We start from the raw sequence: 114,839 nt of genomic DNA, 5'->3' as shown, positions 1-114,839 counted from the left end.
CCGGCATCACACTCACCGATCTCGCGGAACGCAACGAACTGGTGGTCGAGGCCGACTGCGCGTACTCGCACACCGGTGAAGGGCTGCACCGCTTCGTCGACCCGACCGACGACGCGGTGTACCTGTACTCACAGTTCGAGACCGCCGACGCCAAGCGCATGTTCGCCTGCTTCGACCAGCCCGACCTGAAGGCGACGTTCGACGTGCACGTCACGTCCCCCGCCGACTGGAAGGTGATCTCCAACTCCGCGACCGTCGAGACGGTGGCGGCGGAACCCGGCCGCCACATCTTCCGCACCACGCCGAAGATGAGCACCTACCTCGTCGCGCTCATCGCCGGCCCGTACGCGGAGTGGACCGACAACTACTCCGACGAGCACGGCGACATCCCCCTCGCGATCTACTGCCGCGCCTCCCTCGGGAAGCACATGGACTCCGAGCGCCTGTTCACGGAAACCAAGCAGGGCTTCGAGTTCTACCACCGCAATTTCGGCACCCCCTACGCGTTCGGGAAGTACGACCAGCTGTTCGTCCCCGAATTCAACGCGGGCGCAATGGAGAACGCCGGCGCCGTGACGTTCCTCGAGGACTACGTCTTCCGGTCCAAGGTGACGCGGGCGTCGTACGAGCGGCGCGCCGAGACCGTGCTGCACGAGATGGCGCACATGTGGTTCGGCGACCTCGTCACCATGCGCTGGTGGGACGACCTGTGGCTCAACGAGTCCTTCGCGACGTTCGCCTCCGTGCTGTGCCAGAGCGAGGCCACCGAATACACCAACGCCTGGACCACGTTCGCCAACGTCGAGAAGTCCTGGGCGTACCGGCAGGATCAGCTGCCGTCCACCCACCCCATCGCCGCCGACATCCCGGACCTCGCCGCGGTCGAGGTGAACTTCGACGGCATCACGTACGCGAAGGGCGCCTCCGTCCTCAAGCAGCTCGTCGCGTACGTCGGGCTCGACCCCTTCCTGTCCGGCCTGCGGGACTACTTCCGTGACCACGCCTTCGACAACGCCACGTTCGACGACCTCCTCGGCGCACTCGAGAAGTCCTCGGGCCGCGACCTGTCCGACTGGGGAGCCCAGTGGCTCAAGACCACCGGGCTCAACATCCTGAGCCCCGAATTCGACGTCGACGCGGACGGCAAGTTCACCCGGTTCGCCGTGCTGCAGTCCGGTGCCGCACCGGGTGCCGGTGAGCGACGGGTGCACCGCATCGCCGTCGGCGTGTACGACGACCGGGACGGCAAGCTCGTGCGCACGAAGCGGGTGGAACTCGACCTCGACGCCACCGAACGCACCGACGTCACCGAACTCGTCGGTGTCGAACGCGGTCAGCTGATCCTCGTCAACGACGACGACCTCACGTACTGCTCGCTGCGGCTCGATCCCGACTCGCTCGCCACCGCCATCGACCGCATCGGCGACATCGACGAGCCCCTCCCCCGCACCCTGGTGTGGTCGGCGGCCTGGGAGATGACGCGGCAGGCCGAACTCAAGGCGCGGGACTTCGTCGCCCTCGTGCAGCGCGGCATCGGCGCCGAAACCGAGGTCGGGGTGGTCCAGCGACTGCTGATGCAGGCCCAGACCGCCCTGCACAGCTACGCCGCACCCGAGTGGGCCAAGGAACACGGCTGGCCGGACTTCGCGAACCGGCTCCTCGAACTGGCACGGGAAGCCGAGCCGGGTTCGGATCACCAGCTGGCGTTCGTCAACGCGCTGGCGGGCGCGCAGCTGTCGGCGTGGCACACCGAGGTGCTGCAGGAACTGCTGGACGCCGCACCCGAGACGGTCGGGTTGCCGGGTCTCGTCGTCGACACGGACCTGCGCTGGCGTCTCGTCACCGCTCTCGCCGGGGCCGGTGAGATCGACGCCGAGGGCATCGAGACGCCGTTCATCGACGCTGAAGCCGAACGCGACCCCACTGCGGCGGGCGCCCGCAACGCCGCCGCCGCGGCCACCGTCCGCCCGCAGGCCGCGGTGAAGGAACAGGCCTGGAACCGAGTCGTCGGCGACGATTCCGTGCCGAACATCACCGCCCGCTCCATCATCGGCGGTTTCGCCGGTCACGGGCAGTCCGAGATCCTCGAACCGTACGTGGCCCGCTACTTCGCGGACATTCCCGCGGTGTGGGAGCGGCGTTCGAGCGAGGTCGCGCAGACTGTCGTGGTGGGTCTGTACCCGTCGTGGTCGATCAGCGAGGAGTCCGTGGCGGCAGCCGACGAGTTCCTGGCCGGCGACCGTCCGCCGGCCCTGCGCCGCCTGGTGGTCGAGGGGCGGGCCGGGATCGTCCGGTCGCTGGCGGCCCGGACGTTCGACGCGAGCTGATCGGTGGCCGATCCTGCCTGCCTAGTCCGGCAGGATCGGCACGGTCACACCCTGATCCCGGCCCAGCAGTACCGCGCGGGTCACCGCCGAGGAGCCGAAGCGGTCGCGGAGGCTGTCGAGGGTGTTGTCGAGGGAACTGCTCGTGTACGGGTCGAACGGCAGCGCCAGCTGTTGCGGGCAGTCGTCCTCGAGGTTGGCCACCGCGATTCCCACGAGGGTGATGCCCTTGGATTCGATCATGGGCCACGCGTGGCTCAGCAAGCCCCGGGCCGTGGTGAGGATCGTCTGCGTCTGAGCCGACGGCTGCGCGAGTGTGTGCGACCGCGTGACCCGGGTGAAGTCGTCGAACCGCAGCCGGAGTACGACGGTGCGCCCCACCCGTTTTCCACGTCGCAGTCGGCCCGCCACCCGGTCGACCAGCGCCACCAGAGCGGCGTCCACGTCCTCCCTCGACTTGGGTCTGCGCCCCAGGGCGTGCTGCGCGCCGACGGATCGTCGCCTGCGCCCCACCTGCACGGGACGCGGGTCGCGTGCCCAGGCCAGCGCGTGGAGATGGTGGCCCGCAGCAGGTCCGACTATGGACACGAGCAGCTCTTCCGGACAGTGGGCGAGCTGGCCGACTGTGGCGATCCCGGCGTCGCGTAGCTTGACCGACGTCACGGCGCCGACTCCCCACAGCCGTTCGACCGGCAGCGGGTGCAGGAACTCGATCTCGCGGTCCGGCGGCACGTGCAGCAGTCCGTCGGGTTTGCCCACCGCGCTGGCCACCTTGGCGAGGAACTTCGTTCGCGCGACCCCGACGGTGATCGGCAACCCGACCTGCTCGCGTACATCGCGGCGCAGTCGTGCCGCGATGTCGACCGGTGTGCCGGCGATCTTGCGCAGACCGGCGACGTCGAGGAACGCTTCGTCGATCGACAGACCCTCCACCAGGGGTGTGGTGTGCTCGAAGACCTCGAACACCGCCTTGCTCGCCGCCGCGTACGCCGACATCCGCGGACGCACCACGACGGCGTGCGGGCACAGACGCAGCGCCTGCGCACCGCTGCTGGCCGTGCGCACCCCGTAGGCCTTGGCCTCGTAGCTTGCTGCCAGCACGACGCCGCCGCCGACGATCACCGGACGACCCCGCAGACCGGGGTCGTCCCGCTGCTCGACCGAGGCGTAGAAGGCATCGAGGTCGGCGTGCAGGATGGTCGCCTCGGCGCCACTCGAGATGCGCGGGCGCGGCGAATCGGACACGAACATATGTTCGCATCGACCACCGACAGAAGTCGAGCGCTGTTCAGGCCGACAACAGCGTTCGCACTGCGGTGGGTGTCTCGCCGAGATGGGCCCGGATGGTCCTGGTCATGTGCGCCTGATCCGAGAAACCCAGGTCAGCGGCGAGGCCGGCGAGGTCCCGGTCGCCGCTCTCGATCCGCCCGAGCGCCCGCCCGACCCGAACCCTGTTGCGGTACCTGGTGAGCGAGACGCCCGTGACGGCACTGAACGCACGACTGAGCGCGAACGGTGACACCCCCAACCGTTCGGCGAGCGGTATCAGACCGTCCGAGCCGGGCTCGTTGTCGAGGACCGCCGCGCGGGCGGCGGCGGCCACCACGTCGTCCGGAAGGCCGCCGCGCCGGCGTGAACGCGACCGTCCCGGCGAGGCGGCGAGCGCGGCGACCGCGACGAGTCGGACGACCTCCTCGGCGAGGGCGAAGTGGACATCGCCCGTCCGGCCGGCACGGAGCAGTCGTCGATGAAGAAGATCGACGCGGCCATCGACGTACACATCCGGACGGCCGAGCGTCCAGTGGTCACCGGCGATCGCACGCCAGAGCTCGGGCCGGACACTGATCGACGTGCACCGGTCTCCACCGGCGGGGTGCGCGAACCGTTCCACTTCGCCCGGTACTCCGAGGTAGGCGACAGTCGGGTCGGCCGTCGACTCGTGTCTGCCGATCCGGCGCAGGAATCGGCCGCCGCGGACGAGCACGAACCGGTGATCGTCTCGCACCTCCACGTCCGACCAGCCCGGGTGCACGGCGCAGCAGTCCACCGCCCAGACACTGGCGCCGTGTAGATGTGCGACCTCGCTCACCGCCACAACAGGGACGCTACCCGCGGGGCCCGACACCTCCCCGTACATGCGATGGCCTGCAAGAATGTTCAATCCTCACGGGATTTTCCGAGGCAGGCTGCAGTCATGTCATACATCAACGAGTCCACCCACATCGATGTCACACCCGCCGCCGCGTGGGACGCTCTGCGCGACTGGGGTGCGTTGCACGCGCGTCTCGCCGCAGGTTTCGTCACCGCGTCGGTGATCGACCAGGGGGATCGGGTCATCACGTTCTTCGACGGTTCCGTCGCCCGGGAGCGTCTCGTCTCGTGCGACGAGGACGCGCGCCGACTGGCCTGGTCGATCGTCGACGGCCCCTACCGGCATCACAATGCGTCCGCCCAGGTGAGCGACGACGGCCACGGCGCGACCGTGTTCGCCTGGACCGCGGACATCCTGCCCGCGACTCTCGCGGACCGGACCGCGCAGATGATGAAACTCGGCATCGAGGCCGTCCGGCGGACCCTCGAAAGCGCCGACCGCGTCGTCGACCCCCGGTGAGACACCGACGGCCCGATCCGGTTCAGGAGGACTGAGCCGGATCGGGCCGCGCGGACGCTGGTCTGTGCAGGTTTACGGCGAGGCGATTGCCGCGCTCATCACGCGGATGGCACTGACGAGACCGTCGATGAGGTCTCCGTCGCCGAACGACGACACCGCTGCGGTGGCGCCGAGCTGGGCGACCCGGTCGGTGACCCGGTTGGCCACGGCCCGGCCGCTGCGGACCTCGACCGTCCGCTGGTTGGGCGAGACCGCGATGAGCACCGACCGCTCCGCCTCGGGGGTCGTCGGGAACAGCGCGTCGGCGCCGGCCGCGGTGTCGTCGCCGAGGTCGCCGATGTACGCGTTGAAGCGCACCTTCGTCTTGCGGGTGCCTTCGGTGAGGGCATCGTCGAGGCGGACGAGTTCGTCCGTCGTGAACGGCAGGTCGTCGGTGAACGGCTCACCGACGCGGTGCACGCCCGAGATGCGACCGCTGGCGGTCACGACGCTGCCGACAGGCAGACTGTCCGCGGATACCGCGGACGCGGGAATCAGGTCACCACTTGCCACTTGCCGAGCCTCCAATCAGGTCTGCCGAACCGGCGTGCGCGCCGTGGTGTCCGCCGTGATGACCGTGGGTGGTCACCTCGTCGACGGCGCTCCACAGCACCGGCGCGTGCGTCCATTCCTCACCGAGGTGGAACGCGGGCGGCACGGGGCCCGGCGTCTTCTTGCCGACGAACGACATCCCCGCGAAGAAGGCGGTGATCAACGCCGGAATTCCTACGAATATCAGCACTGTCTCGAGAATGCTCACACCGCAAACGGTAGCCCAGAACCGTGCGGGGGGAAGCGTCAGGGCCGAACTTCGCGAAGGGGACCCGTGGAACGCTCAGGCGGCGCCTTCACCGAGGTAGGGCATCCACGAGGGGTGCAGGTCCTTGGTGGACGCCAGGAGTCGCCAGTGCGGCCCCGACGGAGGCACGAGGGAGGCCCTGAGCGTCCAGCCGAGTTCGCTCACCAATTTGTCCGCCTTGCGGTGGTTGCAGGGCGCACAGCAGGCCACGCAGTTCTCCCACGAATGCTCGCCGCCGCGACTGCGGGGAACCACGTGATCGACGGTCTCGGCCTTGGCGCCGCAGTAGGCGCAGCGGAACCGGTCCCGGTGCATGAGGGCTGCACGGGTCATCGGAACGCGGGCGCGGTACGGGACGCGGACGTAGTTCCGGAGGCGGATCACGGACGGCACCTGCACGGACCACTGCTCGGAGTGGACGACCGGGGCCTGGGGATCCTCGTGGACGGTATCGGCCTTACCGCAGGTCATCAACACCACGGCACGGCGGGCAGGAAGGGCGGTGAGCGGCTCGTAGGTGACATTCAGGAGAAGCACCCGGCGCTTGATCCAGAGCGGAACCGCATTCTCGCCCGGGAAAGAAGGCTCTGCGCTGTGCGCGGAGCCTTCGGTGATCACTTGTAAAGCAAACGCCCCTGAAACCCCGGCACTCCGGGCATCAGTGGGCACGAGTTGTCGGTGCGCGCGGGCGCTGTGTCGATTCTTCATGCGACCTCCGGGAGATTGCCACCAAGTGCACCATGAATTGCCTGCTCGTGCACGCCCATTTCCGACAAAAATGCAGGACATTCGATGAACAGACGGTGACGAAGACGGCCCGCGCCGGCACGTGCACAATGGAAGGCGCCATGACTGACGTGCAGCAGACCTTCTACGAGGCGGTGGGCGGAGCGGAGACGTTCCGCAAACTCACCGCGCGCTTCTACGAGGAAGTCGCCAGGGACGACATCGTGCGGCCCCTCTACCCCGAGGAAGATCTGGGTCCGGCCGAGCGCCGGATGCGGATGTTCCTCGAGCAGTACTGGGGCGGACCGCACACCTATTCGGACGAGCGCGGCCACCCACGACTGCGGCTGCGTCACCAGCCGTTCAAGATCGGCCCGATCGAGCGCGACGCCTGGCTCCGGTGCATGCACACGGCCATCGCGTCGATCGACACCGGAACCCTCGACGACGCCCACCGCAAGGCTCTCACCGAGTACATGGACATGGCCGCGGCGTCGATGGTGAACTCCGCCTTCTGAAACCGCCCCGCGCCGATTACGCCGGTCGAGTCGTGGCGCGGGCGATCGTTTGGCACGATGGGCGTTTGTGAGCACTCCCGCCGAAACATCCGCCGACGACGCACAGCCGGCACCCTGGTGGTCCGACGCCGTCTTCTACCAGATCTATCCCCGCTCGTTCGCCGACGCGAACGGTGACGGTGTCGGCGACCTCCACGGAGTGCGGGACAAGCTGGGATACCTCGAACTGCTCGGTGTCGACGCCCTCTGGCTGAGCCCGGTCATGCGCTCGCCGATGGCCGATCACGGTTACGACGTGTCCGATCCCCGTGACATCGACCCGCTGTTCGGTGACCTCGCGACCATGGACGCACTGATCGAGGCCGCGCACGCGCGCCAGATCAAGGTGACGATGGACCTGGTGCCCAATCACACCAGCGTCGAGCACGAATGGTTCCGCGCCGCCCTGGCGTCGCCGCCGGGCAGTCCCGAACGGAACCGGTACATCTTCCGCGACGGTCGCGGTGAGGACGGCGCGGAGCCACCCAACAACTGGCCGAGCATCTTCGGCGGGCCGGCGTGGACGCGGATCACCGAGGCCGACGGCAAGCCCGGCCAGTGGTACCTGCACATCTTCGCGACGGAACAGCCCGACCTGAACTGGGACGACCCGGAGGTCGTCGAGGATCTCACGAAGACACTCCGGTTCTGGCTGGACCGCGGCGTCGACGGATTCCGCATCGACGTCGCGCACGGCATGGCGAAGCCGGAAGGTCTGCCGGACCACGACTGGTCCGCCAACGAACTGCTGCAGAATTCGGACGACGATCCGCGGTTCGACAACCCCGCGGTCCACGACATCCACCGCGGCATCCGCAAGGTCCTCGACGAGTACCCGGGCACGATGGCCGTCGGGGAGATCTGGGTTCGAGACAACGAACGCTTCGGCGAGTACATCCGGCCCGACGAACTGCACCTCGGGTTCAACTTCCGGTTGGCCGAGGCCGAGTTCTCGGCGGAGACGGTGCGGGAGGCGATCGAGAACTCCCTGACCGCCGTCGACCAGGTGGGCGGAACACCCACCTGGACCCTGTCGAACCACGACGTCGAACGGGAAGTCACCCGGTACGGCGGCGGCGGAATCGGCACGGCACGCGCCCGGGCCATGATCCTCGTCGAACTGGCGCTGCCGGGTGCGGCGTTCCTGTACAACGGCGCCGAACTCGGCCTGCCCAACGTCGACCTCCCCGATTCGGCGTTGCAGGACCCGGTGTGGGAACGGTCCGGTCACACCGAACGCGGCCGCGACGGCTGCCGGGTGCCCGTTCCCTGGGAGGGCACCGAACCACCGTTCGGGTTCGGCACCGGCGAGCCCTGGCTGCCGATGCCACCCGAGTGGGCGGACCTCACCGTCGAGGCGCAACTCGAGGACGTCACGTCGACGCTGTCGCTGTACCGGGCCGCACTCGAACTGCGCTCGCTGCGTCCGGAGTTCTCCGGTCCCGGGATCGACTGGTACGGGAGCCCCGCGGGCTGCTTCGCCTTCCGCAGGCGCGGCGGGCTGATCTGCGCCCTCAACGCCACCGACGCGCCGATCTCACTGCCACCCGGTGAGGTGCTGCTCAGCAGCGCGCCGCTCGTCGAGGGACAGCTTGCACCGAACGCGGCTGCGTGGCTCATCTGACCCGCACTCCCGCAGTCGCGGCGGTCGTCGCAGCATCGATCCTGTTCGCCACGACGGGAACCGCGCAGGCGCTTGCGTCCCGCGCCCTCGGATACGACCTCGACCCGCTGGCCGTCGGGTCGGTCCGGGTGGTGGCCGCGGGCGCGCTCCTCGCGGCGTTCGCGGAGCTGCGCGGCGGACTCGGGTTCGGTGACGGCTCCGGGATTCGCGGATACGTGCCCGCCGTGTGGGGCGGGATCGGGGTCGCGGCCTACCAACTCGGCTTCTTCAGTGGTGTGCAGAGCGCCGGGGTGGCGGCGGGAACCATGATCGCGCTGGGTTCGGGCCCCGCCTTCACCGGCGCACTGCAATGGGCGGTGCACCGGCAACGTCCCGGTCCGGTGTGGGCCGTGTCCACCGTCATCGCGGTCGCCGGAATGGCGTTGATCGTGGCGGGCACGACCGGCGGCTCAGGCTCGTCCGGGATCCTGGCGGGTGCGCTGCCTGCGCTGATCGCCGGTCTCGGGTACGCCACCTACACCGTTGCCGGGTCGTCGCTGCTCGCGGCGGGTGCCAGTCCCGAGGCGGCGATGGGACAGATGTTCGGTCTCGGTGGGCTGTTCCTGATCCCCGTGCTCGTCGCGACCTGGCCCGGCGGGCTCGACACCGGAGCGGGCGCTGCGGCCGCGGTGTATCTGGCGATCGTCCCGACCGTGCTGGCATATCTCTTGTTCGCCGCCGGGCTGCGGCGGTTGCCACCCGCGACGGTCGCCACGCTGACGCTCACCGAACCGGTGGTCGCGGCGCTGCTCGGCACGGCGGTGCTCGGCGAGCAGTTGACCCTGGTCGCGGGGCTGGGCATGGCGGCGGTCGTCGCGTCGCTCGCCGTTCTCGCAACCAGCACGCTGCGGTCCGGCTGACGGCGCGCTACCGCGCCACCGACAACGGAATCCCGCCACCGCGGTGGCGGTAAATCGACCCGAACCGGGCGTCCACCCGCAGCCACGACGCGGTGGCACGCACCCGGACCAGTTCGGAGGCGTCGATGCGCTCGAGGTCGATGTCGGCGGTCAGCCGATCCGAGCCCGCGTGCGGAACGAACCCCATCGCGGTGAGAGCGAACACCACCCGCATCGGGATGCCGACCGTGTGCTCCGCGCCCTCCACCTGCAGCACTTCCTGGTCGAGGAGTGATGCGGGCGGACCGTGGCCGCTGCCGTGCTCCTGCGCCAGGGCCGCACCGCGTTGCGCGAGGTCGACGAGGACACGCGCCGGGACGTCGTCGACGTGAACGAAGCCCTCCGTCGGAGGCAGAGCGCCCCGCCACGCCGAATCCATCGAGAACCCCGGATCGATGTCGGCCGCGGTCGCCGCTTCGAGAGCGGCGAGCAGTTGGTCGCCGGCAGCCGACGTGTCGTCCGGGGTAATGGTCCCCGCGACCGTGCGCACCGCCAGCGCGTCGAAACCGGTTGCCGCCCAGATCGTCAGGCGGCCGGGTCCACGTTGACGGAGACGCACCACCGTCGACTCGTCCAACCGGACCACCCGCGTGAGGAACGTGGCAAGATCACCACGCTCCGCGGCGTCCGGGATCGACAGGACGCGCTCATGCACGCTGCCAGCTCTCCAGGTATGCACGCTCGACGTCGGTGATTCTGCGCAGGCGCTGGGTGCCGATGTCGAACGCCGCGATCTGCGTCGAGGCCACGATGGACGGCGCGACCGAGACGTCGACGCCCTTCGGGCGGACCTCGTAGTTGATCGTGAAATCGACCGCGCGAACCTTCTCCACCCACATGAGGACGTCGAGCGGCGAATCGCTGTGCCGGAGTTGCCCGCGATAGCGCACATGGAGGTCCGCGATGACCGCGCCGTCACGCAACGTGACAGTGGGCCGATCGTCCTCGAACAGCCAGGGAATCCGCGCCTCCTCCAGCAACGTCACCATCCGTGCGTGGTTGATGTGCTGGAAGACGTCCATGTCCGACCATCGAACTTCGACCTCCGCGTGAAAGCCCTCGCTCAACGTCATACCTCCGATCGGGTGCCCATACCTCGCACCATGCTGCGTACCTGACGCGCCGCCACCGAGAGCGTCGCGAGGTCAAGGGTCCCAGACTCGAAAATTTCGGTGAGAGCGGACCTCGCCCTGGCCAGCCGGGACGCGTTCGTCGACTCCCAATCGTCGATCTTCTCCTGCGGCGTCTCGTGAGGTTCACCACCCAGGAGCACTTCCATCGTGAGCTGACGCAGCGAACTGTAGAGGTCGTCGCGCAATGCGAGGCGTGCCAGCGAATGCCAGCGGTCACCCCGCGCGAGAGTGGACACGGCGCTCAGCAGCCAGTCGATGCCGAGGTGGCCGTCGAGTTCGTAGTACAGCTCGGCGACCTCGTCGATGTCGCGTTCGGCGATGTCGGCGACGTCGCTGATGTCGAGCAGACAGAATTTGTCCAGAAGCCGGAACACCTCGAACGCGAGGTCCTCGGGCGCCCCGCGGAGGACGAGCGGCCGCGCCCGCGTCTCCACGTCGGCGAGCTGATGCCCTCGCACGAGCTGCGGCACCCTCGGCGAGAGTGCCCGGAAGTCGGCCGAGTACCGGGCGATCTCGGCGCCAACGGCGAGGGGCTGAGGCCGGTTGGTCAGGAACCAGCGGGACGCGCGGTCGAGAACCCGGCAGGACTCGAGAATCAGGTCGTCCTCGATGTCCGCCGCGATGTTCGCCGACCGGATCCTCGACCACAGGTCGGGCAGGGCGAAGATCTCGGTAACCGCAGCGTAGGCGCGGATGGCGTCGGTGCTGCTCGCACCCGCCTCGTCCGCCAATCGGTATGCGAAGGTGATACCGCCGTTGTCGATGGTCTCGTTCGCGAGCATCGTCGCCACGATCTGCCTGCGCAGCGGGTGCGCCTTGATCGCGGTGCGGAACCGCTTGCGCAATACCGTCGGGAAGTACCGCGGCAGACGCGGCGCGAACGTCTCGCTGTCGGGCAGGTCCGTCGCGAGGAGGTCGTCCTTGAGCGCGAGTTTCACGTGCGCGATGAGGGTCGCGAGTTCCGGAGACGTCAGTCCCTGCCCGGCCGGCCTGCGTCGTGCGATCTCTTCCTCGGTGGGCAGGGCCTCGAGTTTCCGGTCGAGTCCGCGACGCGACGCCAGGTTCTCGATCTGGCGGCGATGCACGCTCAGCATAGGTACCGCGCTGGTCCGGGAGACACCGAGGAGATCGTTCTGCGCGATGTTGTTCGCGAGCACGAGTTGGGCCACCTCGTCGGTCATCGACGCCAGCAGAGGATTGCGTTCCTCCCGCGGCAACCCGCCGCCGCTCACCAGCGAGTCCAGCAGGATCTTGATGTTCACCTCGTGATCGGAGCAGTCGACGCCCGCGGAGTTGTCGATCGCGTCGGTGTTGATCCGGCCACCGTTCTGGCTGTACTCGATTCGGCCGAGCGCCGTCACCCCGAGATTGCCGCCCTCGCCCACCACCTTCGCCCGCACCTCGTTGCCGTCGACGCGCACGGAGTCATTGCTCTTGTCGCCCACCATCGCGTTGGTCTCGGTGGACGCCTTGACGTACGTGCCGATGCCACCGTTCCACAGCAGATCCACGGGGGCACGCAGGATCGCCCGGACCAGTTCCGGCGGGGAGAGTTCGGTGACGGCGTCGTCGAGTCCGAGCGCAGCGCGCGCCGCGGCGCTGATCGGCACCGATTTGCGGGTCCGGTCCCACACTCCCCCGCCCTCGCTGATGATGCTGGTGTCGTAGTCGGCCCACGACGACCGGGGCAGCGCGAACATCCGGGACCGCTCCTCGAAGGACCTGGCGGCGTCGGGATCCGGGTCGAGGAAGATGTGCCGGTGGTCGAACGCCGCCACGAGCCGGATGTGCCGGCTCAGGAGCATGCCGTTTCCGAACACGTCCCCGCTCATGTCGCCGACACCGACCGCACCGAAGTCCTGGGTCTGGGTGTCGACCCCCATTTCCCGGAAGTGCCGTTTCACGCTCTCCCAGGCACCGCGCGCGGTGATGCCCATCCCCTTGTGGTCGTACCCGGCCGAACCACCGGACGCGAACGCGTCGCCGAGCCAGAATTTGTACTGCTCCGCAACAGAATTGGCGAGGTCGGAGAATTTCGCGGTGCCCTTGTCCGCGGCCACGACGAGATACCGATCGTCGCCGTCGCGCCGCACCACCCGGGCCGGCGGCACGATGTCCCCCGACGCCTGATCGACGTTGTCGGTGAGGTCCAGGAGCCCGCAGATGAACGTGCGGTAGCAGTCCTGGCCCGCCTCGAGTGCGGCCGCGCGGTCGGCCGCGGCGTCCCCCGACGTCGTCGGCGGATTCTTGACGACGAAGCCGCCCTTCGCGCCGACCGGGACGATCACCGCATTCTTCACGGCCTGAGCCTTCGCCAACCCCAGAATCTCGGTGCGGAAATCCTCACGCCGGTCCGACCAGCGCAGCCCGCCGCGGGCGACGGACCCGAACCGCAGGTGCACACCCTCGACGTCGGGTGAGTACACGAAGATCTCGTACTTCGGGCGAGGCTTCGGCAGTTCCTGGATCGACGTCGGATCGAGCTTGATCGAGAGGTACGTCGGCGGCTCCCCGGTCTCGCCGACGACGAAATAATTGGTGCGCAGCGTCGACTTGATCAACCCGAACAGACCGCGCAGGATGCGGTCCGCGTCGAGGCTGACCACGGCGTCGATGTACTCCCTCAGACGGGTGTCGAGTTCGACGACCAGGTCGGGTGAGGGCGACTCCGGGTCGAACATCGCCTCGAACAACTCGACGAGCGTGTACGCCGAACGGGGATTCGCCAGCGCAACCCCCTCGATGTGGAACTGGCTGTACGGAAACCCCGCCTGGCGCAGGTACTTTGCGTAGGTTCGCAGGATCACGGCCTGCCGCCACGACACCCCCGCCCGCAGGATCAGCTCGTTGAACCGGTCGGCCTCCGCACGCCCGAACCAGACCGCGGTGAAGGCATCCGTGAACCGTTCCTGAAGCTTCGGTGCGGCGGCGGATGCCTCCTCGGCGGCGAGTTCGGCATCGAGGTCGTCCTCCACCGAGGAGCGGAGCAGCTCCGCGGGCACCGACAGCCCGAAATCGTAGATCCAGCACGTCATCCCGTCCGGCCGCGGAATCAGATAGGGCCGTTCGTCGAGCACCTCCACACCCAGGCTCTGCAGCACCGGAAGCACCTGGCTCAGGGAAATACCGTCCCCGCCCACGTACAGGGTGAATCGCCAGTGCCCGACCTCCGCCCCGGGATCGCGGTAGAGCAGCAGGTCGATGGAACCGTCCTCGAGCGCTTCCAGCCTCGCGAGATCCGACAACGCGCGCGTGGCGTCGAAATCCTCCTTGTACCCCTCGGGCAGGACTGCGGCATAACGCTGCGCCAGAACGGGATCCACACCGGTGGTCACTGGGAGGAGGTCACCGAGATGGTCGTCCCAGCTGCGGCTCGCCTCGGCCAGCATGGCCTGGACCCGTTCGCGGTCGGCGTCCGAGAGGTCGAGCCGCGACCCCATGTGTTCGGCGCTCTTGCGGATCGTCACGTGCAGCAGCGCCAGGTCGGACTCCGTGACGCGTGCGGTGTATTCCAAAGTGCCGCCACCGAATTCCCGCAGCAGAATGTCCTGCATCGCGAGCCGGACCCGGGTGGTGTACCGGTCGCGGGGAAGGTAGATCAGGCAGGAGACGAATCGTCCGATAAAATCCTCGCGCACGAACAGACGTACCTGACGCCGGAGCCCGATGCTGTGCACGGCGGTCACCGTGTCGAAGAGTGTGTCGGCGTCGCTCGAGAACAGCTCCGTGCGCGGGAACGACTGGATGACCTCCAGCATCGCCTGCCCCGAATACGAATTCAACTGGAACCCGGCCCGGTCGATCACCTTGCGCACCCGGCGGGCGATCACGGGAATGTCGAGGACGTTCTCGTGCAGCGCCGTGACGGTGAAGACGCCGAGGAAGCGGTGCTCACCGGTGATGTTGCCGTTCTCGTCGAGGATGCTCACGCCGACGAAGAACGGGTAGACCGAGCGGTGCACGGTCGCGGGGAACGAGCCCTGTGTGAGTACGAGCAGGGGGCGGTCGGGGATCTCGGCGGCCGGCGGCAGACTCAGCGGGCCTTCGGTGACCGTGTCGGAGCGCAGCAGTCCGAGACCGCTGCCGGGCACCACCTGCAGGCCGCGTGCGCCGGAACCGTCCGGCTCCCCCAGTTCGAAGCGGCGGTAGCCGAGTGCCGCGTAATTGCCCTGCGACATCCACCGCAGCAGATCGGCGCAGTCCTCCAGGTCGTCCTTCGACACGCCGGGACAGGGTGTGGACGTCTCGAGTTCGTCGGCGAGCGTCCGCTCGAGTTTGCGCATGATGTCGGTGTCCCGGACCACTTGGCGCACGTCGGCGAGGACGGTGCCGACTTCCTTCTCGAGTGTGTCGAGAACCGCGGAGTCGGTACGCGGATCGAGTTGGACGTGGATCCACGACTCGGAGACGCTGTCATCGTCGGCATCCTTCGCCTTGTCTCCCATGAGGATTCCGCGCAGTGCGCCGATCGGATCGCGTCGGACCGAGATGATGGGGTGCACGAATTCGCTGATCCCGATGCCCAGGCGGTTCAGCAGCGCGGTGATCGATTCGACGAGCAGCGGCATGTCGTCCGTCACGATCTGCAGGGACGCACCGAGTTCGTGCCCGTCGCCCGGGCGGTAGACCCGGGTGACCGCGCGTTCCGGCGGACGATGCAGGGCAAGTGTCAGATGCGCGCCGAGCACGGCCTCGGAGGCGCCGTTGACGGCACTCTCGCTGTCACCGCGATCGACGTGGCGGAAATACACGGCTGCGAGAGTCGGCACCTGAGACCGGAGACCTTCGGGCAGATTCCGCGCCCACTCCGCATCTTTCAGTGCTGCCGATTCCGTCATCGGGGCTCACTTCCTCTTCGTTCCGATCGCCGCGGGCAACTCTCTCGAGACTAGCCCGCGGCGATGGGAACAGAGGGTGAACTTCGGGCACCCCGCGTGCCGGATCCGTCAGCCGGTGGTCACCGGCGCGAGGTACCTCTCGAGCCCGTCCCGTTCCGCATCGGAGAGCGGACGCGAGCGTTCGGTCTTCACGTCGAACGCCACCATCAGGGCGTCGCCCGTCGCGCAGCGGACCCCGTCGCGGTTCGTGACGACGTGCCGGATCGTGTACGACGAGTTGCCGACATGGAGCACCGACACGTCGATCGTCAGCGGACCGGAGGCGTCGGTGACGGGACGCAGGAATTCCACGTCCATTTTGCGCACCACCATCGCCCCGGCCCGGGCTCCCACCGATTCCAGTTGCGACGACAGGAAATGCACACGTGCTTCCTGCATGTACTCGACGAAGCGGGTGTTGTTGACGTGACCCAGCCGGTCGGAGTCGCCCCACCGGACCTGGATCTCGTACGTGAAGACCTTCGGCTCCACCAGGTCAGTCCCTCGTGAGCTTGCGGTGCGTCACCCGGTGCGGCCGTGCCGCGTCCGGTCCGAGCCGCTCGACCTTGTTGGCCTCGTAGCCCTCGAAGTTGCCCTCGTACCAGTACCAGGCGGCCTCGTTGTCGCCGAAGCCACCCTCCCACGCGAGGATGTGCGTGCAGGTGCGGTCGAGGAACCAGCGGTCGTGGGAGATCACGACGGCGCAGCCGGGGAACTGCTCGAGGGCGTTCTCCAGCGAACCGAGGGTTTCGACGTCGAGGTCGTTGGTCGGTTCGTCGAGCAGGATCAGGTTTCCGCCCTGCTTGAGCGTCATCGCGAGGTTCAGGCGGTTGCGCTCACCACCGGAGAGGACGCCCGCCGGCTTCTGCTGATCGTGGCCCTTGAACCCGAACGAGCTGATGTAGGCGCGCGACGGCATTTCTGTCTGGCCGACCACGATGTGATCGAGACCGTCGGACACGACCTCCCACACCGTCTTGTCGGGGTTGATGCCCGTACGGTTCTGGTCGACGTAGCTGAGCTTGACGGTCTGACCGATCTTCACCTCGCCCGCGTCCGGCTCCTCGAGCCCGACGATGGTCTTGAACAGTGTCGTCTTACCGACACCGTTGGGGCCGATCACGCCGACGATGCCGTTCCGCGGCAGGGTGAACGACAGGTCCTTGATCAGAACCCGGCCGTCGAATCCCTTGTCGAGGCTCGAGACCTCGACCACGACGTCGCCGAGGCGCGGCGGCGCCGGGATCTGGATCTCGTCGAAGTCGAGCTTGCGGGTCTTCTCGGCCTCAGTGGCCATTTCCTCGTAGCGGTCGAGGCGGGCCTTGTTCTTGGCCTGACGGGCCTTCGCTCCCGAGCGAACCCAGGCCAGTTCCTCCTTGAGGCGCTTCTGCAGCTTCTGGTCCTTCTTGCCCGAGACCTCGAGCCTGGCGGCCTTCTGCTCCAGGTAGGTGGAGTAGTTGCCCTCGTACGGGTACAGGCGGCCGCGGTCGACCTCACAGATCCACTGGGCGACGTGGTCGAGGAAGTACCGGTCGTGGGTGACGGCCAGGATCGCACCCGGGTAGGCGGCCAGGTGCTGCTCCAGCCACAGGACGCTCTCCGCGTCGAGGTGGTTGGTCGGCTCGTCGAGCAGCAGCAGGTCGGGCTTGCTGAGCAGGAGCTTGCACAGGGCGACGCGGCGCTTCTCACCACCGGAGAGGTGCGTGACCATCTCCTCCGGCGGCGGACAGCGCAGAGCGTCCATCGCCTGCTCGAGCTGGGAGTCGATCTCCCACGCGTCGGCATGATCGAGCTTCTCCTGGAGCTCGCCCATCTCCTCCATCAGCTCGTCGGAGTAGTCGGTGGCCATCAGCTCGGCGATCTCGTTGTACCGCTTGAGCTGGACCATGGTTTCACCCAGGCCCTCTTCGACGTTCTCGCGGACGGACTTGGTCTCGTCCAAGTGCGGTTCCTGCATGAGGATCCCGACGGTGGCACCCGGAGCGATGAACGCTTCACCGTTGCCCGGCTGATCCAGCCCCGCCATGATCTTGAGGATGCTGGACTTACCCGCGCCGTTCGGGCCGACCACACCGATCTTGGCGCCGGGGTAGAAGCTCATCGTGACGTCATCGAGGATGACCTTGTCACCGTGCGCCTTGCGCACCTTCTTCATCGTGTAAATGAACTCAGCCATGGGGCCAGCCTAATGGTGAAGTGCGATGAACCCACATCGCGGAGGGTCGGGGACGTGATCGGGGGCTTCGCGGGAAGAGGCCGCGGGCACCGGCGCCGCGGGCGCGGGGATCGGCGCCGATACCCGCTGGTGCGCTACGCGACGAGGGACCGAGTGGCGACCTGTTCCGTCGCCGGGGTCGCCGCACCCGCGTCCGCGATTCTGGGCGCGCGCTCGAGGACGACCGTGCACCGGGCGAGATCCGGTCCGATCGCGGTCGCGCTCAGCTCCAGGTCGGAGCGGGCGATGCCGTCCCGCGTCGTGTACTCCGTGGTGCGCAACTCGCCGGTCACGATGACGGGATCCCCCTTCGCGATCGACTGGACGACGCCGGCCATCAGCCTCCGCCTGCAGGTCACCGTGAGGTAGAGCGTGCTCCCGTCGCGCCACTCGCCGGTCGCGTGATCGCGGCGCCGGACGGTGCTCGCCATCCGGAAACTGAGGAACTCGTCACCGGCCGCATTCGACCGGGTGACCGGGCCGGTGATGACCGTTCCGACCACGGTGCCGTGTGTTTCGTACATTCGCTCTACCCCCTGTGAGTGCGGCAAGGTGCCTTCACTCACAGCGTGCCGTCCGGCAGCGCGGTTGCCGGCCGGCATCCGAAATCTGTGGAGAAACGGAGCGGTTGTGGATAGAGCAGCCGACACGGTCGCCGAAGCTCGGAACGTGTCGGCACCGCGTGCTAGCGGTCAGTGTCCGGCTTCTCGGTCCCGTCGCGCCAGTTCCGCGAACATCGCGTTGTGCGCCGCCAGATCCGCATCGTCGTCGCGGTCCGCGGCCCGGTCGACCCGCCGCGCCGTGCGGCTGTCGCTGCGGGACCACTGGATGAGCAAGGCCATCATCACGAGTACCAGGGGAATCTCACCGGTGGCCCAGGCGATGCTGCCGCCGAGCTGCTGGTCGCCCACCAGGTCGGCGTTCCAGCCGAGTCCGAGCGATCGGTAGTACCACTCGCCCATCACGGCGCCCATGCTCATCAGCGCGACACCGAAGAAGGCGTGGAACGGGAGAGAGCCGAAGACCATCGCGAGCTTCGTCACCGGTTGCAGCTTGCGTGGCGACGGGTCGATACCGATCGCGACCCAGTAGAAGAGGTAGCCGCTCAGCAGGAAGTGCAGGTTCATCAGGACGTGCGCGGAGTGCGAGTCGACCGCGGCCTCGAAGATCCCGCCGAGGTACAGGGCGTAGAAGCCGCCCACGAACAGCACCGCAGCGACCACGGGGTGGGTGATGAATCGGGAGAACGGGCTGTGCAGCGCGGTCAGGATCCACTCACGCAGCCCCGGCACACCCTTCTTGCCCGCCGGATCGAGGGCGCGCAGGGCGAGCGTGATCGGAGCACCCAGCACCAGAAGAACCGGCGCCAGCATGGACAGCGCCATGTGGGCGCCCATGTGCACGCTGAACACTGCCGGCGAGTAGCGGCCGACACCCGAGGACGTCGCGACCAGGAGCACCACACATCCGCACATCCACGCAATGGTCCGACCGACCGGCCAGCTGTCGCCGCGACGCCGAAGCTTGCGTAATCCGACCGCGTAGACGACGGCCAGCACGATCGCGGCGGTGCCGTAGAGGAGGTCGAATCGCCAGTCCAGCATCAGCCGCGCGAACGTCGGCGGCCCCGCCAGGTTGTAGCCGAGTTCCACCTCCGTGAGGGTGGGCGCCGCGGACGGCGGGGGCGGGGGTGTGCGACCGAGCCCGACGGCAAGACCGATCGTGGCGGCGAAGACCATGGCCTCCGCGCCGGCGAAACGGATCAGGTTGCCGCGGCCGGCCGGGTCCCTCTGCAGCGCGGGGAGCGCTCGTCGACGCTGCGCCCAGCCGAAAACGCCCAGGATGCCGAGCGCCACGATCTTCGCGACCACGAGGCGTCCGTATGTCGTGTCGACGAGGTCACCGATCTGAACGCGAACGAGCGCGTTCACCACACCACTGATCGCCATGACGACGAAGCAGACCGTCGCGACCGCGGAGAACCGCCGCGCCGCCACATCGGTGTAGGCGCCGCGCCTGCGCGCATGGGCGAGGAGAGCGAACAGGCCGCCTGCCCACAGCGAGGCCGCGACGAGGTGGAGGATCAGACTGTTCGTCGCCATGTCGTGCGAACCGCCCGAGGACGAGTGACCCGTCAACGCGAGCGGCATCAGTCCGAGGATGCCGACGACCAGGAGGATCGGCGTCCACCACCAGCGCAGCACGAGCCGGGATGCGATAGCGAGGACGATCGCGATGATCGCGGTCCAGCGCCAGGCGCCGGCGAGTTCGACCTGATCGATCGAGTTGAAGATGTTGGCCGGTTTTACCGCCTCGGCGAAGGGTTGCCCGGACGTGTCCGACAACGTCAACGGGACCAGGACGAGGGCGGTCGCGGCCCACACGATCGCGGCGTACGACGCGGTCCGGACCGCGCGGTAGCCGTCCACGTCCAGGACCCCGGATTTCTGCGGCGGCACGAAGAACGCCGCGAGCAGCAGCGATCCGATGGTGATGACGGCAGCGATCTCCGACACGGCGCGCATCGCAGGCAGTCCGTAGGTGGTGATCGGTCCGGGATCCGGAATTCCCAGCAGCACGAGCGCCTGAGCAGCGGAAAGTCCGACGACGATTGCCGCAACCAAACCGGCGATGAGTCCGCCGACGACGAACAGGGCGGTCGAATCGGCGTGATTCGGGGGTTTCGATGCCGGGTCGGACGCCGCGAGCTGGGGTGTAGCCATACATCAAGGGTAGGACCTACGACAGGCCGTCGGAGACGCGAGGGTTCCGTCGCCGTTCCGGTTACCGTCGACAGGGACCTGTCCCGAGGGAACGAGAGGCTGAGATGGCTGAGTTTCTGATCATCGCGGTGGCGCTGTTCTTCGCGGGCATGGGTGTGTACGGGCTCGCCGCGCCGGCCCGGCTGGTCGCCCCGTTCGGTCTGTCCGCGGATTCGCCGACCTCCCGCGCCGAGGTGCGCGCGGTCTACGGCGGCTTCGGTGTGGCGGTGGCGGCCCTGCTGGTCTTCGCGGCTTTCGACGCATACGGCATCCGATCCGTCGCCTCGGTGACCGTGGCCGTCGCCCTGCTGGGGATGGCGTTCGGCCGGATCGTGTCGGCCGTCGCCGACCGGCCGACCCGCTTCTACCCCGTGTGGTTCTACTTCGTGGTCGAGCTCGTCCTGGCGGGACTTCTGCTCTCCGCGGCAGCCCTGGGCTCGTGACGCGGAGACCACAGCCCCGGTCGGAGCGCTCGGGGCGGCAGGTAATATTTGCTGCGCGCCTCCGTAGCTCAGGGGATAGAGCAAGAGCCTTCTAATCTCTTGGTCGCAGGTTCGAATCCTGCCGGGGGCACCAAAGCTGCAGGTCAGGGCCTCGCACATGAGCGTTAGATGGCAACAAATAAGCCGATCCCACGTTTATTCGCCTTTTATGGGCGCGATGGCGTCATCCAACGCTTGGGCGGCGAGCTTATGGACCCGCTTCCGGGCGTGATACTTGTCCTGCGTCATCGAGGTGTTGGCGTGGCCGAGGACGTCGGCACCGACCCGGGCGGACAGACCGGCATCGTCCAGGAGCGTGGCGACTGTCTTACGGAAGCCGTGGGTGCCGAGCCATCCGAACCCGAGGACGCCCCGGACCCGCCGCCACTGCCCGGCGAAGTTGTCGGGGTCCCGGTAGGTCCCGGCGACACTCGGGAAGATCACGTTGTCGATGTCGGCGTCGACGGGGTGGATTTCACCGCGCCGCCTTTCGAGCATGTCGACGGCGAAGCCGGGGAGCACGATGGCTCGTCCCGAGCTGCGCGTTTTCGTGATGTCTTCCCGGATCAGACCTGCGCCACTCCCCCGAACGACATGCCCTGCGACGGTGATCGTTCCCGCCTCGGGGTCGTAGTCGTCCCAGCGGAGGCCCAGCAGCTCGGAGCGGCGCAGCCCGGTTCCGGCCAACATGATGATGGGGTCGACCAGGTCGACGTCGCGCGCCCACTGCGCCACGGTGCGGGTGGTGGTGTCCTTCTTCGCGCCCTTCAGTGGGGGCAGCGGTGCGCTGGAGTGCTTCAGGTCGTGCAGCAGTTGGGCCAGTTCGGGGCCGGTGAGCGCCCGGGTCGCACCCTTGGCCGTGGTCGGCTTCACCTTGATTTGTTCGACGTCCCGGACCGGGTTGCGGGGCACCGCCCCCTCCCGGACCGCGATTGCGAACATACTGGTCAGAATGGTTTTGGCTTGTTTGGCGGTGGTTTGGCCGTGGTCGGACGCCAGGTCGTCGAGGATGCGGCCGAGCCGCCGGGGGGTCGCCTCCCCTACCCGGATGCTGCCGAGCCGGGGCAGTAGCAGTCGGATCACGCGGGCGTAGGTGTCGCGGGTCCGTAGCGCATGGTCAGCCCTTTTAGGGTCGTCGACATACAACTCGGCGAGCGTCTTCAGTTCAGTCTTCGGAGACACTTTGCTGCCGTGGCCGTCGAACCCGAGGACTTCGGCCAGGGCATCCGTCAGCGCCTTCTCAGCTATCGCTCCCCGGGGGTCCTTCTCCTCTGCGGGGGTGTCGCGCTGCAGGGAGCGCACGACACCATCAAGCCCCCGATACCTGCACCGGGCGCGCCACTCATTGGGTGCCAACTTTGTTCGTTTGATAGTGCCGTGTTTCCCGATTTCGAGGGGCGGGCGTCCAGCCATGGTGGGTGCTCCTGCGGGTGAGTGGCGCGGCTTCACAAGCGGTCCTGCACGTCTAATTATCGTCGAAAAGGTAGCAGGTCCGACACCGACCCAGTCCCGTTCGGTGTGATGCTGGTCACACCTGCGCTCAGGCTCCTCGGAGAACAAAACCCGCGCTGACCCGGCTATTTGCCGATAGTTGCAGAAAACTATCTCTGACCTGCGAAGTTGTGCCACGGTCCGACACTCAGCGAACGGCCGATGGGTGCTTAGAGTCGGCCACGACCAAGCAAGAGCGCGCGAGCAGAAACGAGCAGAAGATGGGCCACACCACCGGCGTTCCGAGATACATCCCCGCCAAGGAATTCGCGGAGGCCGCACACCTCAGCGACAGCACTTTGCGCCGCTGGCGCAGCGAAGGCAAAGGACCGCGCGCCACCCGCGTCGGGCGGCGCTGGAAGTACCGGGCCGACGAAGTCGCCGCATTCCTCGAAGGCGGCACCGACTAACCGGCTGCCGCACAAATACGAAACGCCGCCGGACAAATCCGACGGCGTCACGCAGGGCCACCCGCCCTTTGAACTCCCGAACCACCGAGAGGACAAGCACGTGAATTCTACAGCCAGCGCACTCCGGGCAACCATGGCGAAGCTGATTCGCCGCCCCCACCCCGACGCACCCGACCTGTTCGGTGAGCTGCTGCTCGCCGCGATGACGCCGCGCCCTGCCCGCATCGAAGGAGTCCATAAAAATGGCCGCTGAACGTTTCGAACTCGCCACATCCGTCTACCTGGCGTCGCTCGACACCGGCAAACTTGAGCTGGTCGGAACCACGGAAGTCCGCGCGGCCGGTCCGGCGTTCGCGGCGAGCGATCTCGTCGACGCCCTCCGTGCCGAGTACGGCGTCGCGGCTACCTGGTTTCCCGAGGTCTTCGCTGATCGTCCGGGCTACGAACTCGCGGTGACGAAGGCACTCGGAGACGGCCGCATCGCCGTCGGTCTCGTCCACCCCGTGCTCACAACCACCGACCGGGTCCGCTCCCGGCTCCACGCAGCCCTGATGGTGTCGGCGTTCGCGGGGGGAACACAGTTCGGGGGTGCCCGGTGAGCACCCCGAAGGACAGCTACCACGACCACTACCAGGCACTATCCGCCGTCGAGAAGACGCAGGCCATACGCCGATTCCTCGCGAAACGCACGGTTGACGCAGTCCCCAATCCGCACACCGGAACACCATGCTGGTGGTGGACCGGCGCAACCGACCGGTTCGGGTACGCACGCGCCTACCTCAACGGCAGATTCGTGAACGCCCACCGCCTCGCGGTTGTGCTGACCGGCCGGTACGACGACCCCGCCCTGGTCGCCCACCACGAGTGCGAACGCGGACCCGACGGCTGCGTGAACCCCGGCCACATTCGAATGATCACCGACCAGGAGAACGTCCGGCTCGGTGTCAGCGCCCGCCAGGCACTGACAGTCGAATGCCGCAACGGGCACCTCCTCGCCGGTGACGATCTGATCTTCACCACCGCCGGACACCGGCGGTGCCGCCGCTGCGCGAACGCGGCCAGGATGCGGTCACGGGTCCGAACACGCCTCGCCCTCGAAGTCGCCAAGTATGAGGCGGCCGTTGGCCGTGGCGAATCACCGGACCCCGTCGTCATCCGAATGAAGTCGAAAACACCGGCCGAACTGCCCCCGGTCCCCGCCGAGTTCGAACCGTTTGGCGTGTTCGCCACCACGAAGGAGTCCTGCGCATGACCAGCGACGAACCCACCCCCGACCAGCATCGCAACCGGGCGCAACCCGCGCGCTGAAGTTCAAACAAGGCCCCCGCCGTACGCCCTTCGGCGGGTATCCCACCCCCGGCGTCGTCCGGGCACGGGGCACCAGCGGGCGAGGGCATCGCGCCACTGTGATCACCCCCGACAACCTTCAGATGCGAGGACCCGACAACCCTCAAAGCACCGACCACGCCCCACCTACTGTGTAAACAAACGGTGAACGAATCCCCTGCTACGGCGGGGGATTTCACACGTCACGACCCTTCGCCGCAGCTCACCCCAGTTGAAACAACCTACGACACAACGCATCTGTCAGACCGTGACATAAAAGCCGCAGGTCAGGGCTTTCGTTAGCAAAGGTAACGATGTACTGTTTTGCTGCAGCTACAACTACACAGACCAGCACCCAAACATCCGAGGAGACAACGGAAATGACCGTCAACGCACTCACCGCACTCAGCACCCGTGAAACCCGACTCCGCCGCGCCGCCGTCCGCCAAGGACTCCGCATGGAGAAGACCCGCCGCCGCGACCCGCGCGCCACCGACTACGGGACCTACCACCTCGTCGACGCCGCAACTGGCGGATTGCGGGCTCATCGGCTGCCGGGCGGATACGGGCTGAGCCTCGATGACGTCGAGAGAGTCCTCAACGGGGAGCGCTGAAAACGGGAAATCCGCCGGTCCCCACGACCGGCGGATCAGACCCGCTAGGACAACCAAACCCCTTCGAAAGGCATCCACCGTGATTATCCCAGAAATCCAGCGCATCGCCACGCACGCACTGAGAACCGGGTGGCTCGACTTCGGCCTCCCGGCCGATAAAAAAAGCCCACCACCGACCGGCTGGATTGGCTACCGCCAGCCGAAGAACCTAGCGGAGGTCCGAGCGCACCACGCCAGCCTCGTCGACGGCCAGAACCTCGGAACTCGCGTCAGCTACGGCGTCGTTGGAATCGACATCGACTCGTACGAGAAGAACGGCGTCACGAAGGTCGGCGGACAGTTCATCACCCACCGCGAGCAGTCGACGGGCATCGCGCTGCCCCCCACCTGGTACAGCACCCGCCGAGGCCCCCAAGCCCTCACTGGACCGACGCGCACCGCGATCTACTTTTACCGGCTGCCGCAGTGGCTGCTCACAAAATGCGAGCGTAGGGGCCAAATCCCACGACTCAAAGACACACCGCTGCCCGGTGTCGAGATCGTCCAATGGCATACCCGATACGCCGTCGTGCACCCCAGCGTCGTCGACGGCATGGCATACGCCTGGTACCGGCCCGACGGAACCACCGAGCCCGGCCTACTCCCGCCCCGAACCGCCGACCTGCCCACACTCCCCGACCGGTGGGTGCAGATGCTGTCCGACAACGCCGTCCCGATCTCAAGGGTCCGCGCCGCCAGGCAATCGGACTCAGGTATCGGCCACGCCGACCCCAGCGAAGCGCTCGCCTGGTGCGCCGCCAACATCACCGGTTGGGACGACGAACCCGGCACATTCCTGCAGGCGCAGGTGGAAAAGCACATCGCCACCCTCCACTCCGGTGCGGGGCGGTACCCCACCACCCGCGACGCCGTCTGGCACCTGCTCAACCTTGCCGTCGGCGACCACGAACACCCCGGCAACGCCGGGGGCGGCCACGCCATCCACATGGTCCTCCAAGAGTTCATCGCACTCCGCAGGAACGACAACGACGAGCGGAAAGGCATCAACGAATCCGCGCGAATCCTCACCGGTGCCATCGAGAAAGTTCGCACCGAAATCGACACAGGGCAGCGGCGAATGATCACAAGCCTATGGCTGTAATCACAGGTCACAGCCCCGCATCTAGCAAATACCGCTTCAATTCAGAAGGACGTGCCCGATGACTGCCCCGCCCACGGAAGAGACGCCGGACGGCATCGCCGACGACGAAATCGGCTTCACCGGACCCCCACTCGCCGCAGTCGACGCACTCAACGCCGCCGAAGAAGACGAGATCCGCAACAACGCCACTCTCACCCGGTACCCGGCCGTCGACATCGCCGCCCTCATGGCGTCACCGCCCGAGCCGCCCAACTGGCTCGAAGAGGGCGTCATCGCCCGAGGTGTCTACTACGGCCTCACCGCCGCCGCGAAAACCGGAAAGTCGATCCTCGCGTACTGGCTGGTCGGGCATTGGGCACTCGGGCGGTCCGCCCTCGACCACACCCGCACATTCGACCCACTCACCGTCCTGTACATCGACTTCGAAAACGGCGCGCTGTGGCTGCACACCCAGCTCACCAACATGAGATTCCCGGCCACCATCGGCGACACCCTCAAGGTTGTGCAGTTCCCGACGCTCGAACCGATGAACACCCCACGAGGGGCTGACGCACTGCACCGGCTCCTCGACGCATACAAGCCAGATGTGCTGGTCATCGACACCGTCTCGCGCACCGTTGTCGGCGAAGAGAACAGTTCGACGCCGTGGCTGGACTTCTACCGTCTCGCTATCACACCGATCCGCGACCAGCGACCCGACCTGACGATCATCCGACTCGACCACACCGGCAAAGACGAAGCCCGAGGTGCACGCGGTTCGTCCGCGAAAATGTCCGACCTCGACACCCATTGGGTGCTGACCACCGAGGACCGGGACCGGAACGCGCTCACCCTCACCCTGGAACGGTCCCGTATGGCCTTCCACGCCGACCGAATCAACCTCCGCCGCACCGACGGACCCCTCGGGCATGTGCTGCGCGCAGGGAAGACAGGAGCCGGAGCCATCGAATGGGGCGGAATCCACGCAGTCGGCACCGAAGTCGACACCATCAACGCCGGTCTCGACGCCCTCGGAGCCGACAACACCATCAGCAACGCCGAAGCGAAGAAGCTTCTGAAGGATAACGGCAAACCGGCCAACTCCAACCTCATCGCAAGCGCCCTCAGGCACCGAAAGGACCGCGACATCACACCCGCCGGGGACACCCCGAAGGCACTCGAATGACAACCCGCTCGGAACGTTCCGAGCCGTTCCGCGAGCGTCCCGGAACGGCTCGAAACACCGTTCCGAGCACCCTCGAAAATCAACCGTTCCACGGAACGGTCGGAACGGCTCGGAACGCTCACCGAGTATCGACGCATCTTCGCAGCTCAGGCCACCTAAAACCGTTCCGCGGAACGATCCGGAACGAAGCGAAAAACCGTACTGTCCCGACGTTCCGCCTCCCTAGGAGCGGAACGCTCGGAACGGCATTCCGCAGAAGACCAACGGAAGGACAATTCATGCTCATCTGGCAGACCGTCAGCGCCACCCCACTGCCGCCCGGCGTCACCGTCGACCTCAAAGACACCGACACCGATGAAATCCAGACACTGCCAGCACCGTGCGTACTCATCCAGCGAGCGGTGAGCGGCGACGAATGCGGCGAAACCCGAACCGTCCTAGGACACCTCAACCCAGTCACCGGTGAGATCGAACCGGTAAGCGAAGACGACGACCCACACCGGTACGGCGACTTCGTAGGAACGCGTTGGCCCGGCATCGAACTGCCACACCGAAACCGCCCCGTCTGAGCGTCCGAACCCCGTCGCCCATCCACTGACCCCCCCAACCCCCACCAGACCGTCCACGAGGCGCACAGCCCCGAAAACGACCACCAGGAGCACTCATGCCCACCCGCACACCCCGCATCGAAGTGTTCTGCGCCGACAACGTTCCCGGATGTGCCGACTGCACCGGCACATTCGGGCAACCCACCATCGACCCCTACGGCTACGTGCGCGTCCCCCTCACCCACGCCGCCACCTGCCCCGCCTGGCGGAGACAACACCACACCGGCACCTTGCTGCTGACCCGATTCCGCCCCGCCCGAATCGACGGCCACCCCACCACAGCGGAGGTCGTGCACTCCGCGCGGACGACCTGACCGCGCAGACCGCCGGTCAGCTGGCCGGCGACCCGAAGGTGAAAGGTGTCTCGCAGCCTTCCCTCAGGTACAAGAAGTGGATGTTTTCATGCCCCCAGTGATGAAGCACGATGGTGTCGATGTGTTCGGGCGGCTCAAAGTCGTCGCCCGCCCCGTACTGCTGGATCAGCTCGAACAGGTGAACGTCGAACTCACAGACCATCCCGAACGAATCGGGTGCGCCGGTAGTGATCAGGACTGTTTTGTTCGTCGGCTTGTCCTTGTCGGCGATCTGCTTCCGCAGCTGCGCCTGCGCCTCGCCCATGGTGACCGTCACTTGAGCCTTGCCGGTCGCATACGGCAGTCCCGGTCCGAACGGGGACCGGTGAACTTCCAAGCTGTGGCCACGGACCTCGACACGACCGCGCGTGTAGTCAGAGGGTGCGAATTGATCAGGCAGTGTCGTAAACGTCGTCGCGCGTTCGACGAAACCGACTTCCGGGGTCAAAGCGGCGAGCATGTCGTCGAGGATGCGGTCGTTCTTCCTCGGCTTCGGGAACCGTTCGCGGTCTCCGCGCTGGTCGGCGACGAGCACCTGCATGCCCTCAAGATGCGGATAGGCAGTGGAATCGGCTTGCAACCGCGCGGTGAGGTCCCGGCCGATCTTGCGAACGGCGGCGATCCGACTACGGTCGTGCCCCAGCGTGAGGATGGTCAGCTCCACCGGGAATGCTCCGCTGCGCATCTCGATTCGGCGGTCCGGTGGGTCAGGAACAGGAGTGTGGACAGCTATCGCCTGATCCGGAAGCAACCCTTGCAGCGTCGCAGCGGACAGAAACGAGAACAGCTGCAAATTCTCCTGATGGTGGTTCCCCAAAGCATGGCGGCTGAACCGCTTCTCGACGGGCATAGCGGCTGACGTCCACGACACCTCACCGTCCGCCGCTTCGCCACCAACCGACATCTCGACAATTTCCACCATGGCGGAAGCATAGGGCGGAGGTCGCGGCCTGCCCGGTGCCCGAGAAAAGTCGCATGCGCCAGAAATGCTTTGCGCATTAGTGATCCAACTAACGACGTGTCAACTTTGCGGGGACCGACCACCGCCCTGCTGGCGTCAACACAAGCGTGGACGAAACACGCAGGGCAACCAAGACGACTGGTTCTTGCGGGAGCTGGAGATCTACCGAGACGGAGAGGAGGCGCAGTGGCTGGCTATCGGAAATTAACGGGGCACGATCCTGCTTACCTGGGCAAAGAGTAAAGATGCAGCCCATGCGTTCATGCAACTTCGTGAAAACTGGTCTCGCAGATTCCAAAAGAATTCGCCGCCACCCTTGCTCAAGACCCAGAGAACTACAGCTCCGCCACCACCCACACAACGAAGAATATTAGGGGACTCAAACGGTTCGCCCGTTTGCTCCCGCTCTTCTACGAAGATCCAAGACGATCGACGTTTTCACTTTGCTGAACAGAGTGGTCGATAGTCATCCGGCGATGGTCTCGCTGTGTGGACACGCGCAGCGCCCTGTTGAGCTGGAACCTGTAATGCTCAACCCACCGCCCATCGAAATCTAGTCGAGCGAAGCATGAAATAGTGATTTCTTGCGGGGTGATCTTGCTTCGAATAATCACATCTGAGATCGCCTTCTTAGTCAGGTAGACGACATAGGAAGAAACCTGTTTCCCGCTGATGAGCGATGAAAATGAGCCTTCAGTCTTCAGTCTGTTGATGAACTCATCTACTTCGTAGGTCGCGTTACGCCAGACCTCCTCCGAGGTGCAGGATTTAATCTCCGACCGAATCGCTTCCTCCGCCGCGCTGTCGAATTCTTCATAATAGTTTCGATTCACGACTGAGGGTTGACCAAAACGACCCGACCCCGAATAACCGCATGCAATGGCCAATAATCGTAATCGGATCCAGTTCTCCCAGACGGCCATTAATCTCTCGGGCACTGAATTATCTCCCGCGAGGATTTTCTTTGCGGCGCTATATCCAATGCCATGCGAAAAACTAATTGCTCGTGGCACATCGCTATAATGCAAGATCTCCGCTTCGACATCGGCATTCTTGGTGTACAGAACGTGATCATTCGAGACAACGCGCCCTTGGAAGTCATCGACATCTTTGTCGAGGCAGAATACTACAGTTACCTTGCCCCTACGGTTAGACTGCTCCAGCCAGTCGTTCTCCTGAAATATCCGGAACACCTTGAGCAAATGGGGCTTGCCGCCGGCTGATACGCCGTCGACAGTGACTTGCTCACCAAGACGGACTTCATACCTGGACGACGGGAGAGAAGTTGACGATTCTACGACATTCTCGTAGAAAGTTCTGTCGTGCGCTTTCCCCTCAACGAGCAGCCAAAGCCGCTTCGGGCTCATCCGGATTCGATTTCGGAATGCACGGATATCACGCTTGATCTTGTGGTTCTCAGTCACAGCTCGAACACGCATTCGTCTTCCACGTCGACCATGACCTCCGGAGAGTGTGTTGCAAGGAGAAGCTGAGCATCCGGATTGATGCGGTGCATTGAGTTAACCACCCTTTCCTGCCAGTCCACATGGAGGGAGATTTCAGGCTCGTCGATCATGACGATTGACTTCCCCGCAGATAGGACTTGAAGTAGAAGCTGGAGCAGTTGCTTCTCGCCTGAAGACAGTGCCCATAATGGCACTTGAGTGCCGTCGACAGTAATTTCTATCGAATCTCCGAACGGGCGCATTGCTCGTTGAGGTGACTTATTCAGCACTAAGTGCTTGTTCCCCAGGTACATTTCATCAATTACGGATTGAAGCTCTTTTTGGGGCCGAAGGATGTAATCGACCTTTTCCCGCACTTCCTCGATCTTTCCCACAACGGCCCGGTGTTCGCGGGATTTCTGATACCTCTCGATGAACATCCCCTTGCTGATATCGAGCCGAATGTTGTTCTCGCCCAGGAAGGATTTGACGAGCGCGTGAGAGTCTTCTGCCTTTATTTGCGTACTTTGGTCCAAGTTTCCCGAAACTCGCCCGCCGAATAGAATAGCGAGTACTTCGGCGAGACCTTCTTGCTGTACGTCTCGAATTCGGGCGTTGCTCTTCGAACTGTAAAACGACCACGCCCTGCTAACCTGATTAACGAATCGCGTGTCGACAGGATCAACTTCTGAATCTCGCAGTCGCGGGTCACGATTAGGTGGATACCGCGCTAAGATGCCTTCTGAAATTCTAGTAATCGGAAGGTAGAGATGTGCGACCCTCGGTCGCCGATCAAGCCAGTTCTTGAGCCTGTCGTCGTTATCCGATGCACCGCCTGAGAATTCGATTGAATTTGACCACGTCCCTTTCTCCTTCGCGCTTTCTTCGAGAATTAAATCGTCGGAGATTGAGACGTCTGGACTAATTGAATAATCCTCGGAGGAATCATCATCCGCGTCTTGTGGCTGCGCCTGATCTTTTGATTTCTTGAATGATCGGGTGAGTCGAATTCCCAACTCTTCATTCCGCAGGACTATGTCCGCGGCCTCAAATGGCAAACGGCTGATTCCCGTTGTGCGGTTCAGCAGAGCTAAATTTATGATTGACATGAGGGTCGTCTTTCCGGACCCATTTAGCCCCCAGAAGACGTTGGTATACCGATCTAGCTTTCTTTCGACCGTGCCTCTTCGTCCGGCTAGGTTCTCGACCTTAAACTCCTCGATGTAGAACATATTCTCCTCATCCAAGCTTGCTTCGATCGATCCCGGGTCAGAATCGACTCACTATAGATGGGATTGGTGCTGAGCGTCCGGCAGGAGCGGCATAGCCACGCGAGGCTGTGCCGGGAGGGCAGGGGCAGCTAAAGACCGGCACAGCAAAGTCAACTAGAGGCGACATTCAGTGCCCAGGTGGCCATGAAAACTACGTTCTGCACCAAACGTGCGGTTGCCGAACCTGGCCGTTCGGTTGGGCATCCCTTCAGTCCGGCATCACCAAACGCACCGGTGCGCAAACCGTCTCCGGCGGCGTCGTTGAACACGCCATGACGGGCAATCTTCGCCGATCCTCTGCGTCCAACTTTCGTGCCTGCCAGTAAACTCGAACGGCACGGGCAGGCCCGCGATGCTCAGGGAACCAGCAATGTACCGGGGGCCGGACTGCGAGCGACGCGCCGTGACCGTTCGGACGATGGGGATACACGCCTCTTCAGCATGATGTGTCGCAGAGCGGTGCAACTCCAGTCTCGTCGAAGTGCCCTGCCGGCAGGTGGACGCGACAGCTTTGAGCGTCGCAGCGGGGGTGCATGGTTAAAGTCCAACCATCCATCCGTTAAATGGCTAGGGTGACACCGAGCACCGCAGCCGATTCACACCAAATGCTCGCAAACCAGGGAGAGACTGTGGCAAACAGGCAGTGGACGTGGAAGCCGACTGGCGCCAGCGCGAGTGCGACCGGCGGCGGCATCTCGGGAACTTACGTCAAGTCAGATGCTCAGTACTGCCAGGAGCTAGTGGGCGTTATTCAGGACAGGCGTGCAATGTACCGGCCCGTAGACGCGGAACAATGGGGCCTCGTCCGGACATCGATCGATTCAATTCGGGTGTACGCAAAGAACGCCCAGTACCTCCCCGGGAGCGACGAAGCCCGTAAGTCGATTGGTCGGATTCGGCGTGCATGCGTAGATTTTGCCGATGACTTCGACAATTACGGTCACGACGAAGAAATAATGAAGGTTTCATTGCTTGCGCTTCGTAAGCGCATCGGCGTTGAGGTTCTGGCACTGGTCGAGAAGTACAATTTGGACACCGATCTTGATCTTGCAGAGTACCGAGAGAGTGGCCTGAAGACGCTGCTCAGTTGGTTCAAGCGCGAGCCGTGGGAGCTTGCAGACCCCGACTCCGAGTTCGCGCAGTAACCCGGCTGCAAAATTCTCAGCCGATCAAAACGTTGCCAGCGCGGCTGTCGCGCGGTCGAATGGCGACCTGTACACCCCGGAGCCATGCTCAATACAGAGCCCAAGGGACAAGATGCCACCGCGACGTGAGGCGCGGACTCTTGATGTCTGGACGAGCTCTGCAGGGTGCCACAGGGGATGACAGCGGATATGACATCTATGATGTTTTTCGTTCGCGGCATCACTCATTAGCAGGCTCAGCGCGATCCTTCATCCCACGATTGCCGCTCGCCATTCATCCCAATGCAACCGCACCCAATTTCGCTGCCTTTTAGTCAGTTTGATTGATAGTTTTTGCCCGTGGATTGCGCCATAGGGCGGGTACTGCCGGATCGTTTCGGCGACGTCGATGGTCCCCAACTTCGTGATGGCAACAAGCCCCTCATCGAAAAGTCTGTGTAGATCGCGGCGGAGAAGCAAACCCCCTTCGTCGTCGTGCTGACCGACTTTCGCGTAGCTGTATAGGTGACAAGCTTCGAGGACCTCCTTCGGCGCTGGGCCAGTGAGAGCGCAGTTCAGCCCATACTTGCGAATAAGTTTGGCGCGGAAGGCCGGCTGTCCCAGTCGAACACGAACGGGACGGGTCGTGTGTCCGCCTTGAATCTGGTCGCTGGTCGCCTCCACGACGATGAGCGGCCGGCCGGGTGACACCGATTCGACGGCGGCCTTGAAGTCGTCCCACCGAAGCTCACGAATGCTGTTTTGCGACGTGCGCTCCACGCACAGTGCGCGCAGTTCTGGCCCGGAAAGAGTGCCTTCTAGGCCAATCCATCCCTGATCGTGAGTACTTCGGAAGGTCTCGACCTCGACCTCTGTGTACTCGGGTTCAGGGAAGGTTTTCTTGCATCTGCACCGAAATTTAGGGGTGAGGGTCTTTCGATGCTCATAATTTGACGTACCGCAGAAGGGACAGTGACCAATCGGCTTCATCTTGCGGCCGGTTGGGTCTATTCGCTCCACGACCGATGCGCCGATCAGCTCGTCCTGATTCCATACTGCGATCGCGTCACCCACCCGGATGTTCCTCGAATTAGCGACGTTGCTGTCCCAGCTGTAGTGGGACTCCGCATCGTCGTCGTACTTGTTACCGCCTCCCATCCGGCGGTATTCAGTTTTGGTGAGGACCAGCCACGCCCGCCGATCGGCCGACGCGCTCTGGGCGGGCGCGAATGTGAAGTTAAGCGCTTCTAGAGTCGCGACCACCGTTTGCTGTCCGCCCGAGAACTCCGACGCCATCAAATTTTGGCCGGTTGCGTAGCCGTGGGCGACCCCGGCGATTGCTTTCGAGTCGTATTCGCGGCCCTCGTGCGTAACGCGGTAGAGGCGCGAGGGAGCAAATCCATGCCGGTCGAGAAAAGCTTCGGCCCCGATTTCGTCGTACTCCCCCATCGCCTTGAGTACGGATTCACGGGTCACATCTGCGAGTGTCACGGACGAGACTTTAGCCAGATGGTCTGACACACCCCCCGACGACTCTGTGCGTTGTTGAGGGCCCGGTCCAGGATTGCAGCCTTACTGAGGCGACCTAAGCGAACGTATAGGCTCCCGCCACGACAGTGGTTGTTGCAATCTGCGCCGATGGTGGAGTTGTCCTGGCATCTGACGGACGGACATCCAACACGGACAATGGTTCCCGGGGGATTGAGGACGACGAAGCACGGAAGGTCGTATTCGTGCCAGATGCGTCGCGCGCGGTGGGGGCGACTGAGTTCAGGGTCGCGGTTCTCTTTACCGGACGTGCAACCTTCAAGAAAGTGCCGGTCGCAAACATTGTTGAGAAGATGGTTGCCCAGCAATCAGACGTTCAGCAGGCGACAGTCCGCGACTTCGCCAGAAAATTGGCGTACGTGCTCGAAGAGCGAGGAAGTGAGCGCATCGGTCCCGCATCCCATCACGTCACGTACGTAGGAAGACCGGTGCAGTTCGTTGTAGTTGGGTATTCTGCTCACTCGCAAATCCTCGAAGCGGTCGACTACATCATCGCCGAGGAGTTTCAGACGGACGACAAACAGCCCTTCAGCCCGAAGGGGTACCTTCTCCGTGGGACACCCCAGTCTAACTCCGCGTCTGACCCGTACTCCGTCGCGGAACAACATCTCGAAGACAAGCTAAATACCCGCAACGCCGATCGCCCTATCGACGCCATGCTTAACCTCGCTAACGAAACGATCCGACTCGCTTGCAGCAAGGCGCCGGACGAGATCGGAGGGCGGGTCCAACGCGCTGTTCTACGACCGGACCGGACCGTTGCATGGATGGATGATTGGTGGCTGTAAGCCATTCCCGATTGCCCCATGTCGGTCGAGAATCCGCGATGGAGATCCTCGTGCTTTAGGAACAGGGGTACGTGAATCCGGGGCACGGGCCGACGCAATAACGACACTCGACTTGTGAATCATCTCGACACTGACCAAGCTGTCCTTCAATCTGGTCCCTATCGACGCGGATTGCTGTGGTGCGAGCAAGCGGATCGCGCGGTACGGATACCCAGCTTACTTCGTCGAGTTGGATGTCGCTGTGAACGATGTGTGGGTAGGTCCAGACACTGGCGCCGGCAGGGTGCGTGCACGAGCGCCGGCCACACACAGAGCATGATCCATCATGCAGTCGAGCCACCGTCACTTCATATTCTTCGCCGGGTAAGTGTTCACAATCGTCAATGGGATTTCGGCAAATCGAGCATCGGCGAATTGTGCGGAGACCAACGGATAGGCCGAATCGTAAATGCATCAATCGCATCGGACACTCGGTCCAGTAGGAGCCGTCCTCATATTTTAAAAGGCATCCAAATAGATGGCCGACAAGTTCTGCACATCGGTGAGCCTGGATATGAGACAACTCGGCCAATACGGAATGCGACTCGACCTCTTCAAGGAAATTGAATGCCGCAACGGCCGAATTCAGGGAATTTCGAGCGTTTGATTCGACTCGCTGCCGTGTCTCCTTGTCGGAATGAACTTTCAGGGCATGCTCCACGTTCGACCATGACGGAGGCGAGAGCCCGCCGCCAAGTAGAATTGGCGGCACCGGGTCCCGGTAGAAGGCGTGGTCTGGAATCGCCGCGATATCGCCGAGGACAGACCATCCGAGCTCAGTGAGCGCGATGCCGTACTTCCGCAGGGAGTTGGCTAGTGCGGCGCAACCATCCTGGAGCAGCGCCGCTTCCCGTACGGGCCCAGCCGCGGGGAGAATGGGTGTGCCTGTCCGCATAGCTAAGCCGCGTAGCTGCAGACCACTCTTACTCGTCTTCCGTACCGCCCGTCCCCGCGCCATGCTCGGACCCTCCCTCAACTATCGCTCTTAGGGTGCGCTCGACCTCCTCGATCGTGCCCGATATTTCGATACCCTCCGCGACCACGCCACCTTGCCTGTTGGTTGGCAAGCGAGCAATCTTAACGCTCACGGGCGCTGAGGCGTTTTCCTCGTTCGGACCGATCCCCAACCTCGCGCCTGCCTTCATTGCTGCTGCGATGACTAGCCACTTCACAACGTCGTAGGTCAACGGGTCGACAAGAGCGAAACCAATGTGTGTGACTACTTCGGCCGCGCCGTGCTCACTTATGTAGTCGCGCCTGTCCCCAGGAAACGCGAACGCAAGGCTTCCTCCCCGGTGCTTGACCGCCTTGACGATCCCAGCAGAGTCCTCCTGGTAATACGCACGGCCGGAAGCGCCGTCTAGACGATCCGGAAGAAGAACGGCAGCGGCGCCGGACTGTTTCCAAAACTCGTCGTCCCAAAACGTCACGTCGGGGACCCATGCACTTACAGTTACGCCTTTAGCCACAGTGCTGTCTCCGCTCGTTCGACGATTTTCGAGTTGGATCGGGGTGGTGATCTAAGTAGTGTAGAGGGTAATCGGCTCCAACCCTGTTGGGTGCGATGCTGATCAAGAATCTGCCTGTTTCCATTCTATGAAATTCACCGCCGCCGAGTTCGGTGGTTTCGTTAGCCTTGAGCGGGACGCCAGCAACATCAACAGGCGGCCGCGTCGCTGCAAGCAGTCCGTGGCCAAGCATTGTCAAAGCTCCGCAGGGTGTAGCGATCCCGCACTGTTTTTCTACGCCACAGTCTGTGTACAGATGTATAGATGACTTGCTTCGCAGCCGATGATTTCAGCGCACGAGCTAGCCGGGGTTATTAAATGAGGATCGTGCGACGCGTTTGTGCCGAGCAATCAGTTCGGTACTGATGAGAGAGAATTACCAGACGATCACGAGGCGCGACTCTGGGAACACAAAGCGTGGGCAGAGGGGTGTTGTCACCCCGCACCTTTACGCTCAGCCTCATGACACACCCTTTCCAGCAGCTCGGCGCAATGGTGCTCGGCGTGGTCGACGCCTACCGAAGCGATCCAGCCGACTTCGGACCGCCGTACAAGTCGGGCAGTGCGGCCTGGAAGGACCACAACGCCGAGCGGCGATTTGTGGGGCCATGGAGCCAAATGCCCATGCGAAATGTGCACTCCGAAGCCATCCGGTACCTGAACAACGCTGAGGATCACCTACGCGGCTGCGGCCACCTGATACCCGCTGAGGGTGTTTTGTTCAGTCCGATTTCGCTCGGTCGTACCGTCCTGAATGCCACTGCAGCGGCGCACTGGCTTCTCGCGCCCGGTGTCGACGCGTCAGAGCGGATTCGCAGGCACATGAATGTGCAGCTGAACGCCCTTGAGGAGAAGTTGCAGCACTGCGGGGACGACGTCGAGAGCGCCCAGTACAAGACGCGGGTGCAGCGCGACATCGACGAACTGATCGCTGCGGCCGACAAGGCTGGGATGACACCCCGGAAGTCGAAGAGCCGGGGACGCCTGTACATCGACTCGGTGATGCCGAGCGACACGCAGATGCTGCGCGAGTTCATCGCCCACGCCGACATACCGCTGCCAGCCGAATTCCTCGGCGAATCCACTCGGCGGCCGTCCACGCCAACCCGAACAGCCTTGCGGTGGCTGACCTGGTGCCGTTGGAGCCGAGCAGGGAAGGTGTCGGCCTGGCCGCCCTGCACATAAGCCGGTCCAAGATGGCGAGTTTTATGCTGTCGCCGACCTACGTGTTCTTCCACGGCGTGCTGGCCGTTCACCGGTATTTCGGGCAGCCGACGAGCGGTTTCGAGGCTTCCGCGTACCCACACATTCGGCAGTTGAGCGCCCTCGCCGTTTCCGATGACACCCCCGCCCCATGCCCTACGCGGTAAGCCTGGTCGGGATTCCCGTGGCCGGTGAAATCCTCGCCCGACCAGCAACAAACACCTATCCGAGTTTCGAGGCCGCCCGCAAAGCCGCCCTGGCCATGGCCCCGCCCGGGTGGGAAGCCGTGGACGCCCCGGACTTGCTGCCGAGACGGTTCGACTGGGGAGCAATCATCATGACCCGACCAGGGCGGGACGCCGTGCTGGCCGCCGTCATCCACATGGCCACCTTCGCGCCCAAGGACGCCGCTGACCTGCTTGAGGCGGCCGTGCTGGACAAAGCCGACGCCGAATACGCAGAACGCATACATGCGGCTGCGCAGGGCTATCGGGCAGCTGCGCAATAGTGCGGCAGAGTAGGCACAAATAGCGCAAAGTAACAGCAGAAATTTCCACGCGCACGCGTACGCACGCGCGTGCGGAAGAAATCCACGCACAACCGCCCCCATAAGCCCACCACCAGGGCCGCCCATATGCGCGCCTACCCACCAACACCGGCAAGGCCAATGCCCAATGCACACCAGGGGTTATGCAATGCCCTGACACTGTGAGGCGCAGCAGGATGGGCACCAACACGCAGCAGAGTGCAGCACAGCGCACACAACCACTGACCTGCATCATTGCGCTGTGATGTAGAGACGCAATCACTCAGTCACTCACTCATCGCTCACTAGCTGCATGCCGATGCGAAAGTTGCGTTGACCTGCGACGTCACGACAATTTGCGCGCAAATTCGACTCAATGCCCGGTGGCCGAGCATTGTGCACGCCCTGGTGCTCGACGAGCCCCATGGCTTGCCCTGGTTGGTGGGCAACGCGCTGAGTCCTTGCGTGACCGCGAGCGTCACCCGATGCATGACATCGTCACCGACTCGGGGGATGAAAAAGCTGGTCAGCGAGCTAATCGCCGCCGGACGTCCAGCTGCGCAGCCCATCCAGCGCGGGGGTGCAAATTGCTATTTGCGCCGAGAATCTTCGGGTTGCACTTCCCGGTTCGAAGTCGCGCAGAGAACGGGCAGGCGAACAAACGCGTCGAGCTTTCTGGGCGGGTTATACCAAGCTCTGACAACGCTTTTCGGCGTCGAGGCCCCCATTTCCAGGAGCCACCGACACCAATGGGTTGTGCCAAGCTCTGACACTAGCTCTGCTGCAACGGAATTCGTGAGTACGCTCACGGCAGAATTCGAGCGGAAAAGTCCCGCAAGGCATTCCATCGGAGCTGGTGCCCAAATAAGATAGTTAGCATGATGCGCAACGGAAATGCTGACAAGCGTCCTAACCTGGGGAAAGTCCCGTATGTGCCCACGCGTCCCATCGCGGAATTGCCGGACGATCACCTTTTGCGCGCACTGGCATATATCGCGGGGTCGAAGAAGGGTCTCGGTGACATTCACAGCCGAATGCTGGACATGCCGCCGATGGCCACCTACGCCCCCATCCTGCGGAAATTGGACGCCGACACCCGCGCCCTGCACCGCACCCGCCGCAAGGCAGACGCCCTACGCGCCCGGGAGCTGACCGACATCGCGCTGGCAGACCTCGCCGCCGTCGTCACCAGGGCCGACCGCCTCACCGGCGGGATGCGGGAACGGATCAACGCACGCCAACGTGCCCGGCAAACCCCGGCACCACCCGCGTTCACCAGCTGAAACACCCCCACCCCACCCGAGAAGGCAGGACCCCGATGACCGCCACCCCGCCTCAGGCCGACCTTTATGACCTGGCCGCCGCCCGCTCCATCCTCGAACGGGTGCTCAAACGCGCGGACGTGCCCCTCACCAAGCCGGTGACCCGCACCCGCGCCACCCTCACCGAACTCGCCGAATCGCAGGCCCTCGTCATCGAGGCACTGCGCGAACTCACCCCCACCGACGCCGAGAAAGCCGACATCCTCGCGCACGTCGCTGACGGATTGGTCGACAAGTCGCTGGCGCCGAAGGAAGTCGGCGCGTACCTGCACAAACTGGCCGACACCGGCACGAACAAGCAGCTGCAGAGCCTGATCAATCAGGTCGCGTTCCGGTACAACAAGCAGGGCACCGCCGCCCTCCGCCAGCTGGGCGACGCCCTGGTCACCGACCTGCTACGCCCATGGGCCGACCGGATCACCGGTGACCTGCTGCAGGTCGCACCCATCGTCCTCGAACATGGCCCGAACCCCGTCGACCGCACCCCCGCTGTCGCGGAGGCGTACGCGACCGCCGGACGGCTCACGGATGAAATGAATGAGGTGTGGTCCACCGCCGACGGACTCCGCCGTCACGGCATTCTGACCGGCGGTGATGTCACGCAGCCGCTGCTGTACCGGTTCGCCCGGCCTCAGCTGCTCGCTGACGCCGACAAGGCGCACCGCTCGGTGTGGTTCCTTTGCCACGCCGTCGCGAAGGGCGCACAGCCGACCGTCGCCACCCACGCCGAAGCTGCGGCCGGACTCGTGCCCGCCTGACCCCCCACAAACCTCCCGCACCGGTCCCCTTCCTGAGACGCTGGTCGCCGGTGCGGGGGCCCCACCCGAGGACACACCCCCGTCCTCCGGGGTGGCAACAGGAGACCCCCGCATTGCAACCTCAGCGATGCGGGGGTCTTCCGCCTTCCGGGACCAGATCCCACGTTTATTCGGCATCCCACGTTTATCCGCCACTTATGCGTGACGAAGCGTGAACGACCATGAACGCTCACGAACCGGCATCATGCCTGCTCTAGTTGCAATTTGTCGGGATTCTGGTGGTTCACGGATTCTCCCGAGCGATAGAAACCGCTAATCTCTTGGTCGCAGGTTCGAATCCTGCCGGGGGCACTCATTCGACGGAGCGCCGACAGGCGAAAACCCCCGATCACCTGGATAAACAGGAATCGGGGGTCCGGCGTCAGCCCTTCAGGAACGCCAGCAGGTCGGCGTTGATCGTCTCCGCTTGCGTGGTGGGCATGCCGTGCGGGAAGTCCTTGTACGTCTTCAGCGTCCCGTTCGCGAGGAGCTTCGCGGACAGGGGTCCGGCGTCGGCGTAGGGAACGATCTGGTCGTCTTCGCTGTGCATCACCAGTACCGGCACCGTGATCTTCTTCAGATCCTCGGTGAAATCGGTCTGCGAGAAGGCGACGATGCCGTCGTAGTGAGCCTTGGCCCCGCCCATCATCCCTTGGCGCCACCAGTTCTCGATGATCGCTTCCGAGGATTCCACGCCCGGTCGGTTGAATCCGTAGAACGGACCCGACGGTAGGTCGCGGTAGAACTTCGACCGATTGGTGGCGAGTTGTGCCTGCAGATCGTCGAACACGTCCTTGGGAAGGCCGCCCGGGTTCGCCTCCGTCTTCACCATCAGCGGCGGTACCGCGCTGATCAGTGCGGCCTTCGCCACCCGGCTCTCTCCGTGCCGCGCGAGATAGTGCACCACCTCGCCGCCGCCCGTCGAATGGCCGACGTGGATGGCGTCCCGGAGGTCGAGATGCGCGGTCAGGTCCGCGAGGTCGTCGGCGTAGTGGTCCATGTCGTGGCCGTCGCCGGTCTGCGTGGAGCGTCCGTGACCGCGCCGATCGTGGGCGATGACGCGATAGCCGTGCTGGAGGAAGAACAGCATCTGTGTGTCCCAGTCGTCGGCCGACAGCGGCCAGCCGTGGCTGAACACGATGGGTTGACCGGTTCCCCAGTCCTTGTAGAAGATCTCCGTGCCATCCTGGGTAGTGATCGTGCCCATGTGGTTGCCTTCCTTGACCGCTCTGGGGATGACGCTGATGAGGACGACTTTCAGTACATCAAACTTCGGGAGGTCGCAGGGGGGCTTCGAGCGGCGGCATCCTGTACGACCGTCCGATAGGTATTGCACCCGTCGTCCGTACCCGGGGTTCCGTACTGGCGCGTAACAAACCGACCAATTAGTCTTGTTTGCGCATCGCCCCAACCCGACGGGCAACGGTGCACCGGGACCCGCCACCATCCTCCGCGAGTGGCGGGTTCCCGCGTTCAGCCGCCTTTACTCGCTCAGTGCTTTTCGCTTCGGTGTCAGCTTTCCGGTGGAACCTCGAACACCAGCAGGGTGCTGGTGGCGGTGGCGACGAGGCGGCCCTGCGAGTCGGTGACCTCCCCTTCCGCGAACGCGATGCGGCGACCCGACTTCTTCACGACGCCGGTGGCCGTGAGGGCCCCGGAGTCCCGGGTCGCCCCGCGGATGTAGTTGACCTTGATCTCGACCGAGGTGTAGCCCCACCGCGCGGGCAACGTGGTGTGCACGGCGCAGCCGGCGACCGAATCGAGCAGGGTGCACACGGCGCCACCGTGGATGGCGCCGATCGGGTTGTACTGCGACTCGTCAGGGTCCAGCGCGAAGACGACCCTCCCGGGTTCGGCCTCGAGGAACCGCAGGTTCATCAGGCTCGCGATCGGGGGCGCGGGAATGTCGCCGCCGAGGATCGCCCGCAGGTAGCCGAGGCCGCCGAGTTCTCGCGCTTTCCGCGCCGGACCTGCCGGGTCGCGCCATTCGACGGTCCTCGACCGCATCTCTCCCCACTCAGCGTCCGCCACGTCCCCGACGGTCGCCACTGCACCGTTTCCGGACTCGCTCATTACGCCGCCCCCTGCTGCGCCGGCTGCGGATAGAGGACGTCGAGGTCGCCCGACAGTGCCGCCTTGACGGTGCGGGTGGTGTCGTCGGCGAGGACTTCGTGAGCGCCGGACTCGATGCCGTCGAAGGCCAGTTGCGCGACCTCGGCCGCGGAGATCTTCGGCACGTCCAGACCGCTCGTCATGTCGGTGTCCATGTACCCGAGGTGCAGCCCGACCACCTGGATGTTCTGCGCCGCGAGTTCGGCGCGCATGGCGTTGGTGGCACTCCACAGAGCCGCTTTCGAGACGCTGTACGAGCCACCGATGGCCAGCCAGGACAGGACGGAGTGCACGTTGAGGATCGCGCCGCCTCCATTGGCGGCGATGATCGGCGCGAGCGCGCGGGTGACGTTGAGCGGCCCGTAGAGGTTGGTTTCGAGTTCGCGGCGCATTCCGTCGAGATCACCCGTGAGCGGCGACTCGCCGACGAGGATGCCGGCGTTGTTGATCAGTACGCCGAGATCCCCGACGAGCTCCGCGGCGGCGTAGACCGATTCGGGGTTCGTGACATCCAGTTGCACGGGCACGACTCGTGGGTGCTCCTCGATCGTCGACGCGTCACGCGCCGAGGCGTAGACCGTTCGCGCACCTCGCGCGAGCGCCTCGGCGACGAAGGCACGTCCGAGCCCGCGACTGGCTCCGGTGACCAGCACCGTTCGATCTTGAATCGTGGTCATGACGACCCCTTCGAGAGAGTAAGTCTGGTTTTCCAACTAACTACGTTCCCGACAGTAATCCCTATCAGTTGGAAAACACAACCCTCTATGATGAAAGGCATGGACAACGCCGACACCGAGCGAGCGACACCCGAGATCGTCATGGACCGCGTGCCGCTGACGCCGAGACCCTGCGCGATCGCCGCCACCATGGAACTGATCGGCGACCGCTGGTCCATGCTGGTGATCCGCGAACTGAGCTACGGAGTGCACCGCTTCGACCGGATTGCCGGATACATCGGCGTCTCGCGCGACATCCTCACCGCGCGACTGCGCAAACTCGAGGAGGTCGGCGTCATCGAACGCAGGCAGTACTCCGAACACCCTCCCCGATTCGAGTACCACCTCACCCCGGCGGGCGAGGACCTGCGACCGCTGCTGCTCTCGTTGTTCCAATGGGGCAGCAAGTGGGCCGTCGACGAGGCGCCGTCGGTGCTCGTGCACGAATGCGGACACTCACTGGAGCTGGAACACCGCTGCGCGCACTGCGGCGAGGCCGTCGAGAACACGTCTGTCGCAATGCATTCCCGCACACCACCGCGGGAGTCCTGACCTCTCCACCCGGCGCTGATACAGGACGCCTGACACCAGGTCTATAGTTTCCAAAGTAAACGTCAGGTAACGAATTCCTCACACGTCAGGCAGGTGGGTCTGTGTCAACGCGCGACCAGGTAGCAGAGATCTACGAGCAGGTCCGCCTGCGGAACGCCGGCGAACCCGAGTTCCACCAGGCAGCCGCCGAGGTCTTCGAGTCGCTCCAGGTCGTGCTCGACCACCATCCCCACTACGCCGACTCCGGATTGATCGAGCGACTGTGCGAGCCCGAGCGTCAGATCATCTTCCGGGTGCCGTGGGTCGACGACTCCGGCAACGTGCACGTCAACCGCGGTTTCCGCGTGCAGTACAACAGTGTGCTCGGCCCCTACAAGGGTGGTCTGCGGTTTCACCCCAGCGTGAACCTGGGAATCGTGAAGTTCCTCGGCTTCGAGCAGATCTTCAAGAACGCCCTCACCGGACTTCCGATCGGCGGCGGCAAGGGTGGCTCCGACTTCGACCCCAAGGGTCGTTCGGAGGCCGAGATCATGCGGTTCTGCCAGTCGTTCATGACCGAACTGCATCGCCACATCGGCGAGTACACCGACGTCCCGGCAGGTGACATCGGCGTCGGCGGGCGCGAGATCGGCTACCTGTTCGGCCAGTACAAGCGCCTCACCAACTCCTACGAGTCGGGGGTCCTCACCGGTAAGGGACTCACCTGGGGTGGCTCGCAGGTGCGTCGCGAGGCGACGGGGTACGGCGTCGCCTACTTCGTCGCCGAAATGCTGAAGGCCGCGAACAGCTCACTCGGCGGCAAGACCGTCGTCGTCTCCGGCTCCGGAAACGTCGCGATCTATGCGATCGAGAAGGTGCACCAGCTCGGCGGAATCGCGATCGCGAGCTCCGATTCCTCCGGATACCTCGTCGACGCGAAGGGCATCGACCTCGAGCTCCTGAAGGAGATCAAGGAGGTGCGGCGCGGACGGATCAGCGAGTACGCGGACGCGGTGCCGCACGCCCGGTTCGTGCCGAACGGATCCATCTGGGACGTGCCGTGCGATGTCGCGCTCCCCTGTGCCACCCAGAACGAACTCGACGAAGCGGCAGCCAAGACCCTGGTCACGAACGGCGTGCAGGCTGTGGCCGAGGGCGCGAACATGCCCACGACCCCGCAGGGCGTGCAGGTGTTCCGCGACGCCGCGGTGGCGTTCGCCCCGGGCAAGGCGGCCAACGCGGGCGGTGTCGCCACGTCGGCACTCGAGATGCAGCAGAACGCATCCCGCGACTCGTGGGGATTCGAGTACACCGACGAGCGGTTGGCGGGGATCATGCGCGGCATCCACGAACGCACCGTGGCCACCGCCGCCGAGTACGGCATGCCGGGCGACTACGTGCATGGCGCGAACATCGCCGGTTTCGTGAAGGTGGCCGACGCCATGATCTCGCTCGGCGTCATCTGACGGAACGAAAAGGGGCACGACCGTCGCCGGCCGTGCCCACCGTTCGACAGCGCGATCGCGTCAGCTCACCTGGCACTGCGTCTGACCCCACTCGACCCAGCACATCTGCTTGACGTCGGGCCTCGGGTTCTTGGTCGGCAGGGGCTGCGAACAGCCGGTCTCGCAGATCGGCTTGGCCGACGCCATGCCTGCGGCACCGGTCAGCGAAATAGCAAGGGCCGCAATGCCGGCGAGGGCGATGCGCGCCGTGGTGGAGATCGTGGTGGGGACATGGGTTCCTTCCGGGGGGCGGTTGTCGTGCTGCAACCAGCATCGGCCGGAGCCCTGTCCGCAGAAAGGCCGCCGAGGGTGCATCGAACACATCCTCGGCGGCCGCATCTCTTACCCTGGGTCGATACGCCCGGTCGCTTTACTCAGTCGACCGGCTCGTCCTCGCCCTCGTCGTCGCGGGCCTTCTTCGCGGCCTCGCGCATCTCGATACCGTCGGACACCCAGTCACCGATCTCCCGGGTGACGTCCCGGACGGCGCCCGCGATTATCGTCGCGATCTGGCCCACGTGCGTGGCCGCGGACTCCGTCAGTTCCTGCACGGTGTCCTTGCGCCGCTCGAACTTCCCCACCATGTGTTTCGCCTCTCAGGCTGCAGTCTTCTGCCGCTCGACGATAACACCGGGACGCGTGTCGGACGAGATGAGACCGGGAGGCAGTGCGAGCTTGAAGATCTTCCCCCACACGGAGCCGATCTGCTTGAAGAAGCCACCGGTGTTGTAGGGCAGCCCGTGCTTCTCGCACAGAGCCTTCACGACGGGGGCCATCTCCGGGTACCGGTGGGCGGGCAGGTCCGGGAACAGGTGGTGCTCGATCTGGTGCGACAGGTTGCCCGACATGATGTGGAACAGCGGGCTCCCCTCGATGTTCGCGCTGCCGAGCATCTGCCGGACGTACCACTCCCCGCGGGTTTCCTCCGCGGTCTCGTCCTCGGTGAAACTCTGCACACCGGTGGGGAAATGGCCGCAGAAGATGATGGAGTACGCCCACACGTTGCGGATCAGGTTGGCGGTCACGTTGCCGAGCAGTGTGGGGACGAACAGCGGCCCGGTGAGCGCCGGGAAGATCGCGTAGTCCTTGAGCACCTGCCTGCCCGCCTTGCGCCACCAGCCGCTCAGCAGCGGCTTGACATCGTTCCACTTCCGCTTGCCCTGGATCACGTTCTCCGCTTCCAGGTCGTGCATCATGACGCCCCACTCGAACAGCATCATCAGGACGAAGGCGTACACCGGGTTCCCCAGGTAGTAGGGGTTCCACTTCTGCGCCTCGTCGATCCGCAGGATGCCGTAGCCGATGTCCCGGTCCCGGCCGAGGATGTTGGTGTACGTGTGGTGCATGTAGTTGTGGGAATGCTTCCACTGATCACCGGGGCAGACGTTGTCCCACTCGAACACGCGTGAGTTCAGGTTCGGTTCACGCATCCAGTCGTACTGGCCGTGCATGACGTTGTGCCCGATCTCCATGTTGTCGAGAATCTTCGACACACCGAGAGCCCCGACCCCGGCGATCCAGGCCGGTGGGAAGAAGCCGAGGTACATCAAACCGCGGCCGGCGACCTCGAATCCCCTCTGCGCCTTGATGATCTTGTAGATATATTCGCGATCCTCGGCGCCGAGGTTCGCAACCGTCCGGTCGCGGAGGGCGTCCAGTTCCCGGCCGATCTCTTCGACCTGGTCGTGACTGAGCACCACCGGGGCGTCGTTGCGGGAACCGTCGGAGCCGTCGACGAACGGGAGGAACGAGAGTGAGAGTCCAAACATGCCGGTCTCCAAACGTTGAATGTCGAGTGAAAGTCAGATGTCGAGGGCGACGTCGCCCACCGGAACCGAGACGCACAGCTGGATCGCCTTGTCCGGATCGGTGTCGGTGTCGCCGGTGCGGACGTTCTTGGTGCACCCCGACTTCTTCACCGTGGTGCAGGAGAAGCAGATGCCCATCCGGCACCCGTACTCGGGATGGAGCCCGGCGGCCTCCGCCTGTTCGAGCAGCGTCGCTCCGGAATTGTCCGCAGTGACACCGCTGGCAGTGAAGGACACCTCGCCACCGGCCTCACCCTCCGCCGGGGCTGCGGCGGGAGCGAATTCCTCGGTGTGCAGTCGGTCCTCGATGCCGAGTTCGCGGTACACCTCCCGAACGCCACGCATCAGTCCGGGTGGGCCGCACAGGAAGGTTTCGGCGTCCGCGTACCAGGGCGCCACCGCGTCGAGGTGCTCCTGGCCGAAGAACCCGTGGAGATGGCCGCCGGTCTCCTGATCGGTGTACGCCAGTACGAGGGAGACGTTGGCGTTCGCGTCCGCGAGTGCGCGCAACTCGTTCAGGTACGCGACGTCGTTTTCGGTGTACGCGTAGTGCAGAAAAGTGATGCTTCCGAAGTGCTGCTCGTCGACGAGGGTGCGCAGCATCGACAGAACCGGGGTGATTCCGCTGCCTCCGCTCACCAGCAGGAGCCGGCGCGGGCGAGGAGACGGAAGGGTGAATTCGCCCGCCGCCTGTGACAGATCGAGCACGAGACCGGGGCTCGCGTGCGCGTGCAGGTACTGCGAGACCAGACCCTCGGGATGCGCCTTGATCGTCAGCTCGACGAGCCCGTCGGTGGACGCCTGTGCATTGGCCGGCGAGTAGCACCGGGTGTGCCGAACCCCGTCGATCACGACGCCGACCTGCACGAACTGCCCCGCACGGAATCCGCGCCACTGACGGGTGGGGCGCAGCGTGAGGGTAACGGTGTCGGCGGTGGACCGCTGGACCTCGACTACTTCGGCACGCAGGTCGCGCACGGTGACCATGGGAGTGACGAGCTCGAGGTAGCGGTCGAGCTGGTGCGGAGTGGCCATCGCCTCGAACAACGACAGCAGCGAGAACCTGCGTCCCTCCGCCGGACGACTGGTGTGAGCAACTGACACGTCAGCCTCCTCCATTTGAGTGCACGGTTGTACACTGACAATAGTGTGACAGAGGGGGACAGGAAGTTGTCAATCAGAATGTGACCGCACGCACACTCGAGGCAGGGATCGGATACGCATGCCGGATGACGACTACGAGCACCCGGAGATGACGGGTGTCGGCACCCCCACGAATACACTCACTGCCGTGAGTCAGTCGACCGGCGCCGAACCGGAGAGCAGGGCAGCCCGCAAGGAGCGCACGAGGAAGGCCCTTCTCGACGGCACTCTCGAACTCATGGCCGACCGCAGCTTCGCCGGCGTGAGCCTGCGCGAGATCGCCCGCACCGCGGGAATCGTGCCCACCGCGTTCTACCGCCACTTCGCGTCCATCGAGGAGCTCGGCGTGGTGCTCGTCGAGGAGGGCATGCGAATTCTGCGGCAGATGCTCCGCGACGCCCGGCGCACCCCGAGCACCAAAAGCGCAGGCGCATCCCTCGACATCCTCGTGCGGCAGGTCCGCACCCACGAGGCGCAGTTCCGGTTCCTCAGCCGCGAACGCTACGGCGGCGTCCCGGAAATTCGCCGGGCGATCGCGACCGAGATGAAACTGTTCGTCAGCGAACTCACGGTGGATCTGTCCCGCATCGAGGGTCTGCAGACCTGGGACCACGACGACCTGGAGATGGCGGCAGACCTGATCGTGTCCACCATGTTCGCCGTCGTCGTCGATCTGCTCGAGGCCGATCGTCCCGGAAGCAGAAGCGAGGCCGAGGTGGTCGCGCGCGCCGAACGGCAACTGCGCCTGATCATGCTCGGCATGAGCGGGTGGAATCCCGGAACGTAGTCGCGCTCTCGCCGTACGGTGGGGGCATGTCGACTCTCCTCGAGCACACCCACGTCCCGGTAGGTCCGCTCACCTTCGACGTCACGGTCGGTGGCCCGACCGACGGCGTCCCCGTCGTTCTGCTGCACGGGTTTCCGGAGAGCGCCGCGTCCTGGGAACCCGTCAGCGCCCTGCTGAACGAGTCCGGTCTGCGGACGTACGCGCCGAACCAGCGCGGATACTCGCCGGGTGCGCGACCCGACGGAGTCGACTCCTACCGGATCGACCACCTCGTCGCGGACGTGATCGGGCTCCTCGACGCACTCGGCCTCGACTCGGCGCATCTCGTCGGGCACGACTGGGGAGCCGCCGTGGCGTGGGTCGTCGCCGCTCGGCACCCCGACCGGATCACCTCGCTCACCACCGTGTCGGTGCCACATCCCGGCGCGTTCGGCTGGGCGTTGCGCGAGGACGCCGATCAGAAGGAACGCTCCTCCTACATCCGCCTCCTGAGGATGGAAGGCAAGGCCGAGCGGGTCCTCCTCGACGACAACGCGCAGGCGCTGCGCGCGATGTTCGGTGACGTCGTCGCGCCGGCGCTCGTCGACCGGCACGTCGCGCTGCTCAGTGAACCGGCAGCTCTGACCGCCGCGCTGAACTGGTACCGCGCCATGACGAGCGACTTCGAGCAGACGCCTGTCGTCACCGTTCCCACGACCTACGTCTGGAGCACCGGCGACATCGCACTGGGTCGTGCGGCAGCCGAGCGATGCGGCGAGTTCGTCGATGCGCCGTACGAATTCGTCGTGCTCGACGATGCCACGCACTGGATTCCGGAGCAGCGCCCAGGCGCCCTGGCCGACGCAATCCTCACGCGCACCGGAACCACACCGAACTGAAATCCGCTGTTCCCCTCGACGGGGCGTCCGTTCTGGTTTGATGGCACTACTCGTCTCGTGCACCCTGGGAGGGCACCATGAGTGGCATCGCAATCCTTCTGGTCGGCGCCGTTCTGTGCTTCGCCGGTGTCGGTTCACTGCACGTCGCCGTTCTCGCCTCCGGATTCGGCCTCGGCTGGCTCGTGTCCGACCTGCTGTCGCTGTCACTCGGGACGACGTTCCTGGTCGCGGCGATCGGTGCGGTCGTGGTGTGGGCGGCCACCACTCTGATCTTCAAGTTCGCCGCATTCTTCATCGGGATCATCGCCGGCGCGGTGATCGGAGCGAAGCTCAGTCGTGTTCTGCAACCGGATGACGCCAGCTGGATCCTCAGCGGAATCGTGATCGTCGCGCTCGCCGTCGCCTGCGGTTTCATCGCCGACCGGTACCGAGCCCGGGCACTGCTGTGGCTCACCGCACTCGGCGGCGCCAGCTTGGTGCTGACCGGGCTCGGCCTGGCCATCCCCCCGCTGCGTTTCTTGGAGGATCCGAACGAGGGCACCCAGCAGTTCTTCGCCACGCTGATCTGGATCGTCGTGGCGGCGGCGGGCTGGCTGACACAGCGGCGGCTGTTCCCGGACAAGCTCCGGATCGACGACAATCGCGCGCGGCGCTAGTCGCGCTCGGGCGCCTTCACCACCGTCAGCGCGGCGAGCCCGATCGCGAGCACGATCACCAGTCCGATGATCCCCGCCCGATCCGCCGCGAACCACCAGGCGAACAATCCGAACAGGGTGGGCGAGAGGAACGACACCGCGCGACCGGTGGTCGCGTACAGACCGAACATCTGCCCCTCCCGGCCGGGCGGTGTGATCCGGGCCAGGAACGTGCGCGCCGACGACTGCGCGGGACCGACGAACAGGCACAGCAGCAGTCCGAAGATCCAGAACATGGCCGGTCCCGAGACGGCCGTCAGGACCACACCGACGACGATCATCGCGATCAGCGACGTCATGATCACGGTCTTCGGGCCGATCCGGTCGTCGAACCGGCCGGCGGTGAGCGCACCGAGCGCGGAGACGACGTTGGCCGCGACGCCGAACAGCAGCACGTCACCCGCGCTGATGCCGTAGACGTTGACGGCGAGGACGGCGCCGAACGTGAAGACACCGGCCAGTCCGTCGCGGAACAACGCACTCGCCACCAGGAAGTAGACGGTGCGCCGGTCGGCGGCCCAGAGGTCGCGTAGATCACGCCACAGCACCCGGTAGGACTCGACAAAGCCGGCCTTGTCCGCACCTGGATCCGCGTGCGGGCGGGGTAGCTCGGGGACCTTCAGCAACACGGGAATCGCGAAGACCGCGAACCAAACGGCGGCGAGCAGCGCGACCATCCGGATGTTCAGACCGCCGTCCGTCGTGAGCCCGAGGAATCCCCGATTGTCTCCGTCACCGGCAATGAATCCGAAGTAGCACAGCAGCAGGAGCACGATCCCACCGAAATAGCCCATCGCCCAGCCGAACCCGGACACCCGGCCGATGTTCGCCGGCGTCGACACCTGCCTGAGCATCGCGTTGTACGGGACGCCGGCCAGTTCGAAGATCACCGAACCCGCGGCCAGCAGCACCAGCCCGAGCCACAGGTATTGATACGAGTCGCGGACGAAGAACATCGCCGCCATGCACCCGACCGTCGCGAACGTGAGGACGCCGAGCGCCCACTTGCGTCGTCCGGCGGCGTCGAATCGCTGACCGGTGACGGGGGCGAGCACGGCGATGAGGAAACCGGCGATTCCGAGCGACCATCCCAGCCACGTGCTCGCGGAGATCGACCCCGGCAGGTCCTCCCCTACCGCGTCCGTCAGGTACACGGAGAACACGAACGTGAGGATCACGGCGTTGAAGGCCGCCGAACCCCAGTCCCACAATCCCCACGCGACAACCTGTCTGCGCGTCGCGGCCTCGCCGATCCCGGCCGGCGGACGAACGTCGGTGCTCATGCCCGCGAGCCTATGCGAGCGAACGGGGAGTTCGTGCGGTCTGACGCTACGAGCGTCCCGCTCGGAAGGAAGGACTTAGTGTGCACTCAGTTGCATACGCACCTCGTTGCATACATACTTCTGTTCGTGGCACTCGAACATGCGCTCCTCGTCTCCCTGACCGAGCACTCCGGCTCGGGCTACGAATTGGCGCGCCGGTTCGACAAGTCCATCGGCTTCTTCCAGAGCGCCACCCACCAGCAGATCTACCGCGTCCTCAAACGCATGGACGAGTCCGGATGGGTCGACGCCGAGGTCGTGGCGCAGGATGGCCGACCCGACAAGAAGGTGTACCGGGTCGGCGCGGCCGGGCGCGCGGAACTCGAGCGCTGGATCGCCGAACCGACCGAGCCGAACCACCTGCGCAACGAGCTGGCAGTGAAGATCCGCGCCGCTCAGCACGGTGACATCGCCGCACTCACGGCCGAGGTCGGTCGCCACCGCGACGGCCACGCCGCCCGGCTCGAGGTCTACCGCATGATCGAAAAACGTGACTTTCCCGCACCGGACCAGCTCTCCGGGGCCGCCCTGCACCAGTACCTCGTCCTGCGCGGCGGAATCCGCGTCGAAGAGGGATTCGCCGACTGGTGTCAAGAAGTACTCGACGCGCTCGCACAGTAAGGACACGCCGCCAGTGACACAGTTCCCTCAGCTCCTCACACCCCTCGACCTCGGTTTCACGACACTGAAGAACCGCGTGCTCATGGGTTCCATCCACACCGGCCTGGAGGATCGCGCCAAGGACGTTCCCCGTCTGACGGAGTACTTCGCCGAGCGTGCGCGCGGAGGTGTCGCACTGATCGTCACCGGCGGATACGCACCCAACCGGACGGGCTGGCTGCTGCCGTTCGGCGCCAAGCTCACCAACCGTATCGAGGCCCGCAGGCACCGCGCGATCACGAAGGCGGTGCACGACGAGGGCGGCAAGATCGCCCTGCAGATCCTGCACGCCGGCCGGTACAGCTACCAGCCGTTCAGTGTCTCGGCCTCGTCCATCAAGGCCCCGATCAACCCGTTCCGGCCCCGCAAACTCACCGGCCGCGGCGTGCGCTGGCAGATCCGCAACTTCGTCCGCTGCGCCCGGCTCGCGCAGCAGGCGAACTACGACGGCGTCGAGATCATGGGCGGCGAGGGCTACTTCATCAACCAGTTCCTGTGCGAGCGCACCAACAAGCGCACCGACAAGTGGGGCGGCACTCCCGAGAACCGCAGACGGATGGCCGTCGAGATCGTCCGCCGCACTCGTCAGGCGGTGGGCCCCAACTTCATCATCATCTTCCGACTGTCCATGGCCGACCTCGTCGAGGGCGGTCAGACGTGGGACGAGATCGTCTCGCTGGCACAGGAAGTGGAGGCCGCGGGCGCGACCATCATCAACACCGACATCGGCTGGCACGAATCCCGTGTCCCCACGATCGTGACGTCGGTGCCGCGGGCCGCGTTCGCCGACATCACCGGCAAGCTCGAGAAGCACGTGAGCATCCCCGTGGCCGCGTCGAACCGGATCAACATGCCGGAGGTCGCCGAGGAAATCCTGACCCGCGGTGACGCACAGCTGATCTCGATGGCGCGCCCGATGCTCGCCGATCCCGACTGGGTGCGGAAAGCCGAGGCGGGCACCCCCGACGAGATCAACACGTGCATCGCGTGCAACCAGGCCTGCCTCGACCACGCCTTCGTGCGCAAGCACGTGTCGTGCCTGCTGAATCCTCGTGCTGGCCGGGAAACGGAACTGACGCTCTCGCCCACCCGGACCGCGAAGCGTGTCGCCGTCGTCGGCGCCGGACCCGCGGGACTGTCGGCGGCACTGGGCCTGGCACAGCGCGGCCACTCGGTGACCCTGTTCGAGGCGGATTCGGAGATCGGCGGCCAGTTCGGCATCGCCCGCAAGATCCCCGGCAAGGAGGAGTTCGCGGAAACGATCCGCTACTACAACCGCCAGCTTCCGCTCGCGGGTGTGGACGTCCGGCTCGACAGCCGCGTCACCGCGACCGACCTGGTCGGCGAGTACGACGAGGTGATCGTCGCGACCGGGGTGACGCCGCGCGTTCCGTCCATTCCGGGTATCGACCACCCGAAGGTGCTCACGTATCCGGAGGTCGTGCGGGGCGGCAAGCCCGTCGGGCAGTCGGTCGCGGTGATCGGAGCCGGCGGGATCGGCGTCGACGTCAGCGAGTTCCTCACCCACGAGCACTCCCCGACGCTCGACCTGAAGGAGTGGAAGCAGGAGTGGGGTGTCACCGAACCCGAAGCGGCAGCGGGCGCCCTCACCACACCCATTCCCGAGCCGTCGCCGCGTGAGGTGTACCTGCTGCAGCGCAAGAGCGGCCGGATCGGCGCCGGCCTCGCGAAGACCACGGGCTGGGTTCACCGGGCAGCGCTGAAGAACAAGGGCGTGCAGGAACTGTCCGGGGTCAACTACGAGCGTATCGACGACGACGGCCTGCACATCACATTCGGCGCCAAACGCGAGAAGCCCCGCACCCTCGCCGTCGACAACGTCGTGATCTGCGCAGGTCAGGAATCGGTGCGTGACCTCGTCGACGAACTGACGGTCGCCGGCGTCACCACCCACGTCATCGGCGGCGCCGACGTCGCAGCCGAACTCGACGCCAAACGTGCCATCGAGCAGGGCACCCGGCTCGCGGCCCGCATCTGACGCACTACGCTGCTGACTGTGAGCTTGCCGAACCCCACTCCCCGTGCCCGCGCCGTCGTGACCGGCGCCTCGTCCGGAATCGGCGAGGCGCTGGCCACCGATCTCGCCTCCCGGGGACACTCCCTTATCCTCGTCGCGCGCCGCGGCGAGGTGATGGAGTCACTCGCCGGGACCCTGCGTGACGAGTACGGCGTCGAGGTCGACGTGCGCGCGTGCGATCTGTCGGATCGCGACGCGCGGGCCACCCTCGTCACCGAACTCGCCGGACGTGAGATCAGCGTCCTGTGCAACAACGCGGGCATCGCCACGTTCGGGCCCGTCGCCGGACTCGATCCCGCATACGAACGGGCACAGGTAGAACTCAACGCCGTTGCCGTGCACGACCTCACACTCGCGGTGTTGCCCGGGATGCTCGAACGCAAATCCGGCGCCATCCTCATGGTCGGCTCTGCGGCAGGCAACATGCCCATCCCCCACAACGCCACCTACGCGGCCAGCAAGGCGTTCGTCAACACCTTCTCCGAGTCGCTGCGCGGCGAACTCAAGGGGACGGGAGTGAACGTCACCCTGCTCGCGCCCGGCCCGGTCCGCACCGAGGAGCCCGATCCGGCGGACGCATCGATCGTGGACAGGCTGGTGCCCGACTTCCTGTGGATCTCCAGCGAATACACCGCCAAGGTGTCGCTCGACGGTCTGGCAGACAACAAGATGCGCGTCGTGCCCGGCATCATCAGCAAGGCGATGTCCGTTGCCGGGCAGTACACCCCGCGCGCGGTGGTCGCCCCGATCGTCGGAACGTTCTACAAGAAGCTGGGCAGCTAGACACTGGCGTGCAGCGGGTTTCACCGCCTGCGACGTTTGCCCGTCCCGAAGATGCTGCGGGAGATCTCGCGGCCGGCGGCCGATGCGGCCGAGCGGAGGAAGCTCTTCACCGCGGAGTTCCCGAGAATCTGCTCGGCCATGTTCGGCCCCTCCGGCTGCGGCTGCGGCGGCGGCGGTGGCGGCAGGTCAGGCAGCCGGGGCAGGTCGAGGCCCGGTTCCGTGGCCGGCGCTCCGGCAACCTTGGCTGTCAGCTTCTCGTACGCCGATTCCCGGTCGACGGTCTGCCCGTACTTCGCCGACAGCGGGCTCGACGACGCCGCGGCCGTGATCGCGTCGGTGCCGATGGTGTCCATCAGCGAGCGGGGAGGCCGAATCCTCGTCCACGCCACCGGCGTCGGCGCGCCCCGTTCCGACAGGACCGTGACGATCGCCTCGCCGATACCCAGTGAGGTGAGAGCTTTCTCGAGATCGTAGTTCTCGGTGGTCGGGTACGTCCGTACCGTTTTCGTCAGCGCCTTCTGGTCGTCGGGGGTGAAAGCGCGCAGCGCGTGCTGGATCCGCGCGCCGAGCTGCGACAGCACCGCATTCGGGACGTCCGTCGGCAACTGGGTGCAGAAGAAGACCCCCACCCCCTTGGAGCGGATGAGCTTCACGGTCTGTTCCACCTGCTGCAGGAACGCCTTCGACGCGTCCGCGAAGAGCAGGTGCGCCTCGTCGAAGATGAAGACGAGCTTGGGTTTCTCGAGATCGCCTTCCTCGGGCAACGTCTGGAACAGGTCGGCCAGCACCCACATCAGGAAGGTGGAGAACAACGCCGGACGCGCGGCCTGGGAGCCCAACTCGAACAACGTGATCACACCCTTGCCGTCGTTCACCCGGAGCAAGTCCTCGGTCTCGAGCTCGGGCTCCCCGAAGAACGTGTCGCCGCCATCGGCTTCGAGATTGACGAGGGCCCTGAGGATCACACCGGCGGTCGCCGGGGACACGCCGCCGATGCCCTTCAGATCGGCTTTGCCCTCGTCGCTGGTGAGATGAGCGATGACCGATCGCAGATCCAACAGGTCGAGCAGCGCGAGCCCCTGAACGTCGGCCCAGTGGAAGATCAGCCCCAGCGTGGACTCCTGAGTCTCGTTGAGCCCGAGGACCTTGGCGAGCAGGATCGGCCCGAACGCCGTGATGGTCGCGCGGACGGGAATGCCCAGACCCTCCGTTCCCAGCGAGAGGAATTCGACCGGGGACCCCGCCGGCCGCCACTCGTCGTCACCCGTCTCGGACGCTCGGGCGGTGATCTTGTCGCCCGCCTCACCCGGCTGTGACAGGCCCGACAGGTCGCCCTTCACGTCGGCCATCACCACGGGAACCCCTGCAGCCGACAACTGCTCGGCAATACCCTGCAGCGTCTTCGTCTTTCCCGTCCCGGTGGCGCCGGCGACGAGACCGTGCCGGTTGACCGTCGCGAGAGGGAAACGCACCCGGGCCGACCGATCCACGGCGCCGTCGAGAACCACGGTCCCCAGCTCCAGAGCCGCACCCTCCGACGAGTATCCGGCGGCGATGTCCGCGGCGGCGCCGGAGGGGGCCGCGACGCCTGCGGGAGCACGGTTCTCCGCAGCCTCCGCGTCCCGGGCTTCCTGCTCCGCCGTCTCTGCCGCTGCCGCGGCCTCCGCCGCGATCCTGGCAGCTTCGGCGGCTGCCGCCCTCGCCGCCGCCGCCCTTTCCGCCGGAGTCGAGGTCGCGCCGCCGTCCTGCGATTGCTGGGTCATCCAAGCCCTCCTCGGATCACGCACGTCGGGAGAAAGTGTCCACCGCAGACCTTATCCCGTCACTCACGTGACTACTGTGTTCCTGGTGCAGGACAAACTTGTGTGGATCGACTGTGAAATGACCGGGCTCCGGCTCGGCACCGACAAGCTGATCGAGATCGCAGCTCTGGTCACGGACAGCGAGCTGAACGTGCTCGGTGAGGGTGTCGACATCGTCATCCACGCCGACGACGACGCGCTCGCGGCCATGCCCGACGTGGTGACCAAGATGCACGAGAACTCGGGGCTGACAGACGAGGTCCGGAAGTCCACGGTCACGCTCGCCGAGGCCGAGCAGCAGGTGCTCGCCTACATCCGCGAGCATGTGCCGGTCGCCGGGACGGCACCGCTCGCCGGCAACTCCATCGCGACCGACCGCGGATTCATCGCCCGCGACATGCCGGACCTCGACACCTACCTGCACTACCGGATGATCGACGTCAGCTCCATCAAGGAACTGTGCCGCCGGTGGTACCCGCGGATCTACTTCGGTCAGCCCGAAAAGGGCCTCGCCCACCGTGCCCTTGCGGACATCAAAGAGTCGATCCGGGAACTGAAGTACTACCGGAAGACAGCGTTCGTGGCCGAACCAGGGCCGTCTACCAGCGACATCACCGCAGTCGTCGAGGAACTCGGACACGCCTGAGATACCGATTGGCGTTTTGCGCATCGAACGCGCTAATATCTTCCTCGCCGAAGTTACTGCCCTCGGGCGGTGACAGAAGCGCAATGGTGGGTGTAGTTCAGCTGGTAGAGCACCAGGTTGTGATCCTGGGTGTCGCGGGTTCGAGTCCCGTCACTCACCCCACACGGAAAGCCCCCGGCCTCGGCCGGGGGCTTTCCTCTTTGCGATTGGTCTGACGCCCGCTGTCAGGCGTTGGCGTTGCCGGCCTTCCAGACATCCCATGGGATGTTCCAGTCCCCGAGGCCGTCCGTGCCCGACAGCGTGCCGCCCAGCGTGTTCTCGACGATCACGATGTCGCCGCGCTTCGTGTTGTCGTACACCCACTTCGCGTTGGACGGACTGAGGTTCAGGCAGCCGTGGCTCGCATTCGAGTAGCCCTGCTGCCCCACCGACCACGGCGCCGAGTGGAAGAAGATGCCGCTGTAGGACATTCGCGTGGCCCAGTCGACGGGAGTCTTGTATCCCTGCGGGGAGTTGACCGGCACGCCGTAAGTGGACGAGTCCATGACGAGGTTCGCGAACCGGTCGCCGATGATGTAGACGCCGTTATCGGTGGGTGTGTCGTCCTTACCCATCGACGTGGGCATCGTCATGATCACTTCGCCGTTGCGCTCGAACGTCACCTGTTTGGTGTTATCGTCCGCCGTCGCGATCACGGCGTCGCCGATGGTGAAGGCCGTGTGGACGTCCTCCTGGCCGTACAGTCCGTCACCGAGATCACGGCCGTACACGGCGACCTTGACGTCCACGGCGGTGCCGGGTGCCCAGTAGTTCTGCGGACGCCATCGCACCTCACGGTTGTTCACCCAGTAGAAGGCGCCCTCGACCGGCGGATTGGTCGTGACCGTGATGCCGGCCTCGGCGGCCTTGCGGTCGGGGATGTTCTCGTCGAACTGGACCGCGATCGGCTGACCGATTCCCACCACGTCGCCCTCGGACGGCATGACGTACGGCTTGGTGACGTTGCCGGGCGCGCTGGTGGTGAACGCGGATGTCGAGGTTGTGCCACCACCCAGGCCGTTCGCCTTCACCTCGAGCCGGTATTCCTTGTCGTAGCCCAGCGGCTCCGTGTTGACCCAGGACAACCCGTCGGGGGCGATGGCGCCGTCGACCGGCACGCCCTCCGGGTTGAACATGGTGACCGCCGCCAGCGTGCCGTCGGCCACCGTCACCGTCACCGGTTGCCCGGGCGAGAACCCCACCGCACCATCGACGGCCGACGCCGTCAGCTTCGGCTTGATGAGTTCGGTGACCGGATTGGAATCGATCGGCGCCTCACCTTCCGTGACGCTGTCTGCACCGGAGACGGTGCACCCTGCGATCGACACTGCGAATACGAGTGATGCCGCCACAATCGTCGCCGTCTTCGAGACGGATCTCACCGATTGCGCACGCATGCGCCCGCCACGCCCCACACCCATGGATAACCCCACTTCACGTCCTCGCTCCGAATACACGTTCAAGCCGGCACGTCCCTCGCCTTCGCAAGACGAATCAGCACGTCGAGACCGTGTGGTCTCCAATGATGCCAGCCACTGGAGACCGGTTCCGACCAAGCGCCGAGCCGCTCAATAACGTTCGAATATCAATCGTGACCAGCGGCGCTCTTGTTACTCCCCACCGTCCGAATCGGGTCGCCACGGGCAGTCGCCACCAGGCGATTTGCATTCCCGAGAAGCGACCCGCTAATGTTCTGTCTCGCAAGAGCGAGCGCCTATAGCTCAGTTGGTAGAGCAAGTGACTCTTAATCACTGGGTCCGGGGTTCGAGTCCCTGTGGGCGCACTTGCACGAAGGCCCCCATCCTCTCACGAGGATGGGGGCCTTTCTCGTGTCACGATCTCAACGCACCGGGCGGGCGGTCAGATGACGAACGGGCCGCCGGAACGTGAAGTCACTACGAACTTCACATCCGACGGCCCGTTCCCACGACGGTCGTTCAGCGCAACGCTCTGCGGAGCACCAGGAGCCCTGCCACCGCACCCACGGCGATCAGTCCGTACTTGACCGCCGGCTCGTTCAGCTTCGCGATCAGCGTGCGCTTCGTGTTCTCCACGAGACGCTTCGGGTTGGTGCGGACCGTCAATTCGTCGAGAGTGCTCGCGAGCTGACTACGCGCGTTCTCGATCTCACGCTCGATGCTCTCGGTGTCCCTGGGCACGTGTCCTCCAACTTGTTCGACTTGTTCGATCAGCGAGAGCGACGCTACCGCGACGATCCCACACTTGCGTCAACCGTAGACGAGAACTCCCGACCTGCGACTTGGTCTCCCCCAATCACGCTTCGGGCCACGTCCACCCCTTCCCGGTAGCCTGACTTCTCGTGACCGACAACAACAGACTCGCCCCCGGAGACACCGCACCCGCCTTCACGCTGCCCGACGCCGACGGCAACGACGTGTCGCTCGCCGACTACCGCGGCCGCAAGGTCGTCGTGTACTTCTACCCGGCGGCGAGCACGCCGGGCTGCACCAAACAGGCCTGCGACTTCCGCGACAGCCTCGCCGACCTGAACGGCGCAGGCCTGGACGTGATCGGCATCTCGCCCGACAAGCCGGCGAAGCTGGCCAAATTCCGTGAAAACGAGGAACTGACGTTCCCCCTCCTGTCCGATCCCGACAAGGCCACACTCGAGGCCTGGGGCGCGTTCGGCGAGAAGAAGATGTACGGCAAGACGGTGCAGGGTGTCATCCGCTCCACATTCCTCGTCGACGAGGACGGGAAGATCGAAGTGGCCCAGTACAACGTCCGCGCCACCGGCCACGTCGCGAAACTGCGGCGGGATTTGTCCGTCTGATCGGCGCGACGGGCGGCTGCGTGTCGTCAGCCGCCCGTTGATCCATCGATACGGTAAACGGCGCGACGAGTCTCCGCGCCCAGGTGAAACCCGACGCGTCACCGGGAGGGATCTTCGGAATCCGGACGAAAGACGGATAGCCTGGGGCGGTGGAGTCTTCAGTCAGCAAGCAAGCGCCGCGCCGAGTGGACCCGGCGTTGGAGGCTCAGTCGGACCCGCAGGAACTCCTGCCCCGCAGACGTCCGACACAGGAACGTAGTCGCCGTAAGTTCGACGCGCTGCTCACGGCATCGCGGGAGTTGCTGGTGGACGTGGGATTCGAATCGTTCACGTGCGAGGAGGTCGCCGCACGCGCGGACGTCCCGATCGGCACCCTCTACCAGTTCTTCGCGAACAAGTACGTGATCGTCTGCGAACTCAACCGACAGGACCTCGTCGGAGTCCAGCACGAGATCGCCCAGTTCAACGGTGAGGTCCCGTCCCTCGACTGGCTGCGGTTCCTCAATTCCTTCGTCGACCACATGGCGGGCCTGTGGACGTCCGACCCGTCGAGGCGCGAGGTGTGGCTGGCAATGCAGTCGACGCCCTCGACTCGCGCCACCGGCGCCATCCACGAGAAGGCGTTCGCGGAGCAGGTCTCACGGATGCTCGCGCCGCTCACCCCGCAGACGTCGCGGGAGCGGCGCACGATGATGGCCGAGGTGCTCGTCCACGTCGTGTACTCGATGCTCAACTTCTCCGTGCAGGACAACCAGAGCCACGCGGACGCCGTCGCCGAACTCAAACGGCTGATGGTGGCGTACCTGCTGGTCGCCGAGAAGGAATCGCGCACAACGTAGGCGCTACGCGCTTGTGCGCCCTTCCGGTTGCCGGAGCTACCAGAAAGGCGCACGAGCGCCGGAGGCGCCTACAGGGACTCGATGACGGCGAACGCGCCCGCCATGTCTCCGTCGTGTGTGAGGGAGATGTGAATCTTCACGTCGGTCAGATGCTTGGCGACGTCTCCGCGTAAGCGGATACTCGGTCGCCCCCACGCATCCGTCACCACCTCGATCAGGTGGTGGATCATCTCGGGCAGCACCGGCGGGCTGGCGAAGAGAGACGTGGACCAAGCCTTGATCACTGCCTCCTTCGCAGCCCACCGGGCGGCGAAATGTCTAGCCGGATCGGAGCTCCGGGTCACGGCGTCCCGACGCTCGCCCGGTGTGAAGTTGTCGAGCATTGCCGTCCCTGGCCGGTCCAGCTGCTCGGCGAACTCCGACACCGTCACGAGATCGAAGCCGATCCCCAGAACTCCCATCCGTCGTTCCTACTTGCAGCCGGGCAGACCCGAGCTGTACACGTCGTCCGCTCCCAGGCGCGCGGCCTCGGTGAGCAGGACGTCCGCCTCGAGCTGACGGGACGCCGCGGCCGGGACGCTGTCGCCGCCGAAGCGACGATCCGCCGGACGCTCGTACAGGCTGCCGCCACCGACCATGGCCTTCGCCAGACGACGCTGACCCTCGACGGTGCGCTTGCGTGCCTGCTCGAGGTACGCCTCACGCTTGTCTGCCGGGATGGCCTCGACGAACGCCTGCGAGTGCACGACCGCGACCATGCCCGACACGTGCCCGAAGCCGAGGCTGGTCAGCAGACCGGCCTTCAGCGCGAACTGCTCGCCGAAGCGGAGCGGCTCCCGAGCCCACACGAGGTGTTCGAACTCGGCCATCTTCTCGTCGACGCAGTCGAGGCTGCGGTTCGGCGGCACGATGCCCTGGTCCAGCACCTGGCAGAGACCGATCAGCTGGAATGCTGCGGCACCACCCTTGGCGTGTCCGGTGAGGCTCTTCTGCGAGACCACGAAGAGCGGCGCACCTTCGCTGCGGCCGAGTGCCCCCGCGAGGCGCTCGTGCAGCTCCGCCTCGTTGGGATCGTTGGCCGCGGTGGACGTGTCGTGCTTGGAGATCACCGAGATGTCGTCGGCACTGACACCGAGCTTGCCGAGGGACTTGGCGAGCTGCGAATCCGCTCCCCCACGACCCGCACCGAGCGCACCGATTCCGGGAGCCGGGATCGACGTGTGGACACCGTCCGCGAACGAGCCGGCGTAGGCGACCACACCGAGGACGGGCAGGCCCATCTCGAGTGCCAGGTCACCGCGGGCCAGCAGGATCGTGCCACCACCCTGCGACTCGACGAACCCGCCGCGACGACGGTCGTTGGCCCGGGAGAATCGACGGTCGTCGATGCCCTTGGCCCGCATGTCGTCGGTCTTGGCCGTGGCGGACATGTCACCGAATCCGATGATGCCCTCCGCGCTGAGGTCGTCGAACCCGCCGGCGACCACGAGCTGGGCCTTGCCGAGCTTGATCTTGTCGACGCCCTCTTCGACGGACACCGCGGCCGTGGCGCATGCCGCAACCGGGTGGACCATGGCGCCGTAACCGCCGACGTAGGACTGGACCACGTGCGCCGCAATCACATTCGGCAGGGCTTCCTGCAGGATGTCGTTCGGCCGGTTCTCGCCGAGCAGCGTGTCGATGTACAGCGACCTCATGGAGGTCATGCCGCCCATGCCGGTGCCCTGGGTGTTGGCGACCAGCGAGGGGTGCACCCACCGCAGCAGTTCGCTGGGCGTGAACCCACCGGTGAGGAACGCGTCCACTGTGGCGACGATGTTCCACAGGCCCACGCGGTCGACGGAGTCGGCCATGTCGGCGGGGATGCCCCACTTGGTGACGTCGAATCCGGTCGGGATCTGACCACCCACGCTGCGCGTGAGCTTCATCTTCCGGGGGACGCGGATCTCGGTGCCCGCACGGCGGGTGACCTGCCAGTCACCGCTGTCCGGAACCGGACTCGCGACCGTGTTCTCCGGGTCGGCCTCGACGAAGGCCAGCGCCTCCGCCTCGGTGCTGACGACGAAGCTCAGGTCCTTGTCGAGGAAGACCGACGTGAGGAGCGGTGCGGTGTTCTCGACCATGGAGCCGTCGTCCACGTAGCGGCGGATGCCGCAACGCTCGACGACCGTGTCGTGGTACTTGTCCGCGATCTCGGCCTCCGGAACCAGTTCCCCGGTCTCGGCGTCGTACCAGCCTGCGGACGGCGTGGTCTCCCACACGACGAGTCCGGTGTTCCAGGCGAGTTCGAGAACGCCTGCCGCCGAAAGCTCTTCGTCGACCTCCATCTCGAAGCGGGTACGCGAGGAACCGAACGGTCCGAGCTCACCTGCGCCGACGATGACGACGAGGTCCTCCGGAGCCGCCGTGACGCCGGACCAGGCCGGTGCCACCGACGCGGAGACCCGCGGCGGGGCGGGCAGAGCCGCGATGGTGTCGAGCTCCACGGCGTCCTCGTCGGCCTCGGCAGCAGCGGTCGCAGCTTCCTGAGCCTGCTTCGCCAGCGCGGGCAGGTCCAGGTTCGCCTGGGCGAGCCCACCGGTCAGATCGGCCGCGAGCGGCTCGGTGGAGGCGAGGCGACGTGCCTCGGGCTCGCACCACTGAAGCAGCTCGGTGGCCATTTCCTGGGTGGACCAGGTACGGACTCCGGCACCTTCGACAGCCTCGACCAGCGGGTCGTTGCCGCCCATGAGGCCGGTTCCGCGGACCCAGCCGATGAGAGCGTGCACCAGGGTGACGCGCTCGGCCCAGTTGCGCTCGGCCTTCCAGCGGCCGACCACTGCGTCCAGCGCGGCCTTGGCCTCGCCGTACGCACCGTCGCCACCGAACAGACCGCGGTTCGGGGAACCGGGCAGCACGACGTGCAGGTGAGTGTCGACGTCACGGTCGTAACCGATCTTCGACAGTCCGCCGATCAGGCGCTCCACCGACCACAGGAGAACACGCATCTCCATTTCGGCGCGGGCGCCGGCGTCGGCGAGGTCGCCTGCCACGCGGGGCGCGGCGAACGGGAACAGCAGCGTCGGGGTGACCGCTTCCTTGACGAGCTTCTTCGATCCACCGGCCGTCTCGTACTGCGCTTCACCGATCCACTCGATGAGCGCGTCGATGTCCGTGTAGGACGCCATGTTCGCGGGGACCACCCACAGGGCGGCACCGGCGCGAGCATTGCGGCGGTAGAGGTCGCGGTAGAAGCCGAGACGCTTGTCGTCGAGACGCGAGGTGGTCACGAAGACCGTCGCGCCGCCGGCGAGGAGCTTGCCTGCGACCGAGGCCGCGATCGAGCCCTTGCTGGCACCGGTGACGACGGCGACCTGGTCTGCCCATTCGGGGGTCTCGTCGGTGACGACGACTGCCGCCTCCGCGATACGCCCGTACTTCTCGGCCAGAGCCGTGCGACCCTCGTCGGTTGCGCGGGCCTGCCACCATGCGGCCTGCGCCGCAACGGACTTGCCTGCACCGGCGAAGCCTTCGATCTCGAGAGACTCCACGCCTGCCGCGTCGATCCACAGACGAGCCAGATCCTCACGTGCGCTCGCCCAGCGGTCGTCGAGCAGGACCGCCCGCTTGGCGTCGAACGCGGGAGCGACCAGTCGCGGCCAGTCGGAACCGAGTTCCGCCGACACGAGGTCGACGAGTTCGGTGTCGGTCGGTTGCGCTGCCGTCGCCGTGTCGCCTGCGAAGCCGAGCTGCTCGAGCACGAGGCGGGCGGCCGAGGCCAGCACGCCGTCGCGGCCCGTGATGTGCTCGGTGAACTCGCCCAGCGCCGCGGCATCGACGGTGCCACCGGCTCCGCCACCCGAGGACGGGAGGGAGACGCTGATCCCGCGGCGCGAGGCCACTGCGGCCACTGCGCTGTCGATGACGGCGTCCACTGCGGCGCCGTCGGCGAGACCGCCGCCGGCCAGGCCGCCGAGGTCACCACCACGGATGCTGGAACCGTCGCGGGTTCCGAGAGCCACCTCGGCGGTGACGTGGTACGCCCAGCCGTCGCCGAGTTCCCAGACCTTCTTCACGCGGTCCGCGATGGCCGCCGGACGACGACCCGACGGGCCGAAGACCTTGCGAAGGTGATCGTTGATCGAGTCGGACAGCACCGGGCCGAACGGCTTGTACGTGCGGGCCAGGGAGTCGACCGTGCCGGCGAGCGAGCCCATGTCGGCGTCGGCGGCACCGTCGATCGCGCCGAGCGAGAGCTCGGAGCCGAGGTCGACGAGCAGCTGGTTACGCCGCGAGGACACGCCGTCGCACAGCGCCTCGATCGTGTCGACGGGGCCGACCTGATCGGGACGGAGCTTGGTCCACAGGCTGATCAGGACCTTGGTGGCGTCGGCGGCCTTGAACGCGATGTCGTCGGGACGCGGTCCACCGGACGGTGCAGCTGCCGGGGCCGGAGCGGCGGCAGGTGCGGCCGATGCGGCGGGCGCCGCGGCTGCGGGCGCTTCCGGCTCGTCGTCCTCGACCGGCGCCGGATCGACGTCGGTGGAGTACACGATGGACGCTTCACGCTCGATGTTGAGGACCTCGACCGGGTAGCCGAAGCGGCCCGGCAGCTTCAGGGTCTGCGACGCGAGGTTCGCGACGGTCGGGACGGAGCCCAAGCCGATCTCCACGAACCGCTCGACACCCAGTCCACCTTCGGACTCGTCGGCGAACAGCAGATCCTGCGTCTCGATCCAGCGCACCGGGCTGGCGAACTGCCAGGCCAGGAGCTCGGTGAGAACCACGCGGGTGAGCTGGACCGGCTTCTTCGCCCAGGAGTCGAAGTCCTTCAGCACCTTGTCGAGGGGCTTCGACGGAACCAGGTCGGCGATCTCCTGCACGAACTCCTTCTTCAGGGAGAACGGCTTGGGGACGAGGTTCGGGATGTAACGCCCGATCAGGATGGCCGGGTCGATGTCCTGCGGAAGCAGTTCCTCGAGACGTCCACGGAAGTCGTCGACGCCGCCACGCAGCACCGTCGAGTGGAACGGGACGTCGATGCCCGGAACCATGATGTACGCGCGCTTGCCACCGAAAGCCTCACGGCGGATGTCGATTTCCTTCTCGAGCGCGTTGAGCCCGGTGACCGTGCCCGCGATGGCGTACTGCGAGCCACGCAGGTTCAGGTTCACGATCTGCATGAACTCACCGGTCGCCTCGGCGACACCGGCGACGAACGCCTCGACGTCGTCGTCGGCCAGACCGATCTGCGACGGGCGGATGGCAGCCATCCGGTAGTCGGAACGGCCGGCCTCGTCGCGGGGAACGAGTGCGTGCATCGCGGAGCCACGCTGGAAGACCACCTCGAGAACGGCTTCGAGAGGCAGCACACCGGCGACGGCGGCGAGAGCGTTGTACTCACCGACCGAGTGGCCTGCGAGCAGGGCACCCTCGACGAAGGCACCGGATTCGCGGAGCTCGGCGACCTGAGCCACACCGAGCGTCGCCATTGCGACCTGGGTGAACTGGGTCAGGTGCAGGACACCGTCCGGGTGCTTGTGCTCGACACCACGGGCCTTGACGACCGTCGGGTTGTCGCGGACCACGGCGAGGATCGAGAAGCCGAGGGCCTTGCGGGTGTGCTTGTCGGCGCGGTCCCAGATCTCACGGGCGGCCTTGGAGCGGGCACGGGCGTCGAGGCCCATGCCGGGACGCTGGATGCCCTGTCCGGGGAACGCGTAAACGGTCTTCGGGGCGGCGGTGCGACCCGTTGCGACCATCACCAGTTCACCGTCGATGCGGCAACCGACCTCGACGATCTCGGCGCCACGGTCCACTGCGACGCGGTCGACGCGGACGTCGATCTCGGCGCCCGGGCGAACCATGCCCAGGAAGCGTGCGGTCCAGGCGGTGAGTCGACGCGGCGGCGTCTTGGTCTCGGCCGGGTCCACGGCGGTGACGACCTGCTGGGCGGCGGCGGAGAGCCACATGCCGTGCACGATCGGGCTGCCGAGGCCGGCGAGCAGTGCCGCGTTGTCGGAGGTGTGGATCGGGTTGTGGTCGCCCGACACCTGGGCGAAGGAGCCCATGTTGCGGGGAGCGACGATCGTGGTGTCGCGGCGACGACGACGCGGGGTGTCGACGGCCTCGTCACTCAGCGAGCCACCGGCGCGGGCCGGGTCGGACAGTTCGCCCTTGCCGGTGCGGCCGCGGATCGCGAAGCGCTCCGACAGGGTGACGACGGCAGGCGCGTCCAGGCCCTCGCCGAGCATGGCGCCGACCTCGACCTTGACCTCGACGACGCGGCCCAGGTCGGTGTCGAGAACCGAGGCGACCTCGGCCTTGACCACGAGAATGCTTGTCTCCGAAGGCAGTTCGCCGACGAAATCGACGCTGTGGTCGAGGTGGACCAGGTCGAGCATGCCCTCGATGACGGAGAGCGAGTCTTCGGTCTTGGCAGCTCCGAGCGCGGCGAACACGGCCGGCCAGCAGGCGCCGACGACCACGTCCGGGACGGCCTTGCCGCTGACGCTCAGCGTCGTGGGCAGACCCGAGCCGGTGACACCGGCGTGGTCGGCGACCAGGTCGGGCGTCCAGGCGAGGTTGAGCCGTGCGACACCGTTCTTGACGGCGGGCAGCTCCTGACCGGCCGCGACCGCGAGGAGTGCGGTCATCGACTTCTCGGCGTCGGCCTCGGTGACCACGGGAGCGCCACCGTCCGCGACGGACGCGGGAACGGTGATGGTGATCTGGACGGACTTGGCTGCCACCAGCGGGACGGTGAGGAGCACCTGCTGTTCGTCGATCACGGACAGCTCGGCACCGGTGGTCTCGTGCACCGCGAGGGTGTCGGACTCGATCGACCACTTGTCGAGGTCACCGAGCCGGCGAACCGGGTTCAGGGTCAGGCGCGAGGCCCACTGGATGTCGGGAGCCGACAGGACGATGTCGAGGAGGCCGCGGGCGATGTCCGCGTGACGGCGCGCGGGCAGCGACAGCGGTGCGGCACCGGCGGTGACCAGCTCGTCGTAGGTGGCCTTCTCGAAGCGGTCCAGCAGCTCGCCGACAGGCTCGTCGACGCGCGTGATGCCGGCGACGGCGACGGTGCCGGGGATGACGCAGACCTGGTCGGCCGTGTAGCGGGGATCGTGCGCCTGCCACAGCGAGTCGGAACGCCACCAGCGGCGAACGTCACCGTCGACGACGGGCACGAAGTTCACCGGCTTGCCGGGGGTCTTGCACAGCGAGACGAAGAACGAGACGTCCGCGGGGTGCAGAACCGTGGAGGCGTAATCGGGGTACTGCGCCTGCAGGGCGCAGATGGCCGCCTCGGGACGCTCGAGGATCGCGTCTTCGGCGAACAGGGTGGGGATGGGACCACGGTCGACCGGGTGCAGACGCGACTCGGTGCGCTGCAGCATCTCACCGAAGCGCGCACGCCAGGTGATGTCGATCCACGGGCTCTCATTGGCCTCGGTGATGGCGTCCTGGAGGTCGGTGCCGCAGTCGAATGCCTTCGCCGCGTCGATGCCGACGGCCAGCTCGAGGTAGCGGCGCAGCCACTGCTCGTACGTCATGGTCGCGACGTCGCCGAAGTACGGCTTGGCCGTGATGTTCAGTGCCTCGATGATCTCGGCGCGACGCTCGGCGACGGCGTCGGCGTCACCGGCGACCTCGTCGAGCAGACGGCCGGTGCGGGACGCGGCGTTGTCGATCTCGTGGATGTCGGCGCCGAGCTGGCTACGACCGGAGGCCATGCCGCCCTCGGCGGTGCCTGCTCCGACCCAGTCCGGAGTACCGGGGGTGTCGACGAGAAGCTGCTTCACCTCGGGAGACGTGGTCGCCTCGAGGGTGGCCATGGCGGCGGTGCCGACCAGGATGCCGTCCAGCGGCATGGCCGGGAAGCCGTGTGCGACGGACCAGCGGCCGGTCAGGTAGTCGGCAGCCTGCTCGGGCGTGCCGATGCCGCCACCGACGCACAGGACCAGGTTCGGCCGGGTACGCAGCTCGGCGTAGGTGTCGAGGAGGAGGTCGTCCAGGTCTTCCCACGAGTGGTGGCCACCGGCGCGGCCGCCTTCGATGTGGGCGATGACGGGGAACGAGGGGACCTCGTTGGCGATGCGGATGACCGAGCGGATCTGCGCGACCGTGCCCGGCTTGAACGCGACGTAGCTGAAGCCTGCCTCGGTGAGGTCACCGATGATCGAGACGGCGTCCTCGAGCTCGGGGATACCGGCGGTGACGACGACACCGTCGAACGGGGCACCCGCGGCGCGGGCCTTCGGCACGAGGCGCTTGCCACCGACGTGGAGCTTCCACAGGTAGGGGTCGAGGAACATCGAGTTGAACTGCACGGCGCGGCCCGGCTCGAGCAGCCCGGTGAGCTTCTCGACGTTGTCGGCGAAGATCTGCTCGGTGACCTGGCCACCGCCGGCGAGCTCGGCCCAGTGGCCTGCGTTGGCGGCTGCGGCGACGATCTTCGGGTCGACCGTGGTCGGGGTCATGCCGGCGAGCAGGATCGGCGAACGACCGGTCAGCTTCGTGAAGGCGGTCTCGACTCCGATGCGGCCGCCCGGCAGCGACACCGGCTTCGGGAGGAACTCGGTCCACGCGGCGGGAACCTCGGGGGTTGCGCCCGGGGTGAGCAGGTTGCGGTGACCGCCACGGGTCGCGGCGGCGACGATGCCGACGCCCTGCCCGCGGACACTGGCGGACGTCATGCGGGTGAGGAGGTCACCGGGTCCGAGGTCGAGGATCCACGCGGCACCGGCTTCGAGGGTGCTGTCGACGGCCCCGACCCAGTCGACGGGATCGACGAGGCAGGCGCTCGTGAGAGCGCGGGCCTTCTCTTCGTCGAGACCGCAGCGCACGGCCCACTGGCCGACGATGTCGATCGTCTCCGCGAGTGCGGGGTGGTGGAAGCCGATCTCGACCGCGAGGGGCTCGAAGACGGGCGCGAAGATGGAGCCGCCACGCTTCTTGGCGTCGCGCTCACGGGCCTCGTCGGCCTCGATCTGCTCGCACCGCTGCTGGACGCGTGCCAGCTGGGCGGGCGGGCCGGACAGCACGACGCGGCGACGGGCGTTACGGATGCCGAGGACGGCGGCACGCTCGGGCTCGAGGCCCTCGGCGAGCTCCTCGACGATCTGGCGGAGTCGTTCCGGGTCGACGTTGGAGACAGCCAGCATCGGGGTGGAGTCGGCGGCGGCGATCACTCCGCGACGACGGCCGACGAGGCCGGCAGCCGCACCGATGAGCTGAGCGAGGGCGAGGAGTTCGCCGTCCTTCTGACCCGAGGAGGCAACGGCCTCCGCGGCGAGGAGTCCCTGGGAGTGGCCGATCACCGACACGGGAGCCGTAACCGCGGGATCGAGGCCCTGAGCTGCCAGCGCACGCAGCGCTGCGATCTGGGTGAGGAAGACGCCGGGGAGAGACACCGCCGCCGAGGTGAGCGCTGCCGCGGAGGGTCCGGCCGCCTGGGCGCCGTCCTCTTCGTCGGCGAGTTCCTGCTCGAGGATCCACGCGATGGGGTCGAATCCGACCGGGCGCACGACCAGGAGTTCCTGCGCCACGGGGGCGAGGTAGTCGGCCGCGTCGTTGACGATGGTGGTGAGTGCCGGCTCGAGTCCGTTGTCGCGGCTCAGTTCCTCCAGCGAGCTCAGCCAGGGCGCGCCCTGACCACCGAAGGCGAGCGCGTACGGCTCACCTCCGAGCAGACGATCCACGAGGGTGCTCTTGCTCGATGACCGAGTGTCGTCCCGGTCTACGCCGATGCGCCGCGAACCCTTCGAGTTTTTTCCGTTTCCTGCGGGTGTCGTGTCGTCAATCGTCACGCGTATGTCCTCTCCTGGTCCCCTCTAGGGGGAGGTGGGGATAGTGTCTGCCGCCCTCGGCATCGTGTGCCAGCTGTATCGGCTCTGATCAGCTCTTCCGGGCTGCTCAAGGTTGACACAGAATCATGAGGATTTCCTCACGTTCAAATGCCGCCGGGGTGTCACAGGCATGCATCGGAGAAATATCGCGTGATGTCTCTCACAGCCCTCCCGCGAAGTGACCGGTGAGTAGATCGCGTCCGCGCTGGACGCGGGCGGTGCAAGGACGTCCAAGAACCTGAGGAAAGCCTCATATTAATCGTTATCAATCTGTTACCACCTTGACGAAGTCCCAGGTTCATGCAGGTCCGCGCCCTCGAATCCGGGTCCGCGACCAGCGAAAGCGAACCTGTCGGACCCTCGCACTAATGTTCGACTCCAGGAACTGCCGACAGCCATTCTCCGGGGGGAAGAAATGAGCACAGCCCACGTCCGCGCCCTACTCGATCACGTCGACGCCCGACTGCCACGAGAGTCGTGGCCGCATTGGACGGAGGGTTGGCCGCACGAGATCGAAGCCGGTCTGCTCGATGCCGCGTTCTCGGCCCGCGCGACGTACGGCACGCCCACCACGGGGGTCCGCGCCGTCATCACCCGCTGGCGCGACCACCGGGCCGCACCTCTCGACGACCTCACGGCACTCGCCGCGCACGCCGATGACCCCGAAGGCGTCCTGGCCGTCCTGAACAACCGGCAGCGAGTACCGGGGAACTACACCACCAAGGCCGAGGCCGTCGCCTCGGCGGCACGCTCGCTCGCCGAGCTGGGGTGCACCACCTCGGCGGATCTCCGCGACGACGAGGCCCAGCGGAACGCGCTCGTCGCAGTGCCCGGGTTCGGTGTCGCCACCTGGGAGTGCTTCACCGTGCAACTCGGCGTCCGCACCGCCGGATCTCACCACTTGGTGTGTGTTTTCCTCGGCGAGGCACTCGATCTCGATTCCCCCCGTCGACTTCAGACGCCGAAGATCTCGTCGCCGCGGCAGCAGCGCAGCTCGAGATCACGCCTGCCACCTTCACCCACGCCGTCTGGCGATACCAGCGCGCGCAGCGGCGGGTGGCGGGTGCGAGATGAAGTACACGCGAGAAGTGCTCGCGCAGGCGGTCGCAGAATCGACGAGCGTCGCTGACGTCATCCGCCATCTCGGGCTACGTCCGTCCGGGGAATGAAAGCCCACCTGAGTCGTCGAATCAAGAAGTTCGGGATCGATACGACGCACTTCACCGGGAGTGCACACACGAAGGGCAAACCGGCTCGCAATCGCATGTCGTGGGAGCAGATTCGCTAGAACGACCACCAGGGAGCGCACGAGTGAAGCCACACCTGTTGCGCCGCGCCTTGATCGAGGCTGGAGTCGAGTACATACGGGGAGACCCGTCGGACTCCCGCTTGGAGGAAGTTCGATTCCTTTGCCCCAACTGCCACAGCCAGACTGCGACGTGGGCAGGGCGAAAGAGCGGGAACGGAGGCGAGCACACCGGCTGACGCCATGTGCGCCAGAGTGTCGCGCACATGGCGTAGTCTGTGCTTCGCGCGCGAGTGGCGGAAGGGTAGACGCGTCAGGTTTAGGTCCTGGTGTCTGAAAGGACGTGGGGGTTCGAATCCCCCCTCGCGCACTGCTCGGCTCTTGCTGATTCGGCGGCCGTGTTCCGACTAGCTCGACGGCCCGTCGGGCGCCCGCGACGGCTGTGACCGTCGCCATAGCGGCAACCTCTCCTAGCAGCGCATTCAGCGATTCAGGTACCGTCGTTACGTGTCCGGTAACCGTAAGCAACGCCGCCCCGCGCTGATCCTGTTGGTGGCCATCGGGGCTGTCGGGTGCCTCGCACTCGGCTGGTGGCAGTGGATACGTTTCGAAGCGGTGGGCGGGACCGGCCAGAACCTCGGATACGCGTTCCAGTGGCCGCTGTTCGCGGCGTTCCTCGTCTACGCCTATCGGCGATTCGTGCAGCTCGAGGACGCCGAACCGGCTGACACCGCCGACGTCCCGGACGCTCCCACCGAACTGCGGGAGATCCCGGCCGACGTCTTGCCCCCTCGGCCCTCGGTGGCCGAAGACGACGATCCGGACGACCTCGAGAGCCGGCAGATTTCGCAGTACAACCAGTACCTCGCCGAGCTGTCTGCTCGCGAGACCGATAGGAGCACCACGTGAGCACGGGCCAAGACGAGACGACTGCCGGTTCGGTCGCAGACACCGCGAAGCAGAAGAAGATCGCCCCCGCGCTCCTGCGCTACCGCGTCCTCGCCTACGCCACCGGTGTGTGGCTGCTGGTCCTCACCGCAGAGATGGTGGCCAAGTACATCTTCAAGGTCGACAACCTGCCCACCTGGATCGCCGTCGTCCACGGCTGGGTGTACTTCGTCTACCTGCTGGTGACGCTCGACCTGGCGGTCAAGGTGCGCTGGCCTGCGGGCCGAACGGTCGGGACGCTCCTTGCGGGCACCATTCCGTTCCTGTCGTTCTACGTGGAGCACCAGCGGACCAAGCAGGTCCGCCGCGACTTCGGTCTCTGATTCCACCGGTCGACTCCCTCACATGATGACCGACTGCCCGGTAATCATCGCGATCACGTAGGTCAGCCAGCCGAGCGGTGTCTGCGGCACCATCATCGGCGACATGCGAACCTCCTCCCGTGAACCGTTGCGAGTGTCAGCGCCCGGTGAGCGCCGCCAGGGCGGGGACGAGCTGCACGAGCGCCCGCCCTCGGTGCGAGGACGCGTCCTTCTCCTCGGGTGACAGCTGCGCGGCCGATCGGGTGTCCCCGTCGGGCACGAAGACCGGGTCGTAACCGAATCCGCCGTCGCCGACGGGCTCGCGGGCGATGCTCCCCCGCCATGCGCCGCGGACCACCGATTCCTCGCCGCCGGGCACCACGAGCGCGCACGCCGAGACGAATGCCGCTCCCCTGCGGCCGTCGGGCACGTCACCGAGCTGAGCCAGGACCAGGGCGGTGTTCGCGGGATCGTTTCCGTGCGTGCCCGACCACCGTGCGGACAGGATTCCGGGCATGCCGTTCAGCGCGTCCACCTCGATTCCGGAATCGTCTGCGACACAGGGTAATCCGGTTGCGGCGGCGCCGTCACGCGCTTTCGCCAGGGCGTTATCCTCGAACGTCGCACCCGTTTCGGGGGCCTCGGGGTATTCGGGCACGGCATCGAGCCCGATCAGTTCGATTCCGTCGACGCCGGCCGCCGCGAGCACGCGATGCAGTTCCCGGAGTTTCTTCGCGTTGCGGCTGGCCACCAGTACTCGTGTGGTTTCGGGCACGGTCTAGCCCCCGAACTTCTTCTTCGACGTCTCCGGGACTTTCGGCTCCGGAAGCACACCGGGGTAAGGCAGTTCGAGCGCGGCCTTCTGGATCTCGAAGAGCTGCTCGCACCCCGCGAGCGCGGAATCCAGCAGTTTGTCGAGCGTGCTCCGCGGGAACGTCGCACCTTCGCCGGTGCCCTGGATCTCGACGAGGGTGCCGGTGTCGGTGGCCACCACGTTCATGTCGACCTCGGCGCGCGAGTCCTCCTCGTACGGAAGGTCGAGGCGCACACGCCCGTCGACGACGCCCACACTCACCGCGGCGATGCCGCAGGAAATCGGCTGGGGGTCGGCGAGACGGCCGGCGGCTCGGAGGTAGGTCACCGCGTCGACGAGGGCCACGTACGCGCCGGTGATGGCGGCGGTGCGGGTGCCGCCGTCGGCCTGCAGCACGTCGCAGTCGAGGGCGATGGTGTTCTCACCGATGGCGGCGAGGTCGATGCAGGCGCGGAGGGAGCGTCCGACCAGCCGGCTGATCTCCTGGGTCCGTCCACCGACCTTGCCCTTGACGGACTCTCGGCCGCTACGGGTGTGGGTGGCGGCGGGCAGCATGGCATATTCGGCCGTCAGCCAGCCGAGTCCGGAACCCTGACGCCAGCGGGGAACGCCGTCCTCGACGCTGGCCGTGCACATCACCCTGGTGTTTCCGAATTCCACCAGCACCGATCCCGCGGGATGAGTGGTGAAGCCCCGGGTGATCTTGACCTCGCGGAGTTCGTCGTCCGCCCTACCGTCTTCTCGTGTGGTCACGGCAGAGAGCCTAGTCGCCCCCGCGCGGGGCGCGGGCACACGGCTTCAGACGGTGTAGACGCCGCCCGCGGACACTGCGTGCACGGGGCCGGAGAATTCGGCCTTGGCCTCGGCGATGACGTCTTCGCGGGACGTCCACGGCGGTATGTGGGTGAGCAGCAGTTCGGCGACACCGGCGCGGTGTGCGACCTGTCCGGCCTCGGTACCCGACAGGTGGATCCCTTCGGGCCGATCCGGGCTGTGCGTCCACGACGCCTCGGCGAGCAGTACGTCGGCCGCGCGGGCGAGGTCGATCACTTCTTCACACATGCCGGTGTCGCCGGTGTAGACGAGGGTGCGCCCGGCACCGTTGGTCAGGCGGAACCCGTACGCCTCGGGCGGGTGGTTGACCCGGCGCGCGGTGATGGTGAGATCGCCGAACGTGACCGGTTCGCCGTCGATCCAGTGGTGCAGGTCGATCGTGTCGGAGATGTCGTCGATGTCGCCGCCGCACTCCGCGGACGCCACGCCGATCCGGCGGGCGGTGTCGGACGGGCCGTAAATGAGTGCGCGACCCTTCGGCGGGTGCGGATGATAGCGACGCCAGACGAGCAGTCCGGGGAGGTCCAGGCAGTGGTCCGCGTGCAGGTGGCTGAGGAGGACGGACACCTCGCCGGGATCGGCGAACCGCTGGAGCGCACCGAGGACACCGGGTCCGAAGTCGAGTACCAGCGGCGGTGTGTCCGGCGCGGTCAACAGATAACCCGATGCAGGTGAGTCTGGTCCGGAGACGCTCCCTGAACACCCCAGGACGGTAATGCGCATACCCGCCATGCTGCCACGACGACCCGTTTGGGAAAAAGCTTCCGACGGAATTGGCGCGTCGACGTCACAACCGATGGGGAACTGTGACCTGATCACCCGCGTCGGGGGCTTGCGCCGACCGGGCTGGGCCGATCACCCGAACGATTGTGGCCCCACCGCTTTCCGGGCCCGCTGCTTCCTGGCGTCCGCGGAGAGCAGCCAGGCCGCGACGACACCACCGACCGCGCCGAACAGATGTCCCTGCCAGGACACACCGGGCGCGCTGGGCAGCACACCCCACAGCAGGCTGCCGTAGACGACGAACACCACCACGCCGACGAGAATCTGGCCGAGGCTGCGCGCGAAGATTCCCCGGACCAGCAGGTAGGCGAGCCAGCCGAAGATGAGGACGGAGGCGCCGATGTGGTTGGAATAGGATCCGCCGGTCAACCAGGTGCCCAGACCTCCGACCACCCAGACGATCCCGGTGGCGGCGAGGCCGCGGGCGATGCCCGACAGCAGCACGAGGAACCCGAGGACCAGCAGTGGGACGGTGTTCGCGGCAAGGTGTGCCCAGTCGTCGTGCAGGACCGGGGCGAACAGAATCCCCCACAGCCCGTCGATCGAGCGCGGTTCGACGCCGTTCTGTTCGAGTCGCTCGTCGGACAGCACGTCGACGATCTCGATGACGTACAGCAGCATCGTGAAGGTGCCGACGAGGATCGCGGACTGCAGCCACAACGGCTTCGACTTCGACGAGGGCGCCGGCGACGCGCCACCCCGCGGTACCGGCGAGTCGAATCGCGAGGAGTCGAACGGCGAAGTCATGATCCACACACCCCTGTTGTCATGCCCACAACTGCCCTTCCAATGCTTCTTCTGCTTCCTCGACCGTACCGCCGTATGCGCCGGTCGACAGATATTTCCATCCACCGTCGGCGACGATGAACGCGATGTTCGCCGCGCGTTCGGCCTTGACGGCCTTGCGCGCCACCCCCAGCGCGGCGTGGAGGATCGCGCCGGTCGAGATGCCCGCGAAGATGCCCTCGTTGTCGATCAGTTGCCGGGTGCGGCGGACGGCGTCGGCGGGGCCGACGGAGAACCGCGAGGTGAGGACGGATTCGTCGTACAACTCGGGAACGAAGCCCTCGTCGATGTTGCGGAGGCCGTACACGAGTTCCCCGTAGCGGGGCTCCGCCGCCACGATCTCGATGCCGTCGACGTGTTCTCGAAGGTAGCGTCCCACACCCATCAGGGTTCCGGTGGTGCCGAGACCCGCGACGAAGTGGGTGATCTCGGGAAGGTCGCGCAGGATCTCGGGGCCCGTGGTCTCGTAGTGGGCCAGCGCATTCGCGGGATTGCCGTACTGATACAGCATCACCCACTCGGGATGCTCCGCGGACAGCTCCTTGGCCACGGCCACAGCCTGATTCGAGCCACCGCGCGCGGGTGAATCGATGATCTGCGCACCGAACATCGTCAGCAATTGTCTGCGTTCCACGGACGTGTTCTCGGGCATCACGCAGATCAGGTGGTACCCCTTGAGTTTCGCGGCCATCGCGAGCGAGATCCCGGTGTTCCCGCTGGTCGGTTCGAGGATCGTCGCCCCGGGCGTCAGGGTGCCGTCGTTCTCGGCCTGCTCGATCATGCGGAGGGCCGGCCGATCCTTCACCGAACCGGTGGGGTTGCGGTCCTCGAGCTTCGCCCACAGGCGGACCGGCGTAGCGCCGTTCCAGCTCGGCGACAGCCGGGGCAGCCCGACGAGGGGTGTGTCGCCGAGGGTGTCGATCAGCGAATCGAACCGCGCCACGACCGCGATCAGCCTCCGGCGACGGCGGGCAGGATCGTCACGGAGTCCCCGTCGGCCACCTCGGTGTCGAGTCCGCCCGAGAATCGGACGTCCTCGTCGTTGACGTACACGTTGACGAAGCGGTGCAGACGGCCGTCGTTGATCAGGCGGTCCTTGATGCCGCCATAGTTGCCGTCGAGATCGTCGATGACGGCGGAGAGTGTGGGACCTGTAGCCTCCACCCGCTTTTCACCGCCGGTGTGGGTACGCAGGATGGTGGGGATCGAAACTGTGACAGCCATGGTCGGCTCCTCGGGATGTGGATGTCTTACCTGCCGCGGGCCCGTCGCGAGGGACGGCACCGTCACTTGTCGGGGATGTCTGCCACGGACGTGTGGGCGAACTTGTAGCTCTGGACCACGTCGACGGGTTCCTCGGTGACGACACCGTCGACGATGCGGTAGCTGCGCAGTTCGTGAACGTCGGGGTCGCGGGTGGAGATCAGCACGTAGTGGGCGTCCGGTTCGGACGCAAAGGAGACGTCGGTCCGGCTGGGGTACGCCTCGGTGGCGGTGTGCGAGTGGTAGATCACGACGGGCACCTCGTCGGCGTCGTCCATCGCGCGCCACACTTTCAGTTGCTCACCCGAGTCGAATCGGTAGAACGTCGGCGAACGCTCGGCGTTGATCATCGGGATGTGGCGTTCGGGGCGGTCGGAACCCTCCGGCCCGGCGATGACCCCGCACGCCTCGTCCGGGTGGTCGGCGCGCGCATGCGCCACCATCGCCTCGACGAAGTCCGATCGAATCACCAGCACGTCATCCACCTCCGTGAGCGCCATCCTAGGTGCGGACCGTCGAGTCGGCCACCGACCCGATATCTCCGGACCGCCGTACCTCAGGAACGCAATGCAGAAGGGAACAGTTCGCGATAGGTGGGAATTCCCGCGACGGGGGTGGCGCTCAGGACGGCGTCGACGATGGCCTTCTCCACCACTTCGGCGGCGGCAGTGCAGACGGCGTCGACGACGGGCAGATCAGGCGGGAACGCGTCGGGTACCCCCTCCGGGTGGTGAACCGGGTGGATGCCGGTGGAGAGCGCGAAGATCGTGTCGCCGTCGAGCGGCGAATGCGCCGGCCGGATCGCGCGGGCGAGCCCGTCGTGGCCCGCAACGGCGACGCGGCGTAACGCCGCCTTCCCCAGGACGGCGTCGGTCGCGACGACGCCGATGGTGGTGTTGAGGACGGTGCTCTTGGCGATCAGTTCGCGCGCCGCCGACACCTCGGCGGCGACCGGCGGTCTGAGCCCGAAAGCGGCTGCACCCACGGTGGCGACGCCCCAGGGCAGTCCGGTCGCCGGATCGAACACGGTTCCGACGGGATTGGCCACCATCAGCGCGGACACCGTGATGCCCTTCGCCGGACCGTCCGTGACGACGACGCTCGCCGTTCCGACACCCCCTTTGAGTGCGCCCGCACGCGCCCCGACCCCGGCGCCCACCGAACCGGAGAGCACGGTGTGCGACGCAGAATCTGCTGCCCGATAACCGAATTCGGCGGTGGGACGCGTGCGCCAGTCACCGACCGGCAGATCGAAGATCACGGCGGCGGGAACGATCGGAACCACCTGATCGGGCTCCCCCATGGCGATTCCGTGACCGCGCTCCTCGAGCCACCGCATGACGCCGTCCGCGGCGGCGAGTCCGTAGGCGCTGCCGCCGGTCAGGACGATCGCGTGAACCTTCCGGACACTGTGGCTGGGGTCGAGGAGGTCGGTTTCCCGGGTGCCCGGTCCCCCGCCACGGACGTCGACCGCACCGGTCGCGCCGTGCGGCGCGAGGACCACCGTGCACCCGGTGGCCGCACCGCTTCCCAGCGTGGCGTCCGCGTCGAGCTCGTGGTGGTGCCCGACGCTCAGACCCACCACGTCGACGAGCGAATCGGTGCGGCCCGGCGTCGTGGTCGTCACGGTGCCAGTGCCTGAACGAGCGAGTCCTGCATCCAGGTCAGCCAGTGGTAGATGTCGAGGTGCGGTGCGCGGGGATCGGCGGGATCGAGTTCGTCGGGTGTGTCGGCGTCGATGCCCAGGTTGGTGCCCAGCGCCAGCCGGACGTCGTTGAGCCCGCTGAGCCAGGCGTCGGCCTGTTCCGGCGTGAGCAGCACCTTGCCGCCGTTCTCTGGCACCGTGTGGAGTATGACCGAGCCGGCCGCCAGTTTGGCGTCGATGATCTCCGGTTCGTGGAGTCCGCGCAGCGCACCGTTGATGTCGGCTTTCGATTCGGCGCGGATCTCGTCGTCGTCCGGCGCGTCCATGTCGGGGCGGTGGAAGTCGGGCAGCAGCCGCGCGAGGACCTCCTCGTCGGGTGCCGTCGTGTTGCCCGTCCGCATCCCGGTCAGCGCCGCGAGTTCGTCCTCCGGGGCGGACGCGGCCCGCTCCTCGAGAAGACCGAGGACGGAGGCGACCAGCGATCGCAGCACCGTCGCCTCGTGCGCGTCCATCTCCGAACGCAGCTTCACACCGCCGAGCGAGTTCTTCCTGCTCCACATCCGCACGTCGTGTACCGAGTTCCTTACTGTCCGAACGGAAAGTTAGCTGCCGTCACGCTGCATCGTGGCCCACAGGCCGGCCGCGTGCAGCTTGCGTACATCGTTTTCGACCTTGTCCCGGGAGCCGCTCGACACCACGGCCTTCCCCTCGGAATGGACCTGCATCATCAATTCCGTGGCCTTGGCTTTGCTGTAACCGAAGAGCTTCTGGAAAATGTAGGTGACGTAGTGCATCAAATTCACCGGATCGTCCCACACGACCGTGACCCAGGGACGATCATTGGCTTCATCGACCTCGACGACCTCCGACTCTGCAGGGGTGACCTGCGGCGATGCCGGCATGGCATCCACGAATGGAGCTGTCGTCGAGCAATGAGCCATGACACCAGGGTACGACGCTGCTCCACTGCGCGACACCGCGGCTTACAGTGGCCGAGTGTCCAGAGACAGCACCGCCTTGTTCACCGACCAGTACGAGTTGACGATGCTGTCGGCGGCCCTCGCCGACGGTTCCGCCCATCGACGCTGCAGTTTCGAGGTGTTCGCCCGCCGGCTGCCCGACGGTCGCCGGTACGGAGTCGTCGGCGGCACCGCCCGTCTCGTGTCCGCGCTGTCCAACTTCCGTTTCGGCGAGCCGGAACTCGGGATCGTGTCCCGCTTCCTCGACGAGGCGACCGTCGAATGGCTGCGGAACTATCGCTTCGGCGGTGACATCGACGGCTACCGAGAGGGTGACTTCTACTTTCCCGGCTCCCCGATCCTCTCCGTCCGTGGAACGTTCGCCGAATGCGTCCTGCTCGAGACGCTGAGCCTGTCGATTCTCAACCACGACAGCGCGATCGCGTCCGCCGCCGCACGCATGGTCAGTGCCGCCGACGGACGCCCCATGATCGAGATGGGTTCGCGGCGCACTCACGAGGAATCCGCGGTGGCGGCCTCCCGCGCCGCCTATCTCGCGGGTTTCACGGCCACGTCGAATCTGGAGGCGGTCCGCAGGCACGCAGTGCCCGGTGCGGGTACCAGCGCGCACGCGTTCACTCTGTTGCACACCACCCCGGACGGGCCGGACGAGGCGGCGGCGTTCCGCGCGCAGGTCGCGGCACTCGGAGTCGGAACCACGCTCCTCGTCGACACCTACGACATCACCGAGGGCGTCAAGACCGCCGTCGCGGTAGCGGGCCCCGAACTCGGGGGCGTCCGGATCGACTCCGGTGATCTGGGTGTCCTGGCCCGGCAGGTCCGCAGGCAACTCGACGACCTCGGTGCGACCGGGACGAAGATCGTCGTCTCCGGCGACCTCGACGAATACGCCATCGCCGCGTTGCGGGCCGAACCGGTCGACGTCTACGGCGTCGGCACGTCCGTCGTCGTCGGCTCCGGCGCGCCGACCGCCGGAATGGTCTACAAACTCGTCGAGGTGGACGGCATCCCCGTCGAGAAGAGGAGCAGCAACAAGGCGTCGCGGGGCGGCACCAAGCGGGCGTTGCGATTCGCCCGTGACACCGGAACCCTGGTGGAGGAGGTCGTGTACTCGGCCCACTCGGACGCACCCGGCTCGGCCGGCCTCGAGGCGCGGGAACTGCTGGTTCCGCTGGTGCGGGGCGGTGAGACCGTCTGCGACACGACTACCCTGGAGGACAGCAGATCCCTCCTGGCTGCGGGTCTTGTCAGCCTGCCCTGGGAGGGCTTGAAGCTCTCCCACGGCGAGCCCGCGATCCCGGTGCGCTTCGCCGAACCCGAATCCAGGAGGGCACCATGACCGGCACCGAGAACACCGACGTCCGGCGGGCGCTGCTCGTGGTCGACGTCCAGAACGACTTCTGCGAGGGCGGCTCCCTCGCCGTCGACGGCGGTTCCGCGGTCGCGGCCGCGATCAGCCGCTTCCTGGCCGCGACCGAATACGACGTCGTCGCGGCGACGATCGACCACCACATCGACCCGGGCCACCATTTCTCCGAAAAACCGGACTACGTCGACACGTGGCCGGTGCACTGCAAATCGGGAACGTCCGGCGCGGAGTTCCACCCCGACCTCGACCTGAGCGGCATCGAATCGGTGTTCTCCAAGGGCGAGTTCTCGGCGGCCTACTCGGGCTTCGAGGGCAGGAACTCCGACGGCCAGAGCCTGGAGAAATGGCTGCGTGCGGCCGGAGTCACCGAGGTCGACGTCGTGGGGATCGCCACCGATCACTGCGTGGTCGCGACGGCACTCGACGCCGTGGCCGCCGGGTTCCCGACGCGTGTCCATCTCCCCCTCACCGCAGGTGTCGCCCCCGCGACCGTCGAGGCCGCGATTTCCGCGATGCGGACCGCCGGGGTGCGCCTCGTGGGCCGCGACGCGGAGGCCCCCTCGGACCGCGTGACGATTTCTGACGTAGGTCCCGAGTAACCTGCTCGGGTGCCTGAAAACCTCCCCAACGTCCCCGAGCTGTTGCGCACGGCGGTGCGGTCGCTGGGCGGTGCCGAGCGGTCCAACCAGCTGACCATGGCTTCCGCCGTCGCGCATTCGATCGACACCGGGGAGCATCTGGCCGTCCAGGCCGGGACGGGCACCGGCAAGTCCCTCGCGTATCTGGTGCCGAGCGTCCGGCACGCGGTGCAGAGCGGGAAGACGGTCATCGTCTCGACGGCCACCATCGCACTGCAGCGTCAGCTGATCGACCGCGACATGCCGCGGCTCGCAGACGCGCTCGAGGGTTCGCTCGGCCGGAGACCGCACTTCGCGATCCTCAAGGGCCGCAACAACTATCTGTGCATGAACAAGATCCACACCGGGTCCGCCGAAGAGCCTCCCACGGACGAGCTGTTCGACCCGTTCGCGGTGTCGCGGCTCGGACGTGAGGTCCAGCGCCTCACCGAGTGGTCCTCGGACACCGAGACCGGGGACCGCGACGACCTGGCCCCCGGAGTCAGCGACAAGGCGTGGCGCCAGGTCAGCGTCACCGCCCGGGAATGCCTCGGCAAGACCCGGTGCCCGGTCGGCGAGGACTGCTTCGCGGAGCGTGCCCGCGCGGAGGCCTCGCAGGTCGACGTCGTCGTCACCAACCACGCTCTGCTCGCCATCGACGCCATCACCGGAATCGCGATCCTGCCCGAACACGACGTCGTGGTCGTCGACGAGGCGCACGAACTGGTCGACCGGGTCACGAACGTCGCCACCGCGGAACTGGCGGCGTCGACGATCAGTGCCGCGGCCCGGCGCTGCGCGAAGCTCGTCGAGGAGCAGGACGCAGACCGTCTCGAGGCCGCGGGCGAGGGCTGGGCGGCACTGCTCGAGGAGTTGCGGCCGGAACGGTGGGAGGCGCTGCCGCCCGGCGCGGCCCCCGCGCTCGCCGCTGTCCGCGACGCCGCGTGGTCGCTGCGCACGGCCATCGGCCCGTCCCGTCCCGGCATGGCGTTGAGCGACCCGGAGGCCGCCGCGGCGCGCAACACCGCACTCGCTTCGGTCGAGGAGGTGCACGACAGCGCCGTCCGCGTTCTCAGCGCCTTCGACGAGCCGGATCCGGCCAAGCGTCACGACGTGGTGTGGCTGGCCGCCGACGACAATCGCGGTTCGATCCGCCGGGTGGTGCGGATGGCGCCGCTGTCGGTCGGCGGGCTGCTGCGTTCCCGGTTGTTCGCCGAATCGACCGTGGTCCTGACGTCCGCCACGCTGACCGTGGGCGGGTCGTTCGACGGTCTGGCGGTCAACTGGGGACTTCCGGCCGAATCGTCCGTCGTGATCGATCCGGCGATGGCCACCGGCTCCGAGGCACCGTCCGATTCGGGCACGTTCAAATGGAACGCCCTCGACGTCGGGTCGCCGTTCGACCATGCCCGCGCCGGCATCATCTACATCGCGAAGCAGCTTCCGCCGCCGGGGCGGGACGGGCTCTCCCCCGCGTATCTCGACGAGATCGCCGAACTCGTCGAGGCGGCCGGCGGGCGCACGCTGGGACTGTTCTCGTCGATGCGGGCCGCGAAGGCCGCATCCGAGGCGATGCGCGACCGGCTCGACACCCCGATCCTGTGCCAGGGCGACGACTCGACGGGCGCCCTCGTCCGGGCGTTCGCCGGCGACGAGCCGACGTCGCTGTTCGGCACGCTGTCGCTGTGGCAGGGTGTCGACGTGCCGGGCCCGTCCCTGAGCCTCGTGATCCTCGACCGCATCCCCTTCCCCCGCCCCGACGACCCGCTGCTGGTCGCCCGGCAGAAGGCCGTCGAGTCGCGCGGTGGTAACGGGTTCCTTTCCGTCGCAGCCAATCACGCGGCGCTGCTGCTCGCACAGGGTGTGGGACGTCTGCTGCGCAGCGTCGACGACAAGGGTGTGGTGGCCGTCCTCGATCCGCGGCTCGCCACCGCCCGCTACGCCGGGTATCTGCGAGCCTCGCTACCACCGTTCTGGGAGACGTCCGATCCGGAAGTCGTGCGTAAGGCGTTGGGGCGGATCCGCGATTCGCGCCCGTGAACCGCGGCCGCGCACTGAGTCGGACAGTGGATCGGTGCGCACCTATGCTCGACCGATGGACCATGCGATCTCAGTCCGCGGACTCACCAAGAAGTTCGGCGAAGTCCGCGCCCTCGACGGCCTCGATCTGGAGGTGAAGTCGGGCGAGGTGCACGGATTCCTCGGACCCAACGGCTCGGGCAAGTCCACGACCATCCGGGTGCTCCTCGGTCTCCTGCGCGCCGACGGCGGTTCGGCGTCCGTTCTCGGTTCCGATCCGTGGCAGGATTCCGTGCCCGTGCATCGGCGACTCGCTTATGTTCCGGGTGACGTGAACCTGTGGCCCAATCTCTCCGGTGGCGAGGCGATCGACCTTCTCGGGCGCCTGCGCGGCGGACTCGATTCGGCCCGCCGCGCGTCGCTGATCGAACGCTTCGAACTCGACCCCACCCGCAAAGGCCGCACCTATTCGAAAGGCAACCGGCAGAAGGTCGCCCTCATCGCTGCCCTCGCCGCCGATACCGAACTCCTCATCCTCGACGAGCCGACATCGGGCCTGGACCCGTTGATGGAGGCGGTGTTTCAGGAGTGCATCACCGAATTCGCCCGCGGCGGACGCACAGTGCTGTTGTCCAGCCACATCCTCGCCGAGGTCGACGCGCTGTGCCACGCCGTCACCATCATTCGCGCGGGCAAGACCGTGCAGGCGGGAACGCTGTCCGAACTGCGCCACTTCACCCGCACCACGGTGACGGCGACCACCCGGATCAAGCCCACCCCCATCGCGAACGTCCCCGGCGTGCACAACCTGCAGAAGGGCGAGGACGCGAACACGGTGACGTTCGACGTCGATTCCGATCAGATCGATCCGGTCATGACCACGTTGACCGGGCTGGGCATCGTCTCGATCACCGCCAACCCGCCGACGCTCGAGGACCTGTTCCTCCGCGAGTACCGCGACGAGGTCGAGGCACTCGGGATCGGACGGCCGCAGTGAGTCGCCTGAGCGGAACGGGTGTGCTCGCCGAACTGGCGGTGCGCACCGACCGGGTCCGGATTCCGGTGTGGACGGTCGCGGTGGCGGGCCTCACCGTCCTGATCGCGTCGAGCTATTCCACCATCTACCCGACCGCCGAATCCCGGCAGGCCCGTGCCGAACTCATCTCGTCGCCGGCCGCCACGGCACTCGCCGGGCCGGGGTACGGCCTGGACGACTACACGCTCGGTGCGATGGTGGCCAACGAGATCGCCGGCATGACGATGGTGGCCGTGGCGATCATGTCGGTGCTGCTGGTGACGCGGCATCTGCGGACGGAGGAGGAGACCGGGCGCACGGAGCTGGTACGCGCCGGCGTCGTCGGTCGGTATGCGGGAATCACGGCGGGACTGATCTCCGCGGCGCTCGCCAACGTGTTCGTCGCGCTTCTGCTCGTCATCGGGCTGCTCGCCGTGGGTCTGCCTCCTGCGGGTTCGCTGAACATGTCCGCGGGTGTGCTGGTGGTGGGCCTGGTGTTCACCTCGCTGTCGGCGCTGGCGTCCCAGTTCACCGAACACGCCCGCACCGCAAGCGGTGTCGGGATCTCCGCGATCACCGTCGCGTATTTGCTGCGTGCGGTGGGCGACGTGCAGCAGGGACACAGCGGGAGCCTGCTGACGTGGGTGTCGCCGATCGGCTGGTCGCAGGCCACCCGCGCCTACGTCGACGAACGCTGGTGGCCGTTGCTGATCGGCATCGTCGCGGCGGCACTGACCGTCGGATGCGCGTATGCCGCCATCGGTCGCCGGGACGTCGGGTCGGGGCTCCTTCCGCCGCGGGGCGGGCGCGCCGAGGCCTCCTCCCGTCTGACCGGTGTCACGGCGCTGGCGGCCCGTCAGCAGCGCGGCCAGATCCTCGCCTGGGGTGTCGGCGTGTTCGCGCTGTCGCTGCCCATCGGTTCACTCGGCAGGCAGATCAGCGACTTCATCGACCAGGATCCCGATCTCGCACAGCTGCTGCCGGGCGGGGCCGCGGCGGCCGCCGACGGTGCGTTCGCCCTGTATCTGGTGTTCCTGGTGGTGATGGCGGCGATGTACGCCGTCGGCGCCGTCATATCGATTCGCTCGGAGGAATCGTCCGGTCGCGCCGAGGAGGCACTGGCCACCCCCGTGTCGCGGGCGTCGTGGCTCGGTGGCCAGCTGGCGGTGATCGCCGGCGCGGCTGTCGCGATCACGGTGGCGGCGGGGGTCGGCATGGGGATCACTGCGGCGTTCACGCTGTCCGATGCGGGCGCGCTCGGCCGGTTGATCGGCGCGGCCCTGAACACCGTGCCGGCAGTGCTGCTGATCGTTGGTTCGTGCGCGGCCGTCTACGGCCTGATGCCCCGCGCGCTGCCGGCGTTGTGGGCATTCCTGGGCTACGTGCTCGTCGCCGGAATGTTCGGGGAAGTGCTCCCGGACTGGTTCGGGGTGTTCTCCCCCTTCCACTACACCCCGGCCCTGCCTGCCGAGAGTTTCTCGGTTACGCCCCTCGTGGTTCTGCTGCTTCTCGCGGCGGCCCTGTTCCTCGCCGCGGTCACCGGATTCCAGCGCCGGGACGTCGGCCGGTGACCCGTCCGCGGGTATCCCGGTTCGCCTGAAAACGAGACCACCCGGTTCCTACGATTGGGTGATGGAACTCCCTGCGCGTTTCGACGACCCCTACCGCGCGCGACACCGGACGGCCGCGCAGATCCGCGCCGCCGGAGCGATCGGGTCGCTCAACGACGGGGTGGAGGTCCAGATCCACGGCGTCGCGACACGTCTGATCGCGTGGCCCGGCACGGGCTTCCAGACGCAGAGCGTGCACGTCCTCACCCTGGAACCTGGCCAGGAGATGGACATACATGCCTACGGTCTCGCCGAGGAGTCGATCCTCGCGCTGCAGGGTGAGGGGGAGGTGTTCGTCCGCGACCAGTGGGCGCGATTCCGGCCCGGCGACATGGGATTCTTCCCGCCTCCCGTCGAGCACGCGATCCGCGCGACACCGGGCGGGCCCGGTCTGGTGGCCGTCGCCGCGGTCTCGCCACCCGAATTCGAACTGTACGAACCCGCAGGCTTCTACAACCGGCAGTACGGCGTCGTCAACCAGGAAGCAGCCTGGTTCGCCAGGAGCAACGCGGCACCGGGCTCGCTGTCGGGTCCGTCGCAGCTCGCCTACCACGACGCCGACCCCGCCGTGCGCGCGTGGAACCTCACGGTCAGCGAGATCCGCACGCACGGGGCACTCTTCAACGTGTTCCGTGGCGCGAAGATCGATGTGATCGACGCCCCGATGGTGTTCGTGCTCTGGCCCGGATACGGCGCGCGGTCCACCGGGTTCCACTTCGCCAACGGCGACGACGGGCTGACCACCGCCGTGCACACCCACCCCGCCTCGGACGAGTGCGTGGTCCTGTGGGACGGCACGGCCCGGGCGTGGCAGCAGGGCGGGTGGCACGACATGGACGTGTTCGACGTCGTGTTCGCACCGTGCGGGGTCGAGCACGGGATCAGCTCGGTGACGGGCGAGGCGCTGTGGGGAGGCTTCGCCGCCCCGCCCCAACTCGACCTCTACGCGCGCACGCCCTACTACAACCCGCCCGGCACGTTCGCCGAGGTTCCCTTCGGCCGGCTCGACCGGTAGCGCACGTCAGGGGTTCGGCACCGTCACCAGACCCAGCTCCGACGGGTCGACGAGCAGTCTGTGGTGCGGAAGGACCCGCACCGTGTATCCGACCGATCCGGACAGCGGCAGTGCCAGGTCGGCGGCGAACAGCTCCCCCGACTCGTCCGATGCGGAGTGGGTCATCGGGACCGTGACGATGTCGGTGAGCTCCTCGTCCGGTCCGGCCTTCCCGATCACGGCCTGCACGGTGACGTCCGAGACGGACAGTTCGCCGAGGCGGATGCGGGCGCGGAGCACCAGATTGGCGCCGATCTCGGGAGTGTCGGGCAGCCCGGCGCCGTCGACCTGCAGAACCGCCACCGACGGCCAGGCGGCCTCGACGCGGAGACGGAACGCAGCGAGTTCGCGGGCGCCGGCGTAGTTCTCCTCAGCCACCGTCCGGGCCGATTCGGCGGCCGGCGCGTAGTACTGGACGGCGTAGTCGCGCACCATCCGCGACGCGAGCACCTTGGGGCCGAGATTCTGCAGCGTGTGACGGACCATCTCCACCCAGCGCACCGGCAGGCCGTCCGCACGGTCGTAGAACCTCGGCAGGACGGCGCGCTCGAGCAGTTCGTACAGTGCGCTGGCCTCGAGATCGTCCCGCCGTGTCTCGTCGACGACGCCGTCGGCGGTCGGGATGGCCCAGCCGTTCTCGCCGTCGAACATCTCGTCCCACCAACCGTCGCGGATCGACAGGTTCAGTCCGCCGTTCAGGGCGGACTTCATCCCCGACGTGCCACACGCCTCGAGCGGGCGCAGCGGGTTGTTGAGCCACACGTCGCAACCACAGTAGAGGTACCGCGCCATCGACATGTCGTAGTCGGGCAGGAAGGTGATGCGGTGCCGGACGTCGGCGGCGTCGGCGAAACGCACGACCTGCTGGATGAGGGCCTTCCCGCCGTCGTCCGCGGGGTGGCTCTTCCCGGCGACCACCAGCTGCACGGGACGCTTCTCGTCGAGGAGCAGGGCCCGGAGCCGCTCGGGGTCGCGCAGCATCAGCGTCAATCGCTTGTAGGTGGGCACCCGCCGGGCGAAGCCGACGGTGAGCACGTTCGGGTCGAACACCTCGTCCGTCCAGCCCAGTTCGGCGGACGTCGCACCGCGTTCGATCCAGGACGCGCGTACCCGTCGGCGCACCTCCTCGACCAGTTTCCCGCGCAGCGCGTTGCGGGTCGACCACAGTTCCTCGGCGGACAGGTCCTGCAGCCGCTCCCAGCCGCGGGCCTCCTCCACCAGTTCGGGGCCCAGGATGCGGGTGGCGAGATCGATCCACTCGGGTGCGGCCCAGGTGGGCGCGTGGACACCGTTGGTCACCGAGCCGATCGGCACCTCCCCTGCGTCGAATCCGTGCCACAGCGGCTGGAACATCTCCCGGCTGACGATGCCGTGCAGCTTGGACACACCGTTGGCCCGTTGCCCGAGCCGCAGGCCCATGTGGGCCATGTTGAACACCGCCGGATCCGATTCGCGGCCGAGTCCGAGAATCCGGTCGATCGTGAGCCCCGGCAGCAGCGAGGATTCGTTCACACCGTTGTCGCCGCCGAAGTAGTGCCGCACGAGGTCGGCCGGGAACCTGTCGATTCCCGCGGGAACCGGGGTATGGGTGGTGAACACCGTACCGGCCCGGACCGTGGCCAGCGCCTCGTCGAAGTCGAGCCCGCCGGTGGTGACCAGTTCACGGATCCGCTCGATGCCGAGGAAACCCGCATGTCCCTCGTTCATGTGGAAGACGGCGGGATCGGGCAGGCCGTAGGCGTGGGTGTAGGCGCGCACGGCACGGACACCGCCGATCCCGGCGAGGATCTCCTGTTTGATGCGGTGGTCCTGGTCGCCGCCGTACAGGCGGTCGGTGACGCCCCGCATCTCGGCGTCGTTCTCCGCGATGTCGGAATCGAGCAGCAGCAGCGGGACGCGTCCCACCTGCGCGATCCACACGCGGGCGCGCAGAACCCGGCCACCGGGGATCGCGACATGGACGAGGACGGGTGCCCCACCCGACGACTGCAGCCCGGACTCGGTGAGCAGACGCAGCGGCAGTCCCTGCGGGTCGTGCGGCGGGTAGTGCTCGGCCTGCCAGCCATCCGCGGTCAGCGACTGCCGGAAATAGCCCGAGCGGTACAACAGGCCGACACCGATCAGCGGCAGGCCCAGATCGGACGCAGCCTTCAGGTGGTCGCCTGCGAGAATTCCGAGTCCACCGGAGTAGTTGGGCAGCACTTCGCTGACCCCGAACTCCATTGAGAAATACGCGATCCCACCGTCCAGCGACACTCCCTTGGCCTGCTGGTTCTGATACCAGCGGGGCCGGGACAGGTAGTCGTCGAGGTCGGCGGCCGCGGCGTCGAGCCGGGCCAGGAACGCGACGTCCTCGGCCAGTTCGTCCAGGCGGGCGGGATCGACCTCACCGAGCATCCGGACCGGGTCGAACTGCACCTGCCGCCACAGTTCCTCGTCCAGCAATCCGAACAGTTCCTGTGTGGCCGGATGCCACGACCAGCGAAGATTGGTGGACAGCGGACCGAGGGCAGCGAGCCGCTCCGGAAGGTGGGCTCGGACAGTGAACCGACGCAAGGCTTTCACCTCGCGAACGATAACGCACTACGGGCGTGGTTGCGCCGTGTCGGGGCGGGTAGACGCCAGATCTCCAATACGGACAGGAACCGGTCGACTCCATTACGGTTGAACGGGCGGCCCAGCCCACGAGCCGCCGGCAACTTCCGGCTATGGAACGGAGCCCAGTGTGACAGGTCGACTCGGTATCGACGACGTGGAACCGAACATCGGGTGCGGTCGGTATCCCGCCAAGGCCGTTGTGGGTGAGGTATTTCCCGTCCGGGCAACCGTGTGGCGTGAAGGTCACGACGCCGTGGCCGCCACGCTCGCGGTGCGGGGACCGCGCAGTGCCGCGTCGGGCGGCTCGGCGACCTTCCGCATTCCGATGACCGGCGGTCCGGTGCCCGACACCGTCGACGGTTCGTTCACCCCGACCGGCGAGGGCGCCTGGACGTTCCGGATCGAGGCCTGGAGCGATCCGGTCACCACTTGGAAGCACGCGGTCGAGGCCAAGCTGGCGGTGGGACAGGGGCCGGCCGAACTGGCCAACGACCTCGAGATCGGTGCGCGGTTGTTCGAGCGTGCCGCGAAGGGCGTCCCCCGCGCGGACCGCTCGCGGCTGGCCGGGGTCGCGGCGTCGCTGCGTTCCGACCGTCACCTCTCCGAACGTGTGGCCCCGGCGTTCGGGTCGGACGTCACCGAGCTGCTGCGCGCACATCCGCTGCGCGATCTCGTCACGAAGAGCGAACCGCACACCGTGCTCGTCGATCGCACCCGTGCCCTGTTCGGGTCGTGGTACGAGTTCTTCCCGCGGTCCACCGGCGGCTGGGACGAGAACGGCACGCCGCGGCACGGCACGTTCGCCACATCCGTGGCCGCACTTCCCCGCATCGCGTCGATGGGATTCGACGTGGTGTACCTCCCGCCCATCCACCCGGTCGGCAAGGTCAACCGGAAGGGCCCCAACAACACGCTGACCCCCGGCCCCGACGACGTCGGCTCGCCGTGGGCCATCGGCTCGGACGAGGGCGGCCACGACGCGATTCATCCCCAGCTCGGGACGATGCGCGATTTCAAGGCGTTCATCGCTGCCGCCCGGAAGCTGCACATGGAGGTGGCGATCGACCTGGCCCTGCAGGCCGCACCGGACCATCCGTGGGCGAAGAAGCACCCCGAATGGTTCACCGTGCTCCCCGACGGCACCATCGCCTATGCCGAGAACCCGCCGAAGAAGTACCAGGACATCTACCCGGTCAACTTCGACGGCGACCGCGACGGGATCTACGCGGAGGTCCTGCGGGTCGTCCGGCACTGGGTTGCGGCGGGCGTCAAGATCTTCCGGGTCGACAACCCGCACACCAAGCCGCCGGACTTCTGGGAGTGGCTGATCGCCGAGGTCAAGAAGTCGGATCCGGACGTCCTGTTCCTGTCCGAGGCGTTCACCCGTCCCGCGCGGTTGTACGGTCTCGCCCGCCGCGGTTTCACGCAGTCCTACACGTACTTCACATGGCGGACCGCCAAGTGGGAGCTGACGGAGTTCGGCAAGGAGATCGCCGCCAAGGCCGACGAGGCGCGCCCCAACCTTTTCGTCAACACCCCGGACATCCTGCACGAGAGCCTGCAGACCGGCGGTCCGGGAATGTTCGCCCTGCGCGCCGCGCTGGCGGCGACCCTGTCTCCCACCTGGGGGGTGTATTCGGGATACGAACTGTACGAACACGTTCCGGTGCGACCGGGCAGTGAGGAGTACCTCGACTCGGAGAAGTATGAGCTGCGTCCCCGCGATTTCGAGGGCGCCGCCGCGCGGGGCGAGTCCCTCGAACCGTGGATCACGGCGCTCAACCGGATCCGCAGGCAGCATCCGGCGCTGCAGCAGTTGCGCAACATCCATTTCCACCACGTCGACAACGACGCCCTGATCGCCTATTCCAAGTTCGACGCCACCACCGGGGATGCCGTGCTGACGGTGATCAACCTCAACCCGTACGGCGCCGAGCAGGGCAACGTGTGGCTGGACATGCCCGCGCTGGGCCGCGACTGGCACGACCACCTGACCGTGCTCGACGAGGTCACCGGGGAGCAGTATCACTGGGGGCAGACCAACTTCGTGCGCCTGGAGCCCTGGCGTGCGGTGGCCCATATCCTGGCATTACCGTCGATCCCCTATCCGGCCAGAACGAAGCTGGCCTACCGCGGAGGTACATAGTGACCGTCGAACCGCCTGTCGCCATCGCACCGGACGCCGCCGACCTCGACCTGCTGGCCCGGGGCGAGCACCACAATCCGCACTCGATCCTGGGCGCACACCCGCACCCCGACGGCACGGTGATCCGCGCACTGCGCCCCCACGCCGAGGCCGTCGACGCCGTCATCGGCGGGACGAGTTTCTCGCTCGAACACCTCGCGCACGGTGTGTGGGGGGCACTCGTCCCCTACCGGGATCTGATGGACTACCGGCTGTCCACGACGTGGCCGGGTGGTCACAACGACGTCTCCGCCGACGGATACCGGTTCCTGCCCACGCTCGGCGAACTCGACCTGCACCTGTTCGGTGAGGGCAGGCACGAGCGCCTCTGGGAGATCCTCGGCGCGCACCGCCGCCGCTACGACACCCCCGACGGCACCGTCACCGGCACCTCGTTCGCCGTCTGGGCTCCCAACGCCCGCGGGGTGAGTGTGATCGGCGATTTCGACGGGTGGGGCGGGCGGAACTACCCGATGCGGGTGCTCGGGTCAACCGGGGTGTGGGAGTTGTTCATCCCCGGTATCGAGGTCGGCGACCTGTACAAGTTCCGGGTCCACGGACCCGACGGCAGTGTGCGCGACAAGGCCGACCCCATGGCCTTCGCGACCGAGGTCCCGCCCGCCACCGCGTCCCGGGTGTCGGTGAGCACATACGAATGGAACGACGCCGAATGGCTGGCGCAGCGCGCGGCCACCGAGCCGGCGCAGTCCCCGATGAGCGTGTACGAGGTTCATCTCGGTTCGTGGCGGCCCGGGCTGAACTACCGCGAGATGGCCGAACAACTCGCTGCCCACATGACGGAGACGGGATTCACGCACGTCGAACTGCTGCCGGTGGCCGAGCACCCGTTCGGCGGTTCGTGGGGGTACCAGGTCACGTCGTACTACGCGCCCACCTCACGGTTCGGCTCCCCCGACGACTTCCGGTGGTTCGTCGACCACCTGCACGCCGCCGGCATCGGGGTCATCGTCGACTGGGTTCCCGCCCACTTCCCCAAGGACGAGTGGGCGCTGGCACGTTTCGACGGCACACCGCTCTACGAGCACAGCGACCCCCAGCGCGGCGAGCAACTCGACTGGGGAACGTACGTGTTCGATTTCGGCCGGCGCGAGGTGCGCAACTTCCTCGTCGCTAACGCGCTGTACTGGCTCGACGAGTTCCATGTGGACGGTCTGCGCGTCGACGCGGTCGCGTCGATGCTGTACCTCGACTATTCGCGGCCGGAGGGCGGGTGGACGCCGAACATCCACGGCGGCAGGGAGAACCTCGAGGCTGTCGACTTCCTGCAGGAGACCAACGCCACGGTCCACAAGCAGCACCGCGGAGTCGTCACCATCGCCGAGGAGTCGACGGCGTGGCCGGGTGTCACCCGCGCGACCAACGTCGGCGGTCTCGGGTTCAACATGAAATGGAACATGGGGTGGATGCACGACACCCTCGGATTCATGGCACACGATCCCGTCCACCGCAGCTATCACCACCACGAGATCACGTTCTCCCTGATGTACGCGTGGAGCGAGAACTATCTGCTGCCCGTCAGCCATGACGAGGTGGTGCACGGCAAGGGCACGCTGTGGACGCGGATGCCCGGCGACGACTACGCGAAGGCTGCCGGTGTTCGTGCACTGCTGGCGTACATGTGGTCGCACCCCGGCAAGCAACTGCTGTTCATGGGTCAGGAATTCGGACAGACCGGGGAGTGGTCCGAGGAGCGTGGACTCGACTGGTACCAGCTCGACGACCCGTACACCGGCGGCTTCCACCGCGGTCTGCTCCGGCTCGTCCACGACCTCAACGCCACTTACCGCGAGCGCCCGGCGTTGTGGACTCTCGACACGTCACCGGGCGGGTTCTCCTGGATCGATGCCAACGACACCGCGAACAACGTCCTGAGCTTCCTGCGCTACGGAACCGACGGGTCGATCCTGGCCTGCCTGTTCAATTTCTCGGGTTCCCCGCACGCGAATTATCGTGTGGGCTTGCCAGAACGGGGCGAATGGCGTGAAATTCTCAACACCGACGCCGAGATCTACGCAGGATCGGGTTGGGGAAATCTCGGTGCGGTGACGGCAACTTCGCAGCCGTGGCACGGCCGTCCCGCCTCCGCAGAGGTGGCACTGCCCGCGAACGGCGCGATCTGGATGAGTCTGGAGCGTTGATGAAGGCACGGCCTTGCTGACCCGACGGCGGCAGTGGGCTGCGAGCATGGGCGTTCTGGCCGTGGCCGCCGTCGTCCTGTCCGGGTGTGCGCGTTCGGTGGACGGCGAGGCCGCGTCCATTTACGACGATCCGTTCAAGGTGGCAGGCCTGGATGCCACGTCGGGTCCGAGCGGTGCCCGCAAGGGCGTGCCCGACGCCGACCTCCCCGTCACCGGCACCGACGGCGGTGAGGTCGACACTATGGTCGCCAACGCGGTGAGCGACATCGAGGACTACTGGCGGACGGAATTCCCGGCACTGTTCCAGCGCAAATTCGAGCCGGTCGAGGAACTGATCTCCTGGGATCCGCGCGAGTCCGGCGGCCCGCGCTTCTGTGGGGACGGCACCGAGGAAGTCCTCAACGCCGGCTACTGCAGCACCGACCACACGATCGGCTGGGACCGGGCGCTGCTGCTGCCCGAGGTCGTGGAGAAGTTCGGCGTTGTCGCCGCCGTCTTCGTTCTGGCACACGAGTACGGGCACGCCGTCCAGACGAAGGCGGGAATCGCCGACGAGAACGTGGGCGGCGGCATCGTGCGGGAACAGCAGGCCGACTGCTTCGCGGGGGCGTTCATGCGGTACATCGCGGAAGACAAGGCGTCCCACTTCATGCTGAACACGTCGGACGGGCTGAACAAGGTACTCGCGTCGGCGGTGGCCATCGGTGACACCGACCCGAATGATCCCGACAACGTGCACGGCTCGGCGTTCGAACGCGTCACCGCCACCCAGATCGGATTCACGGACGGTCCGGCAGCGTGCACGCGCATCGACGAGAAGGAGATCGACTCGCGTCGTGCGGATCTGCCGCAGCGGTTCGCCGACGAGAGCGACGACGGCGAACTCCCCGTCACCGAGGAGTCCCTCGAGGCGTTCTTCACGTCCTTCCAGCAGATCTTCGATCTCAGCGATCCCCCCACGCTGCAACTCGACGGTGCCGACCTCGACTGCGCAGACGCCGACGCGACCGAACCGGTGTCGTACTGCCCGGCCACCAACACGATCGGCGTCAGTGTCGACGCCCTCGCCGAACGCGGCACACCGGGACGCCCGGGCAGGCGTGAACTCTTCCAGACCAAGCTCACCGGCGACTACAACGCGTACGTCCTGCTCGCATCGCGGTACACCCTGGCGTTGCAGCGGGACCGGGGCAACGATCTGCACTCACCCCAGACCGCGCTGCGAGCCGCCTGCCTGTCCGGCGTCATCACCAGCGCGTTGAGCCCGGACAGTCCCGCCACACTGGAGGCGGGCAGCGTGTGGTTGTCCCCCGGCGACCTCGACGAGGCCGTGTCGGGGCTGCTCACCGACGGTCTCGCCGCCAGTGACGTCAACGGGGAGACCGTGCCGAGCGGATTCTCCCGGGTGGACGCCTTTCGCACCGGAGTGCTCGGCGGCGAGCAGGCCTGCGAGGGCCGGTACCGCTGACCGTCCCACCGCGTGACGTGGTCCGACCGCCGTCTCAGATCTCCCGGTAGCCGAGCGCCGCGGAGATCCGCCCGGCGGCCCGGCACACGACCGGCACGAGGCCGCGCATGCGCTCGTCGGGCATGTACGGGCTCGTGGCCGACACGCTGATCGCACCGACGATCGCGCACGACGCGTCCCGCACCGGCGCCGCCACGCAGCGGATTCCGGGTTCGTTGTCCTCGAGGTCCATCGCCGCGCCCCTTCGCGCGTAGTCCTGCATGCGCGCGCGGAAGTCCGCCAATCCGCGGGGGCTCGGTGGCCGCTGCCCCTGCGCGGCGTCGCTCTCGTACAGCACATCCCAGCGCTCGGCCGAGTCCAGCAGCAGAGCCTTCCCGACACCGGCGCGGGTCAGCGGCATGCGGTGACCGATACGCGAGCGCATCTCGGCACCCCGCGACCCCGGCAATTTGTCCAGATACAGCACGGAACCGCCGTCCTCGACCGCCAGGTGCACGGTGTCGTGGACGTGCGCCGACAGCTCCTCGAGGATCGGGCGCGCGACGACGGGCAGCGGGTTGCCGTGCAGCGCCTTGAAACCCAGTTCGATCAACGTCGGACCGAGGGTGTACCCCCGGCTTCCGCTCCGGACATAGCCCTCGTGGACCAGCAACTGGACGAGACGGTGCGCGGTGCTGCGCCCCAGCCCGGTGCTCTCGACGACCGCGCGGAGATCCTGCGCCCCGTCGGAGACGGCGCGGATGACCGCCAGCCCCCGGGCGAGGGTCTGCGTGCCGGGTGGAATGTCGTACGGAGGATTCGCCACACCCCACTGTCCCACATATAGGGACCATGTTCGTCATTATGGGATTCGCGTCCGATAGTGGTTCGCGTGATCCAGAACACCCCCGACCCCTCGACACCACGTCTGATCGCTCTCGACTGGGGCACGTCGTCACAGCGCGCCTGGCTCCTCGGCGACGGCGGCCGCATTCTGGACGTTCGCCGGCCGGACTTCGGATTGCTCGGCACCACCGGCGACGACCCCGCGTCGCGCACTCGTGACTACGAAGCCGCCTTCGACGAGGCCTGCGGCGACTGGATCGCGGCCGCCCCCGATATCCCGGCGATCGCCTGCGGCATGGTCGGCAGCGCCCAGGGTTGGCGTGAAGCCGGCTATCTGACCACGCCGACCGATCTCGCGATCGACGCCGACGACCTCACGACGGTCCCCCACCCACGCGGAGTGCTGCACCTCGTACCCGGCCTGCGCGTCGCCTCCGCCGCCGACGGCACCGTGGCCGGCGACGTCATGAGGGGCGAGGAGACGCAGATCATCGGGGCACTGGGCCTGCTCCCGCCGACCGACCGCCCACTGACGATCGTGCTTCCCGGAACACACAGCAAGTGGGCACGAGTCGAGAACCGCAAGATCGTCTCGTTCGCGACGTCGATGTCGGGCGAGTTGTACGGCCTGGTGACGCAGCACGGCATCCTCGGCCGCACCGCCACCGCCGCCGTGCGCGACGACGCCGCGTTCGAGCGGGGCCTCGCCACGGGAACGTCGACGCCGTCACGCGGGCTGCCCGCGGAGCTGTTCGGAGCACGAGCGCTCGTGCTCGACGGACTCCTCGATCCGGCGTCGCTTCCCGACTACGTCTCCGGCGTGATCATCGCGGACGAGATCCGGCATCTCCTGCCCCACTACGCCGACGGAAACCGAATCCTGTTGTGCGGAAACGCCGATCTCTGCAGACGCTACGCAGCCGGACTGCGCGTTCACGGCGTGGTCGCCGACATCGTCGCCGAGGAGGCCGCAGCACAGGGTTTGTGGCGCGTGGCGATCGATGCGGGGCTGGTCGACCCGGCGCCATCCACGAATCCCGAGAAGGAGTCCCTATGAGCACCACAGCCACTGCCACCACGACCGGACTGATCGCCATTCTGCGCGGCATCACCCCCGACGAGATCGTCGCCGTCGGTTCGGCCCTCGTCGACGCCGGGTTCACGGCGATCGAGGTCCCACTGAACTCGCCGCGACCGTTCGACTCGATCGAGCGGTTGGCGGCGGCCGTCGGCGACGTCTGCGTCGTCGGAGCCGGGACCGTACTGAGCGTCGGCGACGTGATCCGATCCGAAGCGGCCGGCTCCCGGATCATCGTCTCCCCCAACACCGACGTCGAGGTCATCGGCGCCGCCGTCGCCCGAAACCTGCACCCGTACCCGGGAGCGGCCACTCCCACCGAGGCGTTCCGTGCCGTCGGTGCGGGAGCGCGCAGCATCAAACTGTTTCCCTCCGACTCGGTCGGGCCAGCCGGGATGCAGGCGTGGCGGGCCGTCCTGCCGACGGAGGTCGAGTTGCTCCCCGTCGGCGGCGTCGATCGCACCAACCTCGCCGAGTGGGCCGCCGCAGGTGCGGGAGGCGCGGGACTCGGAACCTGCCTGTACCGGCCCGAGGACGGCGCCGACACCGTCCGCGACCGCGCCCTCACCTTGATGAACATCTGGTCGGCCGAAGCCGCCTGATCGACACCTACGACCACCGGGGCCACCACCACAGCCCCACACAGGAGGACTCCATGAAGATCAAGTCACTCACCACGTACGCCGTACCCCCCAGGTGGCTGTTCCTGCGAATCGAGACGGACGACGGCGTGGTCGGCTGGGGCGAACCGGTGCTCGAAGGCCGGGCCGCGTCCGTCGCCGCCGCAGTGGAGGAACTGTCCGACTATCTCGTCGGACAGGATCCGACGCAGATCGAAGACCTGTGGACGGTCATGTACCGGTCGGGGTTCTACCGCGGCGGCGGCATCCACATGAGCGCGCTGGCCGGCATCGACCAGGCCCTGTGGGACATCAAGGGCAAGGCCCTCGGCGTGCCGGCATACGAACTTCTCGGCGGCCGCGTCCGGGACCGGATCAAGGTCTATTCGTGGATCGGCGGCGACCGCCCCTCGGACACCGCGAAGGCGGCGCGCGAGGTGGTCGACCGGGGGTTCACCGCCGTGAAGATGAACGGCACGGAGGAAATGCAGTACCTGGACTCGTGGGACAAGGTGGACCAGTGCCTCGCCAACGTCGCCGCGGTACGGGATGCAGTGGGTCCGAACATCGGCATCGGCGTCGATTTCCACGGCCGAGTGCACAAACCCATGGCCAAGGTGCTGCTGAAGGAACTCGAACCGTTCCGGCTGATGTTCGTGGAGGAACCGGTCCTCTCCGAGCACGTCGACGGTTTCGTCGACGTGCTGCGACAGTCGCCGATCCCGATCGCACTGGGTGAGAGATTGTTCTCCCGTTGGGATTTCAAAACCGTCCTGGCGTCCGGAGCTGTGGACATCATCCAGCCCGACCCGTCGCACTGCGGCGGCATCACCGAGGCGCGGAAGATCGCGCACATGGCCGAGGCGTACGACGTGGCACTCGCTCTGCACTGCCCCCTCGGGCCGATCGCCCTGGCCACGTGCCTGCAGATCGACGCGGGCTGTTACAACGCGACGATCCAGGAACAGAGCCTCGGCATCCACTACAACACGTCGAACGATCTTCTCGACTATCTCGTCGACCCGGCCGTGTTCACCTACGCGGACGGTCAGGTCCGAATCCCCACCGGTCCGGGGCTGGGCATCGAGGTGAACGAGGAGTACGTCATCGAACGGGCCGCCGAAGGACATCGCTGGCGAAACCCGGTCTGGCGCCACAGCGACGGATCCTTTGCGGAGTGGTGAGGGCAATGGTGCAGACCCAGAAGATCGGCAAGTCCACGCCGGTCGCCGCGCAGGCGTCGAAGGCGCGCGTTCTCATCGCGGTAATGCTGTTCGTGACCGTCGTCATCAACTACATGGACCGCGCAAACCTGTCGATCGCGATGCCCGCGATCGCGGACGAAATGGATCTCTCCAAGGCGCAGCAGGGACTGCTGCTGTCGGCGTTCGGCTGGACGTATGCGGCGCTGCAGATTCCCGGCGGATGGCTCGTCGACCGGATTCCCCCGAGACTGCTCTACCCCGCCTGCCTCATCCTGTGGTCGGTCGCGACCGCGTTCATGGGGGTCATCGGCGGCTTCGTGGCACTCATCGCGTTGCGCCTGCTCGTCGGCGTGTTCGAGGCGCCCGCGTATCCGATCAACAACCGGGTCGCGACGGCCTGGTACCCCGAGCGCGAACGTGCGACGGTGATCGGCTTCTACACGTCCGGACAGTTCATCGGATTGGCCCTGCTCACTCCCTTCCTCTCCTGGCTGCAGTCCGTGCTGTCCTGGCACTGGGTCTTCATCGTGACCGGAGCGGTCGGGGCGCTCTGGGGTGCCGTGTGGTACGCGTTCTACCGCGAGCCACGCGACTCGCGGGCGAACGACGCCGAGATCGACCTGATCCGCGACGGCGGCGGACTCGTCGACCTCGTGGACGAGCAGCAACCCGAACGTCCGGCCGTGACCCGGAACGATGTCGCCACCGTTCTCGGCCGGCGCAAGCTGTGGGGAATCTATCTGGGGCAGTTCTGTCTCACGTCGACGCTGTGGTTCTTCCTCACCTGGTTCCCCACCTACCTCGTCGAGTACCGGGACATGGACTACATCAAGTCCGGATTTCTCGCCTCGCTGCCGTTCGTCGCGGCGCTCGTCGGCGTGCTGTTCTCCGGAGTGTTCTCCGATTTCCTGCTGCGCAAGGGAGTGTCTCTCGGAGTCGCGCGCAAGGGTCCCATCATCGTGGGACTGTTGCTGACCGTCGCGATGATCGGCGCCAACTTCACCGACTCGACCGCGATGGTGATCGTGTTCCTGTCCATCGCGTTCTTCGGCAACGGACTCGCGTCGATCACGTGGTCGCTGGTCTCGGCACTCGCACCGGAACGACTGCTCGGGCTCACCGGTGGAATGTTCAACTTCATCGGCAACCTGTCGTCGATCGCGACACCCATCGTGATCGGGTTGCTCGTCACCGACGACAGCTTTGCGCCGGGATTCGTCTACATGACCGTGGTGACCGCGGTCGGGATCGCGTCCTACGTCCTCCTGGTCGGACGGGTGGAGCGCGTTCGGAGCTGACCGACCCGCCGGCGGGGTGACCGGGGTGAGTGCCCACAGCACTCACCCCGGTTCCTCGTCAGTACAGCGCGGCGGCGAGTTTCCGGCGCGCGGTCATGACGACCGGCTCGGCCGGGTCGAACAGTTCGAACAGTTCCAGCAGACGAGTCCGTACCCGCGTCTTGTCGTCGCCGGCGCTGCGGGCGACGACACCGATGAGGCGGGCGAATGCCGCGTCCGAGGCCTGGGAGTAGAGCTCGACGTCCGCGGCCTGCAGCTGGGCGTCGATGTCGTTCGGGGCGGCATCCGCCGCGGCGACGGCACCGGGATCGGCGGACTGGACGCGGGCGAGGAAACGCACCTGACGGATCGCGCCCTGCGCCTCGGCGTTGGCCGGTTCCTCGTCGAGGATCTTCTGGAACTCGGCTTCGGCTGCCGACAGGTCGCCTTCGTCGAGCGCGGCCTCGGCGGCGACGAAACGCGGGTCCTCCGGCTCGGGCTCGTCCTCGTTGCCGTCACCGGCCGGCGGTCCGGACAGCTTTCCGGCAGTTGCCTGCTGGACGGCGGCGAGCCACTGACGCAGTTGCGGTTCGGGCTGCGCACCCTGGAAGTCGGCGAGCGGCTGTCCGCCGGCGATGGCGACCACGGTCGGGACGGACTGGACGCCGAAGGCCTGCGCGATGCGCGGGTTGGCGTCGACGTCGACCTTGGCGAGCACCCAGGTGCCGCCTGCCTCGTGTGCCAGCTTCTCGAGCAGGGGTGAGAGTTGTTTGCACGGCTCGCACCAGGTGGCCCACAGGTCGACGACGACCGGGACCTGCTGGGACCGGACGAGCACGTCCGCCTCGAACGTCGCCTCGGTGACGTCGATGACGGATGCGAGTCCGGTGCCGCCGGGGTCGGCCGGAGCGACGGCACCGTCCCCGGAGGGTGCGGGTGCCGGCGGGGGCGGAGCGGCCGCACGCTCCTTGAGGGCGGAGAGATCGACTGCTCCGCTCATGGCTGCGGCCACTGCTGAGGAACGCGCTGACGGACGAGAACCTGGTCGAGTCACGTCCACCAGTTTGTCACGATTTGAGCGCGCACCGGAATGCGGGCCGTGCCTACCGCGGTGCGGATCAGACGAGCAACGGTTCGCTCTTCGCTGCGCTCGACCGGGACAGTTCGCCCATCCGGCCGGTGCGGGCCGCCCAGACCTCGAACACGACGGTGCCGAACGGCGGGACGCTGGCGACGAGCGCCCAGAAGGTGGTGACCAGATTCCAGCTCAGCTTGCGCGCGGTCCACAGCGAGATGAGCAGGTACAGGACGAAGACACCGCCGTGGATGGGCCCGAAGATCTTCACGCCGATCTCGTTGCCGTCGGCAGGCAGGTACTTGAAGGCCATGCCGATGAGGAGGCCGAGCCAGGTGAATGCCTCCAGAATTGCGACAAATCGGAAGCGCTTGGCCGTGGTGCTGAGATCGAAGACGTTCGCCATGCCGACCATTGTGCCCGACCATCTACGACAGTCCGTAGTGGTGTGAGATACACCACCGCGGACTGTCGTCCTGTCAGGCCTTGGGGACGCGCACGATCAGGGCGTCCCCCTGACCGCCACCACCGCACAGTGCCGCGGCGCCCACACCCCCACCACGACGACGCAACTCCAACGCCAGATGCAACGCGATCCGCGCCCCGGACATCCCCAGCGGATGCCCCATCGCGATCGCCCCGCCGTTGACGTTCACGATCTCCGGATCCAGCCCCAGCTCCCGCGTCGACGCGATCCCCACCGCCGCGAAGGCCTCGTTGATCTCCACCAGATCCAGATCCTTCGGCTCGATCCCCTCCTTGGCGCAGGCCTTCGCGATGGCCCGCGCCGGCTGCGACTGCAACGTCGAGTCCGGACCCGCCACCACCCCGTGCGCGCCGATCTCCGCGATCCACGACAACCCGAGTTCCTGCGCCTTCGCCTTGCTCATCACCACGACAGCGGCCGCGCCGTCGGAGATCTGCGACGCCGACCCGGCGGTGACCGTGCCGTGCTTGCTGAACGCCGGCCGCAGCCTGGCCAGCGATTCCACCGTCGTATCGCCGCGCACGCCCTCGTCGGAGCCGACCAGCACCGGATCGCCCTTGCGCTGCGGCACCGGCACCGGAACCACCTCGTCGTCGAACACCCCGTCCTTCCAGGCCCGCGCCGCCTTCTGATGCGACGCCGCCGCGAATGTGTCCTGCTCCTCGCGGCCGATCCGCTGCCCGTCCTCCGCGTTCTTCGCCTCCGTCAGACTCCCCATCGCCTGGTCGGTGAAGATGTCGTACAACCCGTCGAAGGCCATGTGATCGCGCATCGTGACGTCGCCGTACTTGAAACCCTCCCGCGACGTCTCCAGCAGGTGCGGGGCCCGCGACATCGACTCCTGACCCCCGGCGACCACGACGTCGAACTCGCCGGCCCGGATCAGCTGATCCGCCAATGCGATCGCGTCGATCCCCGACAGACACACCTTGTTGATGGTCAACGCCGGCACATCCATCCCGATGCCCGCGGCCACCGCGGCCTGCCGCGCCGGGATCTGCCCCGTTCCCGCCGTGAGCACCTGACCCATGATCACGTACTCGACCTGCTCGGGAGCGACGCCCGCCTTCTCCAACGCACCCCGAATCGCCACCCCACCCAGATCCGAACCCGACACATCCTTCAACGAACCCAGCAACCGGCCCATCGGGGTCCGGGCTCCGGCGACGATCACAGAACTGGTCACGATTTCCTCCGCGTGAGACGAGTTGGGCAGGTGCGGGGCGACGGAAGTCACATCCCGACGAGAACTACCGAAACGGTAGCGCTAACGTCGGGACCATGACACAGTCCTCCCCCACCCAGACCACGTCGCCGCTGTCCTCGGACCTGGTGACCGCCATCGACCACGTCGGCATCGCCGTTCCCGACCTCGACGCCGCCATCGCGTGGTACTCCGAACACCTCGGCATGGTGTCGACACACGAAGAGGTGAACGAGGAGCAGGGCGTGCGCGAAGCGATGCTGAGCGTCGTCGGCTCTCCCGAGGGCAGCACCGCGCTGCAGCTTCTCGCACCGTTGAACGAGAGCTCGACCATCGCCAAGTTCATCGATCGCAGCGGCCCCGGTCTCCAGCAGCTCGCGTACCGCGTCACGGACATCGACGCCATCTCCGCTCAGTTGCGCGAGCGCGGTGTGCGGCTGCTGTACGACGCACCCCGCCGCGGAACCGCCGACTCGCGCATCAACTTCGTCCACCCGAAGGATGCAGGCGGAGTTCTCGTCGAGCTCGTCGAGCCGTCGGCGACCCACTAGAGCTGTGGCCGGCCGCCGGGTACCAGGCGCAGAGACAAGTTCTACTTTGCCCAGGTAGATTGGCGGCCATGGTAAACGAGCAGGACCGTGGTTCGATCCCCCTTCCCTTTTCCACCGTGCGCAAGGGATTCGACCGGGACGAGGTACGTAACTACTTCGAGCGATTCGACGCGGAGCTCCGCGTCACTGCCGCCGACCGCGACGCCGCGGCGGCGCAGGCGCGGGATCTCGCCAAGCAGCTCGACGATGCGCGGGACGAGATCGACGATCTCCGCAAGGATGTCGACCGCCTGTCCGTTCCGCCGACCACCGCGGAGGGAATGAGCGACCGCATCTCGCGCATGCTCCGGCTCGCGTCGGACGAGGCGTCCGAGGTGCGCGCGAAGGCCGAGGCCGACGCCGCCGAGATGATCTCCGTCGCCGAGCAGGAGGGCGCGCAGCTTCGCGGCCAGTACGAGTCGCTGGTCGCGGAACTCGAAGACCGCCGCAGTGCTCTCGAAATTCAGCACGAGCAGACGATGGCGAAGGCCCGCACGGAGGCGGCGAAGATCGTCGAGGCCGCTCAGTCCGAGCGCGACCGCCTGGCCGCCGAGGCCGAACTGCGTCGGTCGCAGGTGCAGGAAGACTTCGACCTCGCGATGTCCGAGCGCCGCCAGAAGACGATCACGGCCGTCAACGAACTCGAGTCCACCAGCAAGGCCGAGGCGCATCGTCGTCTCGCGGATGCCACGCACGAGGCGGAGCGCAGGTTGCAGGCGGCCACCGACCAGTCGGAGCGCAAGATCGCCCACGCCAAGGAGCTCGCGGAAGAACTTCGTGTGCTACGCGGCCGGATCCTGGCGCAGCTCTTGGGAATTCGGGGGCAGCTCGATTCTGTTCCGGCGATGTTGGCGTCGGTCAACCGGGAGAGCGAACTCCTGGACGCGCAGCCCGACACCGCGGCGTCGAACTCGCAGAAGCGCTCGGACGAGAACACCAACAGCAAGTCGGCTCCGGGCGGTGCCGCGGACCGGAAGACCGCGCAGAACGAGTCCGGAAAGAACTCCGCGGACGAGACGGACAACTCGGACGAGGACACTGCGGTGCTGTCCACCGTCGAGAAGAACCCGGCGAACCGGCCGGCGAATCAGCGGACCGTGAAGACGGGAAGCTAGGACCACCTGCGCGTGAGGCCCCGAGTGCTGCGTCCCGACCAGCACCCGGTGTGCCAGTGCCGCCGGTCCTCGGCTCCGCCGTATTCGGCCGGCCAGGTGACGAGGTGGGCGACGCCCGGCCGGATGTCGTGATCGCAGCCGGGGCACCGGTAGGACTTGGTCGCCCGGGCCCCGGGGATCGTGCGGACGACGAAGCTCTCGTCCGCGTAGCCAGCGGGCCCGGATTCCTGCCGCATCATCGCACTGCCGAACAGCGACCCCTCGGAGTTGTCCGGGGGCGCACTGCGGCGTGTGTTCTTCCGCTGGGGTTTGCGACGGGGCACGGGTTCAGCCTAGGCCTCAGAAGAGCCGGAACTCGGTGCTCTCGGTGCCGCGCAGCGCTTCGTAGTCGAGCACCAGGCACCGGATCCCGCGGTCGGTGGCAAGGGTTTTGGCCTGCGGCTTGATCTGCTGGGCGGCGAAGACACCGCTCACCGGCGCCAGCAGCGGATCCCGGTTGAGCAGTTCGAGGTACCGCGTGAGCTGCTCGACACCGTCGATGTCTCCGCGGCGCTTGATCTCCACGGCGACGGAAGCCCCGTCGGCGTTCCGGCACAGCAGGTCGACGGGACCGATGGCCGTCATGTACTCGCGCCGGACGAGCGTGTAGCCGCTGCCGAGCGTTTCGACGTGTTCGGCGAGCAACTCCTGAAGGTGTGCCTCGACACCGTCCTTGATGAGCCCCGGATCGACACCGAGTTCGTGACTGGAGTCGTGCTCGATTTCCTCGAGGGTGATCCGCAGTTCCTCACCGGCCTTGTTGGTCACCACCCACAGCGCTTCGGCGTCTTCCACGGAGTCTTCGACGAGCCAGCAGGGCGGGCTCATCCAGTTCAGCGGCTTGTAGGCGCGGTCGTCGGCGTGGATGCTCACGGAACCGTCGGCCTTGATCAACAACAGGCGACGAGCGGTGGGCAGATGTGCCGTCAAACGGCCTACGTAATCGACTCGGCATCTGGCAATCACTAGGCGCACCCGCCCACCCTAAGGGATCGCGCCGACTAGTCTCGAATGACCATGCGCAGCCCCCGCCGATCCGTCGCCCCGATGGGGTCGTGGTTGCTCGGATCGCCGGACGAGAGTCCCCGCCGGCGCCGTATCCGCGTCCAGCTGCTGCTGACCGCCCCCCTGGTATTTACCAACCTGGTCGGCGCGGTGATCACTTGCCTGCTCGTCAGTGTCGTCGTCCCCGGCCCGAGTGTGTGGTCGAGCGAGTTCACGATCGCCAATTTCGTCGCGGTGCCCGTGTTCGTGCTGTGCGCGGTCCTGGTCGGTGTGACCTGGGGCACCAAGCGACTGGTGTCGGATCTCCGGTGGGCGACGGAGGACGACGCGCCCACCGACCACGACCGGTCGGCGGCGTTCCGCGCACCGTGGCGTCTGACACGTGTTCAGGCGGCGTTGTGGGGCATCGGGCTGGTCTTCTTCACGACGCTGTACGGCATCATCGATCCCCAGACCATTCCGAAGGTCGCGTTCACGATCGCCTTGGCCGGGATCACGGTATCCGCGTTCTGTTACCTGCTGACGGAGTTCGCGCTCCGCCCCATCGCCGCCCGGGCACTGGGATCGGACGGACCGCGACCCCGCCGAACCCTCGGCATCACCGGCCGCACCGCACTGGCGTGGATCCTCGGGACGGGTGTTCCCGTGCTCGGTCTGATGCTCATCGCGATCTTCAGTTTCATCCGGCCCGCGAGCCCGACCAGCCTCGCGGTATCGATCCTTGCACTGGGTGGTGTGATCCTGCTCTTCGGCCTGCTGCTGGTCGTGATCAGTGTGCGCGCCACCGAGGCGCCGATCCGCTCGGTGTCGCTGGGCATGGCGAAGGTGGCGGAGGGCGATCTCGACGCCGAGGTCGTCGTGTACGACGGCACCGAACTCGGCGCGCTGCAGACCGGGTTCAACCGGATGGCCGCGGGACTCCGCGAACGTGAGCGGATCCGCGACCTGTTCGGGCGCCACGTCGGGCAGGAAGTGGCGTCCCAGGCCCTCCGGCACAACTCCGAACTCGGCGGGGAGGAACGTGACGTAGCGGTCCTGTTCGTCGACATCATCGGGTCCACCACGATCGCGGCCACCCGGTCGCCCGCGGAGGTCGTGGACCTGCTCAACCGGTTCTTCAACGTGGTCGTCGACGAGGTCGATCGGCGAGACGGGTTCGTCAACAAGTTCGAAGGTGACGCCGCGCTGGCCATCTTCGGGGCACCCGTGGCGCTCGACGACCATGCAGGTGCCGCGCTCTCCGCTGCTCGGGCCCTCCGCGAACGGCTCACCGCCGAGGTACCGGAGTGCGACGCGGGGATCGGAGTGGCGGCGGGTCGCGCCGTGGCCGGAAACATCGGCGCCCACGAACGTTTCGAGTACACGGTGATCGGCGATCCGGTCAACGAGGCGGCGCGGTTGTCCGAGCTCGCCAAGAACGTGTCCGGACACGTCGTCGCGTCCGAGCGTGCGATCGACGCGGCAGCCGATGACGAACGCACGCGGTGGCAACTCACCGACACCGTCACCCTGCGCGGCCGCGTCGAGCCGACCACGCTGGCCGTTCCCGCCGAGCTACTCCCCGCCGGTTCCGCCGTCGACGATGAGGGCGCCGACTCCGTCGAGTAGCCGGGCGAGCCCGAATTCGAAGGCGTGGGCGGGCGCGTACGCGGCGTCGTGGTGTTCCCCCGCCGAGGCCCCCACCCGGGCCGCCAGCGGGAACCGGTCGGGGTCGAAGACCTTCTCGAAGTGCGGAGCGACGCGCTGCCACCATTCACTGTCCGCCTCCCCCTGGGCGGCGAGCGCGGCCGCGTCCACCGCGGCCCGCGCGGCGCCCGCGACGAAACTGTCGAGGAGCGTGACGACGGAGTCCATGTCGAGGTCCGACAGTCCCAGCCCCTCGACCGCGCGCAATTCCCGCTCGTACTTGGCCATCCCGCCGGGCCCCAGAACCGGCCGGCTCAGTGCGACGACGCCGAGCATCCACCGGTGGGCGCACAGCAGTTGGAAGTAGTCGTGAGCGGCTGCCGCGAGTCGCTCCCGCCACCCCACATCGGTATCCTCGGCCGGCTCGAGTGTGGACAGCGCGCGATCGAGCATCACCTCCACCAGTTCCGTCTTCCCGGGGACGTGCGTGTACAGCGACATCGCCCCGGCGCCGAGCTCGGCTGCCAGCCGGCGCATCGAGACGGCGTCCAGCCCTTCCGCATCCGCGACGGAGACGGCGGCCTCGACGATCCGGTCGAGCGTCAGGCCCGGCTTCCCGTTGCGGGGGCGCGAGATCGGCGTGCTGCCACCACCCCACAGCAGCTCCATGGTGCGGGCGGGGTCGCCCTCCGGTGTCGCGCTTCTACCCATGCCGAGATCTTCCCACGGCGCCCGGGAACAATTCCGTCCGCCGCCTCATTGACGTACGGCGTACCGTAAACCAGGCGAAAGGCGCAGTAGTGACAGCGGAGCCCATCCTCGCCACCCGTGCGGCCACCTTCGCCCCCTCCGATCCCCTCGCGACTCCGCCTGGCGTTCTGGCGCGACTCGCCGGACGGACCGCCGCCGCCGTCGACACGATCCCGCGGCTCGAATCGCCGGCCGACGCCGGGCCCTACCTGGACTGGAACGCCGAGACGTCCCCCGAACTCCGGGCGTGGACAGGCGCCCTGGCACCCGACGCGATCGCGTTGTCGTTGCGGATCGACCCCGTCGATCCCGGCGCGGTCGACCTCTCGGACAGCGAGTTCGACGCCACGGTCCAGGTGCACGGTCTCGCCCGGCCCGGGGTGGTGTGCGATGCCGTCGACCTCTGGCCGGCATCCGACGCTCGCCGAGCCCGCGTTCGCCTCCGACCCGCGGAACGCGGTGCTCGACGCCCTCCGCCGCGCGGCCCAGGACTGGGCTCCGCTCGAAGACCTGCTGCGAGCCGAGGCGCCGCACCGCATCCGACTCTAGGACGACGACCTGGCTTCCCTCACCGGGGACGCAGGCCGTCGGCTGCGCCAACGAGGAGTCGAGATCCATTGGCCGCGCAAGCTGGTGGCGCGTACCTCGACCCGCATGATCCTCGGCGAGCCCGGGTCCGGCGAGGGGGCAGCCGCTTTCGGTGGCGACCGCGCCTTCGACTTCGACTGGCGTGTCGCGGTGGGCGACGACGTGCTGACGCGGGAAGAGATGGAAGAACTCGTGTCGGCGGAGCGCGCCGTCGTGAAACTCCGCAACCGATACGTCTTGGCGGATTCGGCGTTGATACGAAAGACGCTGCAGCGGCGGACCGGAACGATGACGTCCATCGAGGCCCTGCGGTCTCGCTGACCGGCCGGGCCCGGCGCGGGGAGGAGGTCGCCGGACTCACGTCACGGGGCCTGGGCGCCTGTCTCGACGACATGGGTCTGGGAAAGACGTTGACCCTCATCGCGGTTCACCTGCACCGCCAGCAGGCACCCGTAACGGCAGGACCCACCTTGGTGGTCTGTCCCGCGTCGCTGCTCGGGAATTGGCGATGGGAGATCGAGCGCTTCGCACCGGGCACCGGTGTCCTCGTCCACCACGGTCCGAAGCGGCGTCCTCCCGGTGAGACGGTCGCGGGCGGCAGCGACGAGGCGCAACACCTGAAGAACCGCGCGGCGTCCGTCACCCGCGCCCTGCGCACGATCACTCCAGAGCTTCCGCCGAAGACCAGATCGACCTGGACGCCACGCTCACCCCCGAACAGGCGGGAATGTACGAGGCCCTCGTCCGCGAGGCCATGGAGCAGATCGAGAGGAGCGACGGCATCGGGCGGCGCGGCAGCATCGTGTCAATGCTGACCGGTCTCGAGCAGATCCGCAATCACCCCGCCCCGTACCTCGGCCAGGAGCACTCCGCGCTCGCCGGTCGTTCCCGCAAGATCGGCCTGCTCGACGAGCTGATCGACACCAACCTGTCGGAGGGCGGGCGTTCGCTCGTGTTCACCCACTTCACCACGATGGGACGGCTGCTGCTGCGGCACCTGACGGCGCGCGGGGTGGGCTGCGAATTCCTGCACGGGGGCACTTCCGTCGCCGCCCGGGAGAAGCTGGTCGAACGCTTCCAGAACGGCGACATGCCGACGCCTTCACCGAACTGACCCGCGGACTGGTCGGGCCGCTCACGTTCGCGGCCGGGCTTGTCTCCGCGGACGTGCACACGGACGAGGAGAGACTGCACGTGCGGATCCGGGTGGACCAGCTGGACGAGCGCCAGTGGCGCGAGGTGCTCGCGACACTCGCGTCCCGGAGCGGTCACGTCGCCCAGTTGTCGAGTGGGACGCTTCCCCGCGAACTCGACGACGACTCGCTGCCGTCGACGTGTCCCTAGTACCGTCGATGTTCGATGCCGATGCGACGTGCACCTGCGAGGAGTGGGATGTGCCTTGCCGCCACGCTGCCGCGGTGCTGTATCAGGCAGCGTGGGTGCTCGACGACGACCCGCTGCTCTTCTTCCTCCTGCGCGGACGGGTGGGGCAGGAGGTTCTCCGACTCAGGCACGGCGCGCACGAGGAGTCGTCCCAGTTCTCCTTCGACGCTTCGTACACCCCGGTGTCGGCGTCGGATGCCTACGCCGCAGTTCCCGGACCGCTTCCGACGCCGCCGCGCCCCGGCGGAACCCCGGTACGCCCAGGCTGGCCGGCCGACGCTCCCCCCGAGGTTCGGGCGGACGCCGTCTGTTCTGCGATCGTCACTGCGATTTCGCGATACGGAGACCGTGCCTGACGTCGTCGGACGGTCCGGGCACCAGGCTCGGTGCGACCACCCGGGCCCCGGTCGCCGGATACGGCGTGCAGATCTGGGCGTCGTGCACGAAGCACCAGCGCCAGTTGTCCCCCGGGTGGAGGGACTGGACGATCGGATGACCGCTGCGTTCGGCGTGGTGTCGCGCGTGCCGCATCGGTGATCCGTCATTGCATCCGACATAGCCGCACGTCAGGCACAACATCAGGTGCTCCCAGCGGGTACCGAGTGCAAGACAGCCCTCGCACCCGTCCGACGTGTGCGCGACGACATCGCGAATCATGTTCAGATCGGGATCGTGCCAATTATTGGATTGGGTCATAGTGCCACCCCTCAGTAACCAAGGTTGGCGGCTGATCCGTCTCTCCACATGGTCACGGCGGAACGAAAGAATCCCCCGAAATCCGGCCTCAATGGACAGCGTCCCGGTTTCGACGGCGCAAAACGGGGTAGTTCCAAGCCATGGATCTGGAAGCAGCCCCAGACCCGAGGGTGGATCACATGCCGCGGGCGACGAACCTGTCCGCGGTCGTGGCCGTCACCGCGCACATGCACGACTGCGGGAATCGGGACGAGATCCTGGCCCTGCTGGTCGAAGCCCTCCCCGAACTCGGTCCCTTCACAGTGGAACCCGTGTCGGCTCTGACGGGCGAACGCCACGACGACGACGTCTGGCGACACCGCGTGCTGCTCGACGATTCGTGGTCGAGGCCGGTGTCGCTCACCCTGCGGGCCGACTACCCGCCGACCCCGGTGCAGGCCACCCTGCTCGAGTTGTTGATTCAGCACACGGGGTCGGCCCTGCGCGCCGCATCGCTCCGCTCCCGGGCGGCCACACAGGAACGTCAGTTACGCGAGGCCGCGGACGGGATCACCGCGCTCGACGCAAGGGCCGTGCGACTCGAGGAGGAAGCGAAGATCCACAACACGTTCGGGCGCCTCGCCGCGACCGGCGCCGACGAGACCGCCATCGCCGAGACACTCCACCAGGTGACCGGACTCGCCGTCGGGATCGAAGACGCCTTCGGCAATCTCCGCGTCTGGTCCGGCCCGGACAAGGCCCCGCGGTACCGCAAGACCGGCGGCGGGAACCGAGTCGACGTCCTGCGCCGTGCCGCGATGGAAGGGCGCCCGCTGCGGCACGACAACCGGATCGTGCAGATAGTCCGGCCCGGCCAGACACTTCTCGGCGTCCTGTATCTGTCGGACCCGGAACATCGGGCCACCGACCTCGACACGGTCGCCCTCGAATACGCCACGACGATGCTCGCCGTCGACATGTCGCACCGCAGAGCGCTCGCCGAGACGGAGGCGCGACTGAGCCGCGACCTCGGCGCCGACCTGCTCGCCGGCACGGACGACGACAGCGCCTATTCGCGGGCCGACGCACTCGGCTACGACCTGCACACCCCGCAACGCGTTCTGGTGGTCCACTGGGGGCCGGACACACCCGTCGAGTCCGTCACGGAGGCCTTCCGGCGCCACCTGACGTCCACCGACTCGTCGGCCCTTCTCGTCCAGAGCAACGAGCACCGAACCGGGGTCCTCGCCGCCGTCATGGACGCAAAGACAGACGTGAACATCATCTTCACGGCATTGGAGAAGTCGCTCGGCCCCGCGGTCGGAGTGATCGGCGTCGGATCCGAATGCACCTCCCCCAGCGGCCTACCCGACTCGTACATCCACGCAATACGGGCGCTCGAGATCAGAAAGCAGTCGCTGTCGCCCCGCGGTGTGGCGCTGTTCGACGAACTCGGCGTCTACCGCATCCTCGACTCGCACAGCAGCACCGGAGACGTCGAGGCGTTCGTGCAGGAATGGCTCGGCCCACTGCTCGACTACGACCGGGAACACCGCAGCACGATGACGGCCACACTGGCCCAATACCTCGAATGCGGCGGGAAATACGACGAGACCGCGCAGGCGCTCAGGATCCACCGCAGCACCCTGCGATACCGGATGTCTCGCATTCACGAACTCACCGGGCGTGATCTCCGTAGCGTTGACACACGCCTGAATCTTCATCTCGCGTCCCGCGCGCTACAAGTCCTGGCCGGCGGTGCGCCGGGGTGAAAGGGTGTGCGGGGCACCGGTTGTGGTCGGTGAAGGGTGTCCGGGAATGCCGAAAGCCCCCCAACAAGGTTGGGGGGCTTTCGGTAACGGATGTTCGGCGGTGTCCTACTCTCCCACACCCTGTCGGGTGCAGTACCATCGGCGCTGGAGGGCTTAGCTTCCGGGTTCGGAA

At 66.7% G+C, this 114,839-nt stretch carries 108 protein-coding genes, 4 tRNA genes and 1 pseudogene (1 of these 113 running past the window's edge); 63 read left to right on the top strand and 50 right to left on the bottom strand.

Features of this window, described 5'->3' with window-relative positions; translation table 11 throughout:
- Positions 1-2,327: the 3' portion of an aminopeptidase N gene (gene pepN / locus ACFVJ3_RS11595; RefSeq protein WP_378452182.1), read on the top strand. 253 nt of this gene lie to the left of the window's left edge; only the last 2,327 of its 2,580 coding nucleotides appear in the window; the start codon falls outside the window, past its left edge; the stop codon is at positions 2,325-2,327.
- Between the two features lie 21 nt (positions 2,328-2,348).
- Here pepN and dinB read toward each other — a convergent pair whose 3' ends face one another.
- Entirely contained in the window at positions 2,349-3,575 is a 1,227-nt protein-coding gene (gene dinB, locus ACFVJ3_RS11590) for a DNA polymerase IV (protein ID WP_378452181.1), read from the bottom strand.
- Between the two features lie 37 nt (positions 3,576-3,612).
- Positions 3,613-4,419, bottom strand: a complete 807-nt coding sequence (locus ACFVJ3_RS11585) for a helix-turn-helix domain-containing protein (protein WP_378452180.1) — start codon at positions 4,417-4,419, stop codon at positions 3,613-3,615.
- 99 nt (positions 4,420-4,518) lie between these two features.
- On the opposite strand from ACFVJ3_RS11585, the gene ACFVJ3_RS11580 reads away from it, so the two are divergent.
- Positions 4,519-4,935, top strand: a complete 417-nt coding sequence (locus ACFVJ3_RS11580) for an SRPBCC family protein (RefSeq protein WP_378452179.1) — start codon at positions 4,519-4,521, stop codon at positions 4,933-4,935.
- Positions 4,936-5,007: 72 nt separating this feature from the next.
- Here ACFVJ3_RS11580 and ACFVJ3_RS11575 read toward each other — a convergent pair whose 3' ends face one another.
- From ACFVJ3_RS11575 to ACFVJ3_RS11565, 3 genes are all read right to left on the bottom strand, one after another.
- On the bottom strand, positions 5,008-5,487 hold the full coding sequence (locus ACFVJ3_RS11575; protein WP_378452178.1) for a DUF5130 domain-containing protein: 480 nt from the start codon (positions 5,485-5,487) through the stop codon (positions 5,008-5,010).
- Entirely contained in the window at positions 5,474-5,734 is a 261-nt protein-coding gene (locus ACFVJ3_RS11570; protein ID WP_005248217.1) for a hypothetical protein, read from the bottom strand. The genes ACFVJ3_RS11575 and ACFVJ3_RS11570 overlap by 14 nt, the downstream gene beginning before the upstream one ends.
- 75 nt (positions 5,735-5,809) lie before the next feature.
- On the bottom strand, positions 5,810-6,481 hold the full coding sequence (locus ACFVJ3_RS11565; protein WP_378452177.1) for an HNH endonuclease: 672 nt from the start codon (positions 6,479-6,481) through the stop codon (positions 5,810-5,812).
- Positions 6,482-6,621: 140 nt separating this feature from the next.
- On the opposite strand from ACFVJ3_RS11565, the gene ACFVJ3_RS11560 reads away from it, so the two are divergent.
- From ACFVJ3_RS11560 to ACFVJ3_RS11550, 3 genes are all read left to right on the top strand, one after another.
- The gene (locus ACFVJ3_RS11560) at positions 6,622-7,017 is read left to right on the top strand and encodes a globin (RefSeq protein ID WP_378452176.1); all 396 of its coding nucleotides are present in this window, start codon (positions 6,622-6,624) and stop codon (positions 7,015-7,017) included.
- Between the two features lie 67 nt (positions 7,018-7,084).
- A complete protein-coding gene (locus ACFVJ3_RS11555) occupies positions 7,085-8,680 on the top strand; it encodes a glycoside hydrolase family 13 protein (protein WP_378452175.1) in 1,596 nt (531 codons plus the stop codon).
- Entirely contained in the window at positions 8,668-9,579 is a 912-nt protein-coding gene (locus tag ACFVJ3_RS11550; protein WP_378452174.1) for a DMT family transporter, read from the top strand. Before ACFVJ3_RS11555 ends, ACFVJ3_RS11550 begins: the two co-directional genes overlap by 13 nt.
- A gap of 7 nt (positions 9,580-9,586) precedes the next feature.
- Here the strand turns inward: ACFVJ3_RS11550 and ACFVJ3_RS11545 are convergent, their stop codons facing one another.
- From ACFVJ3_RS11545 to ACFVJ3_RS11515, 7 genes are all read right to left on the bottom strand, one after another.
- Complete coding sequence (locus ACFVJ3_RS11545; RefSeq protein ID WP_378452173.1) at positions 9,587-10,273, bottom strand: hypothetical protein; 687 nt, start codon at positions 10,271-10,273, stop codon at positions 9,587-9,589.
- A complete protein-coding gene (locus ACFVJ3_RS11540; protein WP_378452172.1) occupies positions 10,266-10,691 on the bottom strand; it encodes an acyl-CoA thioesterase in 426 nt (141 codons plus the stop codon). The genes ACFVJ3_RS11545 and ACFVJ3_RS11540 overlap by 8 nt, the downstream gene beginning before the upstream one ends.
- A complete protein-coding gene (locus ACFVJ3_RS11535) occupies positions 10,688-15,589 on the bottom strand; it encodes an NAD-glutamate dehydrogenase (RefSeq protein ID WP_378452171.1) in 4,902 nt (1,633 codons plus the stop codon). The genes ACFVJ3_RS11540 and ACFVJ3_RS11535 overlap by 4 nt, the downstream gene beginning before the upstream one ends.
- Positions 15,590-15,697: 108 nt before the next feature.
- Entirely contained in the window at positions 15,698-16,123 is a 426-nt protein-coding gene (locus ACFVJ3_RS11530; protein WP_378452259.1) for an acyl-CoA thioesterase, read from the bottom strand.
- A 1-nt stretch (position 16,124) separates the two neighbouring features.
- Positions 16,125-17,804, bottom strand: coding sequence for an energy-dependent translational throttle protein EttA (gene ettA, locus ACFVJ3_RS11525; RefSeq protein WP_378452170.1), 1,680 nt, complete (start codon positions 17,802-17,804; stop codon positions 16,125-16,127).
- 134 nt (positions 17,805-17,938) lie between these two features.
- Complete coding sequence (locus ACFVJ3_RS11520; protein ID WP_378452169.1) at positions 17,939-18,367, bottom strand: single-stranded DNA-binding protein; 429 nt, start codon at positions 18,365-18,367, stop codon at positions 17,939-17,941.
- A 168-nt stretch (positions 18,368-18,535) separates the two neighbouring features.
- A complete protein-coding gene (locus ACFVJ3_RS11515) occupies positions 18,536-20,566 on the bottom strand; it encodes a cytochrome c oxidase assembly protein (protein ID WP_378452168.1) in 2,031 nt (676 codons plus the stop codon).
- A gap of 104 nt (positions 20,567-20,670) precedes the next feature.
- On the opposite strand from ACFVJ3_RS11515, the gene ACFVJ3_RS11510 reads away from it, so the two are divergent.
- Both ACFVJ3_RS11510 and ACFVJ3_RS11505 read left to right on the top strand, forming a co-directional pair.
- Positions 20,671-21,048, top strand: coding sequence for a DUF4345 domain-containing protein (locus ACFVJ3_RS11510; protein WP_378452167.1), 378 nt, complete (start codon positions 20,671-20,673; stop codon positions 21,046-21,048).
- A gap of 57 nt (positions 21,049-21,105) precedes the next feature.
- Positions 21,106-21,181, top strand: a tRNA-Arg gene (locus ACFVJ3_RS11505).
- Between the two features lie 62 nt (positions 21,182-21,243).
- On the opposite strand, the gene xerC is transcribed toward ACFVJ3_RS11505, so the two are convergent.
- The gene (gene xerC, locus ACFVJ3_RS11500; RefSeq protein ID WP_378452166.1) at positions 21,244-22,389 is read right to left on the bottom strand and encodes a tyrosine recombinase XerC; all 1,146 of its coding nucleotides are present in this window, start codon (positions 22,387-22,389) and stop codon (positions 21,244-21,246) included.
- A gap of 410 nt (positions 22,390-22,799) precedes the next feature.
- On the opposite strand from xerC, the gene ACFVJ3_RS11495 reads away from it, so the two are divergent.
- The 9 genes from ACFVJ3_RS11495 to ACFVJ3_RS11455 all read left to right on the top strand — a co-directional run bounded on the left by ACFVJ3_RS11495 (position 22,800) and on the right by ACFVJ3_RS11455 (position 28,156).
- Positions 22,800-22,988, top strand: a complete 189-nt coding sequence (locus tag ACFVJ3_RS11495; protein ID WP_378452165.1) for a helix-turn-helix transcriptional regulator — start codon at positions 22,800-22,802, stop codon at positions 22,986-22,988.
- A 100-nt stretch (positions 22,989-23,088) separates the two neighbouring features.
- Positions 23,089-23,241 (top strand): hypothetical protein, encoded by a 153-nt coding sequence (locus tag ACFVJ3_RS11490; RefSeq protein WP_378452164.1) that lies wholly within the window; start codon positions 23,089-23,091, stop codon positions 23,239-23,241.
- Entirely contained in the window at positions 23,231-23,587 is a 357-nt protein-coding gene (locus tag ACFVJ3_RS11485; protein ID WP_378452163.1) for a hypothetical protein, read from the top strand. The genes ACFVJ3_RS11490 and ACFVJ3_RS11485 overlap by 11 nt, the downstream gene beginning before the upstream one ends.
- Positions 23,584-24,240, top strand: a complete 657-nt coding sequence (locus ACFVJ3_RS11480) for a hypothetical protein (protein ID WP_378452162.1) — start codon at positions 23,584-23,586, stop codon at positions 24,238-24,240. Before ACFVJ3_RS11485 ends, ACFVJ3_RS11480 begins: the two co-directional genes overlap by 4 nt.
- A 454-nt stretch (positions 24,241-24,694) precedes the next feature.
- Positions 24,695-24,928, top strand: a complete 234-nt coding sequence (locus ACFVJ3_RS11475) for a hypothetical protein (RefSeq protein WP_378452161.1) — start codon at positions 24,695-24,697, stop codon at positions 24,926-24,928.
- Between the two features lie 79 nt (positions 24,929-25,007).
- Complete coding sequence (locus ACFVJ3_RS11470; protein ID WP_378452160.1) at positions 25,008-26,069, top strand: hypothetical protein; 1,062 nt, start codon at positions 25,008-25,010, stop codon at positions 26,067-26,069.
- 58 nt (positions 26,070-26,127) lie between these two features.
- The gene (locus ACFVJ3_RS11465) at positions 26,128-27,234 is read left to right on the top strand and encodes an AAA family ATPase (RefSeq protein WP_378452159.1); all 1,107 of its coding nucleotides are present in this window, start codon (positions 26,128-26,130) and stop codon (positions 27,232-27,234) included.
- 278 nt (positions 27,235-27,512) lie between these two features.
- Positions 27,513-27,803 (top strand): hypothetical protein, encoded by a 291-nt coding sequence (locus ACFVJ3_RS11460; RefSeq protein WP_378452158.1) that lies wholly within the window; start codon positions 27,513-27,515, stop codon positions 27,801-27,803.
- 95 nt (positions 27,804-27,898) lie between these two features.
- A complete protein-coding gene (locus tag ACFVJ3_RS11455; RefSeq protein ID WP_378452157.1) occupies positions 27,899-28,156 on the top strand; it encodes a hypothetical protein in 258 nt (85 codons plus the stop codon).
- 16 nt (positions 28,157-28,172) lie between these two features.
- On the opposite strand, the gene ACFVJ3_RS11450 is transcribed toward ACFVJ3_RS11455, so the two are convergent.
- The 3 genes from ACFVJ3_RS11450 to ACFVJ3_RS11440 form a co-directional block, all read right to left on the bottom strand.
- On the bottom strand, positions 28,173-29,117 hold the full coding sequence (locus tag ACFVJ3_RS11450; RefSeq protein WP_378452156.1) for a hypothetical protein: 945 nt from the start codon (positions 29,115-29,117) through the stop codon (positions 28,173-28,175).
- A 449-nt stretch (positions 29,118-29,566) separates the two neighbouring features.
- Entirely contained in the window at positions 29,567-30,580 is a 1,014-nt protein-coding gene (locus ACFVJ3_RS11445) for a hypothetical protein (RefSeq protein WP_378452155.1), read from the bottom strand.
- Positions 30,577-31,848, bottom strand: coding sequence for an AAA family ATPase (locus tag ACFVJ3_RS11440; protein ID WP_378452154.1), 1,272 nt, complete (start codon positions 31,846-31,848; stop codon positions 30,577-30,579). The genes ACFVJ3_RS11445 and ACFVJ3_RS11440 overlap by 4 nt, the downstream gene beginning before the upstream one ends.
- Before the next feature lie 653 nt (positions 31,849-32,501).
- On the opposite strand from ACFVJ3_RS11440, the gene ACFVJ3_RS11435 reads away from it, so the two are divergent.
- Positions 32,502-33,017 (top strand): hypothetical protein, encoded by a 516-nt coding sequence (locus tag ACFVJ3_RS11435; RefSeq protein ID WP_378452153.1) that lies wholly within the window; start codon positions 32,502-32,504, stop codon positions 33,015-33,017.
- A 249-nt stretch (positions 33,018-33,266) separates the two neighbouring features.
- Here ACFVJ3_RS11435 and ACFVJ3_RS11430 read toward each other — a convergent pair whose 3' ends face one another.
- Positions 33,267-34,487: an HNH endonuclease gene (locus tag ACFVJ3_RS11430; RefSeq protein ID WP_378452152.1), complete on the bottom strand. Its 1,221-nt coding sequence runs from the start codon at positions 34,485-34,487 to the stop codon at positions 33,267-33,269.
- Positions 34,488-34,612: 125 nt separating this feature from the next.
- Between ACFVJ3_RS11430 and ACFVJ3_RS11425 the strand changes: the two genes are divergently transcribed.
- Positions 34,613-35,332 (top strand): hypothetical protein, encoded by a 720-nt coding sequence (locus tag ACFVJ3_RS11425; RefSeq protein ID WP_378452151.1) that lies wholly within the window; start codon positions 34,613-34,615, stop codon positions 35,330-35,332.
- Between the two features lie 962 nt (positions 35,333-36,294).
- Here the strand turns inward: ACFVJ3_RS11425 and ACFVJ3_RS11420 are convergent.
- A complete protein-coding gene (locus ACFVJ3_RS11420; protein ID WP_378452150.1) occupies positions 36,295-36,840 on the bottom strand; it encodes a hypothetical protein in 546 nt (181 codons plus the stop codon).
- A gap of 501 nt (positions 36,841-37,341) precedes the next feature.
- On the opposite strand from ACFVJ3_RS11420, the gene ACFVJ3_RS11415 reads away from it, so the two are divergent.
- The 4 genes from ACFVJ3_RS11415 (at position 37,342) to ACFVJ3_RS11400 (ending at position 40,688) form a co-directional block, all read left to right on the top strand.
- A complete protein-coding gene (locus tag ACFVJ3_RS11415) occupies positions 37,342-38,064 on the top strand; it encodes a hypothetical protein (protein WP_378452149.1) in 723 nt (240 codons plus the stop codon).
- Between the two features lie 169 nt (positions 38,065-38,233).
- On the top strand, positions 38,234-38,590 hold the full coding sequence (locus ACFVJ3_RS11410; protein ID WP_378452148.1) for a hypothetical protein: 357 nt from the start codon (positions 38,234-38,236) through the stop codon (positions 38,588-38,590).
- Between the two features lie 950 nt (positions 38,591-39,540).
- Complete coding sequence (locus tag ACFVJ3_RS11405; RefSeq protein WP_378452147.1) at positions 39,541-39,891, top strand: hypothetical protein; 351 nt, start codon at positions 39,541-39,543, stop codon at positions 39,889-39,891.
- A 35-nt stretch (positions 39,892-39,926) separates the two neighbouring features.
- Positions 39,927-40,688 (top strand): hypothetical protein, encoded by a 762-nt coding sequence (locus tag ACFVJ3_RS11400; protein ID WP_378452146.1) that lies wholly within the window; start codon positions 39,927-39,929, stop codon positions 40,686-40,688.
- 421 nt (positions 40,689-41,109) lie between these two features.
- On the opposite strand, the gene ACFVJ3_RS11395 is transcribed toward ACFVJ3_RS11400, so the two are convergent.
- The 3 genes from ACFVJ3_RS11395 to ACFVJ3_RS11385 all read right to left on the bottom strand — a co-directional run bounded on the left by ACFVJ3_RS11395 (position 41,110) and on the right by ACFVJ3_RS11385 (position 43,516).
- Positions 41,110-41,934, bottom strand: coding sequence for an alpha/beta fold hydrolase (locus ACFVJ3_RS11395; protein ID WP_378452145.1), 825 nt, complete (start codon positions 41,932-41,934; stop codon positions 41,110-41,112).
- Positions 41,935-42,239: 305 nt separating this feature from the next.
- Positions 42,240-42,800: a PaaI family thioesterase gene (locus ACFVJ3_RS11390; RefSeq protein WP_378452144.1), complete on the bottom strand. Its 561-nt coding sequence runs from the start codon at positions 42,798-42,800 to the stop codon at positions 42,240-42,242.
- Positions 42,800-43,516, bottom strand: a complete 717-nt coding sequence (locus ACFVJ3_RS11385; protein WP_378452143.1) for an SDR family oxidoreductase — start codon at positions 43,514-43,516, stop codon at positions 42,800-42,802. The genes ACFVJ3_RS11390 and ACFVJ3_RS11385 overlap by 1 nt, the downstream gene beginning before the upstream one ends.
- Before the next feature lie 87 nt (positions 43,517-43,603).
- Here ACFVJ3_RS11385 and ACFVJ3_RS11380 point away from each other — a divergent pair, with 87 nt between their 5' ends.
- Positions 43,604-44,107 carry a winged helix-turn-helix transcriptional regulator gene (locus ACFVJ3_RS11380; protein WP_378452142.1) on the top strand — a complete coding sequence of 168 codons (504 nt, stop codon included), beginning with the start codon at positions 43,604-43,606 and terminating at the stop codon, positions 44,105-44,107.
- 101 nt (positions 44,108-44,208) lie between these two features.
- Positions 44,209-45,552, top strand: coding sequence for an NADP-specific glutamate dehydrogenase (gene gdhA / locus ACFVJ3_RS11375; protein WP_378452141.1), 1,344 nt, complete (start codon positions 44,209-44,211; stop codon positions 45,550-45,552).
- Positions 45,553-45,612: 60 nt separating this feature from the next.
- Here gdhA and ACFVJ3_RS11370 read toward each other — a convergent pair whose 3' ends face one another.
- The 4 genes from ACFVJ3_RS11370 to ACFVJ3_RS11355 are packed head-to-tail and all read right to left on the bottom strand — an operon-like array spanning position 45,613 to position 48,503.
- Positions 45,613-45,906 carry a hypothetical protein gene (locus ACFVJ3_RS11370; protein WP_378452140.1) on the bottom strand — a complete coding sequence of 98 codons (294 nt, stop codon included), beginning with the start codon at positions 45,904-45,906 and terminating at the stop codon, positions 45,613-45,615.
- A 59-nt stretch (positions 45,907-45,965) separates the two neighbouring features.
- A complete protein-coding gene (locus ACFVJ3_RS11365; RefSeq protein ID WP_378452139.1) occupies positions 45,966-46,175 on the bottom strand; it encodes a hypothetical protein in 210 nt (69 codons plus the stop codon).
- Positions 46,176-46,187: 12 nt separating this feature from the next.
- Positions 46,188-47,360: a fatty acid desaturase family protein gene (locus ACFVJ3_RS11360; protein ID WP_378452138.1), complete on the bottom strand. Its 1,173-nt coding sequence runs from the start codon at positions 47,358-47,360 to the stop codon at positions 46,188-46,190.
- 33 nt (positions 47,361-47,393) lie between these two features.
- Positions 47,394-48,503, bottom strand: a complete 1,110-nt coding sequence (locus ACFVJ3_RS11355) for a ferredoxin reductase (protein WP_378452137.1) — start codon at positions 48,501-48,503, stop codon at positions 47,394-47,396.
- 118 nt (positions 48,504-48,621) lie between these two features.
- Here ACFVJ3_RS11355 and ACFVJ3_RS11350 point away from each other — a divergent pair, with 118 nt between their 5' ends.
- The 3 genes from ACFVJ3_RS11350 (at position 48,622) to ACFVJ3_RS11340 (ending at position 50,863) form a co-directional block, all read left to right on the top strand.
- Positions 48,622-49,329, top strand: a complete 708-nt coding sequence (locus tag ACFVJ3_RS11350) for a TetR family transcriptional regulator (RefSeq protein ID WP_378452136.1) — start codon at positions 48,622-48,624, stop codon at positions 49,327-49,329.
- Between the two features lie 26 nt (positions 49,330-49,355).
- Positions 49,356-50,207, top strand: coding sequence for an alpha/beta fold hydrolase (locus tag ACFVJ3_RS11345; RefSeq protein WP_378452135.1), 852 nt, complete (start codon positions 49,356-49,358; stop codon positions 50,205-50,207).
- 77 nt (positions 50,208-50,284) lie between these two features.
- Positions 50,285-50,863, top strand: coding sequence for a DUF4203 domain-containing protein (locus ACFVJ3_RS11340; protein WP_378452134.1), 579 nt, complete (start codon positions 50,285-50,287; stop codon positions 50,861-50,863).
- Here ACFVJ3_RS11340 and ACFVJ3_RS11335 read toward each other — a convergent pair.
- Entirely contained in the window at positions 50,860-52,185 is a 1,326-nt protein-coding gene (locus ACFVJ3_RS11335) for an MFS transporter (protein ID WP_378452133.1), read from the bottom strand. The two genes, ACFVJ3_RS11340 and ACFVJ3_RS11335, sit on opposite strands and share 4 nt — an antisense overlap.
- 126 nt (positions 52,186-52,311) lie before the next feature.
- Between ACFVJ3_RS11335 and ACFVJ3_RS11330 the strand changes: the two genes are divergently transcribed.
- Genes ACFVJ3_RS11330 through cmrA form a run of 3 tightly spaced genes read left to right on the top strand, consistent with a single transcriptional unit; the run spans position 52,312 to position 55,705 of the window.
- Complete coding sequence (locus ACFVJ3_RS11330; RefSeq protein WP_378452132.1) at positions 52,312-52,845, top strand: PadR family transcriptional regulator; 534 nt, start codon at positions 52,312-52,314, stop codon at positions 52,843-52,845.
- A gap of 13 nt (positions 52,846-52,858) precedes the next feature.
- On the top strand, positions 52,859-54,883 hold the full coding sequence (locus tag ACFVJ3_RS11325; RefSeq protein WP_378452131.1) for an FAD-dependent oxidoreductase: 2,025 nt from the start codon (positions 52,859-52,861) through the stop codon (positions 54,881-54,883).
- Between the two features lie 18 nt (positions 54,884-54,901).
- Positions 54,902-55,705 carry a mycolate reductase gene (cmrA, locus tag ACFVJ3_RS11320; protein WP_378452130.1) on the top strand — a complete coding sequence of 268 codons (804 nt, stop codon included), beginning with the start codon at positions 54,902-54,904 and terminating at the stop codon, positions 55,703-55,705.
- Positions 55,706-55,725: 20 nt separating this feature from the next.
- Here cmrA and ACFVJ3_RS11315 read toward each other — a convergent pair whose 3' ends face one another.
- Positions 55,726-57,468, bottom strand: coding sequence for a helicase HerA-like domain-containing protein (locus tag ACFVJ3_RS11315; RefSeq protein WP_378452129.1), 1,743 nt, complete (start codon positions 57,466-57,468; stop codon positions 55,726-55,728).
- An 85-nt stretch (positions 57,469-57,553) separates the two neighbouring features.
- Here ACFVJ3_RS11315 and orn point away from each other — a divergent pair, with 85 nt between their 5' ends.
- Positions 57,554-58,153, top strand: a complete 600-nt coding sequence (gene orn / locus ACFVJ3_RS11310) for an oligoribonuclease (protein ID WP_378452258.1) — start codon at positions 57,554-57,556, stop codon at positions 58,151-58,153.
- Positions 58,154-58,239: 86 nt separating this feature from the next.
- Positions 58,240-58,315: transfer RNA gene (locus tag ACFVJ3_RS11305), tRNA-His, on the top strand.
- A 62-nt stretch (positions 58,316-58,377) separates the two neighbouring features.
- Here the strand turns inward: ACFVJ3_RS11305 and ACFVJ3_RS11300 are convergent.
- The gene (locus ACFVJ3_RS11300) at positions 58,378-59,613 is read right to left on the bottom strand and encodes an Ig-like domain-containing protein (protein ID WP_378452128.1); all 1,236 of its coding nucleotides are present in this window, start codon (positions 59,611-59,613) and stop codon (positions 58,378-58,380) included.
- Between the two features lie 289 nt (positions 59,614-59,902).
- On the opposite strand from ACFVJ3_RS11300, the gene ACFVJ3_RS11295 reads away from it, so the two are divergent.
- A tRNA-Lys gene (locus ACFVJ3_RS11295) sits at positions 59,903-59,975 on the top strand.
- A gap of 154 nt (positions 59,976-60,129) precedes the next feature.
- On the opposite strand, the gene ACFVJ3_RS11290 is transcribed toward ACFVJ3_RS11295, so the two are convergent.
- Positions 60,130-60,351, bottom strand: a complete 222-nt coding sequence (locus ACFVJ3_RS11290; protein WP_378452127.1) for a DUF3618 domain-containing protein — start codon at positions 60,349-60,351, stop codon at positions 60,130-60,132.
- A 161-nt stretch (positions 60,352-60,512) separates the two neighbouring features.
- Here ACFVJ3_RS11290 and bcp point away from each other — a divergent pair, with 161 nt between their 5' ends.
- On the top strand, positions 60,513-60,986 hold the full coding sequence (gene bcp, locus ACFVJ3_RS11285; protein WP_378452126.1) for a thioredoxin-dependent thiol peroxidase: 474 nt from the start codon (positions 60,513-60,515) through the stop codon (positions 60,984-60,986).
- 149 nt (positions 60,987-61,135) lie between these two features.
- Complete coding sequence (locus ACFVJ3_RS11280; protein ID WP_378452125.1) at positions 61,136-61,825, top strand: TetR/AcrR family transcriptional regulator; 690 nt, start codon at positions 61,136-61,138, stop codon at positions 61,823-61,825.
- Between the two features lie 68 nt (positions 61,826-61,893).
- Here the strand turns inward: ACFVJ3_RS11280 and ACFVJ3_RS11275 are convergent, their stop codons facing one another.
- Both ACFVJ3_RS11275 and ACFVJ3_RS11270 read right to left on the bottom strand, forming a co-directional pair.
- The gene (locus ACFVJ3_RS11275) at positions 61,894-62,286 is read right to left on the bottom strand and encodes a holo-ACP synthase (RefSeq protein WP_005248288.1); all 393 of its coding nucleotides are present in this window, start codon (positions 62,284-62,286) and stop codon (positions 61,894-61,896) included.
- A gap of 9 nt (positions 62,287-62,295) precedes the next feature.
- On the bottom strand, positions 62,296-71,619 hold the full coding sequence (locus tag ACFVJ3_RS11270; protein ID WP_378452124.1) for a fatty acid synthase subunit beta domain-containing protein: 9,324 nt from the start codon (positions 71,617-71,619) through the stop codon (positions 62,296-62,298).
- Positions 71,620-72,073: 454 nt separating this feature from the next.
- On the opposite strand from ACFVJ3_RS11270, the gene ACFVJ3_RS11265 reads away from it, so the two are divergent.
- From ACFVJ3_RS11265 to ACFVJ3_RS11245, 5 genes and pseudogenes are all read left to right on the top strand, one after another.
- On the top strand, positions 72,074-72,787 hold the full coding sequence (locus ACFVJ3_RS11265) for a hypothetical protein (RefSeq protein ID WP_378452123.1): 714 nt from the start codon (positions 72,074-72,076) through the stop codon (positions 72,785-72,787).
- Positions 72,729-73,143 (top strand): annotated as a pseudogene (locus tag ACFVJ3_RS11260) (HNH endonuclease). The gene ACFVJ3_RS11265 and the pseudogene ACFVJ3_RS11260 overlap by 59 nt, the downstream one beginning before the upstream one ends.
- A gap of 48 nt (positions 73,144-73,191) precedes the next feature.
- Positions 73,192-73,274: transfer RNA gene (locus tag ACFVJ3_RS11255), tRNA-Leu, on the top strand.
- 137 nt (positions 73,275-73,411) lie between these two features.
- Positions 73,412-73,813, top strand: a complete 402-nt coding sequence (locus ACFVJ3_RS11250; RefSeq protein ID WP_378452122.1) for a transcriptional regulator — start codon at positions 73,412-73,414, stop codon at positions 73,811-73,813.
- Positions 73,810-74,175, top strand: coding sequence for a DUF3817 domain-containing protein (locus tag ACFVJ3_RS11245; protein WP_005248298.1), 366 nt, complete (start codon positions 73,810-73,812; stop codon positions 74,173-74,175). The genes ACFVJ3_RS11250 and ACFVJ3_RS11245 overlap by 4 nt, the downstream gene beginning before the upstream one ends.
- A gap of 136 nt (positions 74,176-74,311) precedes the next feature.
- On the opposite strand, the gene rdgB is transcribed toward ACFVJ3_RS11245, so the two are convergent.
- From rdgB to clpS, 10 genes are all read right to left on the bottom strand, one after another.
- Positions 74,312-74,929: an RdgB/HAM1 family non-canonical purine NTP pyrophosphatase gene (gene rdgB, locus ACFVJ3_RS11240; protein WP_378452121.1), complete on the bottom strand. Its 618-nt coding sequence runs from the start codon at positions 74,927-74,929 to the stop codon at positions 74,312-74,314.
- 3 nt (positions 74,930-74,932) lie between these two features.
- Positions 74,933-75,721, bottom strand: coding sequence for a ribonuclease PH (gene rph, locus ACFVJ3_RS11235; protein WP_378452120.1), 789 nt, complete (start codon positions 75,719-75,721; stop codon positions 74,933-74,935).
- A 45-nt stretch (positions 75,722-75,766) separates the two neighbouring features.
- Entirely contained in the window at positions 75,767-76,525 is a 759-nt protein-coding gene (locus ACFVJ3_RS11230) for a cyclic nucleotide-degrading phosphodiesterase (RefSeq protein ID WP_378452119.1), read from the bottom strand.
- 132 nt (positions 76,526-76,657) lie between these two features.
- Positions 76,658-77,332, bottom strand: coding sequence for a rhomboid family intramembrane serine protease (locus tag ACFVJ3_RS11225; RefSeq protein WP_378452118.1), 675 nt, complete (start codon positions 77,330-77,332; stop codon positions 76,658-76,660).
- Between the two features lie 19 nt (positions 77,333-77,351).
- Entirely contained in the window at positions 77,352-78,314 is a 963-nt protein-coding gene (locus tag ACFVJ3_RS11220; RefSeq protein ID WP_037236431.1) for a PLP-dependent cysteine synthase family protein, read from the bottom strand.
- Positions 78,315-78,322: 8 nt separating this feature from the next.
- On the bottom strand, positions 78,323-78,595 hold the full coding sequence (locus ACFVJ3_RS11215) for a MoaD family protein (RefSeq protein WP_009474135.1): 273 nt from the start codon (positions 78,593-78,595) through the stop codon (positions 78,323-78,325).
- Positions 78,596-78,657: 62 nt separating this feature from the next.
- A complete protein-coding gene (locus ACFVJ3_RS11210; protein ID WP_378452117.1) occupies positions 78,658-79,134 on the bottom strand; it encodes a Mov34/MPN/PAD-1 family protein in 477 nt (158 codons plus the stop codon).
- Positions 79,135-79,190: 56 nt separating this feature from the next.
- Entirely contained in the window at positions 79,191-80,261 is a 1,071-nt protein-coding gene (locus tag ACFVJ3_RS11205) for a P1 family peptidase (protein ID WP_378452116.1), read from the bottom strand.
- Positions 80,258-80,845: a DUF2017 domain-containing protein gene (locus tag ACFVJ3_RS11200; protein WP_378452115.1), complete on the bottom strand. Its 588-nt coding sequence runs from the start codon at positions 80,843-80,845 to the stop codon at positions 80,258-80,260. Before ACFVJ3_RS11200 ends, ACFVJ3_RS11205 begins: the two co-directional genes overlap by 4 nt.
- Before the next feature lie 36 nt (positions 80,846-80,881).
- Positions 80,882-81,220: an ATP-dependent Clp protease adapter ClpS gene (gene clpS / locus ACFVJ3_RS11195; RefSeq protein ID WP_378452114.1), complete on the bottom strand. Its 339-nt coding sequence runs from the start codon at positions 81,218-81,220 to the stop codon at positions 80,882-80,884.
- Here clpS and ACFVJ3_RS11190 point away from each other — a divergent pair.
- The 6 genes from ACFVJ3_RS11190 to ACFVJ3_RS11165 all read left to right on the top strand — a co-directional run bounded on the left by ACFVJ3_RS11190 (position 81,219) and on the right by ACFVJ3_RS11165 (position 88,904).
- Positions 81,219-82,598, top strand: a complete 1,380-nt coding sequence (locus tag ACFVJ3_RS11190; protein WP_378452113.1) for a nicotinate phosphoribosyltransferase — start codon at positions 81,219-81,221, stop codon at positions 82,596-82,598. The genes clpS and ACFVJ3_RS11190 overlap by 2 nt on opposite strands.
- On the top strand, positions 82,595-83,227 hold the full coding sequence (locus ACFVJ3_RS11185; protein ID WP_378452112.1) for an isochorismatase family protein: 633 nt from the start codon (positions 82,595-82,597) through the stop codon (positions 83,225-83,227). Before ACFVJ3_RS11190 ends, ACFVJ3_RS11185 begins: the two co-directional genes overlap by 4 nt.
- Positions 83,228-83,236: 9 nt before the next feature.
- Positions 83,237-85,285 (top strand): ATP-dependent DNA helicase, encoded by a 2,049-nt coding sequence (locus ACFVJ3_RS11180; protein ID WP_378452111.1) that lies wholly within the window; start codon positions 83,237-83,239, stop codon positions 85,283-85,285.
- Between the two features lie 55 nt (positions 85,286-85,340).
- On the top strand, positions 85,341-86,261 hold the full coding sequence (locus ACFVJ3_RS11175; RefSeq protein ID WP_378452110.1) for an ATP-binding cassette domain-containing protein: 921 nt from the start codon (positions 85,341-85,343) through the stop codon (positions 86,259-86,261).
- On the top strand, positions 86,258-87,850 hold the full coding sequence (locus ACFVJ3_RS11170) for an ABC transporter permease (RefSeq protein WP_378452109.1): 1,593 nt from the start codon (positions 86,258-86,260) through the stop codon (positions 87,848-87,850). Before ACFVJ3_RS11175 ends, ACFVJ3_RS11170 begins: the two co-directional genes overlap by 4 nt.
- Positions 87,851-87,911: 61 nt before the next feature.
- Entirely contained in the window at positions 87,912-88,904 is a 993-nt protein-coding gene (locus tag ACFVJ3_RS11165; RefSeq protein WP_378452108.1) for a cupin domain-containing protein, read from the top strand.
- 6 nt (positions 88,905-88,910) lie between these two features.
- Here ACFVJ3_RS11165 and glgP read toward each other — a convergent pair whose 3' ends face one another.
- Positions 88,911-91,508 carry an alpha-glucan family phosphorylase gene (gene glgP, locus ACFVJ3_RS11160; protein WP_378452107.1) on the bottom strand — a complete coding sequence of 866 codons (2,598 nt, stop codon included), beginning with the start codon at positions 91,506-91,508 and terminating at the stop codon, positions 88,911-88,913.
- Between the two features lie 160 nt (positions 91,509-91,668).
- On the opposite strand from glgP, the gene ACFVJ3_RS11155 reads away from it, so the two are divergent.
- The 3 genes from ACFVJ3_RS11155 to ACFVJ3_RS11145 are packed head-to-tail and all read left to right on the top strand — an operon-like array spanning position 91,669 to position 97,353.
- The gene (locus ACFVJ3_RS11155; RefSeq protein ID WP_378452106.1) at positions 91,669-93,687 is read left to right on the top strand and encodes a maltotransferase domain-containing protein; all 2,019 of its coding nucleotides are present in this window, start codon (positions 91,669-91,671) and stop codon (positions 93,685-93,687) included.
- Positions 93,687-95,885 (top strand): 1,4-alpha-glucan branching protein GlgB, encoded by a 2,199-nt coding sequence (gene glgB, locus ACFVJ3_RS11150; RefSeq protein ID WP_378452105.1) that lies wholly within the window; start codon positions 93,687-93,689, stop codon positions 95,883-95,885. Before ACFVJ3_RS11155 ends, glgB begins: the two co-directional genes overlap by 1 nt.
- A gap of 46 nt (positions 95,886-95,931) precedes the next feature.
- Positions 95,932-97,353 (top strand): neutral zinc metallopeptidase, encoded by a 1,422-nt coding sequence (locus ACFVJ3_RS11145; protein WP_378452104.1) that lies wholly within the window; start codon positions 95,932-95,934, stop codon positions 97,351-97,353.
- Between the two features lie 34 nt (positions 97,354-97,387).
- Here ACFVJ3_RS11145 and ACFVJ3_RS11140 read toward each other — a convergent pair whose 3' ends face one another.
- The gene (locus ACFVJ3_RS11140; RefSeq protein WP_378452103.1) at positions 97,388-98,173 is read right to left on the bottom strand and encodes an IclR family transcriptional regulator; all 786 of its coding nucleotides are present in this window, start codon (positions 98,171-98,173) and stop codon (positions 97,388-97,390) included.
- 51 nt (positions 98,174-98,224) lie between these two features.
- Between ACFVJ3_RS11140 and ACFVJ3_RS11135 the strand changes: the two genes are divergently transcribed.
- From ACFVJ3_RS11135 to ACFVJ3_RS11120, 4 genes are read left to right on the top strand one after another with little or no spacing between them, the layout of a single operon-like run.
- Positions 98,225-99,235 carry a 2-dehydro-3-deoxygalactonokinase gene (locus ACFVJ3_RS11135; RefSeq protein ID WP_378452102.1) on the top strand — a complete coding sequence of 337 codons (1,011 nt, stop codon included), beginning with the start codon at positions 98,225-98,227 and terminating at the stop codon, positions 99,233-99,235.
- Positions 99,232-99,858 (top strand): 2-dehydro-3-deoxy-6-phosphogalactonate aldolase, encoded by a 627-nt coding sequence (locus ACFVJ3_RS11130; RefSeq protein WP_378452101.1) that lies wholly within the window; start codon positions 99,232-99,234, stop codon positions 99,856-99,858. Before ACFVJ3_RS11135 ends, ACFVJ3_RS11130 begins: the two co-directional genes overlap by 4 nt.
- A gap of 53 nt (positions 99,859-99,911) precedes the next feature.
- Complete coding sequence (dgoD, locus tag ACFVJ3_RS11125; protein ID WP_378452100.1) at positions 99,912-101,060, top strand: galactonate dehydratase; 1,149 nt, start codon at positions 99,912-99,914, stop codon at positions 101,058-101,060.
- Positions 101,061-101,065: 5 nt separating this feature from the next.
- Positions 101,066-102,379, top strand: coding sequence for an MFS transporter (locus tag ACFVJ3_RS11120; RefSeq protein WP_378452099.1), 1,314 nt, complete (start codon positions 101,066-101,068; stop codon positions 102,377-102,379).
- Between the two features lie 58 nt (positions 102,380-102,437).
- On the opposite strand, the gene ACFVJ3_RS11115 is transcribed toward ACFVJ3_RS11120, so the two are convergent.
- The 3 genes from ACFVJ3_RS11115 to ACFVJ3_RS11105 form a co-directional block, all read right to left on the bottom strand.
- A complete protein-coding gene (locus ACFVJ3_RS11115; protein WP_378452098.1) occupies positions 102,438-103,358 on the bottom strand; it encodes a tetratricopeptide repeat protein in 921 nt (306 codons plus the stop codon).
- 118 nt (positions 103,359-103,476) lie between these two features.
- Complete coding sequence (locus tag ACFVJ3_RS11110) at positions 103,477-103,848, bottom strand: DUF3817 domain-containing protein (protein ID WP_378452097.1); 372 nt, start codon at positions 103,846-103,848, stop codon at positions 103,477-103,479.
- Positions 103,849-103,912: 64 nt separating this feature from the next.
- On the bottom strand, positions 103,913-105,106 hold the full coding sequence (locus tag ACFVJ3_RS11105; protein WP_378452096.1) for an acetyl-CoA C-acetyltransferase: 1,194 nt from the start codon (positions 105,104-105,106) through the stop codon (positions 103,913-103,915).
- A gap of 95 nt (positions 105,107-105,201) precedes the next feature.
- Between ACFVJ3_RS11105 and mce the strand changes: the two genes are divergently transcribed.
- Entirely contained in the window at positions 105,202-105,675 is a 474-nt protein-coding gene (gene mce / locus ACFVJ3_RS11100; protein WP_378452095.1) for a methylmalonyl-CoA epimerase, read from the top strand.
- A 68-nt stretch (positions 105,676-105,743) separates the two neighbouring features.
- Complete coding sequence (locus ACFVJ3_RS11095; RefSeq protein WP_378452094.1) at positions 105,744-106,829, top strand: hypothetical protein; 1,086 nt, start codon at positions 105,744-105,746, stop codon at positions 106,827-106,829.
- Here the strand turns inward: ACFVJ3_RS11095 and ACFVJ3_RS11090 are convergent.
- Together ACFVJ3_RS11090 and nucS are read right to left on the bottom strand one after the other, a co-directional pair.
- The gene (locus ACFVJ3_RS11090; RefSeq protein ID WP_378452093.1) at positions 106,826-107,152 is read right to left on the bottom strand and encodes an ATP/GTP-binding protein; all 327 of its coding nucleotides are present in this window, start codon (positions 107,150-107,152) and stop codon (positions 106,826-106,828) included. The two genes, ACFVJ3_RS11095 and ACFVJ3_RS11090, sit on opposite strands and share 4 nt — an antisense overlap.
- 16 nt (positions 107,153-107,168) lie before the next feature.
- Entirely contained in the window at positions 107,169-107,843 is a 675-nt protein-coding gene (gene nucS, locus ACFVJ3_RS11085; protein WP_378452092.1) for an endonuclease NucS, read from the bottom strand.
- 36 nt (positions 107,844-107,879) lie between these two features.
- Here nucS and ACFVJ3_RS11080 point away from each other — a divergent pair, with 36 nt between their 5' ends.
- Positions 107,880-109,481 (top strand): adenylate/guanylate cyclase domain-containing protein, encoded by a 1,602-nt coding sequence (locus ACFVJ3_RS11080; RefSeq protein ID WP_378452091.1) that lies wholly within the window; start codon positions 107,880-107,882, stop codon positions 109,479-109,481.
- Here the strand turns inward: ACFVJ3_RS11080 and ACFVJ3_RS11075 are convergent.
- On the bottom strand, positions 109,428-110,210 hold the full coding sequence (locus tag ACFVJ3_RS11075; RefSeq protein ID WP_378452090.1) for a TetR/AcrR family transcriptional regulator: 783 nt from the start codon (positions 110,208-110,210) through the stop codon (positions 109,428-109,430). The genes ACFVJ3_RS11080 and ACFVJ3_RS11075 overlap by 54 nt on opposite strands.
- 429 nt (positions 110,211-110,639) lie before the next feature.
- Here ACFVJ3_RS11075 and ACFVJ3_RS11070 point away from each other — a divergent pair, with 429 nt between their 5' ends.
- The 6 genes from ACFVJ3_RS11070 to ACFVJ3_RS11045 all read left to right on the top strand — a co-directional run bounded on the left by ACFVJ3_RS11070 (position 110,640) and on the right by ACFVJ3_RS11045 (position 112,576).
- Positions 110,640-110,798, top strand: coding sequence for a hypothetical protein (locus ACFVJ3_RS11070; protein WP_378452089.1), 159 nt, complete (start codon positions 110,640-110,642; stop codon positions 110,796-110,798).
- A 9-nt stretch (positions 110,799-110,807) separates the two neighbouring features.
- Complete coding sequence (locus tag ACFVJ3_RS11065) at positions 110,808-111,158, top strand: SNF2 helicase-associated domain-containing protein (protein WP_378452257.1); 351 nt, start codon at positions 110,808-110,810, stop codon at positions 111,156-111,158.
- Positions 111,159-111,229: 71 nt separating this feature from the next.
- On the top strand, positions 111,230-111,652 hold the full coding sequence (locus tag ACFVJ3_RS11060; protein ID WP_378452088.1) for an SNF2-related protein: 423 nt from the start codon (positions 111,230-111,232) through the stop codon (positions 111,650-111,652).
- Positions 111,565-111,951 (top strand): helicase-related protein, encoded by a 387-nt coding sequence (locus ACFVJ3_RS11055; RefSeq protein WP_378452087.1) that lies wholly within the window; start codon positions 111,565-111,567, stop codon positions 111,949-111,951. The genes ACFVJ3_RS11060 and ACFVJ3_RS11055 overlap by 88 nt, the downstream gene beginning before the upstream one ends.
- An 80-nt stretch (positions 111,952-112,031) precedes the next feature.
- Positions 112,032-112,181, top strand: coding sequence for a hypothetical protein (locus ACFVJ3_RS11050; RefSeq protein WP_378452086.1), 150 nt, complete (start codon positions 112,032-112,034; stop codon positions 112,179-112,181).
- A gap of 8 nt (positions 112,182-112,189) precedes the next feature.
- On the top strand, positions 112,190-112,576 hold the full coding sequence (locus ACFVJ3_RS11045) for an SWIM zinc finger family protein (RefSeq protein WP_378452085.1): 387 nt from the start codon (positions 112,190-112,192) through the stop codon (positions 112,574-112,576).
- Here ACFVJ3_RS11045 and ACFVJ3_RS11040 read toward each other — a convergent pair.
- Positions 112,542-112,916 (bottom strand): UBP-type zinc finger domain-containing protein, encoded by a 375-nt coding sequence (locus tag ACFVJ3_RS11040; RefSeq protein ID WP_378452084.1) that lies wholly within the window; start codon positions 112,914-112,916, stop codon positions 112,542-112,544. The genes ACFVJ3_RS11045 and ACFVJ3_RS11040 overlap by 35 nt on opposite strands.
- A 140-nt stretch (positions 112,917-113,056) precedes the next feature.
- Here ACFVJ3_RS11040 and ACFVJ3_RS11035 point away from each other — a divergent pair, with 140 nt between their 5' ends.
- Complete coding sequence (locus tag ACFVJ3_RS11035; protein ID WP_378452083.1) at positions 113,057-114,667, top strand: PucR family transcriptional regulator; 1,611 nt, start codon at positions 113,057-113,059, stop codon at positions 114,665-114,667.
- Positions 114,668-114,839: the final 172 nt, after the last annotated feature.

The sequence above is a fragment of the Rhodococcus sp. NPDC127593 genome (assembly GCF_042671975.1).
GTDB lineage: Bacteria > Actinomycetota > Actinomycetes > Mycobacteriales > Mycobacteriaceae > Rhodococcus_F.
This window is presented reverse-complemented; position numbering and strand designations above follow the sequence as displayed.

Excerpts from the sequence above, each read along its gene's own strand:
- dinB (WP_378452181.1), bottom strand. The coding sequence starts at position 3,575 with ATGTTCGTGTCCGATTCGCCGCGCCCGCGCATCTCGAGTGGCGCCGAG.
- ACFVJ3_RS11580 (WP_378452179.1), top strand. The coding sequence starts at position 4,519 with ATGTCATACATCAACGAGTCCACCCACATCGATGTCACACCCGCCGCC.
- ACFVJ3_RS11565 (WP_378452177.1), bottom strand. The coding sequence starts at position 6,481 with ATGAAGAATCGACACAGCGCCCGCGCGCACCGACAACTCGTGCCCACT.
- ACFVJ3_RS11560 (WP_378452176.1), top strand. The coding sequence starts at position 6,622 with ATGACTGACGTGCAGCAGACCTTCTACGAGGCGGTGGGCGGAGCGGAG.
- ACFVJ3_RS11540 (WP_378452172.1), bottom strand. The coding sequence starts at position 10,691 with ATGACGTTGAGCGAGGGCTTTCACGCGGAGGTCGAAGTTCGATGGTCG.
- ACFVJ3_RS11535 (WP_378452171.1), bottom strand. The coding sequence starts at position 15,589 with ATGACGGAATCGGCAGCACTGAAAGATGCGGAGTGGGCGCGGAATCTG.
- ettA (WP_378452170.1), bottom strand. The coding sequence starts at position 17,804 with ATGGCTGAGTTCATTTACACGATGAAGAAGGTGCGCAAGGCGCACGGT.
- ACFVJ3_RS11520 (WP_378452169.1), bottom strand. The coding sequence starts at position 18,367 with ATGTACGAAACACACGGCACCGTGGTCGGAACGGTCATCACCGGCCCG.
- ACFVJ3_RS11515 (WP_378452168.1), bottom strand. The coding sequence starts at position 20,566 with ATGGCTACACCCCAGCTCGCGGCGTCCGACCCGGCATCGAAACCCCCG.
- ACFVJ3_RS11510 (WP_378452167.1), top strand. The coding sequence starts at position 20,671 with ATGGCTGAGTTTCTGATCATCGCGGTGGCGCTGTTCTTCGCGGGCATG.
- ACFVJ3_RS11495 (WP_378452165.1), top strand. The coding sequence starts at position 22,800 with ATGGGCCACACCACCGGCGTTCCGAGATACATCCCCGCCAAGGAATTC.
- ACFVJ3_RS11485 (WP_378452163.1), top strand. The coding sequence starts at position 23,231 with ATGGCCGCTGAACGTTTCGAACTCGCCACATCCGTCTACCTGGCGTCG.
- ACFVJ3_RS11475 (WP_378452161.1), top strand. The coding sequence starts at position 24,695 with ATGACCGTCAACGCACTCACCGCACTCAGCACCCGTGAAACCCGACTC.
- ACFVJ3_RS11465 (WP_378452159.1), top strand. The coding sequence starts at position 26,128 with ATGACTGCCCCGCCCACGGAAGAGACGCCGGACGGCATCGCCGACGAC.
- ACFVJ3_RS11460 (WP_378452158.1), top strand. The coding sequence starts at position 27,513 with ATGCTCATCTGGCAGACCGTCAGCGCCACCCCACTGCCGCCCGGCGTC.
- ACFVJ3_RS11455 (WP_378452157.1), top strand. The coding sequence starts at position 27,899 with ATGCCCACCCGCACACCCCGCATCGAAGTGTTCTGCGCCGACAACGTT.
- ACFVJ3_RS11450 (WP_378452156.1), bottom strand. The coding sequence starts at position 29,117 with ATGGTGGAAATTGTCGAGATGTCGGTTGGTGGCGAAGCGGCGGACGGT.
- ACFVJ3_RS11415 (WP_378452149.1), top strand. The coding sequence starts at position 37,342 with ATGACACACCCTTTCCAGCAGCTCGGCGCAATGGTGCTCGGCGTGGTC.
- ACFVJ3_RS11410 (WP_378452148.1), top strand. The coding sequence starts at position 38,234 with ATGCCCTACGCGGTAAGCCTGGTCGGGATTCCCGTGGCCGGTGAAATC.
- ACFVJ3_RS11400 (WP_378452146.1), top strand. The coding sequence starts at position 39,927 with ATGACCGCCACCCCGCCTCAGGCCGACCTTTATGACCTGGCCGCCGCC.
- ACFVJ3_RS11395 (WP_378452145.1), bottom strand. The coding sequence starts at position 41,934 with ATGGGCACGATCACTACCCAGGATGGCACGGAGATCTTCTACAAGGAC.
- ACFVJ3_RS11390 (WP_378452144.1), bottom strand. The coding sequence starts at position 42,800 with ATGAGCGAGTCCGGAAACGGTGCAGTGGCGACCGTCGGGGACGTGGCG.
- ACFVJ3_RS11385 (WP_378452143.1), bottom strand. The coding sequence starts at position 43,516 with ATGACCACGATTCAAGATCGAACGGTGCTGGTCACCGGAGCCAGTCGC.
- ACFVJ3_RS11380 (WP_378452142.1), top strand. The coding sequence starts at position 43,604 with ATGATGAAAGGCATGGACAACGCCGACACCGAGCGAGCGACACCCGAG.
- ACFVJ3_RS11370 (WP_378452140.1), bottom strand. The coding sequence starts at position 45,906 with ATGCACCCTCGGCGGCCTTTCTGCGGACAGGGCTCCGGCCGATGCTGG.
- ACFVJ3_RS11365 (WP_378452139.1), bottom strand. The coding sequence starts at position 46,175 with ATGGTGGGGAAGTTCGAGCGGCGCAAGGACACCGTGCAGGAACTGACG.
- ACFVJ3_RS11360 (WP_378452138.1), bottom strand. The coding sequence starts at position 47,360 with ATGTTTGGACTCTCACTCTCGTTCCTCCCGTTCGTCGACGGCTCCGAC.
- ACFVJ3_RS11350 (WP_378452136.1), top strand. The coding sequence starts at position 48,622 with ATGCCGGATGACGACTACGAGCACCCGGAGATGACGGGTGTCGGCACC.
- ACFVJ3_RS11345 (WP_378452135.1), top strand. The coding sequence starts at position 49,356 with ATGTCGACTCTCCTCGAGCACACCCACGTCCCGGTAGGTCCGCTCACC.
- ACFVJ3_RS11340 (WP_378452134.1), top strand. The coding sequence starts at position 50,285 with ATGAGTGGCATCGCAATCCTTCTGGTCGGCGCCGTTCTGTGCTTCGCC.
- ACFVJ3_RS11335 (WP_378452133.1), bottom strand. The coding sequence starts at position 52,185 with ATGAGCACCGACGTTCGTCCGCCGGCCGGGATCGGCGAGGCCGCGACG.
- ACFVJ3_RS11315 (WP_378452129.1), bottom strand. The coding sequence starts at position 57,468 with ATGACCCAGCAATCGCAGGACGGCGGCGCGACCTCGACTCCGGCGGAA.
- ACFVJ3_RS11300 (WP_378452128.1), bottom strand. The coding sequence starts at position 59,613 with ATGGGTGTGGGGCGTGGCGGGCGCATGCGTGCGCAATCGGTGAGATCC.
- ACFVJ3_RS11275 (WP_005248288.1), bottom strand. The coding sequence starts at position 62,286 with ATGGGAGTTCTGGGGATCGGCTTCGATCTCGTGACGGTGTCGGAGTTC.
- ACFVJ3_RS11265 (WP_378452123.1), top strand. The coding sequence starts at position 72,074 with ATGAGCACAGCCCACGTCCGCGCCCTACTCGATCACGTCGACGCCCGA.
- ACFVJ3_RS11230 (WP_378452119.1), bottom strand. The coding sequence starts at position 76,525 with ATGCGCATTACCGTCCTGGGGTGTTCAGGGAGCGTCTCCGGACCAGAC.
- ACFVJ3_RS11225 (WP_378452118.1), bottom strand. The coding sequence starts at position 77,332 with ATGACTTCGCCGTTCGACTCCTCGCGATTCGACTCGCCGGTACCGCGG.
- ACFVJ3_RS11215 (WP_009474135.1), bottom strand. The coding sequence starts at position 78,595 with ATGGCTGTCACAGTTTCGATCCCCACCATCCTGCGTACCCACACCGGC.
- ACFVJ3_RS11210 (WP_378452117.1), bottom strand. The coding sequence starts at position 79,134 with ATGGCGCTCACGGAGGTGGATGACGTGCTGGTGATTCGATCGGACTTC.
- ACFVJ3_RS11190 (WP_378452113.1), top strand. The coding sequence starts at position 81,219 with ATGACACCAGGGTACGACGCTGCTCCACTGCGCGACACCGCGGCTTAC.
- clpS (WP_378452114.1), bottom strand. The coding sequence starts at position 81,220 with ATGGCTCATTGCTCGACGACAGCTCCATTCGTGGATGCCATGCCGGCA.
- ACFVJ3_RS11185 (WP_378452112.1), top strand. The coding sequence starts at position 82,595 with ATGACCGGCACCGAGAACACCGACGTCCGGCGGGCGCTGCTCGTGGTC.
- ACFVJ3_RS11175 (WP_378452110.1), top strand. The coding sequence starts at position 85,341 with ATGGACCATGCGATCTCAGTCCGCGGACTCACCAAGAAGTTCGGCGAA.
- ACFVJ3_RS11165 (WP_378452108.1), top strand. The coding sequence starts at position 87,912 with ATGGAACTCCCTGCGCGTTTCGACGACCCCTACCGCGCGCGACACCGG.
- ACFVJ3_RS11145 (WP_378452104.1), top strand. The coding sequence starts at position 95,932 with ATGGGCGTTCTGGCCGTGGCCGCCGTCGTCCTGTCCGGGTGTGCGCGT.
- ACFVJ3_RS11130 (WP_378452101.1), top strand. The coding sequence starts at position 99,232 with ATGAGCACCACAGCCACTGCCACCACGACCGGACTGATCGCCATTCTG.
- dgoD (WP_378452100.1), top strand. The coding sequence starts at position 99,912 with ATGAAGATCAAGTCACTCACCACGTACGCCGTACCCCCCAGGTGGCTG.
- ACFVJ3_RS11120 (WP_378452099.1), top strand. The coding sequence starts at position 101,066 with ATGGTGCAGACCCAGAAGATCGGCAAGTCCACGCCGGTCGCCGCGCAG.
- ACFVJ3_RS11115 (WP_378452098.1), bottom strand. The coding sequence starts at position 103,358 with ATGAGCGGAGCAGTCGATCTCTCCGCCCTCAAGGAGCGTGCGGCCGCT.
- ACFVJ3_RS11110 (WP_378452097.1), bottom strand. The coding sequence starts at position 103,848 with ATGGTCGGCATGGCGAACGTCTTCGATCTCAGCACCACGGCCAAGCGC.
- mce (WP_378452095.1), top strand. The coding sequence starts at position 105,202 with ATGACACAGTCCTCCCCCACCCAGACCACGTCGCCGCTGTCCTCGGAC.
- ACFVJ3_RS11095 (WP_378452094.1), top strand. The coding sequence starts at position 105,744 with ATGGTAAACGAGCAGGACCGTGGTTCGATCCCCCTTCCCTTTTCCACC.
- ACFVJ3_RS11080 (WP_378452091.1), top strand. The coding sequence starts at position 107,880 with ATGACCATGCGCAGCCCCCGCCGATCCGTCGCCCCGATGGGGTCGTGG.
- ACFVJ3_RS11075 (WP_378452090.1), bottom strand. The coding sequence starts at position 110,210 with ATGGGTAGAAGCGCGACACCGGAGGGCGACCCCGCCCGCACCATGGAG.
- ACFVJ3_RS11070 (WP_378452089.1), top strand. The coding sequence starts at position 110,640 with ATGCCGTCGACCTCTGGCCGGCATCCGACGCTCGCCGAGCCCGCGTTC.
- ACFVJ3_RS11060 (WP_378452088.1), top strand. The coding sequence starts at position 111,230 with ATGGGTCTGGGAAAGACGTTGACCCTCATCGCGGTTCACCTGCACCGC.
- ACFVJ3_RS11055 (WP_378452087.1), top strand. The coding sequence starts at position 111,565 with ATGTACGAGGCCCTCGTCCGCGAGGCCATGGAGCAGATCGAGAGGAGC.
- ACFVJ3_RS11045 (WP_378452085.1), top strand. The coding sequence starts at position 112,190 with ATGTTCGATGCCGATGCGACGTGCACCTGCGAGGAGTGGGATGTGCCT.
- ACFVJ3_RS11040 (WP_378452084.1), bottom strand. The coding sequence starts at position 112,916 with ATGACCCAATCCAATAATTGGCACGATCCCGATCTGAACATGATTCGC.
- ACFVJ3_RS11035 (WP_378452083.1), top strand. The coding sequence starts at position 113,057 with ATGGATCTGGAAGCAGCCCCAGACCCGAGGGTGGATCACATGCCGCGG.